Genomic DNA, 115,343 nt, shown 5'->3' with positions numbered 1-115,343 from the left:
ATCCACGCGGGGCGTCGTCCCCGCGCGAGCGGGGATGGTCCGCCGCGGCCGACTTCAAAATCGGCTTCACGGTGGTCGTCCCCGCGCGAGCGGGGATGGTCCACAGGCGCACGCGCTGCTGGTCGCGCTGGAGGCGTCGTCCCCGCGCGAGCGGGGATGGTCCGGCCATCGCAGGCGCTCTGCTTGAGCGGCTGACGTCGTCCCCGCGCGAGCGGGGATGGTCCCTGGGTGCTGTGCACCTACGGCCCCGAGGCCGAGTCGTCCCCGCGCGAGCGGGGATGGTCCGGTTGGTAGTAGAGGTGAAGGCGCGTGGGCCTCGTCGTCCCCGCGCGAGCGGGGATGGTCCGACGCCGCGCGGTTGCGGCGCGGTGATCACGAGGTCGTCCCCGCGCGAGCGGGGATGGTCCGGTGCTGACCGAGGACTGGTCGGTCAGCACCGGGTCGTCCCCGCGCGAGCGGGGATGGTCCCGGGACGGTGGCCTGCCGGGTGGCGGTGATCGCGTCGTCCCCGCGCGAGCGGGGATGGTCCCAGCCGGAGCAGCCGCATCTACCGGCCGGACTGGTCGTCCCCGCGCGAGCGGGGATGGTCCATCGAGGGCGTCGTCGACGGCGGCTCCTTCAACGTCGTCCCCGCGCGAGCGGGGATGGTCCGGTGTCCGGGTAGCTCCTGTCCCTGATCCGGCCGTCGTCCCCGCGCGAGCGGGGATGGTCCCTCCACCCGGCCGCTGACCGCCGGCGAGATCGAGTCGTCCCCGCGCGAGCGGGGATGGTCCCAAGGCCCTGACCAGCAGAATCAGACGTCACCAGTCGTCCCCGCGCGAGCGGGGATGGTCCCTCGCCGCCGACCCCGCCGACACCGAACAGCTGGTCGTCCCCGCGCGAGCGGGGATGGTCCCCGCGGTGACTGGGGCCAGGACGCCACCAGCCCGTCGTCCCCGCGCGAGCGGGGATGGTCCTCCGGTCAGCGAGTCGGCCATGCGCACCGCGCGGTCGTCCCCGCGCGAGCGGGGATGGTCCGCAGCGCCCGGCCCTGGCCAAGAAGCTGCGATCCGTCGTCCCCGCGCGAGCGGGGATGGTCCCTGACCGGCTACCACGGCAGCCTGGCCGGGCATGTCGTCCCCGCGCGAGCGGGGATGGTCCCAGACCCGGACCTCCCGCTGCACGTCCCGGAGAGTCGTCCCCGCGCGAGCGGGGATGGTCCGGTCCCCGGCCGGGCTGCCGGGTTCGGCCAGTGGTCGTCCCCGCGCGAGCGGGGATGGTCCCTTGCGCAGCCCGGCGGTGAGTTCGGGGCCGTCGTCGTCCCCGCGCGAGCGGGGATGGTCCCTCGGACAGCGACCCGGCGGGCGTGCCTTCGCCGTCGTCCCCACGCGAGCGGGGGTGGTCCCTACGGTGCTGTCCTCGGCGCCCGCGACACCAGGCCGTCCCCGCGCGAGCGGGGCTGCTGCGACCACGACATCCAGTTCAGCAGTTCGGAACCTCACCGCGTGTCGGCCCGCACAACAGGTTCGGAACTGCACCCGTGGTCAACCGGCGGCTACGAGCCAGTCAGAGCACGTCCGAACTTTGTGAGGCTTGTGAACCGGCGGTGACACGGCCAGCCACGCACACACGACCTCTACCAGCAGGTGCGGAATCCGCCACAGGCAGTGCCGCGCGCCTGCCCGCTACCAGCATCCGTCCGGTAACCTATTTGGTGTGATTTCCCCATTTCAGGGAAACCTCACCATCCTGGTCGTTCAAACAGGTGTTCGAACGATCTTAGGTGGCGGCTCCGGCACGGGCCAGGCTCACGTCCCTGGTCTCCTTCGATGTCAGGTAGACCACCAGGCTGACCAGGCACAACGCTGCGATGTACCAAGGGTACAGGGCGCCGGAACCGGCCGCGGTCAGCTGTTCGACGACGTAGGGCGCGGTGCCGCCGAACAACGCCACGGTCAGCGAGTACGGCAGGCCGAGGCCGGCCGAGCGGACCTCGGTGGGGAACAGCTCGGCCATCGCCACCGGCGCCACCGCTCCGTAACAGGCGAACAGCAGCAGGCCACCGGACATCACCAGGAAGAGTGACAGCGGCGCACTGGAGATGAGCCCGAACAACGGCACGACCAGCAGCAGGAAGCCCGCGGCGAACACGATCAACAGCGGCTTTCGCCCGATCCGGTCGGAAAGCGAACCCAACAGGGGCAGGATCAGCACCATCAGCACCTGGGCGGCCACCGAGGCCCACTGCGCGCCGGTGGGCGCCATGCCGTGTGCCTTCTGCGCGTAGGTCGGCAGGTAGACGGCGAAGGTGTAGTACGCGGCGGTCGCGCCCGCGGTGAAGCCGACCACGCGCAGCGCGGCGCCGGGGTGGCGGCGCAGCACCTCCAGCGTCGGCCGGGCCACCCTGCGCTCCTTGCCGAGCAGGAACGCCTCGGTCTCCTCCAGCGCGCGGCGCAGGTAGAGGCCGTACAGCCCGAGCAGCGCGCCGATCGCGAACGGGATCCGCCAGGCCCAGGCGGACAGCTCCTCGCGGCCGAGGGTGGCGCTGAGCAGGGTCAGCAGCAGGGTGGCGGCGATGGTGCCCAGGGTGGTGCTGACGTAGATGAAGCTGCCGTAGAAGCCGCGGCGTCCCGGCGGGGCCAGTTCGGCCAGGTAGGTCGAGGAGGAGGCGAACTCGCCGCCGGTGGACAGGCCCTGGGCGATCCGGGCCAGCAGCAGCAGGATCGGCGCGAGCAGGCCGGCCTGTTCGTAGGTCGGCGAGACCGCGATCAGCAGGCTGCCGCCGGCCATCAGGATCACCGAGAGGCTGAGTCCGGCGCGGCGGCCGTGCCGGTCGGTGAAGGCGGCCAGCAGGGCGCCGCCGAGCGGGCGGAAGAAGAAGCCGACGGCGAAGATCAGCAGGGTGCTGAGGGTGCCGGCGGTCGGGTCGTCCTTGGGGAAGAACTGGGGCGCGAAGAACACCGCGAAGATCGCGTAGGCGTTCCAGTCGAACCACTCCAGGCCGTTGCCGATCGCCGCGGCGACCAGGCCCTTGCGGCGGTCGGCCGGGCTCGGCGCCGCCGGGGTGTCTGTTGTGGACACAGGTGCCTCCAGCGGGTCAGGGTGGGTCATCTCGTGCAGATCAAACCGCCTTGAGGTGCTCGAAAGCCACAATTTCCACTATGTGAGCACCACATTCGGCCGAAGCGGGCGAGTAGCCTTGACTCCTAGGATCAAGGACTTCGTCACCGCACACCGGATCACGCCTACCGAGTCGGGGAGGGGCGCCATGACCGGACTAGCACGCCAGCTTTCGGGAGTTTCCGTGCCATCACCGCGCCGCAGTCCCGCCGACGCCGCCGCCAGGGCCGGCACCGCCCTGGACGCGCTGGAACACGCGGACGAGCGGCTGCTGCGAGCTGTCACCGAGCTGGATGACGCGGGCGCACGCGGCGCGAGTGGATTACCGGGCTGGAGCCGGGGTCACCTGCTGACCCACCTGGCCCGCAACGCCGATGCCCTGCTGAACCTGGTGATCTGGGCCCGCACCGGGGTCGAGCACCCGATGTACGCCAGTCGCGCGGACCGGGACGCCGATATCGAGGAGGGCGCCAACCGCAGGCTGCGGCTGCTCCAGGAAGACCTGGTGGCAGCCAGCGAGCGGTTCGCCGCGGCGGCGCGGGCGCTGTCCGAGACGGCCTGGACCGCGGACATCCAGCACACCACCGGCACCCAGTTCGTGGCGCACGAGATCCCGTGGCTGAGGGTGCGCGAGGTGTGGGTGCACCTGGTGGACCTGGACATCGGCTTGGAGTTCACCGATATCGACCCGGCGGTGCTCGGCGAGCTGATCGGCAGTTCGCTGGCGGTGTACGGGGAACGGCCTGGCGCGCCCGCGTTGCAGCTGGAGGTCGAGCTGCCGGAGGGTGGTCAGCGGGTCTGGACGCTGGACGGATCGGACTCGCCCGCGGCGGTGGTGCGCGGGGACGCACCGGCCATGCTGGCCTGGCTGACCGGTCGCGGCGACGGCACCGCGTTGTCCGGCACCGTACCGGAGCTGCCGCGCTGGCTCTGACGGCGACGTCGCACCCTGCTGGTGGTGAGGAGCCGGAACACCGGCTTCTCCACCAGCCGGGTGAGCAGCCAGCCGAGCAGCACCAGTGAACCGAGCACCAGGATCAGGCGGAACCAGGAGTCCACGCCGATTCGCTTGAGCCCCAACGAGATCAGCGAGCCGACCTGGTAGTTGACCAGGTACATGCCGAAGGAGATGCCGGCCAGCCAGGCCAGCGGGCGGCCGAGTGAGCGCAGCACCGGCAGGTCCCACACCGGCCGCCGCGCGGCCAGCGCCATCAGCCCCACCATGACCGCCAGCGCGGCCGCTCCCCCCGGTTCGCCGAGGTGCCATTCCTGGGCCGCGGCGGCCGCGGTGAGCAGCAGTCCGAACTGGACCGGGCTGATCCGGCGGCGGGACCACAGCCAGATGGCCAGGCCGACCGCGAACAGGTGGGTGCGGTTGAGCTGCAGCGTGCCGAACCACCAGTCCAGCGAGTGCGAATGGTCCCGCAGCCAGCTCAGCGGCAGTGGCGCGAGCACCAGCACCCAGCAGAGCACCCGAAGGTCCCGATAGGACCATTTCCAGCAGGCGGCCAGCACCGCGGCCACCACGAAGGCGGTCATCTGCAGCTGGAGGGTCCAGTAGCTGATGTCGATGAAGTCGGCGTCCGGGATGCGCGCCTGCAGCAGGAAGAGGTTGGCCAGGTAGTCGTGCCAGTCCAGGCCGCCGGTCCAGTCCGCGGGCGCGATGTTGGTGCGCAGCAGGTAGGTGATGGTGGCGGCGATCCAGTAGGCGGGGATCAGCCGGGCCAGCTTGTGCCAGACAAAACGGCCGGAACGCCCACGCGCCAAGGTCCGCGCGGTGAAGTAGGCGGAAATCACCAGCAGACTGTTCGCCCCGACCTGGATGCCGAACCGGAACGGCATGCCACCCAGCTCGGGGTGGTCGTGCGGCCCGAGATTGGTGGCGTGCTGTAACAGGACCGCCGTCACGGCGAGGACCCGGATGAGGTCCCAGCTGACATGACGGGCCTTGGCCGCTTTGGGCGGCGCCGTCGGTGTCGCGGACGCTGTTGTCGCGGCTGCGATGGAGGAGTTCGGCACGTCGCTCACAGAGGGGTCTGGGAGGTCTGGTGATCGTTTGCAGCCCAACCCTAAGCCCCGTTGCTGAGCGTGACCTGAAGAGGCAGCCAACCCCCGAATGCCCACAAAAAACGGCACCGCTCGATAGCTTTCCGCAACGGGTACTACGGTTGCTCCCGTGGAGGTCATCGAGAACTACACCGGCCACGTCGAGCCGGGCGGCCCAGCCGCCCGCCGCACCCTGGCCCACCTGACGATCACCAAACTGTCCGTAGGCGGAGAGTGGAACAACAACGCCTACCTCCTGGTGTGCCGCGCCACCGGCGACGCCCTCCTGATCGACGCCGCCAACGACTCGGAACGCCTCATGGACCTGCTGGGCCATGACGCCGACCGCCCCCGCCTCCGCACCATCGTCACCACCCACCAACACCCAGACCACTGGCAGGCCCTTGGCGCCGTCGCAGGCGCCACCGGCGCCCAGACAGTGGTCCACCCCCTGGACGCGGAACCCCTCCCGGTACCGGCGGACTTCCTGGTGGAACACGGCGACACGGTCCAGATCGGCGACAGCGAACTCGAAGTGATCCACCTCCGCGGCCACACCCCGGGGTCGATCGCGTTGCTGTACCGCGACCCGGAGGGGACCGCGCACCTGTTCACCGGGGATTCGCTGTTCCCCGGCGGGGTGGGGAAGACGACCACGCCGGAGAATTTCCAGTCGCTGATCGGTGATGTGTCGGAGCGGTTGTTCGATTATCTGCCGGATGAGACTTGGTTTTATCCGGGGCATGGGGATGACTCGACGTTGGGGGCGGAGCGGGCGAGCGTGCCGGAGTGGCGCGAACGCGGCTGGTGACCGACTGAATTTCCCGGGCGGAGCCGCCTTGCCCTGGCAGCGGCTCCGCCCGGATTCATCAGTGCCGCGTCGACCCGAGCCGGTGTGACCACTGTGTCCATTGGGACCATTGGTGCGAAAGCCGCCCGACGGCCACACGGATGAGCACCGGACAAACCCGATCGGACGTACTTCCACACCGGCGCCCCGGCTAGCTTCGACCCAATGGGGAGAATGAAAAGCCGGACCAAGAAAGCGCTCTGGCGCTTCTGGGGGTACTTGATCCTGGCGGTGGCCGGATACCTGTGGCTCAGCGGCGACCTCAACTTCGTGCTGATTCTCGGCTTGTCCGGACTCGCCCTGCTGTACATGTTGTTCGCCGCACCGATGTGGTGCCTGGCGCCCAACTCGACCAACGGGAAACCGTGCAGCAACAACGCGTACGGGCTGCTCATCGGGTGCTGGATCCGGAAGCACAAGTGGGAGAAGATCAAGATGATCTTCCGGCGGCAGCGATGGGCGGAGCTGGGCCGACGATCATTCTCGACCGTGGGAGCCCAGGCCGCGGCGATCGGTGCGGTGGGCAGCTTCACCTCGGCCATCGCCGCGGTGATCACCCTCATCGTCAAGAGGTGAGTCCGGCTGGGAAGGATCCCCTGGCTCCCCTCCTATCCTCCGCACATGCGCCGTCACCTGACCTGGCCCGCCCTGCTCCTCCTCGGCGCCTGCGCGACCACCCCCACCCCGGTCACCACCCCCTCCTCCGCAGCCCCGACCAGCACCACCCCCGCCCCCAGCACCGACGTCGCCGACTGCTTCGACGGCGACTGCACCATCACCGTCACCAAGGACACCGCCTTCCCCCTCGACGCCAAGGCGATGCCGCTGACCGAGTTCGTCGTGACCAAGCTCGGCCCGGAGGGCGTCGAATGCAGGCTCTCGGCGAGCAGGGGTGGGGCGTTCACGTTGACGTTGCTCAAGCCGGGCCAGAGTGCGGCCGCGGGGTTCGAGGACACGGTGCAGACCTGGGTGACGCTGGTGTCGGCAGGCGAGGGATCCGTGGTGCTCACCCTCGGGCACGCCGCCCCGAAATAGCCGCCGCCCACCTCGCCAGCGAACGAAGTTTCGCTGTGCGAACACGTCGGCAGCGTGGTCATAGCTTCGTCGCATGAACTCCGAACAGGTCATCGAGATCTACACCGACGGCGCGTGCAGTGGGAATCCCGGCCCTGGTGGCTGGGGTGCGGTGCTGCGTTGTGGGCCGAGGGAACGGGATCTGCACGGCGGCGATCCCGGGCCGACCACGAACAACCGGATGGAGCTGATGGCGCCCATCCAGGCCCTGCGGGTGCTGACCCGGCCCGCCACACTGCGCATCTACACCGACAGCACCTACGTGCGTGACGGCGTCCTGTCCTGGCTGCCCAGGTGGAAGGCCAACGGCTGGCTGACCAGGACCAGGCAGCCGGTGAAGAACATCGATCTGTGGCAGCAGCTGGACACCGCGCTCGCGCCGCACCAAGCCGTCTGGCACTGGGTCAAAGGGCACTCGGGGCACCCGGACAACGAGCGGGCCGACCGGCTGGCCAGTCGCGGGGTGCGGGAGGTGCTTGGCTCGCCACCGACCCGGCCACCACGGCGCGAACCCGTTGCGGGGCAACAATGTCAGGCGCTCACCCGGGCCAGGCGGCCGTGTCCGATCGTGCCCGGTGCCACCGGGTTGTGCCACGTGCACGATCCCGCGTTGCAGTGTGGCGCGGTGGGGTCGAACGGCAAGCGGTGTGGGGCCGCGACCGCCGGTCGCCGGTGCAAGTCGCACCAGGGGGAGGTGTCCGTTGCTGTCGACCTGTTCTCGTGCTGAGGGTGGGGCCGGGCCGGGTGGCTCGGCCCCACCGGGATCAGCTCGCGGCCGGCTCGTAGCCCAGGTTGGGGCGCAGCCAGCGCTCGACCTCGGTCAGCGGCATGCCGCGACGCTGGGCGTAGTCCTCGACCTGGTCCTTGCCGAGGCGGCCCACCGTGAAGTACTTCGCGCCCTCGTTGGCGAACAGCAGGCCGCTGACCGCCGCCGCGGGGGTCATCGCGAACGACTCGGTCAGGCCCAGCCCCACCTTCTCCGCCTCCAGCAGCTCGAACAGCTCTTCCTTCTGGCTGTGGTCGGGGCTGGCCGGGTAGCCGAAGGCCGGGCGGATGCCGCGGAAGCGCTCGGCGTGCAGGTCGGCCAGCACCGGCTCGGAACCGGGCTCGTACCAGGCGCGACGGGCTTCCAGGTGGATGTACTCGGCGAAGGCCTCGGCCAGGCGGTCGGCCAGTGCCTTGACCATGATGGAGCGGTAGTCGTCGTGGTTGGCCTCGTAGCCCGCGGCCAGGGTCTCCGCGCCGTGGATGGCCACCGCGAAGCCGCCGAGGTGGTCACCGGCCGGGGCGATGTAGTCGGCCAGGCACCGGTTCGGGCGGTTCTCCGGCTTCTCCGTCTGCTGGCGCAGCATGGGGAAGCGGATGTGGCCGGCCACGATGTCGTCGCCCTCGCTGTGCGCGGGCCAGTAGCCGTACACGCCCTGGGCGGTGAGGCTGCCGTTGGCGATGATCTGGTCGAGCAGGACGTTGGCCTCGTCGAAGAGTTCCCTGGCCACCGGCTGTTCCAGGATCTTCGGGTACTTGCCCTTCAGCTCCCAGGCCAGGAAGAAGAACTGCCAGTCGATCATGGCGCGCAGGGTGGGCAGGTCAGGGGAGACCGTGCGGATGCCGGTGAACTCCGGCACCGGCAGGTTCTCGAAGGAGACCGGCTCGAAGTTGGCGCGGGCCGCCGCCAGCGGCAGCACCGGCTTGGACTCCCTGGCCTCGTGCTGCTCACGCAGGCGGTCCTGGTCGACCCGGTTGCGCTCGGCCAGTTCCTCGGCGCGGTCCTCGTCCATCAGGTCCGAGACCACGCCCACCACCCGGGAGGCGTCGAGCACGTGCACCGTGGTGGCCTGGTAGGCAGGCGCGATGCGCACCGCGGTGTGCTGGCGGGAGGTGGTCGCGCCACCGATCAGCAGCGGCAGCTTCAGGCCCCGGCGCTCCATCTCCGCGGCCACGTTGACCATCTCGTCCAGGGACGGGGTGATCAGGCCGGACAGGCCGACCGCGTCGGCGCCCTCGGCCACCGCCACGTCCAGGATCTTCGCCGCTGGCACCATCACGCCCAGGTCGATGACCTCGTAGTTGTTGCAGCCCAGCACCACGCCGACGATGTTCTTGCCGATGTCGTGCACATCGCCCTTGACCGTGGCCAGCACGACCTTGCCGTTGCCGCGGGCGGCGATGGCCAGGCCTGCCTTGCGGGCCGCCTCCTTCTCCGCCTCCATGAACGGCTCCAGGTAGGCCACCGACCGCTTCATCACCCTGGCGCTCTTGACCACCTGCGGCAGGAACATCTTGCCCGCGCCGAACAGGTCGCCGACGATCTTCATGCCGTCCATCAGCGGACCCTCGATGACCTCCAGCGGCCTGGGCAGCAGCTGGCGGGCCTCCTCGGTGTCCTCCTCGATGAAGTCCACGATGCCGTGCACCAGCGCGTGCGAGAGCCGCTCGGCGACCGGGGCTTCCCGCCAGGACAGGTCCACCACACGCTGGGTGCCGCGGCCGCTGACCGTCTCGGCGTGCGCGACCAGCCGGTCGGTGGCGTCCTCCCTGCGGTCGAAGAGCACGTCCTCGACCAGTTCCAGCAGATCGGGCGGGATGTTGGCGTACACCGCGAGCTGACCGGCGTTGACGATGCCCATGTCCAGGCCGACGCGGGTGGCGTGCAACAGGAACGAGGAGTGCATGGCCTCGCGCACGATGTCGTTGCCGCGGAAGGAGAAGGACAGGTTCGAGATACCGCCGCTGATCCGCACGCCGGGACAGCGTTCCTTGATCCGGGGCAGCGCCTCCAGGAACTCCTTGGCGTAGCCGTTGTGCTCGCTGATGCCGGTGGCCACGGCGAGCACGTTCGGGTCGAAGATGATGTCCTCAGGCGGGAATCCGGCCTGCTGGGTGAGCAGGTCGTAGGCGCGGGCGCAGATCGAGACCTTGCGGTCGGCGCTGTCGGCCTGGCCCAGCTCGTCGAAGGCCATCACCACCACGCCCGCGCCGTAGTCACGGATCCGCCGGGCCTGGGCCAGGAACGGCTCCTCGCCCTCCTTGAGGCTGATCGAGTTGACGATCCCCTTGCCCTGCACGCACTTCAGCCCGGCCTCGAGCACGCTCCACCGGGAGCTGTCGATCATCACCGGGATGCGCGCGATCTCCGGCTCGGTGGCGATCAGGTTGAGGAAGCCGGTCATCGCCCGCTCGCTGTCGAGCAGGTCGGCGTCCATGTTCACGTCGAGGATGTTCGCGCCGCCGCGGACCTGCTCCAGCGCGACGTCGGCCGCGGTCTGGTAGTCGCCTGCCTCGATCAGCCGCCGGAACTTGGCCGAACCGGTGACGTTGGTGCGCTCACCGATCATCACGAAACCGGTGTCCTTGGTGATCTCGAACGGCTCCAGGCCGCTGTACCGGGTGCGGGACCCCGGGTCGGGCACGGCGCGCGGCGTCATCGTGGACACCGCCTCGGCGATCTTGCCGATGTGCGCGGGGGTGGTGCCGCAGCAGCCGCCGACGATGTTGACCATGCCGGACTCGACGAACTCGGCGAGCAGTTCGGCGGTCTGCTCCGGGGTCTCGTCGTAGCCGCCGAAGGCGTTCGGCAGGCCGGCGTTGGGGTGCGCGGAGGTGTAGGTGTTCGCGAAGCGGGACAGCTCGGCCACGTGCGGGCGCATCTCGGCCGCGCCCAGCGAGCAGTTGAGGCCGACCACCATCGGGTCGGAGTGCTCGATGGAACTCCAGAACGCCTCGACGGTCTGCCCGGACAGGGTGCGGCCGGAGAGGTCGACGATGGTCACCGAGATCCACAGCGGCAGCTCGGGCGCGACCTCGCGGGCGGCGGCGATGGCGGCCTTGCAGTTGAGCGTGTCGAAGATCGTCTCGACCAGGAGCAGGTCGACCCCGCCCTCGGCCAGCGCCGCGATCTGCCCCGCGTAGGTGTCCTTGACCTGCTGGAAGTTGACCGCGCGGTAGGCGGGGTCCTCCACCCGGGGGGACAGCGACAGGGTGACGTTGAGCGGTCCGATCGAGCCCGCGACGAACTTGTTGCCCGCCTCGTCCGCGGCCTGCCGGGCGATCTGCGCCGCCTGGACGTTCATCTCGTGGACGTAGGACTCCATCAGGTAGTCGGCCTGGCCGATCCCGGTGGCGGTGAAGGTGTTCGTGGTGGTGATGTCCGCGCCGGCGTCCAGGTACTGCCGGTGGATGTCCAGCACCAGGTCAGGGCGGGTGAGGTTGAGCAGGTCGGGGTTGCCCGCGACATCCCTGGCGTGATTGGCGAAGTGGTCGCCGTAGTAGTCCTCTGGCTTGAGCGCGGCGTTCTGGAACATGGTGCCCCAGGCCCCGTCGAGCACCACCACCCGTTGCGTCAGCAGCTCCTTGAGCGCCTGCGTGCGGTCGCCAACCCTGTCCACCGAATGCACCTCCCGACTGAGTCTGGGAGGCGCCCTTGTTCGTCACACCCGGTCGAGCGTGGCGGGCCGGAACCCGTTGCAGCGCCTCTCGACCTTGGTACGGAGGGTACCGAACATCTCCCGGCGCCGTGGTCTTCGATTCAGCGACTTGAGGTTCCGGCGATGTTGACCATCCAGTTGATGCCGAACCGGTCGGTCACCATGCCGAAGTGGTCGCCCCAGACCTGTTTCTCCAATGGGACGCCGACAGTGCCGTCCACGGCCAGTTTAGCGAAGTAGCTGCTCAGCTCCTCGACGTCCTCCCCACTGAGGCACACCGAGACGTTGTCGCCGACCTGGTGCGGCGGCATCCCGGCCGGGGTGTCCGCCCCCATCAGGACCAACCCGCCCGGACTCTCCAACTGGCTGTGCATGATCTTGTCCGCCTCCGGGCTGGCCTCCATGCCGTACTCACCGAAGGTGGAGAAGGTCAAGGTGCCGCCGAAGACCTCCCGGTAGAACTCCATGGCCGCCCTGGCCTGGTCACCAAAGTTGATGTAGGGGTTGAGCCGAGTGCCCACGACGGCCTCCTTGGCGTCCGATGGAGCTGCATCGTCGCACTTCAGCGGGGTGTCAACAACCGGAGACACGGTCACCGGATCCGGTGCTCATCCCGGCCTGCCCGGGGCGTCGGGCGGTCTCATCGGCGGCGGCCGCGAGGTGCGAGCGCCGCCTCGGCGGTGGCGGTCGGCGGCGCGTGGGCGGGTGCCCGGCGGCGGGGCGGGCGGCGGTTGACGACGGGTGTCGGCCGGGCCGCGAGTTCAGCGCGACCGACGGCCGGGGCAGGTCGGGTGGCGGGGCAGAAAGGGGCGGAATTGGGCTGACGACGATCCGGCTGCCGTTCCACAGAGTGGGATCACCCCGGACCGGCCGGGCGGGGCGGGGACGGGCCGTCGCCGGATGGGGACTGGCTGTCACCGGTAGTGGCAGGCGGGGCGCCGCACGCTCAACGCGAGGTCCGAGGACCAGGGTCGGGCGGGGTTGCCACGGGCTCGGAACGCCGGACCTCCGGGGTACCGAAGTGCGGGCGGCGGGCCGGGGCGGTGCGGGGTGGGGTCAGCTGGCGTGCTCCGGCTCGCTGGCCGCTGGTGACCGCCGGTGTGCGCGGGCGCTGGCTCCGCCACTGGATCCGGTGTGCTTCCTGGGCCGTTCGGGCGACCCGGGACCGGTTTGCGTCATTCGCGCTCCGCGGCCGGGTTACCTCGGCGAGGTCTGGTCGGCTCGGGGAGGAGCGGCATGGGACGGCGCATTGGTGGGGCGGGCGGCGGTTCGGATCCGGCGGCGCGGGGCGGTGGGGCCGCCGTGGCCGCGGTGGCGGTGGTGGCTGTGATTGGCGCCGCCGGAGCTGGTGTGGGCGGCGGGCTCGGGCTGGGCGGTGGGGCCGGGGCGGGCGGTGGGGCTGGTGGGTCGGGTGGGGGTGCGGCGAACTCGGCGGCCTCGCGGAACATCAGCGCGCGGAAGAACGACGGTAGGCAATCAGCCCGTCGGGGCAAGGCCGATGAGGCCTGGCAACGGTTGGGGCTGCGGCGGTTGCGGCGGGAGGTGCGGACGGCGGCGGAGTGTGTGAGCCATTCCTTCGGGGAGATTCGCGGGTTCTTCGCGCACACCCCGTGCAAGTCGCTCGACCGGGCGTTGTTCAGCGTCGGGGACGGCGAGGGGAACGTGGTGGTGATCTCGGTGGTGTGGGTGCGGTTCCACCAGCGGGGGCGGGCCGGGGACTTCAAGCGGCTGCACGAGGTCCACGGCAATGGGGATGTCCGGCCGTTGGGCGCCGAACTGCTGGAGCTGCGGGACATCCGGTTCAGCGCGCACCACTACGACGCGAAGCTGTCCGGCAACGCGGTGGTCATCGCCGAGACGGAGACCGCGGCGGGCAGCCTGAGCAGCGAGGCGCTGGACGCCGTGGCGCAGGTGGCGGCGGAGCTGCCGCATCCCTGAGCACGCCCGCGCCGGGCGCTGGGCCAGCGGACCAGGACCGGGTCGGGTGGCAAGAGCCGGGTCGGGCGACGCGGGCCCGGTCACAGGACCAGGACGGGGCGGGCGTCGATGCGGGCCCGGACCTCCGGGGTGCCGAAATGGCGGTCGATCTGGCGGATCGCCTCGGCCCAGTCGCGGCGGGTGTGGATGCGGGACAGGCAGTCCAGTACGAACGGGTCGGTCCAGCGGGCCCGGGAACGGCGCCACAGCTCGACCGGGTCCTCGGTGAGCAGGCTGCCCACGGTGCCCTCGTAGATGGGCATGCCGCGGACGGCGCCGTCGGGTTCGACCTCCATCGGGCGGAAGTCGGGGTTGTCGGCCAGGTACCGCGGGTTCATCTGGACTTCGAAGTTGTCCGTGGTGTCGACCTGCACCCAGCTGGGCGCGGCGGCGCGGAGGCGTTCGCGGGTGGCCGGGAGGATCAGCTCGGCCGCCTGTTCGTCGCTGACCAGCTCCTGCTCGACGAAGCTGGGGCGGCTGGCCAGGCCGGTGGGGACCACCGCGCCGAAGGACAGGGTTTCCAGGCTGGAGAAGCGGGGGGCCACCTCGCCGCACATGCGGTCGATCTCGTCGTAGTTGCTGCGGACGACGACGTAATCGATGCCGAAGCGCAGCGGGGTCCGGCCGGCGGCGAGGTCCTGTTCGACCCGGTCGTTGAGCATGCCGAGGGTGCGCATGCAGTGGTCGAAGGACCCGGCGCGGCCGCGGATGCGGTCGTGGGTGGCGGCGTCGGGGCCGTCCACGCTGACCACGATCTTGTCCACCACCCCGGCGAGCTGGTCCAGCAGGGCGGGTTTGGTGTTCCAGCCGCTGGTGTAGACGTACACCCGCAGGCCGCCCTCGCGCAGCCGGCGGGCGACGTCGACGATCGGGCGCAGGGTCAGGGGTTCGCCGCCGCACAGGGTGATCAGCTCGGCGCCCAGGGAGATCAGGGCGTCGGCGACCTTCATCAACTCCGGGGCGTCCAGGCTGCGGGCCGGGCGGCGGCCGGACTCGGTGTAGCAGTGATAGCAGCGCAGTGGGCAGGCGAAGGTCATGTCCCAGATCAGGACATTCGGGCGGTCGGTGTCGTCCATGGGCAGCAACGGTACGAACTCGCCGGAATTGTCGCGTCCGCAATCGGATACCCAAACAGCGCGACCGACTACCCAACGGCTGGGTATCCACCAAATGGACTCGGTAATCCCCGGCCGCGGTTGCGTACCCGATTACGGATTCGGTCCCGGGTTGCCGCCGATTAGCGTCAGCGGCGACCGGATCGGCCCCCGAGGCGGATTCGGCCAAATCCGGAGGAGGTGATTCCGATGGCTTACCCCCCCACCGGCCTGGGTCGCTGACCAGGCGAAAGCGGTGGCCGCTCCGTTCGCGAGCGGCCGCCGCTCTCCTTTTTCTCACCCGCGTGAAAGGACGGCCAGTCGCGTGCCTGCCACCACCAGCAGCCCCAACGGGGCGTTGTTGCTCCTCCGCCAGTTGCCGCGGATCGCGGGCACGCTGACCTTTGTCCTGTTCGTCCTGATTCTCGGTCAGGTGCTGGGCGCCGTGCTGTTGCCGCTGGCCGCCGGGCGCCTGGTCGCCGCGCTCACCGGGGTGGAGGCCGCGATCTTCGCCGGGCTCGCCCTGCTGGCCGCCTCGCTGGTGCTGGACGTGGTGCTGGACCCGATCCGGTCCATGGTCACCGCGCGGCTGGGCACGGCGGTGGACGCGGCCACCGCGCAGCGCACCATCGAGGGCGCGTTGCGGCCGCGCGGCATCGCGCACCTGGACGACCCGAAGGTGGCCGATGCCATCGAGCAGGCGCGCGCGATCGGCGTCGGCAGCTTCCCGCCGCGCGAGGCGGTGGCCGCGCTGGCCGGGCTGATCCCGTTGCGGCTCAGCGGGATCGCCGCCGCGGTGCTGCTCGGCTGGGCCGGGGCCTGGTGGATGCCGCTGGTCCTGGGCGCGGCCTGGATGCTCACCGGGCACTGGCAGGAGCTGGAGATCCGGCGTTCGGTCTCGGCGCATTCCGGTGAGGTGGCCCAGCTCCGGCAGGCCGCCTACCTGCGCGATCTGGCGATCACCCCGGCCGCGGCCAAGGAGGTGCGGCTCTTCGGCCTGCACTCCTGGCTGGTGGCGGGGTTCACCAGGAGCTGGTGGGCCGGGATGACCGAACTGCGCCGCACCTCGATCAACAAGGGCAAGCACAGCGCGGCGATCCTGTTACTGCTGATCGGGCACGCCGCGGTGATCGGACCGCTGGCCTTCTGGGCCGCGGCCGGCGAGCTGTCCCCTGAGCGGCTGGCGGTGGCGCTGCAGGCGATGCTCGGCCTGTTCGCGCTGGGTTTCGCCGGTGATCTCCAGTGGACACTGCACACCGCGAGCGCGGCGATCCCGGCCGCGCGCACCGTCGGCGCGCTGACCGATGACATCCCGGCACCCGCCCTCCCGCGACTGGTGGAGGGCCTGCCGCGCCAGGAGATCCGGTTCGAGCGGGTGAGTTTCCGCTATCCCGGCGATACCCGGCCGGTGCTGGACGAGCTGGACCTGGTGCTGCCCGCGGGTTCCTCGCTGGCCATCGTCGGCGACAACGGCGCCGGCAAGTCCACCATCGCCAAACTGCTCGCCGGGCTGTACCGGCCGGATGGCGGCCGCATCCTGATCGACGGCCACGACCTGGCCGAATACGACCTCACCGACTGGCGGCGCAGGCTCGCGGTGGTGTTCCAGGACTTCGTCCGCTACCCGCTGCCGGTGCGCGACAACATCGGCTTCGGCGCGGTGGAGACGCCGGTCCGGGAGGCGGAGCTGATCACCGCGGCCCGGCTGGGCGGGTTCCTCGGCATCGAGGCCGAGCTGCCGAAGGGCTGGGACACCCCGCTGAGCGGGGAGTTCGCCGAGGGCGCCGACCTCTCCGGCGGGCAGTGGCAGCGGCTGGCGCTGAGCCGCGCGCTGTACGCGGTGCGGCACGGCGCAGGCGTGCTGGTGCTGGACGAACCGACCGCGCAACTCGACGTGCGCGCAGAGCACGACCTGTACGCCCGGTTCCTGGAGATCACCCAGGACATCACCACGATCCTGGTGTCGCACCGCTTCGCCACCGTCCGGCTGGCCGACCGCATCGCGGTGCTGCGGGACGGGCGGGTCAGCGAGTACGGCACCCATGCGGAGCTACTGGCCGCCGACGGGCGGTACGCGCGGATGTTCCGCGTGCAGTCCGCGCCGTTCGCCGCCGCCGAAGGGAATGGGCATGCGTAGCAGCTTCGCCGCGATCCGCCTGCTGGTCGGGACCGCGTTGCGGGTGGACCGGCCGAGGGCATTGCTGGTGCTGATCCTGTCCCCACTGCTCAACATGGTCGCCGCGGCGCAGGCGATCGGCCTGCAGTGGCTGATCGACGGGGCGGCCGGCCGGTCCTGGGGACTGGCCGTCTGGGGTGGGGTGCTGCTGGCCGGGGTCACCGTCGCGGTGCACCAGTGGGCCGCGATCAGCACCGACCTGCGGCAGACCCTGCAGCAGCGGATCGGCCTGGAGCTGGACCGGCGGCTGATGACGGTGTGCGCCGGACCTGGGCGGATCGGGCACTTCCAGGACCCGGACTTCCTGGACACCGCCGAGCTGCTCCGGCAGCGCCGCGGTGAGTTCAGCATCGCCTTCGCCGCGCTGGTGGAGAACGCGAACCTGCTGGCCAGGTTCCTGGCCGCGGCGGTGGTGCTGACCTTCGCGCATCCGCTGCTGGCGTTGCTGCCGCTGTTCGTGCTGCCGCTGGCGCAGGCCAACCGCTGGCAGGCCAAGCTGGTCAACGAGGCCGAGCAAGCCGGGGCTGCCGCGGACCGGCGGCGGTTGAGCCTGTTCGCGCTGGCCACCGACGCGGCGGCGGCCAGGGAGCTGCGGCTGTACCGGCTGGGCGGGGAGTTCGCGGCGCGGCACGCGGCGGCCTTCGCCGAGGCCAGCGGACCGAGGGAGACGGCCCGGCTCAAGGGCGCGCTGGCGGTGGCGGGCGGCTGGTTGATCTTCGCCGGGGCGTTGCTGACCGGGTTGTACCTGCTGGCGCGGTCGGTGTTCGAGGGCACGGCCTCGGCCGGGGCCGCGGTGCTGGTGGTGTTGCTGGCGACCAGGCTGGTCGGCGCGACCACCGGGCTGAGCTGGCTGCTCGGCTGGCTGCGGCGCTCGCTGCACACGATCGGGCTGTTCGTGAAGCTCGCCGATCATCCCAAGGACACCAGTACCGGTGGGGCCGCCGCGGTGCCGGAGCGTGGTGACCTGGTGCTGAGCGGGGTCGGGTTCCAGTACCCCGGCCAGTCCTCCCCCGCGCTGACCTCGGTGGACCTGCGGTTGCCCGCCGGGTCGACGGTGGCCGTGGTTGGCGACAACGGCGCGGGCAAGTCGACCCTGGTCGCGTTGCTGGCCGGGTTGCACGCCCCCTCGCACGGGGTGATCAGCTTCGCCGGGCAGGACCTGGCCGAGGTGGATCCGGCGGTGTGGCAGGGCAGGGTGACCGCGTGTTTCCAGGACTTCTGCCGGTTCGAGCTGTTCGTCAGGCAGAGCGTCGGCGTCGGCGAGCTGACCAGCCTGGACGACGAGACCGCGGTACGCGCCGCGCTGGTCGCCGGGGGTGCGGACGGGGTGGTGGCCACGCTGCCCGCCGGGCTGGACACCCAGCTCGGCAAGACCCACCCCGAGGGCACCGAGTTGTCCGGCGGGCAGTGGCAGAAGCTCGCGCTGGCCAGGGCGCGGATGCGCACGGCGCCCGCGCTGGTGCTGCTGGACGAGCCGGCCGCCGGGCTGGACCCGGACAGCGAGGCCGAACTGCTGCGCCGCTACCTGGCCGATCGCGGCCCGGACAGTCCGATCACGGTGGTCGTCTCGCACCGGTTCAGCACGGTGCGCCAGGCCGATCTGATCGTGGTGCTGCGGGACGGGCGGGTCACCGAGACCGGGACCCACGCCGGCCTGCTGGCCGAGGGCGGGCACTACGCGGACATGTACGCGCTGCACGCCGCGGCCTATGTGGACGGTCCGCCGTCAGCGGCGGAACGGCAGGTCACGGCGTGAGTGCACGCCGAGTTTGCGGTAGATCCGGGCCAGGTGGCTCTGCACCGTGCGCACGGAAAGGCCGAGCGCCCTGGCCACCTCGCGGTCGGAGCGGCCGTCCGCGGCCAGCGCGGCGATCTCCATCTCCCTCGGGGTGAGTGCGACCGAGCCGGTGACGGCCACCGCCGCGTGCCCGCGCAGTCTGCTGACCAGCAGCACCGCTTCTCCCCTGCGGTCGCCGCCGGTGCTGGAGGCGGCCTCGGCCAGGCGGGCGGCCCGGTCGGTCAGGCCGAGTTTCTCCAGGTGGGCGGCGTGCTCGAGCAGTTCGCCCGGATCGCCCCGGCTCACCGCCAATGCGGCGGCCGCCTCCGCGGCCAGTCTCGGAGCGTCGACGCTGGTCAGCAGGGCGGCCAGCCGGTCGGGCGAGGCGCCGGGGGCGAGCCAGCGCAGTTCGGTCAGCGCGGTCAGTTCCAGGGTGTGCGCGCCCGCCGACCGGGCGGTCGCGGCGGCCGAGCTGTAGGCGGCGAGGGCGCCGGGCAGGTCGCCGCGGGCGGCGGCGAGGGCGCCGGTGGCCTGGTCGGACAGGCCGGGCAGCAGGGCGATGGCATCGGGTGGGTGCGCGGCGAGCACGGCCGCGGCGTCGGCCGGTCTGCGCTGGGCGAGCAGGGCCATGGCCAGCCAGGAGGCCGCCTCGGTGCGGAAGAGCCGGTGGCCGCCGTTCTGCTGGACCACGGCCTCCCGCAGCCGGGCCACCGCCAGGTCCGGTTCCCCGGCCAGGGTGTGCGCGTAGCCGCTGAGCAGGGACCATTCGGTGTCGGGCAGCCCGGCCTCGGCGATGTGCCGGGCGGCCGCGCTGCCGGGTGCGTGCGGCAGCCTGCCGAAGGCCAGATCGCCCAGCGGCAGCCGGACGTCCTCGCCGCGCCACAACCGGGCCAGCGCGTACCCGGCCAGCTCGTCCCCGGTCCGCGGGGCGACGGCGGCGGCCGCGGCGGTCCGCCCGGCCAGTACCCGGGCGAGCAGGTGTGCCAGCCGGGCCGAGGCGAGTCCGGGACCGTGCGCGCGCAGGGCTTCGGCCGCGGTCTGCTCGGCCTCGGCGGTGCGGCCGGCGAAGAGCAGGACCAGCGCGTCGAGTCCGGCGGCGGCCGCTCCGGGCAGGGCGCTCAGGTCGGCGTGCGCGCCCGATGGATCGCGTTCGGCCCAGCAGCGGTGCGCGGCCAGCGCGAGCCGGGCCCGCGGTCCGGCGTTGCGCAGCACCTGGCGGGCCTGGTCGGGGTCGCCGAGTTCGACCAGGGCGGCGGCCAGCACGGGCGCGGCCAGGTCGGTGCGTTCCAGGGCCCGGCGGGCCAGCCTGGCGGCCAGTTCCGGGTCGTGCCGACAGGTCAGCGCGGCCGCGCGGAGCAGGGTGCCGGGTTCGGGCGGGTGGTCGGCGTCGAGTTGCCAGCGGGCCCGCTGCACCGGGTCCACCGCGTCCGCGCCGGCGGTGAGCAGTTCGGCGCACAGCCTGCGCCGGCGCAGTCCGGGCAGCCGGTGCCGCAGGGCGGCGCCGAGCATGCGTTGCGCGGGGCGCACCACGATCCGGCCGTCGCCGTCCGCGCTGCGCAGCAGTCCGCGCTCCTCCAGGCTTTCCACCACGCCGGGCGCGACCGCGTCCAGCAGGGCCAGTGGCAGTGGCTCGCCGAGCGCGACGGCGGCCAGCGCGTCCCGCTGGGCGTGGTCCAGGCCGCGCAGCCAGCCGTCGAAGAGTTCGGCCAGCCGCGGCGGCACGCTCAGCGCGCCGCGCCACCACCACAGTCCGCCCTCGGTGACCAGGCGGCCGGTGGCCAGCGCGTGCCGGACGAGTTCGGTGAGGAACAGCGGATTGCCGCCGGTCCAGCCGTGCAGCAGGCGCACGGTGGGTCCGGCGGCCACCCCGTCCAGCAGCGCGCGCACCAGCCGGGTGGTGCCGTCGAGGCCGAACGGTTCCAGATCGAGTCTGCGCAGGTAGCGGTCTTTCCAGAGGGCCACGACGGCGTCCGGCATGGGCGCGTCCGGGCGGGCGGTGATCAGCAGCCGCACCTCCCGCTCGTGCGCGAGGCCGAGGGCGAGCGCGGCCGAGGCCGGGTCGAGGTAGTGCGCGTCGTCGATGACCAGCACCGGCGTGCGCCCCTCGGCCCGCCGCAGCAACGCGCCGACCAGCCCGCCCTGGGACACCTGCTCGGTCACGCCGAGCAGTCCGGTGAACGCCCCGAACGGCAGCTCACGGCTGGCCTCGGTGGCCGAGGTCCACACCACCGCGTACCGGCTGGCGTTGAGCCGCGCGGCCACCGCCGCGAGGAACGCGGTCCGGCCGACCCCGACCGGGCCGACGATCACCATCCCCCGGCCCGCCAGCAAAGCGCCGAGGGCCTGTTCCAGCTCCTTTTCCCGCACCACGAACTTCGCCGCGTTCAGCCCCGGAGTCATTCATTGCTCCAGTCGGCGGAATTCAGTTTCATCGACCTCATTCGGCACCCCCTGGTCCGCTGGGCGACAGGGCTACCAGCCTCGGCCATGAACGGGGCGCCGCCAAGTGTCAAGCTTGTCAACTGCCCATTAGGGCGGGCCGCTCATCGGAATTACCGCCAAATGGAACCGTCCCACCGGAAAAACTTCGACCTCGGCCTAAACAACCACTCCGCCGACCCCGGACCGCCCGGCGGGCACCCCCGCCACCCGCACCCCCACCCCGGCCCTGGCCGCCTCGCCGAGCACCGCCACCACCCCGTCGGTGATCGCGGAGATCAACCGCGCGGGCAGGTCCCCGATATCCGGCAGCCGCAACGCGTGCTCCCGCATGTGCAGCACGACCTCGACCGGATTCCCGCGCACCACCGCGCCACCCACCGCCCATCGCCGCCGCGGCACCCCGAGCAACTCCACCACGACCAGTTCCCGCGCCCGCTCCCCGTAAACCCGGACCACCGCCTCGGTCAGCTCGGTGATCAGCCCCGACTCGACCCGCCGGTCCAGGCTCTCCTCCAGCACGCGCACGGCGAAGTGAGGCATGACGTCCCTCCCGATAGCATTCCCACTGACACACCTTTGCTTTGCAAGCAAAGTATCTTTGACTACAAACACTATCGGGAGCGCGCCGCATGTCAACCGGGGACGAGCGACCCACCGAACTGACCGTCGAGGACGGCATCCGCGAACTGCTGGTGCTGATGCCCCGCCTGGTCGGCCGCGCCAAACGCATCCCGGTCCCCCCGGAAATCCAGTCCCTGGCGCTCGCCCCCCGCCACCTGTCCCTGCTCTCGCACCTGCTGTTCGACGGCGCGCTGACGGTGAACGAGCTGGCCGCGCGACTGGAGGTGGCGCCGACGACGGTGAGCCTGATGGTCGGCGAGCTGAGCCGGAAGGGGGTGCTGGAGCGGCGGGAGGACGAGGGGGATCGGCGGCGGCGGATCATCACGATCAGCGCGGGGAGCCGGGCGGGGATCAGCGCTTGGCTGGCTCGGGGGGCGGAGGCGTGGCGGGGGGCGCTGGGGCCGTTGAGCGCGGCGGAGCGGGGGGTGTTCGTGCGGACGTTGCTGGCTTATGAGGCGGGGATGACGGAGGAGTCGGGGTGATGCGGGTCAGGGTCCGATGAGGTGGGCTTCCGGTTCCGGGGAAATGCCCACCGGGGTGTGGACGAATGCCAGTACCGAGTGGCCGCGACGCTGGTCGCGGCAGCGGAGGTCGAGGTGGCGGCGGTGGTCGGCTGGGGTCCGGGCGCACCGGCGCCACAGGCGGCGAGGAATGGCAGCAGCAGGATGGGCAGCATGAGCCGTCGCGTCATTCTGAACCCTTCGGAACCGGAGTTCGCACGTCGGTGGCTCTCGTCGCCGTCCGAGGTCGGTCCGCTACCGCAGCCACCCGATCCAGTGATCCCGGCGGCGGGTCAATTTCGCTACGGAGATCAAGCCCCGGTGGTTATCGTCGAGCCGTGAGCAGTTTTCCCGAGCGGTCGCGTCAGGCCGAGGACGCGGCGTTGCCGGTGCGGCAGCGGCTGCTCGCATTGCGGGACTGCGTGAAGGCGTTCCCGGTGTACGGCCATCACGCGACCTGGCGGCATGTGATCACCTGGGCGCGGATTCCGCGGCGGTTGGAGGATGATCTCGAATCGCTGGGGCGGGCGGTGCGGGAACTGCGGGCGGCGCGGGCGGTGTGGTTGCCGGTGGTGGCGGAGTTCGCGGAGCGGCGGCTGGCCGAGAAGGCGCTGGGGCGGCGGGTGCTGGCCACCGGGGATGTGTGGTTGACCAGGCGGTTCGAGGTTTACTGCCCTGATCCTGATCTGCGGCCGGTGGAGTCGATGGCGCGGGTGGTGGCGCGGGTGATCGACGGGCATCGGGACGGGTCGGTGTGGGGGCGGGAGTGCGTGGTGTGTGGGGCGGGGCGGGCGGTGGAGGTGGTTTGTCCGGGGTGTGGGGTGTTCATTCCGGGGAGTGCGCGGTGGAAGTGGCGGTGACGCGCGCGGGTATCGTCCGCGTGTGGACGTCGAGAACGTGGTGGAGATTTACACCGATGGGGCCTGCATTCCCAATCCCGGGCCCGGCGGGTGGGGGGCGGTGTTGCGTTATGGGCGCCACGAGAAGGAGATCTGCGGGGGCGAGCCGGGGGTTACCACGAACAACCGGATGGAGTTGATGGCGCCGATCAGTGCGCTGGAAGGGCTTACCCGGCCGTCCGTGGTGCATATCCACACCGACAGCACCTATGTGCGCAATGGCATCACCTCGTGGATGGCCAAGTGGGAGAAGAACGGCTGGATCGGGTCGAACAAGCAGCCGGTGAAGAACGTGGATCTGTGGCAACGACTGGGGGCGGCCGCGGCCCGGCATCAACGGGTGGAGTGGTTCTGGGTGAAGGGGCACGCGGGGCATCCGGAGAACGAGCGGGCGGATCGGTTGGCGCTCAAGGGGTTGCAGGAGGCGGTGGCGGGGGCATCCGGGTGAATCCCGGGTTCGCGGGAGTTCGCGGGCATTCCTGGTCCTAGGTTGGGGGCAGGCTAACCAGGGGGTTGTGGGTGGGGACGAGTGCGCATGCGGAGCGTGAGGTGGCGCGCCGGGCGGGGGTTGTGCTGGCGGAGCGGGCTCCTGGGCTGGACGCGGTCACCCGGCGGGTGCTGACCGCGTTGCTGGCCAGGACCGCGAGTGGGGCCCGGTTGCTGGTACGGCCGGAACCTGTCGCGGGGCAGCCGGTGGCGTTCCTGGTGGCGGCTCGTGGGGTGTTCGCGGTGCTGGTCAGGGAGCGGGTGCCGGAGGACGCGGAGCTGGGGCAGGTCGTCATCCACGCCGAGCAGGCGTGCGCCGGGATCGCGGGGCCGCGCGGGCAGGTGCTGGCGCGCAGTGCGGTGCACCTGGCGGTGGTGCTGGGCGGCGACGCGGGGCCGCCGCGGGAACGGCGGCTGGGCTGGGTGCTGACCGAGGCCCAGGTGCCGGAGTTGTTCCGGCGGGACGCCGCGCATCTGGACCGGGCGCTGGTCGATTCCGTTGCGGGGCAACTGGTCGAGCGGTTGCCGGCGTACCTGGACCTGCGGGTTTCCGTGCCGGAGAAGGCTTCCGCCGGTGAGGGGTTGCTGGGACTGGCGGAGGTCACCGAGGATCAGGTGGGGGCGGCGCAGTTGCGGCCGTTCGAGAGCTGGCTGACCTTCCTGCACCCGCAGCAGCAGGCGGTGGCGGTCCGGAACTACAGCGGACCGGCCCGGATCAGCGGGCCGGCCGGCACCGGCAAGACCGTGGTGGCCTTGCACCGGTTGCGGTTCCTGGCCCGGCGCAGCACCGGACCACTGCTGTTCACCACCTTCGTGCGCACACTTCCGTTGGTGCACAAGGCTTCCTTCGCCCGGCTCGCGCCGGAGCTGGTGGAGCGGGTGGAGTTCACCAACCTGCACGCCTGGGCGCGGGAGTTCCTGCGGGCACGCGGGCATGAGGTGCTGGTGCGGTCGAGTTCGGCGGAGACCGCGTTCAGCCGGGCCTGGGTGGCGCACCGGTTGACGTTGCAGGACATCGAGGACGTCGGCTACTGGCGGACCGAAATCGATCGGGTGATCCAGGGCCGGGGCGTGAGCAGCCTGGCCGAGTACCAGCGGACGCCGCGGCGCGGGCGGGTGCGGCGGCTGGACGGCGCGCAGCGGGAACTGGTGTGGGCGTTGTTCCAGAGCTACCAGCGCAATCTGGCCGAGCGCGGGCTGCACGACCACAACGACCTGATCGCGCTCGCCCTGGCCGAACTGCGCCGGGAACCACCGCAGCGGCCCTACGCCGCGGTGGTGGTGGACGAGGTGCAGGACATCACGCTGATGGGGCTGCGGCTGTTGCGGGAGCTGGCCGGGGACGGGCCGAACCGGTTGCTGCTGGTCGGCGACGGGCAGCAGCAGGTGTACCCGGGTGGCTGGCGGCTCTCCGACGCGGGCATCCCGGTGCAGGGGCGCGGCGAGATCCTGCGGGTGAACTACCGCAACCGGGCCAAGGTGCTGGGGTTCGCGCAGCGGTTCGACGCGACCAACCAGGTGGACGATCTGGACGGGGCGGCCGGGGTCGGGCTGCGCGAGGTGGAGTCGGCCAACGCCGGTGGCAAGATCGAGTCCTGGCGGGGTCCGGAGGCGGAACTGGGTGCGGCGCTGCGGACGGCGCTGGCCGGTTCGTCCGTCCCGCATGGCCGGACGGCGGTGATCGTGTTCCAGCGCAAGGATCTGGACCGCTGCACCGCGTTGCTGCGCTCGGCCGGGATTCCGTTGCTGCGCCTGGACGATTACCTGGGTGCGGAGGACGACCGGGTCAAGGTGGGCACGGTGCACCGGGCCAAGGGACTGGATTTCCAGGCGGTGCTGGTGGTCGAGTTCAGCGCCCGGCCCGAGGAGGACGAGGAGCAGCGGGAACTGCGCGGGCGGCAGCAACTCGTCGCGGCGACCAGGGCGCGGGACTTCCTGTGGTGGGGCACCGCCGAGGCCGGGTGATCCCGACCCCGGCGGTGGGGTTCACACCCGGCGGATCCGGGCCAGCCAGGCCGGCAGGTCGCCGAGCTGATTGCCGCCGTCGGCGTTGCGCCCGACCACGCCGCGGTACTGGCTGTCGATCAGCTCCTCGATCACCCAGCCCTCGGCGAAGGCGGTCCGGATCACCGAGTCGCTGATCTCCGGGCCGTAGCCGGGTCCCTTGTCCGACAACGCGAGCAGGTGCACCACCGCACCCGGCCGGCAGACCCGGTGCAGGCTGCGGACGTAGGCAGGCCGGTCCCGGTTGCCGAAGACGTGGAACAGCGCGCTGTCCAGCACCGTGTCGTACTGCGGCTGCTCACCCAGGTCCAGCGCGTCGGCCAGCTCGAACCGGGCTGGCACCTGGGCCCTGATCGCGTTGGTCCTGGCCTGCGCGATCGCCCTCGGCGCGTAGTCCACGCCGAGCACGTCGTGCCCGAGGCGGGTCAGCTCGATGGTGTGCCAGCCGTCCCCGCAACCCGCGTCCAGCACCGCACCCCGGAACTCCCCGCGAGCGGCCAGGTCCAGCATCACCGGCTGCGGTTCGCCGATCACCCAGGGCGTGGCGCCCTCGGCGTAGGACTGCTCGAAGGCGTTCGGGTCGAGGCGTTCCTGGATCTCGGCCAGCTCCTCCTCGGTCGGCGCGTCGTCCTGGGTGAGTTTCAACCGCCAGTAGCCGCTGAACTCGATGGCGCGCTTGGACATTCCCCGCTCGGTCACCAGGTGGCGGCGCAGCGCGCGAACCGCGCCTGCCTCCCCCGCCAGCCAGGCGAACCCGTTGCCAGAGGGGAACTTCGCGGCGCGCACCGCGTTCAGCAGCACCTCCGGACCGGTGCGATGCACCCAGTGCACCTCGATCTCGGCCGCCGAGTCGAGCTGTTGTTCCTCGGCGGCGTCCGGCACTTCCAGGTACACCAACGCCTTCTTCCCCGCCGGCAGGGATGCCAGCAGGGTGGCGATGGCGGGCAGGGCGGTCTGGTCACCGGCGAGGAGCAGCCAGTCGGACTCGCCGAGCGGGCGGGCGTACTGCGCGTCCGGACCGTACCTGCCCAGCACATCGCCGACCCGCGCCCCGGCCGCCCAGGCCGTGGCCGGGCCACTCTCGTTGCCGTGCAACACAAAATCGACATCGATGGTGGCGGACTCCGGGTGGTAGGCCCGCACGGTGTAACTGCGCATGACCGCGCGCTCGGCCGCCGGGATGGCCAGATACGCCTGGTACCAGCGCATCGCGTCCCCGTCGGCCTGCGGTTCGGGCAGCACCGGCTCGGTCTGGCCGGGCCGCGGGAAGCACAGTTTCAGCTGCTGGTCCGGCCAGATCTCCAGATTCTCCAGGCCGGGGCCGGTGAAACTCACCCGCGTCAGGTGCGGGCTGAGCCGCCGGACCTCGGTGACCCGGATGTGCGCGACGAGCGGTTCGGTCATGCTCAGACCCCCACGTACTCGCGCAGGTGCCGGGCGGTCAGCGTGTCGGCGTTCTTGACCAGCTCGGCCGGGGTGCCGGTGAAGACCACCTGCCCGCCGTCGTGCCCGGCGCCGGGACCCAGGTCGATGATCCAGTCCGCGTGCGCCATCACGGCCTGGTGGTGCTCGATCACCACCACGGTGTTCCCGTTGTCCACCAACCGGTCCAGCAGGCCGAGCAGCTTGTCCACATCGGCCAGGTGCAGGCCGGTGGTGGGCTCGTCGAGCACGTAGGTGGCCGCGCCCTCGCCCATGTGGATGGCCAGCTTGAGCCGCTGCCGCTCCCCGCCGGAGAGCGTGGTCAGCGGCTGGCCGAGGCCGAGGTAACCCAGGCCGACCTCGTGCATGCGGTGCAGGATGGTGTGCGCCGCGCCGGTGGCGAAGAAGTCCCGCGCCTCGGTCACCGGCATGGCCAGCACCTCGCTGATGTTCTTGCCGCGCAAGGTGTAGGTCAGCACCTCCGGGGTGAACCGGCGGCCCTCGCACTGCTCGCAGACCGAGGCCACCCCGGCCATCATGGCCAGATCGGTGTAGACCAGGCCAAGGCCCTTGCAGTGCGGGCAGGCGCCCTCGGAGTTGGCGCTGAACAGGGCAGCCTTGACCCCGTTGGCCTTGGCGAAGGCGGTCCGGATGGAGTCCAGCAGGCCGGTGTAGGTGGCCGGGTTGCTGCGCCGGGACCCGCGGATCGGGGCCTGGTCGACGATCCGGACACCCTCCCTTGTGGACAGTGAACCGTGGATCAGCGAACTCTTGCCGGACCCCGCCACTCCGGTGACCACCGTGAGCACCCCCAGCGGCACGTCCACGGTGACATCGCGCAGGTTGTGCAGGTTCGCGCCGCTGATGGTGAGCTGCCCGCTCGGTTCCCGGACCGGGTCCCGCAACTGGGCGCGGTGGTCCAGGTGCCTGCCGGTGAGGGTGTCGGAGGCGCGCAGTCCGGCCAGGTCGCCGGTGTAGCAGATCTGACCGCCGCCGGAACCGGCCCGAGGGCCGAGGTCGACGATGTGGTCGGCGATCTGGATGACCTCGGGCTTGTGCTCCACCACCAGCACGGTGTTGCCCTTGTCCCGCAACAGCAACAGCAGCTCGTTCATCCGGGCGATGTCGTGCGGGTGCAGGCCGACGGTGGGCTCGTCGAAGACGTAGGTGATGTCGGTGAGGCTGGAACCCAGGTGCCGCACCATCTTCACCCGCTGCGCCTCACCACCGGAGAGGGTGCCGGACTCCCGGTCCAGGCTCAGGTAGCCCAGCCCGATGCCGATCATCGAGTCGAGCGTCTCCAGCAGCCCGGCCAGCATCGGCGCCACCGAGGGTTCCTCGATGGACCGCAGGAACGCGGCCAGGTCGGTGATCTGCATGGCCGAGCACTCGGCGATGTTCTTACCGTTGACCAGCGAGTCCAGCGCGGCCTGGTTCAGCCGCGCGCCCTTACAACTAGGACAAGTCGTGAAGGCGACCGCCCGGTCCACGAAGGCCCGGATGTGCGGCTGCATCGCCTCCCGGTCCTTGGCCAGGTACACCCGCTGCACCTTGACCACGAGACCCTCGTAGTTGGTGTTCATCCCGGCGATCTTCATCTTGGTCGCCGGCTTGTGCAGGAAGTCCTGCCACTGCTGTTCGGTGTAGTCCTTGAGCTTGACGTCCGGGTCGACGAGTCCGGACAGTGCCAGCAGCTTCCAGTACCAGGAGTCCACCGCGAACTGGGGCACGGTGATCGCACCCTCGTTGAGCGACTTCTCCTTGTCCACCAAGGCGTCGACGTCGATCGCGGTGGCCCGGCCGAGGCCCTCGCACTCCGGGCACATGCCCTCGGGCAGGTTGAAGCTGAACGCGCCGGAGGTGCCCGCGTGCGGCTGGCCGAGGCGGCTGAACATGATGCGCAGCATGGTGTGCGCGTCGGTGGCGGTGCCGACGGTGGAGCGGGCGTTGGCGCCCATGCGTTCCTGGTCGACCACGATCGCCGCGCTCAGGTTGCGCAGCGAGTCGACGTCCGGGCGGCCCAGGGTGGGCATGAAGGACTGCAGGAACGCGCTGTAGGTCTCGTTGATCATCCGCTGGGACTCGGCCGCGATGGTGCCGAAGACCAGCGAGGACTTGCCAGAGCCGGACACCCCGGTGAACACGGTGAGCCGGCGCTTCGGAATATCGACCGAGATATCGGCCAGGTTGTTCTCCCGCGCACCTCTGACCTCGATCACATCGTGACTGTCGGCAGCGAGACGACGACCATCCGAAGGCAGTGCCACTTGACCCCCATCGATCTTTAGGCTGTAAAGTGTTGGCCGGGAGACGGTACTTTATGGCGTAAGGAGTTGCAAGTTGGTGGTCTACGCGGCCCAGGGCGACGCAGCCCGGTCGATGGCGCTGCTGTGGCAGGGAACATCGGCTGACCTGCCCAAACCCGGTCCGAAGCAGGGGCTGGACCTGGCCGGCGTGGTCACCGCGGCGATCGAGGTGGCCGATGCCGAGGGCATGGCCGCGCTGTCCATGCGCGCGGTCGGCCAGCGGCTCGGACGCACCGCGATGGCGCTCTACACCTATGTGCCGAACAAGAACGAACTACTCGACCTCATGTATGACCGGGTGCTCACCGAACTGCCGACCGAATACGACCTGACCGCGGGCTGGCGGGCGGCGATCACCGCGTGGGCCGAGGACACCTGGGAGTTCTACCTGCGGCATCCGTGGGTGTTGCAGGTGTCCCAGGCGCGGCCGGTGCTCGGGCCGGGCGAGTTCACCGTGATGGAGACGATGCTGCGGCTGCTCTTCGCCACCGGCCTGGACACCGAGACGGTGCGGCGACTGGCCGGTGCGCTGGCCCAGTACGTGCGCGGGGCGGCGCAGCCGGGTGCGGAATCGCGGCAGTCCCTGGCGGTGACCGGGGTGTCCGACGACGACTGGTGGTACGCGCGCTCGGCCCAGCTGGGCACGGTGGCGCCGGATTTCCGGGAACGGTTCCCACTGCTGGGCAAGCTGGACCAGACACCACCCGCGGAGGACCACGGGGAGCAGCCGTACCTGGAGTGGGAGGCACGCAAGAGCTTCGAGGTCGGGCTGGCGGTGCTGCTGGACGGGGTGGCGGCGCGGCGGATCCAGGCGGGTTTGTAGTTACCGCACCGCGAACGGGGTCAGGCGGCGGTCCCGGCCGTCGGACTCGCTCAGGTACTTGCGGGTGATCCGCTCGCGCTCGATCTTCTCCCAGGTGTCGGCGACCCCGGCCAGCCAGCGGGCCACCGCGTGCGCGATCCCGGTCGGCGGCACCGCGTTGCCGGTGGGCGGGTCGGCCGGGTCCAGCGGGGCGGGCAGTTCGGGCCAGATCGGCGCGACGAAGGTGTGCGGGGCGGGCAGGGCGTCGTAGACCGCCTGCAGCAGGTCGCGTTCGGCCGCGATCCCGGCGATGGTGGCGGCCGGGTCGATCCGCCGGCCGGGGCTGATGTCCAGGTCCGCCAACGCTTTCGCCGCCGCCGCGGTGATCAGGCAGCGACGGCGTTCCAGCAGGGCGGCGATCTTGTCCGGCTCGGCCCGGTCGACCACCCAGGCACCGGTCAGCCGGGGCATCCCGTCGTCCAGACCGGTCTGCACATGCCAGATGATCACCTGCTCGCCCTGGGCGTCGGCAACGGCGTCGGTGCGGTCGAAGTCGGGCACCCGGCCAGCTTAGTCCCGGCTCACGGGGGCCTGGCGGACCTCGGCGTGGCGGTCTATCAGCTATATCAGCTATAGTTGCATTGAAGAAAGTTTCTTTGATGCAAGTTTCTGACGCCGTACTGGAGGTGGGTGCCGTGAACGGGTTCATCGGGCGACGTCGCGAACTCGACCTCCTGACCGAGCTGTTGGTGCCGGTCAGGACCGGTGGGCGCAGTGGGCGACCGGGGCGCGCGGTGTTGATCAGGGGGCGCCGGCGGGTGGGCAAGTCCCGGCTGGTGGAGGAGTTCGTGGAGCGCACCGGGCTCGCGCATGTCTTCTTCACCGCGGTCGGGGGTACCAGGGAAGAGGATCTGGCCGGCTTCACCACGGAGGTGGCTCGTTCCAGCCTCCCGGAGGCGGACCGTTTCGCCGACTTCCCGGCCCCGCGAAGCTGGGACGCCGCACTGAGCCTGCTCGCCTCCGCGCTGCCCACCGATGCGCCCAGCATCGTCGTCCTGGACGAGATGCCCTACCTCGTGCGCGAGGACCCGACCTTCGAGGGCGCGCTGCAGAAGGCCTTCGACCGGACGCTGTCCAAGCTGCCGGTCCTCCTGGTGCTGATCGGCTCCGACCTGGCCATGATGGAGCAGCTCAACACCTACGGGCGGCCCTTCTACCAGCGTGGCACCGAACTGGTGGTGCCGCCGCTGACCCCGGCGGACGTCGCGCTCATGCTGGAACTGCCTGCCGCTGAGGCCTTCGACGCCTACCTGGTCAGTGGCGGGCTCCCGCTGATCCTGGAGGAATGGCCGCGGGGCGCCGGCCTCTGGGACTACCTGGACCTCGCACTACGCAGGCCGACCTCGGCGCTGCTGGTGAGCGGGGAGCGCACGCTGGCCGCGGAGTTCCCGACCGAGACGCAGGCCCGAACCGTGCTTGCCGCCATCGGCCACGGTGAGCGCACCTTCACCTCGATCGGCCGGGCCGCGGGCGGGCTCAACCCCGGTTCGGCGACTCGGTCCCTGGAGCTGCTCACCGGCCGCCGCATGGTCGCCGCCGACCTTCCGCTGTCGACCCGGCCCAGCCGCGAGACCCGGTACCGGATCGACGACCCCTACCTGCGTTTCTGGCTCTCCTTCATCGGCCCCGGCATCCCGGCCGTGGAACGCGGCCGCGGCGACCGGGTCCTGGACACCATCCGGGCGGGCTGGACCTCCTGGCGTGGCAGGGCCGTCGAACCAGTGCTCCGCGAAAGCCTGTGGCGCCTGACCGATGAGCGGCTGCCCGAGGGCACCAACGCCGTCGGCGGCTACTGGACCCGTACCAACGACCCGGAGATCGACCTCGTCGGCGCCGACCGGGCTCCCATCGCCAAGAAGATCACTCTCGCCGGGTCGATCAAGTGGCTGGAGCACAAGCCCTTCGATCACCGTGACCTCGCCCGCCTCATCGTCCACCGCGCCCAGCTCCCCGGCGCGGACGAGGACACCCCGCTGTTCGCGCTCACCCGCAGCGGCTGCACCGCCGAAGGCGTCACCCACCTCACACCCGAGGACCTCCTCACCGCGTGGTGAGGTCAGGGCTCAGTCCCGGCTGGCCGCGAGCAGTTCCAGGTAACCCTTGCCCGCCCGGAACAGCGTGTCCGCATACGGTTCCAGCTTCCCAGGCGCCCAGCGGCGGGCCTCATAGGTCTCGCTGGCCGCGGTCAGTGCGGTGTGGCTGATCGCCAGCTCCTCGGCCACCCGGGCCTGGAAGTCCACTGTGGACGGAGCCTCGCTGCGGACCGTCTCTGGGTCGCCCTCGGCGAGTGTGGTCAGGGTGTCCTGGGCGATGCCGGTCTCGGCGGACCAGATCAGGGCCGGGCGGATGAGGTGGTGGTTCCAGACCGGGGCGTGCGCGGAGCGCCACAGTGGCAGGAAGGGGTTGCGGGACAGGCGGGTCAGGTTGGCCCAGTGCTGGGCGCCGGTGGGTTCGCCGCGCCAGGGCACCTCGGCGGGTGGCAGGTCCACGACCAGGGCGACGGTGATCAGTTCGGGTTCGGCCGACGGGTCCAGGATCTCGCCTGCCGTCCACAGCGCGCGTACGCGCAGCGGGCTGATCGGGTTGGGGTTCTCGATCAGCCCGGCACAGGTCTGCGCCAGGGTTTCCAGGTGGTGCGCCGCGCGGTTCCGTTTCACGGCGCCATCCTGCCTGATCCGGCGGTGACGAACCGGGTGAGGGCGTCGATGGTCCCTGTGGTGCCGGTGTGGTGGTGGCCCGCGATGCCCTGGTCCCTGGCCGCGGCGACGTGGCCGGGGGTGTCGTCGACGAACAGGGTCTGGTGCGCCGGCAGGGCGAGGGTGCGCAGGACGACCTGGTAGCTGCGCGGGTGCGGTTTGGCCACGCCTGCCTCGGCGGAGAGGACCACGCCGTCGAAGGTGGCGCGGTGGCCGGAGCGGTTGAGGCGGCGGCGGGCGCTGGGCCAGGCGTTGCTGAGGATGACGATCCGGGTGCGCGGGCCGCGCAGCTCGGCGAGTGCGGTGAGCAGGCGGTGGTTCCAGGTGACCTCGTCGGCGGCGGCACGCAGGGCGGCCAGGGGTTTGGGGCGCAGGCCGAGGCGGTCGCCGACCAGGTTCCACCACTTGTCCTCGGACATCCGGCCGATGAGCACGGTGTCGTCGTTGCCGCCGAAGACCGCGGCCAGCAGCTCGGCGGTGGTCAGTTCGGGGGTGAAGCGGGCGGCCAGGTCGTCCCAGTTCTCGGTGGCCAGCACGCCGCCGACGTCGAGCAGCAGGCCGCGGCGGTGGAAGTCCATGATCGCGGCGGCCAGCTCCGGCGGCCACTCCCCCGCGCGCACCAGCGCGGCGACCTCCGCGTGCTGGCCGGGGTGTTCGGCCCAGTGCGGCACCCCGGCGCGGAGCACGGCGTGCAGCAGGTCGCCGGGGTAGAAGGTGGACTCGGTGAGCGGGTTGGCGCGCAACTCGGCCAGGGCCAGCGGCATCAGGTGTGGCAGGCCGATGCGCTGGCCGATCAGCAGCCGCAGGTCGGCGGGGGCGAGCTGGTCCAGGGGGATCTGGCGCAGTTCGTGGCAGCGGGTGATCAGCCGGGTGGTGTCCGGGGGCGGCGGGCCCCAGTCGTCCTGTTCCAGCTCGGTCAGGTTCACTGCCCACCGACCGGTCGGTAGGCGCGCAGGAAGACCTGGACGCCCGCGGTCACGCTGGCCAGGAGTTCCTCTTCGCTGATCGGCAGCGCGCCGTAGACGGTGCTGGCCTGGACCTCGCCCGCGGCGAGCTGGGTGAAGTGCACCGCGGCCCGCTGCGGGTCCTCGATGGTCAGCAGACCGCGCTCGGCCAGGCCGGCCAGGCGGCGGGCGAGTTCGGCCGCGACCGGGCGCGGGCCGGTGTCCCGCCAGGCTTCCAGCAGGTCGGGCGGGAAGTGGCCGATCTCCGCCTGGATGTGCCGGACCAGGGCGAAGTGGCCGTTGAAGGCACGCATCGGCGCGGTGAAGTCCAGCGCGAAGGCGAGCAGGTCGGCCTCCAGGTCCAGGATCTTGTCCAGGTGCCGGGCCATGTTGGCGATCAGGACCTCGCGGACCTGGGCCGCGCTCTCCAGGATGATCGTCCGGAACAGGTCCTTCTTGTCCGCGAAGTGGTTGTAGATGGTGCGGCTGGAGACCTCGGCCTCCCTGGCGATGGTGTCGATGCTCGCCCGGGTGTAGCCGTCCCGCGCGAACACCGTCCGAGCGCCGTCGATGATCGCCTGCCGCTTCTCGGCCAGCCCCTTGCGACCGCTGTTTCCGCTGCTCACACCACTCCTCAGGAAGTTTTTTACAATGAGCGTTGTACTTGTTGCCACGATCGTTGTAACTTTGGCGACGATACCTGACCGGACATCCTTGGGGGAGTCATCATGTCGAACACTCCGTTGCGCGTGGCCGTGATCGTCGCCAGCACCCGGCAGGGCCGGTTCGGCTCGACCGTGGCGCGCTGGTTCGACCGGCAGACCGGGCAGCACCCCGGCCTGGAGATCGAGGTCCTCGACCTGGCCGAGACGCCGCTGCCGGTGGTCCTCGGCGGCGATCTGTCCACTGAGGACAGTGCCATACTCGCGCCGGTCACCGGGTTACTGGAGCGGGCCGAGGCGTACGTGGTGCTGACGCCGGAGTACAACCACAGCTACCCGGCCGCGCTGAAGAACCTGATCGACTGGCACTACACCCAGTGGCGGGCCAAGCCGGTCGGCTTCGTCTCCTACGGCGGACTCGGCGGCGGGCTGCGCGCGGTCGAGCACCTGCGCCCGGTCTTCGCCGAGCTGCACGCGGTGACCATCCGGGACGGGGTCAGCTTCCACAGCCCGTGGACCGACTTCGACGCCGAGGCCAACCACCGCGACCAGGAGGGCTGCGCCAGCGCGGCCAAGCTCATGCTGGACCAGCTCGCCTGGTGGGGTCGCGCCCTGCGCACCGCCCGCGCCGAACTCCCGTACAGCGCGTGAAAGCCGTGACGACACAGGCGATTCCGCGGTCGCGGGCGCAGGTCATCGCGCTCGTGCTGGTGCTCGGTGGGGTGCTCACCGGGCTGGACATGACCATTGTGAACGTGGCGCTCAAGCACCTCGCCACCGAGTTCGGCGCCCCGCTGGCCACGGTCGGCTGGGTGGTCACCGGGTACACCCTGGCGCTGGCCGCGGTCATCCCGGTCACCGCGTGGGCGGTCGGCCGCTTCGGCGCGCGCCGGGTCTACCTGACCGCGGTCGGGGTGTTCCTGCTCGGTTCGGTGCTGGCCGGGGCGGCCTGGGACATCGGCTCGCTGATCGGTTTCCGGGTGCTGCAGGGCCTGGGCGGCGGGATGATCATGCCGGTCAGCATGACCATCCTGGCCCGCGCGGCCGCGCCGGGTGAGCTGGGCAGGGCGATGAGCACCATGGGGCTGGGTGTCCTCATTGGACCGTTGTCCGGTCCGGTGCTGGGCGGCTGGCTGGTGGACGAGGTGTCCTGGCGGTGGATGTTCTTCCTCAACCTGCCGATCGGCGCGGCCGTGGTCCTGTTGGCACTGCGGCTGTTCCCGCCGGATGACGCGCTCACCCAGCGCCGGCTGGACCTGCCCGGTCTGCTGATGCTCTCCCCCGGCCTGGCGCTGGTGCTGTACGGGGTCACCGTCGGCGGCGAGCACGGCGACTTCACCGCGTGGACGCTGCTCGCGATCGTGACCGGACTGGCCCTGGTAGCCGGATTCCTGGTGCGGGCCAAGGTGATCCGCGACCCGCTGATCGACCTCGGGCTGTTCCGGGACCGGGTGTTCGCGGCCGGGGTGGGCACGCTCGCGCTCTACGCCAGCGGTTACTTCGGCTCGATGTTCCTGATGCCGCTGTACTTCCAGCTCGCCCGCGGCGAGAGCGCCACCGGGGCCGGTCTGCTGATCATCCCCGCCGCGCTCGGCTCCGGACTGATCATGCAGGTGGCCGGGCGGCTGGTGGACCGGTTCCCGCCGGGGCTGATCGTGCTGACCGGGATCTCCGTCGGGGTGACCGGGATGCTGGCCTTCGCCGCGCAACTGGCCGTGGACGGGCCGTACTGGGGACTGCTGATCGCGGTCACGCTGATCGGGGTCGGCGGGGGCGGCACCATGATGCCGACGATGACCGCGGCCACCCGCACCCTGCCGCCGGAGCGCACCGCGGCCGGTAGCGCGGTGCTCGGCCTGGTCAGCGCGCTGGCCTCGGCCACGGGCACCGCGGTGCTCTCGGTGGTGCTGACCGCCAACCTGGCCGCGAGCGCGCCCGGCGCGGCCATCCAACAGACCTACCTGCTGGTCGCGGGCCTGGTGGCGTGCGCGCTGCTGCCCGCGCTGATGTTGCCGAGGAGGCAGCCATGACCGAGATCGCCCTGCTGCGCAAGGAAATCCGCGCGCTGACCGACCGGGCCGAACTCACCGACCTGGTCAGCCGGTTCTTCCGGTCCCTGGACGAGCGCGGCTTCGACGCCCGCTGGGCCGCGCGGACCTTCGCCCCGGACATCGAGGTGCACTACCCGGTCGGCTCCTTCCGCGGCCTGGCCGACATGGCCGAGGTGCAGACGGTGACGATGAACCTGTTCGGCCCCACCCAGCACCTGGCTGGCAATCACCTGGTCGAGGTGGACGGCGACACCGCCACGGTGCGCTGGGACGCGGTGCACACCCACCTGCACCTGGACGCCACCCAGCAGGCCAGAGCGGATCCGCCCGGCGAGCGGTTCGTCTCCGGCGGCTGGTACGGGGCCGAGGCGGTGCGCACCGCGGAGGGCTGGCGGTTCCGGCGGGTCGAGCTGCACGTGACCTGGAAGCAAGGCAAGCCGCCACTGGTGACCGAGGAGGCGGCCGCGGCCCTGGGCCGGCTGCGGATCTAAGCACCCACCCACCACCGTGTTGGCCGTTCTCGTACGGCGTGTTGGCCGAACTGGACGCCGTGTTGGCCGAACTGGGCGGTGTGTTGGCCGAACTGGACGGTGTGTTGGCCGTTGTGGGCGGTGTGTTGGCCGTTGTGGGCGGTGTGTTGGCCGAAGGGGTGTACCAGTTCGGCCAACACTGTGTACGACAACGGCCAACACGCCGGTGGGTGCTTAGAGTGTCGCGATCACGGACTCGATCACGCTGGTGATCCGGTCGGCCGCCCGATGGGGGTCGGGCGCGCCGACGTCCAGCCAGGTGCTGATCGCGTCCAGGCTGGCGGTGGTGGCCAGCCGGGCGGCCCACTGGGTCCACGGGGTTTCCGGGATGTCCTCGGTGATGCGGGCGTGCACCTCGGCGACCATCGCCGCGCGCAGCTTCTCCGGGTGCGCCGCGAATTCCGGGTCGTGCGCGGCCTGTTGGAAGAGGACGCGGAACGCGGCGGGGTTGGCCGCGGCCCAGGCCACCAGGGCCCGCACGCTGGCCGCGCCCACCTCCACCTCGGAGCCGGTCAGCAGGTGGTCGGCGGCCCGGTCCAGCACCGCGCGGCACAGGTCGTGCTTGGACTCGAAGTGCCGGTACAGGATCATCCGGCTGATCCCGGCCTCGGCCGCGATGTCGTCCAGGCTGGTGGCACTGAAACCGTTGCGGGACAGGGCTTCGGTGGCCGCGGCCAGGATCTGCTCACGGCGCTGCGCGCGGGGCAGTCGCCGGGTCGGGGCACGGTCGTCGGCAGACATCCCTTGCAGAGTAGACCCTCGGATGTATACCTTGAGATATACATCGGAGGGTCTACTTGAGGTGGGGATGGGCATGGCACGGGTGCGGCGGATCCGGACGCCGGTCGGGGACGAGGCCTGGCTGGTCAGCGGGCACGCGGAGGTGCGGCGGCTGTACGCGGACCGGCGGCTGGGGCGGACCCATCCGGATCCGGCCGCGGCGGCGCGGCTCGGTGATCACCAGTTGCTGTCGGCCTCGGAGTTGTACTCCCATGAGCACGAGCACGAGGAGCACATGGCGATCCGGGCCGCGCTGATGCCGTTCTTCGGCGGGCGGCGGATGGCGGTGCTGCGTGAGTCGGTGCGCGGGTTGCTGGCGGAGCTGCTGGACGAGCTGGCCGCGGCCGGGCCGGGGGCTGATCTGCACTCGATGCTGTCGGCGCCGTTGTCGGTGCGGACGTTGTGCGCCTTGCTCGGCGTGCCGGACCGGGAGGTGTTCCGGGATCTGGTGGACCAGATGGACGATGTGCAGGACCGGGCGCGGGCCGAGGCTGGGCAGGCCGAGTTGTCGGCTTACCTGACCGAGGTGGTCGAGTTGCGCCGGACCAGTCCGGATGACGGGGTGCTGGCCGGACTCGCCGCGGCTGGACTGTCCACTGAGGACATCGCGGGGATCGCCACGATGCTGTTGTTCGCGGGGTACGACAGCACCGCGGTGATGATCGACGCGGGGGTGCTGTTGCTGACCCGGCACCGCGATCAGTGGGAACTGCTGCGGGTACGGCCGGACGCGGTGCCGGGGGCGGTGGAGGAGGTGCTGCGGCTGGGCGACGCGGACGCGGCCGACGGCAGCGGGATCGCGCGCTACGCCAGGGAATCCATCGAGATCGACGGGGTGACGATCGAAGCGGGCGAGGCGGTGGTGCTGGACACCGCGCGGGCCAACCTGGACGAGCGGGCTTTCGCCGAGCCGCTGCGGTTCGACCCTGGCCGCTCCCCCAACCCGCAGCTCGCCTTCGGGCACGGGCCCTGGCACTGCCTGGGCGCGCCGCTGGCCCGGTTGCAGCTGATCGAGGTGTTCACCGCGCTCCCCGCCCGGTTTCCCGGGCTGCGCCTGGGAATTCCGGACGGGGAGCTGGCGATGACGGGCAACCTGTTCACCGGGCGGGTGCGCCGGTTGCCGGTGCGGTGGTGATCAGGCGCCCACGGTGCGGCGCAGCCAGGCCCTGGTGGCCTCGCGGTACTCGTGCGCGTTCTTGTGCAGGCCAAGGGAATGGCCGGCGTTCGGCAGCACGTAGGTCTCCAGCTTGGCGGCCGGGGTGTAGTACGGGGCCTCGGCCGGGCGCAGGGTCTTGCCGCTGGTGCAGTCGCGCAGCGCGAGCAGGCCGCAGAACAGGATGTCCTTCTGCCCCACCGGCTGGAAGACGGGCACGTTGATGCCCAGGGTGGTGGGCAGCACGATGCCGAAGACCGCGACCGTGCCCATGCCGGGCACCGAGACCTGGTCCTTGGTGGCCTCGTCCGCCTCGATCACCTTGGGGTCGGCGTTGGCCGCGTTGTAGAACAGCGGGCCGCGCGCGCCGGGGCGGGTGGCGAACCAGAGCGGATCGCTGCCGCGCTTGCCCAGCAACGGATCCAGCAGGGCCGGGCCGAGGCCGAGCACCGCGCCCAGGCCCAGCACCGGCAGGGCGGGCAGGTGGGTGATGCCGCTGAGGATGACCGCGTCGACGTCCTTGTAGACCGCCGCCTCGGTGGCCACGATGCCGGAGCCGACCGAGTGGCCGACGATGACCACCTTCTGGAACGGCACCCCGCCGACCCGGCCGGCGCGCAGGTGCTGGACCACCTGGTGCATGGAGTCGGCCTCGACCGAGAGCAGCATCGGCAAGCTCAGTGGTTTGGTGGACTTGCCGGTGCCCAGGCGGTCCACCGCGAAGGTGGCGAAGCCGGCCTTGGCCATGTCGCGCTGGTAGGAGTAGCGCTCGGGCTGGTAGGGCAGGTCCCAGTACGCGCGGTTGTAGGTGCCGCCGTGCACCAGCAGCTGCACGACCGGCGGGGTTTTACCGCTGGGCAGGCAGAGCTGGCCCTGCACGGTGGCCAGACCACCGGGCAGCAGCGGCAGTAAACCGGGGCCGGTGACGGGCAGGTCGAGCACCTTGCAGTCGACCGGCTGGGCCGCGGCCTGGGGCGCGGTCAGACCGGTGAACAGCAGGGCGCAGGCCGACGCGACCGCGAACAGCTTCGGTAGCAGTCTCACGGGGAGAGCCTTCCAAGATCGGAAAGGGTCGGGAGGTGCCTGACGATACACCCGGTAGCCGGGCGGATACTTTCAGGTGACTACCGGGAGTGGACGGTCATCGGCAGCTGGTTGGGCTGCATGGTCGCCTTGACCTTGGGGTAGACCCGCTTGCCCGGCACCGGGACCAGGCGCCAGCGCGCGCCGATGGTGGCGGCCACCATCGCGATCTCGGTCTGCGCCAGGTAGTGGCCAGGGCAGAACCGGGCGCCCGCGCCGAAGGGGATGTAGGCGCCCTTGGGTAGTGCGGCCATCCGTTCGGGGGACCAGCGGTCGGGGTCGAACCGGCCGGGATCGGTGAACCAGCGCGGGTCCTGGTGCAGGGTGTGCTGGCTGACCGCGACCTCGGAGCCTGCCGGGATGCGCACGCCGCCGAGTTCGACGTCCTCCCTGGCCCGGCGCATCAGGATGATCGGCGGGGTGCGGCGCAGGATCTCGTTGACGATGCGCTGGGTGTACTCGAGTTTGGGCAGGTCCTCGAAGGTGACCGGGTGGCCTTCCAGTACCTCGTCGAGTTCGGCGTGGAAGCGGCGCTCGATCTCCGGGTTGACCGCGATCTCGTGGAAGAACCAGGCCAGCGCGACCGAGGTGGTCTCCGCGCCGGTGGTCAGGATGGTGACCACCTCGTCCTGGATCTGCTCGTCGGTCATGGCCTCGCCGGTGTCCTCATCCCGCGCGGCCAGGAACACCGAGAGCAGGTCACCGTGATCACCGCCCTGGGTGCGCGCGGTGATGATCGCCTCCGGGATGACCGCGCGCAGCCGGGCCGCGGCCTCGTCGAAGCGGCGATTGCCCGGGATGGGCAGCTTCTCCACCAGCTTCGGCGAGAACGCCCGGACCAGCACGTTCTCCAGCATGATCGGGATGGACCGCTGGATCTCGGCGAGCACATCCGGACCGAGGTCGGCCGCGAACAGGGTGCGCCCGGCGATGGTGAGCACCAGGTCCTGCATCCGGGCGTCCAGGGCGACCTGCTGGCCCTCGGTCCAGGAGTCGGCGAGGTCCTGGGCCAGGCAGGAGATGGTGGACTCGGCGTAGGCGGCGACCCGGCCGCGGGCGAAGGCAGGCAGCACCATCCGGCGCTGGCGCTGGTTGAACGCGCCGTTGGAGGTGGCCAGGCCGTCGCCGAAGAGCGGGCGCATCTTGTCGAAGACGATGCCCTTGTCGTACTTGTCCGCGTCCACCGCGAGCAGGCGCAGGGCCAGTTCAGGGCTGGTCACCATGTAGACGGGCAGCGGTCCGAGGAAGATCTGCACGACCTCGCCATGCGCGGGCAATGAGGTGAGGAAGGGCAGCGGCTTGCGCAACAGGGACAGGGTGTGACCAAGCAGCGGCAACCGGCCGGGGACCACCGCGACCATGCGAACCCACCTCATCTACCGAACGTGTGATGGCGGTAACAATAGGTAGTCGCAAGTCACGTTCGCGACGCTTCTCCAGGCACATACACACGATCGGATGGACTCTGTTATCAACCCTTCCAACGACTCCGGTGTGTCGGTCTTAAGCTGCACTCCGTAATCGTCGAGGAGGGGAGTCCGCGTGGCCGCGGAACGCAACTGGGTGCCGGCAGGCATCGACACCAGCGTGCCAAGCCCGGCAAGGGTCTACGACTACTGGCTGGGCGGCGGCCACAACTTCGAGGCCGACCGGGTACTGGCCGAACAAATCCTCAAGCTCATGCCCGACCTGCGCAGCGCCACCCAGCTGAACCGGTCCTTCCTGCGTCGCGCGGTCCTGCACATGGTCGACAACGGCGTGCGGCAGTTCCTGGACATCGGGTCGGGGATTCCGACGGTGGGCAACCTGCACGAGATCGTGCAGCGGGCTGATCCGAGTTGCCGGGTGGTGTACGTGGACCGGGACCCGGTGGCGGTGGCGCACAGCCAGATGTTGTTGGCGGGCAACCCGAACGCGGCGGTGATCCAGACTGATCTGCGCGATGTCGAGGGTGTGCTGGAGGCGCCGGAGACGCGGCAGCTGATTGACTTCGATCAGCCGGTGGGGCTGATCATGTTGCTGTTGCTGCATTTCGTGCCGGATGAGTGGGATCCGGTGGGGTTGATCGCGCAGTACCGGGAACGGTTGGTGCCGGGGAGTTTCTTCGCGGTGTCGCACGTTTCGGGGGATGCGAACGCCAGCGGGCTGGATGAGGCCGTGGAGGCGTACAAGCGCACGCAGAACGCGCCGATCGTGCGGAGCCATGAGGAGGTGCTCCGGTTCTTCGAGGGGTTCGAGCTGGAGGAGCCGGGGTTGGTGGGATGCGCGTTCTGGCGGCCGGACGGGGTGGGGGATGTGACGGACAAACAGGAGATCAACAACCTGCCGTTCGCGGGGGTTGCCCGGAAGGTGTGATGTCTTCGCGATCACCCTGCTGCCGCAAGGGCTTCCGGGCCGGGACGACGCGCGTGACGATCCAGTGCTGGAGCCATTCCAGCGGCCCACGGCTGCCCCACCGGCGCCAGAGGACCGAGAGTGCGAGCGCGAGGACGAGGAAGACGAGGAACGCCGCCGTCGTGCGGTTGTCCGGGTATCCCTGCGCGGTGCTGAACAGGCCGGAGCCGAGCAGCTGGAAGTGGGCGAAGTACCAGGTCAGCGCCATACTACCGAAGGCGGCGAACGGCCAGAGCAGCCGTCGGCACATGGTGCGCTCCATCGCGATGAGCAGACCGCCGAGCAGGGCGGTGATGAGGCCCATCATGAGGACGAACTCGACGATGCTGAACAGGGTGCGTGCCGGGCCGGGCCAGGCCATCGTGATGAGTTCCTGCCATGGCGCGCCAACACCCTCGGCGGGCTTGGCGTCCGTGACCGCGGCCGCCGCGCCGAACGGATACATGGCCAGGAGTCCGATGAGGACAGTGCCGACGGCAGTCGCGGAACCAGTCACCACCATGCGGGCGCGAATCAGGTGACTGCGTAGGTCAAGCCGGCCCAGCGCGAGGCCCAGCACAAGAAACGGCAGGACGGCGATGGTGTCCTGGGAGGTGCTTCCAGCGCCGAAGACGACGTTCTGCATCGTCGGCAGCCAGTCCTCGGGGTGCGCGAGCAGACTGAACCCGCCGTGCTCGGACATCCGCGTCATCTGCTCCAGGTCCGGTTCGAACAACCGCAGATTGTGCTGGAGGAGCTTGAAGATCGGTGCGGCGACCGCCAGCACACCGGCGATGACGAACAACGTCCGCGCCCGCAGCAACGCGAACGGCAGCAGGAGCACCAGCCACACCGCGTAGAAGTGCAGGATCTGGGCATCCCAGGCGCCGAGTTCGCCGAGCACGAGCGCGAGCAGGAACAGGACCAGCGCCCGCACCACCACCCGCAGCGCGCTTCGGGCCATCACCGGTCCCCGGTGCCGCCGCACTCCGCCGGTGGTCAGCGCGACGGTGACTCCGGCCAGCAGGAAGAAGATCTCCCGGGAACGGACGTCTAGCAGGCGGTTCAGCCAGCTGATCGATTCCGGCGGGTGGCCGGGTGGTCCAGCGGTGAGCCAGCCGGTGACGCCGAAGTGCATCCAGATCATCCCGAGGATGGCGATCGTGCGGAGGACGTCGATGCCGAGCAGTCGGCCTTCCGGGAGGTGGCGGCGCCAGGAGGGTGCCGATTCCGGGTGCTGGACGGTTTGCCGGATGGTGGCATCTGCCGTGTCCTGCTGGGGGTTGTCGGCCATGTCCTCAGGTTTCCGGCGGGATGGCCGGGTCGTGTCCTGGGCTTGTCGCAGTTGTGTCGCGTTGGCCGGGGTTCGCGATCCGTGGCGGGGCGGGTTTGGGGTTGGGGTTGGGGTTGGGGGTAGACCCCCACGACGAGGGTTCTCGTGTGTTCTCCGTACGGCCTGGAGCTTGCTGACCGCGCCTCGCCGAGTGGCCCCTGCAACCTGCCGCCGCCTGCCCACGAATCCGCAACGGGGGCCGCTCGGTGAGGTGTGGTTGGCTTGCGGAAGGCCGTACGGAGAACACACGAGCCCTCGGAGCCACGCTGGGTCCGGCCCCGGCAGCACAAACCCATGCCCCGCAACCTGCTCATCCCGGTTCTTGACTTGCCCTCCCCCCTCCGGTGGTCTGCCCGGCCGGCGAGGCCATCTTTTCCGCTCTTGATCTTTGCGCTTGTGGCCTCTGTTGCTGAGGTACCCGAACGAAAATCAAGATCAAGATCGTCCTCGCCGGACGGGCAGGAATCAAAGGATGGGGGGGAAAGTCAAAGACAAGAGCAAAGAGCAGTGCTCGTACGGTTCCCCCATCCCCGTCAGCCTTCCGATACCAAACCACATCCCGGCAAGCGACCGCCGTTGCTGTTGGGTGGCTAGGGCGGCGGCAGGTTGAGCGGCCGCTTGCCGGGATGTGGTGTGTCCTCTCCAGGCTGACGGGGATGGGGGAACCGCTCGGATTGGGTTTTTGAAAAGCCAGCCCGGCTGCCTGTGCGCGGGCTTTGCCCTGCGGTTGCTCTAGTTCAGGTGGGTGATCTCTGGCCAGAGTTCGTCCCAGGACTTTGTTGTGTCCTCGCAGAGCCAGATTGTGCCGCCGTGTTCTCTGTTCTTGATGTTCAGGTTGTTGCGGATTTCGGCTACCTGGCGGAGGGTGGTGCATGCCTTCTTGACCCAGGCTGGGGCGTCCGGGTACTTGGCGGGCTGGACCAGGATCGCGTTACGTGCCGTGGCGGGTGGGCGTTCCCAGGCTGCGTAACCTCGGTATCCACTGTGGACACTCGGGAGTCCCTGGGTTCGGCCGTAGCGTTGCAGGGCGGCTGCTTGGCCGAAGTTTTCGGCGATGAGGACTGTGTTCTTGCGTTGGGTTGACGGTAGTCCGTTGTAGACCTTGGTGACTGTGTTGGTTAGTTCTGGCCAGCCGAACTGTTCTGCGGTCAGGCCGTTCATCTGCACCACTGGGATGCGGTCTAGGTAGCTCTCCGGGACCAGGGGGAGGGCCAGGGGGGCGATGAAGATCGCTGACAGGGTGGCGGTGGTGGCCACCAACGCTGTGCGGAGTTTGGTGGTTCCGTTGGAGAGCCAGGCATCCACGGGCAGGGCGCCTGCGGCGAGCAGGGCGGGGTAGCCGCCGAAGAGGTAGAGGGGGGAGCCGCCTGCGGCGAGCAATGCCGCGGTGAGGATCAGGTAGGAGGCGCCCAGGAAACGGAGTTGGGGGGTGCGGAGTAGGTGGATCAGGCCTGCCAGCCAGAGGGGGATCAGGAGGGGGCCGATTACCAGGGCTTGCATGGCGAGGAAGGACAGGGGGCCGCCTCGGTCGGCGTTGCCTTCGCTGAGGACCTTGGCCATTTCCAACTGGGGCCAGCCGTTCTCGAACTGCCACAGGAGGTTGGGCAGCCAGATCAGGACGGCGATGGCTCCGCCCGCGTACAGCCAGGGGCTGCGGAACAGGGTTCGGGGGCCGGTCAGGGCGATGGCGAGCAGCAGGGAGGCCACTACCCCGCCGATGAGGTACTTGTTGTGCAGGGCCACGCCGAGTACCGCTCCCGCGACCAGCAGGAGTCTGGGGTCGGCGCCTCGGATCACCTTGACCAGGAGCCACACCACGGCTGCGGTGAAGGTGATGTCGAAGGTGGTGGTGTGCAGCATGTGGCCGGGGATCAGGACCATGCCGGAGAGCGCGGTGCCGATCGCGGCCAGGGTTTGGGCTCGGCGGGTGCCGCCCAGTTCCCGGGTGGTCAGGGCTACCAGGAGAACGGTCAGGCCTGCCGCGATGGCCGCCGGGATTCGTTGGGCCATCAGGGAATCGGGGGCCAGCAGGTTCATCAGGGCGGCGATCATGGGGGTGAAGGACGGCTGGTCAGGGTAGCCCCAGGCCGGGTGCTGGCCCGCGATGATGAAGTACAGCTCGTCGCGGTGGTAGCCGTAGCCGCCGCTGAGGGCGATCAGTACCAGGGTGACCGCCGCTGAACTTGCCAGCGCTCCCCTGGACAGCGCTTGGCGGACCGAAGTCTCCTGCTTCATGGGGAAAGCCTGGCGGGAAACGGACTTTCGCTCCATGGGTGTGTGTCCCGGGGGCGATGGTGGTGCCAGGTCTACCGGGGTGGAGGGGTCAGCTTGCCGCCGGAGCGGAGGAAGTGGTTGACCCAGAGGGTGGCGGCGCCCAGGGCGATGGCGTCGGGGCCCAACTGGCAGAGGGCGATCTGGGTGCCGTCGAAGGGGTGGTGCAGGGCGTAGCGGCGGGCGGTCTCGCGGATGAGGGGGAGGTTGTCCTCGGCGAGCAGGAGGCCGGCCCAGCCGCCGAGGAGGATGCGTTCGGGGTTGAAGAGGTTGATCAGGTTGGCTATGCCCGCGCCCAGGTAGCGGGCGCTTTCCTGGATGAGGGCTTGGGCCTGGGGGGACGGGTCGGACAGGGCCTTGCGGAAGGCGGATTCCTCGTCGAGGAGGGGTTCTGGGTTGGGGTGCAGGTTTCGGTGGCGGGCGACTATGGCGGCGGCGCCGGTGTAGGACTCCAGGCAGCCCTGGGAGCCGCAGCGGCAGGGTGGGCCGTCCAGGGACAGCGTGGTGTGGCCCCACTCCCCCGCACTGCGCCGCGCGCCGCGGAAGGGGTTGCCGTCGGCGATGACGCCCGCGCCCACGCCGGAGCCGATCAGGGCGATCACCGCGTGCTGGGCGCCTCGGCCCGCGCCGAACCACATCTCGGCCTGGCCCATGGTGTTCGCGCCGTTGTCGATGTGCAGGGGCAGGTCGGTTCCCTTGCGCAGCAAGGTTTCCAGCGGGACCGTGTGCCAGGCCGGGGTGTGGCCGTGCACCAGCAGCTCGGCGCCCTGTTCGACCAGGCCGGGCACGCCGACGCCGACCCCCAGGATGCGGTCCGGGTCGACGTTGTCGGCGGCCTGGACCTTGGCCAGGCCGGTCAGGATGTGGTTGATCACCAGGTCCCGGTCCTGGTTGTCCGGTTCGATCGGCAGGGTCTGCTCGGCCAGCACCGCCAGGGTGAGGTCGAAGGCCTTGACCCGCACCCAGGTCTCGGCCACCTCCACCCCGATCACCGTGGACTGCCCTGGGTTCACCCGGAGCAGGCCGCGTGGGCGCCCACCGTCGGAACCCACCGTGCCCGCCTCCACGACCAACTGCTCCTCGACCAGTTGGCCCACCACGTTGCTCACCGATGCCTGGCTCAGCCCGGTGCCCGCGGCGAGTTCCTGCCTGCTGACCGGGCCGTCGAAGTACAGCCTGCGCAGCACCGTTGCCCGATTGCCCCGCCGCAGGTCGTGCACTGTCTGACTGTTCTCGCGCACCCGGGTCCCTTCGCCGTCTTGACCGATTATCAACCTGCCAGTTAAATCACAGCTTGAAATAAGGTTTGTTGTCAGCTTGTCAGCTCCGCCGCCCTCGCTCTGTGTGAGGTTTCGCATGCGCAGTGTCCAGTTCTGGTCGGCAGCGGCGTTGGGGCTGCTGCTGACCGCGACCGCCCTGGTGGCCCCGGCCCCGCAGGCGCGGGCTGCCGGGGAGACAGTCAACATCGCGCTCACCACCACCACCGCGGCCAACAAGGGCCGCACCGTCACCCGCGGCCTGCAACCCCAGGCCCCGGTCCGGTTCACCCCCGGCACCGGCAGCGGTGGCACCACCATCACCGTCAACGAGGGCCGGACCTACCAGGAGTTCGAGGGCGCGGGCGCGTCCTTCACCGACACCGCGGCCTGGCTGATGAACTCCAGCGGCGCGCTCACCCCGGCCACCCGGGACGCGACCATGCGGAAACTGTTCCACCCCACCGAGGGCATCGGACTGTCCTTCATCCGCAACCCGCTGGGCGCCTCCGACCTGGCCCGCTTCGACTACAACTTCGACAACACCTGCTGCGACGTCAGCGACTTCAACATCAACCACGACCTCGCGGACGTGCTTCCCCTTACCCGCCAGGCGAAACAGCTCAACCCGGCGCTGAAGGTGATGGCCTCGCCGTGGAGCGCGCCTGGCTGGATGAAGGACAACAACCACATGCACCAGGGGTGGTTGCAGTCCCAGTACTACACCGCCTTCGGCCAGTACTTCGCCAAGTACGTGCAGGCGTACCAGTCCCGCGGTGTGCCCATCGACTACGTCTCGGTGCAGAACGAGCCGACCTGCTGCGCCGGGTATCCCTCGATGCACTGGAACGCCAACGGCCTCATCCACTTCACCAAGAACGCGCTCTGGCCCGCCTTCCGCGCGGCCGGGATCACCACCAAAACCCTGGTGCTGGACTGGAACTGGGACAAGTGGGCCGAGTTCGGCGCGCCCCAGGTCAACGATCCGGCCATCCGCAACGACCCGCTCTTCGGTGGCGTGGCCTGGCACGGCTACGGCGGCGATGTGGCCACCCAGACCCAGGTGCACAACCAGTACCCGGGCATCAAGCAGTACGGCACCGAGCACTCCGGCGGTGAGTGGATCAACGACCAGCACCGCGAGGACATGGTCGCCGACATCATCAACCCCACCCGCAACCACGCCCGCAGCGTGGTGAAGTGGAGCCTGGGGCTGGATCAGGCCCAGGGCCCGCACAACGGTGGTTGCGGCACCTGCACCGGGCTGATCACGGTGCAGAACGGCGGTCCCCGGCACGGCCAGGTGGACTACACCATCGAGTACTACAACATGGGCCACCTGACCAAGTTCGTCCGTCCCGGCGCGGTCCGGGTGGACACCAACAACACCGCCGCGGTCAGCAACGTGGCCTGGCGCAACCCGGACGGCTCCAAGGCGCTGATCGCCTACAACACCAGTGGCGCCGGCCAGAACGTGCGGGTCAACTGGGGCGGCCAGTCCTTCACCTACAACCTGCCGGCGCGCACCACGGCCACCTTCACCTGGGCCGGGCAGCCCAGTGGCGGACCCACCGGCGGCCAGATCACCGGGCTGGGCGGCAAATGCCTGGACGTCACCGACAACAGCACCGTCAACGGGACCCTGGCCCAGATCTGGGACTGCGTCGGCGCGGACAACCAGCGGTGGACGATCAACGCCGACGGCACCGTGCGCGCGCTGGGCAAGTGCCTTGACGTGAGCGGGAACGGCACGGCCAACGGAACGCCGGTGCACCTGTGGGACTGCTTCGCCGCACCCAACCAGCTCTGGCAGGTGCAGGCCGATCGGACCATCCGCAACCCGCAGTCGAACAGGTGCCTTGACGTGATCGGCAACAACGCGGCCAATGGCACCAAGCTGCAGATCTGGGACTGCACCGCCGCGCCGAACCAGCAGTGGAGCACCGCGTGAACGCTCACCGGTGAAAGTCGTGGGTCCGGGTCCGCGCGGGGACCCGGGCCCACGCGTCATCGGCCGAGCGCGACCAGCTTCGGCACCAGCGTGGCGGGTGCGGGCATGGCGGCCATCTCCTTGCGCACCGCCAGCGCCGCCTCGGTCAGCCCCGGTTCGGTGAGCAGCCTGCGCAGTTCGGCGGTGCTGATGTCCTTGGCGGCCACCGCGGTGCCCGCGCCGCGCTTGGCGACCAGCCGGGCGTTGTGGTCGCGGTCGCCCGCGCCGGGCACCACCAGCTGCGGGATACCCGCGGCCAGCGCCGCCGCCACCGAACCAGCGCCGCCGTGGTGCACCAGCGCGGCGCAGTGCGCGAGCACGCAGGTCAGCGGGGCCCAGTCCAGGGTGCGCACGTTGGCGGGCAGGGATTCCCGGCGCAGGATGCGGCGGTCCGGGCGGAGCAGCACGATCTCGGCGTCCAGGCCCTCGGCGGCGTCGACCACCGCGCTCATCAGCCGGTTGCCGCCGGGGCCGCCGACGGTGCTGCGGCTGACCGCGATCCGCGGGCGGTCGGCCTCGGTGCTCAGCCAGGCCGGGATCTCGCCCTCGCCGCTGTAGGGCTCGTAGCGCATGGGCCAGCCGGACTGCTCGCCGACCAGGCTGGGCGGGGCGGTGACGATCCGCGCGGCTGGTTCGGGCAGTTCGTCGATGTTGTTGCGGCGCAAGGGTTTGGCCAGTCGTTCCCGGGTGGCGGCGAGCAGGTCCAGGCCGTCGAAGAGGGAGTTCTCCACCAGCACCGCGGGCACGCCTGCCACCGCGGCGGCCAGGGCCCCGGCGATGGCCAGTGGCTCGTGCAGGACCAGGTCGGGTTTCCAGGAGCGGGCCAGTGCGACCGCGCCGTCCGCGATCTCCTCGTTGACGTGGCCGAAGAGCAGGGCCGCGCCGCGGGTGCCGGACTTGCCCGCGATCTCGGCCTTGGCGATCAGCGGGTGCCACAGCAGGGTCCGGCGCACGATCGGCTCGAACCGGAAGCCGGGGGCGAGGTCGCGGACGGGCAGGTCGGCCTGGTCGGCCACGGCCATGGCCTCGCCCGCGGTGGCGAGCAGGACCTCGTGGCCGGCCTCGCGCAGCGCGCGGGCCAGCGGGACCAGCGGTAACAGGTGGCCCAGCAGCGGAGCCGCGGTGATCATGACGCGCACCCGGCCACGGTAGCGTGGATCTCCAGACAGGTTCGTCGTTCAGCCGACCGAACAACATCAGGACCACCCTGGATTTCGCGCTCGCGCTCTACCTGACCTTCGTGCCGCTGCTGGGTTTCCCGCCGGGATACGCGACCGAGGTCAGCGCGGCCCGGCGTCGTGGTCTTGATCGGCCCAGCTCAGGCTAACTGTTACATCCTGTGACAATTGCCACTGGGGCTTCCGGACGCCCCCCGGATGTCCGAACATCTACGCGCCGACCACACGGGGATGGGTGGCACTTCCAGTGGTTCTGAGCGCATTTCCCATGACTTGGGGGCACCACACCGTGACTCGCCATCGTGCGGGCAAGGCCGTCAGCCTGCTCGCCTTCATCGCGGCCGCAGGTCTGCTGACCAGCCTGCCCGCCAACGCCATCGCCGGGGGCTCCCCCGCCGCCGACGGCACTTACGGCTTCGTCGCCAAGATCGACGTCGGCGCGGGCGTCCGGAGCTGCAGCGGCGTGCTGGTCGACCCGAACTGGGTGCTGACCGTCAAGAGCTGCTTCCCGGAGAACGCCCAGGGCGGCAAGCCCGCGCAGCCGACCAAGGTCACCGTCGGCCGGACCTCGTTGTCCGGCACCGCCGGGAAGGTGGTGGACGCGGTCAACCTGATCCCGCGGGCCGACCGCAACCTGGCGCTGGTCCGGCTGGCCACCCCGGTCGAGGGCGTCACCCCGGCCACCGTGGCCAGGACCGCGCCCGCCGCCGGTGAGTCGGTGCGCCTGGCCGGCTACGGCCGCACCGCCACCGAGTGGACCCCGGACCGGTTGCAGACCGGCGCGGCCAAGGTCGAGTCAGCCGCGGCGAGCACCCTGTCGGTGCTCGGCGAGGGCTCGGTCTCGGTCTGCCGCGGCGACTCCGGCGGCCCGGCCTTCCGCGAGGTCGGCGGGCGCTTCGAGGTCCTCGGCCTGCACGCGGCCTCCTGGCAGGGCGGCTGCGTCGGGGAGACCGAGACCCGGCGCACGGTCACCGAGTCCCGGCTGGACAACCTGGACGGCTGGCTGGAATCGCAGCTGATCGGCCTGACCGCGACCCCGCTCGCCCAGCACGGCAACAAGCTGAGCTGGCTGAACCCGCCGTCGCTGCAGGCCACCGGCTACCGCGTGTACGGCGCGCGGACCGCGGACGTGCCGCTGGTCCCGGCGAACCTGCTGGGCACGGTCGGCAATGGCCAGTTCGCGCACACCGCGTTGCCCGCCAAGCAGGTGTGGCACTACCGGGTGGTCCCGGTGACCGCCACCGGTGACGGCCCGGCCTCCGCGATCGCCTCGGCCACCGTGAAGACGCACACCATCAGCGACTTCAACGGCGACGGCCGGGACGACATCTCCGCGGTCTACAACTACGACCCGCAGGACCTGGGCACCTTCACCTTCGACGGCTCCGCGCAGGGCCCGACCGCGCCGGTCTCCAAGGCCCAGACCGGTCCGAACAACTGGGAGATGAGCAGCGCCAAGTACCTCAACGGCGACTTCAACGGCGACGGCTTCGCCGACTGGGGCGCCTTCTACAACTACGGCGGCGCCAACATCAAGTTCTTCGTCCGCTGGGGCTCGCCGACCGGGCTCAAGGACGCGGGCGAGCTGTGGGACTCCGCCGGGCACTGGGACTGGAACCGGGCGCAGTTCGTGGCAGGCGACTTCAACGGCGACGGCCGCACCGACATCACCGCCGCCTACGGCTACCCGAACGGTCAGACCAAGTTCTGGCTCTTCCGCGGCAACCCGACCGGGATCGACGCGCCGGTGGTCACCTGGGATTCCGGGGAGAACAACTGGGAGCGCACCAGCAGCACCTTCATCGCCGGTGACTTCAACGGCGACGGCCGCGACGACATGGCCGGGCTGTACGACTACGGCAACTACGACGTGGCGCTGTTCGTCGCCGACGGCACCGTCGAGGGGCACACCAAGCCCGCGCAGCAGTGGCGTACCGGCCAGGGCCAGTGGGACCCGGCCCGGTCCCGGCTGGTGGCTGGTGACTTCGACGGCGACGGCCGGACCGATGTGGCGGGTCTGTACGGGTACGCCGACAACCGGATCGCGCTGTTCGTGGCCAAGGGCACGGCCGGCGGCGTGCAGCACTTCGCGAAGCGGTGGGAGAGCAATCCCGGCGACTGGTACCTGGGGTCGAGCACGTTCGTGGCAGGCGATTTCAACGGCGACGGGCGCTCGGACATCGGTGGTTTCTACAACTACGGCAACGGGCACCTGAAGCTGTTCAACTTCCGCGGGCAGCCGGATGGCAGCACCGACAAGGGCACCGAGGCGTGGGATTCGGCCGGCGGTTGGGCCTGGGAGCGGGCGCTGTTCATCCAGTGAGGTAGCGCGTCATCCCGTGTGGTAGTGCGCTGAGAACGCCCGGATCGGCACAGCCGGTCCGGGCGTTGTGCTGGGCGGGGTCAGGCGAACAGGCTGGCGCCGAAGGCGGTGAAGACCAGCGCGGCGATCACCGCGAGCCAGGTGAGGGCGAGGATGCCGTGGTAGCCGGTCACGGCCCGGCCGCCGCCGCGTCCGCCGAAGTGGCCGCGTTCGAGGTTGGCCAGGGTGACGTAGACGAAGATCGGGATGGTCACCGCCCAGACGACCATGCAGTAGGGGCAGAGCGTGCGGATCTCGTAGAGGCTCTGGATGATCAGCCAGTGGGTGAAGACGACCCCGAGGGTGGCGCCCAGTTGCAGGCCGAGCCAGAACCAGCGGCGGTAGGTCGCGCCGGCGAGCAGTCCGAGGCCGATGGCGGTGACGGCGCTGAATCCGGCGATGCCCAGGAGTGAGTTGGGGAAGCCGAAGACGGCGGCCTGTTCGGACTTCATCACCGTGCCGCAGCTGAGCGCGGCGTTGAAGGTGCAGGTGGGGATGTAGTTCGGGTTGATCAGCAGCTCGAGCTTCTCGATCGTGAGCACGAAGGAGGCGGCCAGGCCGACCAGGCCACCGACACCGAGCAGCCAGGCGACGATCCGGTCCAGGCGTCGGCCGCCGGGGTCGTCGGTCTTGGCGGTCTTGGCGGTCTTGCTGGGGGCGACCTGGTTGCTTGTCATTGCGCATCCGATCCGTGCGGTTCCGGCTCACACCACGGTAGGCGGTGTTCGGGGGCCGTGCACCGCCTTGGTCGATCAGAGCACCGGTGGGGTGACGTTGGGGTGAAAGGCGGGTGTTCATTTATCAGTTCGGGGGGCGGGTGGAGATCAAGAGCGAAGATCAAGGGCGTCCTCGCCGGACGGGCAGGAATCAAAGGATGGGGGGGAAAGTCAAAGACAAGAACACAGAGCAGTGCTCGTACGGTTCCCCCATCCCCGTCAGCCCTCCGATACCAAACCACATCCCGGGCAAGCGGCCGGTCGCGTTGGGGTTCGCCGGGCGGCGGTTTGTGTTGCGGGCCGCTTGCCCGGGATGTGGTGTGTCCTCTCCAGGCTGACGGGGATGGGGGAACCGCTCGGGGAGTGTTGAAAAGCCACCCCGGCCGCCTGTTCTCCGGGCTCCGCCCGCCCAGAACGGCCAACACTCCGTACGACAACGGCCAACACGCGCGGAGGGTTGAAACCCTCGCCGGCGTGTTGGCCGTTGTCGTACCGCGTGTTGGCCGTTCTGGGACGGTGTGTTGGCCGTTGTTGTACGGCTTGTTGGCCGTTGTTGTACGGGGGCTTGGGGATGTGGGCGTGCGTTGGGACCTCGCACGCCTACATCCGCCGAGACTGTGTACGAGTTTGGCCAACTTGGCGTACGGGTTTGGCCAACACTCGGTACGAGAACGGCCAACACTCGGGGTGGGGGGTTAGCAGTCTGGGTCGCAGCAGGAGTTTCGGCGCATGGTGTGGGCTACTTCGAGCCAGTCCGCTTCGGTGGGGGTGGTGGCGGTGGTGGGGGCTGCTTCGGTTTGGGTGGTGAAGGAGTTGACCAGGTCCTTGGTGGTGTAGGGGATGCCGCCGCGGAGGACTGTGGTGGTGTTGATCAGGGAGTTGAAGTTGGTGAAGGGGTCGCCGTTGACGATGGTGATGTCGGCGACCTTGCCTGGTTCCAGGGTGCCGAGGTCGGCTTCCTGGCCGAAGACCTTGGCGGGTAGGGAGGTCACTGTGCGGAGGGCCTGGGTGGGGGTGAAGCCGTTGCGGTGCAACGCCCTCAGGCCCAGGTGGAGGTGCAGGCCGATGGCGACCAGGGGGGCGTCCGTGCCCAGGGCGACCAGGCCGCCGCCGTCCAGGACTCGTTTGTAGACGTCCACCTCGGTGGCGAGGGTGGTCAGTTGGGCTGGGGTTGGGGGGATCTTGGCGGCGGCTCGGGCCGCCGCGGCGTCCCAGGGGGGCATGAGGGTGGTGACCCGGGGGTCTTCGGTGAGCGCCGGGTCGGTGCCGATCAGGGGGGCCGCGGTGAAGGGGGTGGCGATGAGGTGGAAGTTGGTGCGGGTGTAGATCTCGGTGACGTCCTGGTAGGCGCGGCCGGAGGCTGTTGTGGCGTGGCCGAACTCCAGGCGCTGGGTGGCTTGGAGGTGGGTGGTGAGGTCCTGGTTCAGCTGCACTCCGGGGGAGCACAGGTGGCCGCCGCTGCGGACGCCCAGGCGCTGGTGGGCGAAGTCGGCGGCTTCCTTCATGATCCAGCCGGGGGCTCGGACGTAGGTCTTGACGAAGTCCCAGTCCAGGGCCGCCGCCCGGTCCAGCGAACGGCGCAGGCCCGCGCGGGTGCTGTGCGCCCGGCCCATGCTGTAGGCGACGCGGGCGCCGTCGAGCAGCTCGCCGGTGGCGATCAGCCGGGGGCCGGCCAGGGCACCTGAGCTGACGGCCTCGCGGATGCGGGCCTGTTCGTAGGCGAAGCCGCCGAAGGACACCGCGGTGGTGATGCCGTAGGCCAGTTGCAGGGCGGTCTGCCTGCCGCCGTAGGTGGACTGCCAGGGGTGGGTGTGCGCGTCCCAGAGGCCGGGGAGCACGGTCTGCTGGGAGGCGTCGATGCGTTTGGCGGCGGGGCGGTTGGGGCGGTGGGGTTCCACGGCGGCGATGCGGCCGCGGCGCAGGACCAGGTCGACGTCCTGGCGGACCTGTTCGCCGGTGCCGTCCCAGAAGCGGCCGGCGTGCAGCACGGTGTCCTCGGGGCGGGGGCGGCGGTAGTCCAGTGGGGCGCGCACGGTGCGCGGTGCGCCACCGTCCACGCTGATCAGGCGCAGGCGGGTGCCGGAGAGGTAGAGCACGGTGCGGCCGTCGCCGGCGAAGGACGGGTGGTCGGCGGCCTCGTCGGCCAGCCTGCGCGGGGCGCCGGTGGGGGTGCCGTCGGGGCGGATGGGGACCAGGTGCAGGGCCGATTCGATGATCACGGCGAGGTGCTTGCCGTCGGGCGACCAGACCGGGCCGGAGTCGTAGCGGTCGGCGATGGAGGTGTTCGGGGCCACCGGGTGCAGGCGGTCCTTGCCGGTGGCCACGTCCACGATCCGGATGAGGTTGTAGCCCTCGCGGAAGCGGCCGTTGAGGCGGTTGCGGTCGCAGAAGGCGATGAACCTGCCATCGGGCGACCAGCTCGGGCGGCCGGGGATGCCGCCGCCGCCGAGCGGGGCGGCCAGCACCTTCTCGGTGCCCGCGGCCAGGTCGCGCAGGACCAGGTTGCCGGACATGTCCAGGGCGGCGAGTTTGCCGCCGTCGGGGGACAGCGCGGGGTGCACCCGGCCGCCGGTGGCCAGCACCGTCTCGGCGCCGGTGGCCAGGTCGCGGCGGCGGGCGGTGTACAGGCCGTCGCGGTCGTCGGTGTAGACGATCGCCTTGCCGTCGGCGGTCCAGCTCGGCGCGAGCAGGAACCGGGTCGGGCCGGCGGTGACCACCTTGCGCGGGCTGCCACCGGTGCTGGGCACGGTCCACAGCGAGTTGAGCGCGGCGAAGACGACCTGCTTGCCGTCCGGGGACAGCGCGGGCAGGTGCGGGGAGCGCACCTCGCGCACGCCCTCGCCGGTGAGGTCGTAGTCCTTGCCCCGGTAGCGCGGCCGGTCCAGCGGCAGGCTCGCGGTGAACGCGATGGGTTCCTGGGTGGCGGGCGAGCTGGGGCGGAGCAGGGTGAACTTGCCGCTGACGGTGAGCAGCAGGCGGTCCTTGTCCACCCAGCGCGGCGGCACCGGCTCGACGTCGCCGTCCACCGGCACCGGCTGCCCGGCCACCACCAGCGTGCAGCCCGCGCTCGGTGACGGGGTGGTGCGCAGGTAGGCCAGCCGACCGTCCGGGGACAGCGCGGGGGCCAGCACCTGGGCGCCGCTGGTGTCGGTGTGCTCGGCGGCGACCGCGCCGGAACCATCCGACCGGATGGCGGCCACGGTGCGCGAGTCCAGCGCGGTGCCGTTGAAGGAGCCGCGGACGAACAGGATCCGGCTGCCGTCGGCGGCGAAGGTCGGGTCGAAGTCCTCCCACGCCTTGTCCTGCAGCGGACCGTCCTGGCCGGGCTTGCCGGTGATCCGGGTCAGCTCGCCGGTGCGCACGTCGGCCACCCAGATCCGGTACGGGCTGCCGGTGACCGTGTCGCCACCGCGCTCGGAGGCGAAGGCGATCTTGGTGCCGTCCGGGGACCAGGCAGGGCCGCGGTCGTCCCACGGGCCGTCGGTGAGCTGGCGCAGGCCGGTGCCGTCGGCGCGCAGCAGCCAGAGGTGGAAACCACCGCCGCGATAGGCGCAGACGACCAGTTGTTTGCCGTCCGGGCTGAATACCGGGCGGTTGGGTTCCAGGTCGGCCGGGGTGAGGGCTTTCGCCTTGCCGCCACCGCGCGGAATCGACCACAGCACGTTCTGCACCTCGGCGACCAGGCTGCCGTCGGCGGGATTCAGGGTCGCGGCGCCATTTGTGGCCGCGGTGAAAGAAAGGGCTCGTTTTCCTGCCTCTTCGGCCACTTCGGCCGCGGGGTCGGCGAGCGCGTCCGGCGCGGAGCCCAGGGCTCCGGCGGTGCCAGCGGCGGCCGCGGTGAGTGCGGCCGCCTGGAGGAACCGGCGTCGGGACAGGGTCGATTCACTACTGTCCGAAATCTCCACCCGTCGAGGTTACCCATTCGGGTGACCCCCACAAGAGGTATTGATTTCTTGGAAAGGCACATTCCAGACGGACGGAATTTATTCCCAGTCCCACTGGAAGCTGTGCCAGCCAGGGCGGGGTTCCTGGATGAGCAGTTCGACCAGGCCGGTGCGGTCGACCTCGACCGTGTGCACCGGCACCGGCTCGGCCGCGCTGTCGGGTTGCCAGCTGTGCACCACCCGCACCGGCAGCGCGTCCGGATGGAAGGTGAGCCGGGCGCCCAGCGAGTCCACCCCGTGCCGCAGGTGGCCGCGGTAGCGGTGCGCGGTGCGGGTGCAGTCGGCGAAGAGCCAGCGCCACTCCAGCACCTGCGCCTCGCCCCGGCGCAGCGGCTGGTCCAGCACCAGTTCGGCGTAGGTGGCGCGGTGGTCGCGGTGCTGACGGCCCAGTTCGCCGCCCAGCAGCGCCTCGAACTCGGGCTGGTGGCGCTCGCCTGCCGGGCCGCGGTGCCCGGTGACGTAGCTGCCAACGCCGTCGGCCTTGGCCAGCACGAACCGGTGGTGCGCGACCTCCCGCCACTCCCGGTGCACGCCGACGGTGACGTCGACGTCCACGCTCACCATGCCAAGGCGGTCCGGATCCTCGGCGGCGAACGGGAACGGCGTGGTGTCCACTGTGGACGGTGGGGGGAAGGACATCACTGCGGCGGCTCCGATCGCGAGCGGCCCACGTAGGCGGCGGGACCGTCGCAGTTTAGGTCGCCGCAGGGCCACAAAAGGTTGCTTCGAACGGATTCACCCGTCCCACGACCAGGCCAGCCCGTAGATGCCGGGCTGGGCATCGAGCACCGCGTGGTGCGCCGCCCCGCTCGGACCTGGCGTGATCTCCCCGAAGACCTCCCGATCCCCGGCCCCCAGGCGGCTGCGATACCGGTGGCAGCGCACCGGCAGTTCCGCGCGGTCGAAGCGCACCCGCAGCAGCAGGTCGCGGACCTCGGCCCGGCAGCCGTACTGGATGAACCCGTCCGCCTGGCCGGGCGCGGGCAGCTGCACGGTCTCGATCGCGTAGGTCTCCCTGGCCCGCAGCACGTGGTCGAAGACGATCTCCACCGCGAACAGCCCGGACTCCGGGTCGTGCGTCCGGCGGCCGATCCGGCAGTCGCTGACCGCCCGGTAGGTCGGCGGCACAGCGCCGGGCGGCACGGCCTGGAAGGCCACGAACCGGTCCACCCCGTCCTCCAGTGCCTGGAACACCTGCCGGACCCGGTGCTCGACCTCGTGCCGCCGGGCGTCCACCAGGCACAGCCAGTCGTGCTTGAGCTGGCGGAGCTGGGCGTTCGCCCGACCGGTGTCTATCTCCGGTAGACGCGCTGGCGCGCTGAGTTCCAGGCTGTGCTCGACCTTGGGCCGTCCGTGCACCCGGTCCAGCCACCTACCGCGCGGTCGGCGCGGGCCCAGCAGCGCGACCAGCGAGTCCGCGGGCAGCCCGGCCAGCTCCTCCACCGCGCGCACCGCGTTGAGCGACTCCTCGCGTTCGGGCCGCCGGTTGCCGCGCTGCCAGTAACTGAGGCTGGAGGTGCTCACCGGCAGTCCCCTGGCGTGCAGGCGGCGGCTGACGCCCTCGATGCCAAGGCCGCTGCGCCGGATGGCCAGCCGGAAGGCCAGGTGGAACGGTCCGGTGGACAGCGCCTGGTGCAGGGCCGAGTCCTGCCGGGGGTCGGCGCTCACGCCCAGTCCCAGACCACGCCGTGCCAGCCCGCGGAGGCGTCGGCGAGCAGGTAGTGGGTGCTGCCGCGGGGCCCGACGCGCAGTTCGGCCACCCGTTCCTCCGGCACCGCCAGCGCGGGCCGCCAGGTGCGGTGGCAGCGCGGCGGGATGGCGTCGGGGTGGAAGAACAGCCGGTAGCCCAGGGTGCGGGCGCCGCCGCTGAGCACGGTGCGGCTGACCGAGCTGGTGCCAAGGCCGAGCGGGAACTCCCAGGTCCACTCCAGGTGCAGGGTCTCCCCGGCGGGCAGCGGGTGGTCGAAGCACAGCTCGGCGCTGTTGACCTGGCGGGAGAGGTCGCGGAGCTGCTCGCCGGTGGTCGCGCCGTGCACCGCGCCGAGCACCGGCAGCTCCTCGCCGGGTTCGGCGGCGTAGCGGGTGACGTACCGGTTGATGCCGTCGGCCAGCGACATCAGCAGCCGCCGGTTGACCATCCGGACCTGCTGCCGGTCCGGGCCGAGGTGCACGTCGATCTCCACGCTGATCACGGCGAGGGCGTTGTTGGTCTCCGCGCGCAGCTCGGCGGTGGCCAGCTTCCACTCCAGCTTCTCCTCGAAGGAGCTGGACCGCATCGCCCATTCCTGACCGGGCGGCTGCGGGGCCTTGCCGAGCAGCCTGCGCAACGACCCGCTGGGCAGCGCGAGGATCTCCTCCAGGGCGGTCACCGCGGCCAGCGAGGTGCGGCGTTCCGGCCGGGTGCGGCCGCGCCGCCAGTAGCTGAGGCTGGCCAGGCTGACCGCGATCTTCCGGTCCATCAGCCTGCGCTGGATGCTCTCCAGGCTGAGCCCGCTGTGCGTGATGGCCAGGTGCAGCGTCTCGTGGAAGGTCGCGGTCATGGTGCGACGAGAATCCAGGACCGCTCTCGCTAAAGCAAGGCTGACCAGGGGCTAAGTGAAAATCAGCTGACCAGCCAGCGCTCGGCGTCCATGGCGGCCGCACAGCCGGATCCGGCGGCGGTGATGGCCTGCCGGTAGCTGTGGTCGACCAGGTCCCCTGCGGCGAAGACCCCGTCCAGATTGGTCGCGGTGCCCGGTGCGTCCACCCGCACGTACCCGTCCACGTCGACCTCCACCTGCCCGCGCACCAGCGCGGAACGCGGTTCGTGCCCGATGGCCACGAAGAACCCGGTCACCGGCAGCACCGACTCCGCGCCGGTCCCGGTGTGCCGCACCCGCACGCCCTGCACGGTCTGGGCGCCGAGCACCTCCTGCACCCTGGTGTCCAGCAGCCAGCGGATCTTGTCGTTGGCCCTGGCCCGCTCCAGCATGATCCGGGAGGCGCGGAAGTCCTGGCGGCGGTGGATCACGGTGACCGTGCGGGCGAACCGGGTCAGGAAGATCGCCTCCTCCATGGCCGAGTCGCCGCCGCCGACCACCGCGATGTCCTGGTCCCGGAAGAAGAACCCGTCGCAGGTGGCGCAGGCGGACACGCCGTGCCCGAGCAGCCGCCGCTCCCCCGGCACGTCCAGGTACCGGGCGGCCGCGCCCATGGCCAGCACCACCGCCCTGGCCTGGTGCGTGACGCCGTTGGCGGTGACCGACTTGATCTCCCCGGTCAGGTCGACGGCCTCGACGTCCTCGGTCCGCAGCTCGGCGCCGAAGCGCTCGGCCTGGGCGCGCATCTGCTCCATCAGGTCCGGGCCGAGGATGCCGTCCTTGAAGCCGGGGTAGTTCTCCACCTCGGTGGTGGTCATCAGCGCCCCGCCGTAGCCGGTGCCCTCGAAGACGACCGGCCGCAGTTGCGCCCGCGCGGCGTACACCGCGGCGGTGTACCCGGCGGGTCCGGACCCGATGACGATCAGATCAGCCATACCCGGAGATCCTCCGGCGCGCGGCGGTCCGCCGCCCCGGCCGTCCGGCTGGTGGCTTCCACAGGCGTTCAGAGCCGTTCAGTTAGGGTCGGCGGGCTGCTTAGCCATACGAGGAGGACACCCCATGGGCAAGACCAAGCCCACCGTCACCGTGCCCGACGGCCCGTCGCCGGACTACCTGGACATCACCGACCTGGAGGTCGGCGACGGTCCGGAGGCCGTGGTGGGTCAGGAGGTGACCGTGCACTACGTGGGCGTGTCGCACAGCACCGGCCGGCAGTTCGACGCCAGCTGGGACCGCGGCGACACCTTCTCCTTCCCGCTGGGCGGGGGCCGGGTCATCAAGGGCTGGGACATGGGCGTGAAGGGCATGAAGGTCGGCGGCCGCCGCCAGCTGGTCATCCCGGCGCACCTGGGTTACGGCAACCGGGGCGCGGGCTCGGACATCAAGCCGGGCGAGACGCTGATCTTCGTGGTGGACCTGATCGCGGTCGGCTGATCCCGGCGACCGGCCGGCGCGGTGGGCGCGCCGGCCGGTACTCGCCTCAGGACTTCGCGCAGAAGACGGCCTTGATCGCCTTGAACGCGGTCGGCTCGGTCGTGGGCGGCACCACGTCGCCGGAGTCCAGGTCGCCGCCGGCGGTGTTGATCGAGATCTGGATGCGTTTGCTGCCGTCGGCGTTGCCGTACAGGTGCGAGTTGTAGCCGTGGATGCCGCCGCTGTGACCGAAGAAGACCTCACAGCCCGGCGCGGGGTTCGAGGCGGCCACGCCCAGTCCATAACCGCCGTTGCCCTTGCGCACGAGCTTGCGCATCTCGGCCAGCAGGTGCGGCGCGAGCAGCGCCCCGCCGTGCAGCGCGGCCAGGAAGGTGTCCAGGTCCGCGGTGGTGCTGATGATCTCCCCGGCGGCGTGTGCCCAGGACGGGTTGAGCACGGTGGCGTTCTCGGTGGCCACCCCCGCGCCGTCCCGGTAGGAGTAGTAGCCCTGCGCGTGCGGCCCGGGGATGAGCGCCCTGGTGCCCGGCAGGCTGGTGGCGCGCAGGTTCAGCGGCTCGATGATCCGGCGGTTGACCTGGGTGGCGTAGGGCGTGCCGGTCACCTTCTCGATGAGCAGCCCGACCAGGATGTAGTTGGTGTTGGAGTAGGACCAGTCCGCCCCCGGCTCGAACCGCGGCGGCCGGGTCAGCGCGGCCCGCACCAGCTCGTCCGGCGAGTAGCCGCGGAACCGGTTGGCGGCGAAGTTCCGGCCCTCCAACGGGATCGGGTGGTCCATGGTGCCGTCCGGGCGGAACTCGCCGGTGTGGCTGAACAGGCCGCTGGTGTGCTGGAGCACCATGCGCACGGTGATCCGCCGGTCCAGCCCGAACCGCGGCAGGTGCCGGGTGACCGGGTCGTCCAGCCCGATCCGCCCCTCGTCGACGAGCTGGAGCAGCACGGTGGCCACGAAGGTCTTGGTGATGCTGCCCGCCCGGAACCGCGCGTCCGTCCGCACCGGCGTCCGCCCCCCGAGCCGGGTCGTGCCCGCACTCCCCGTCCAGTCCCCACGCCCGTCGTGCACCCGCACCTGGACCCCGACCGCACCCTGGGAGAGCAGTTCCTGCATGACCTGGCGGATCTCCGGCCGGTCCTGGGCCGCCGCGGGCGCGGCGCCGGCCGTGAGCAGACCGGCGACCAGGGCCACGCTGGTGGCCAGTAGGGCCGGGTGGGTGCGCATCAGTGACCTCCTCGTGGGCGCGCGGATCCGCGCCTGGTGATCACCGAGGGTAGGGACGGGGCGGGAGGCGGCCATCCGGTGATCTCCCTGATCTGGCCTCGGGGCAGCCCAACCTGGGGCGTACTACTCAGGTCCAGTGTCCCTCGGCCGCCAGCCACGTCTTCCCGCCGACCCGGTCGGCCAGACAGGGATCGGCGAAGCCCGCCAGCACCTCAGTCGTCCTCGTCCCGGATCGTCGCCGCGGTCGCCGAGTCGACGTCGAAGACCAGTCCGTCGTCTTGGTCCGACAGGCCAGGTTCTGCAGGTCGAGGTAGCTGGAGCCGGATTTCGTGGATCGGGTGGGTCGAGCCGGTGTCACAGCAGAACCTCAAGCGCGTGTCGCAGGGCAGTCTCGGTACGGGGGAACTCTCGGGCCATGCGCAGCAGCGACGAGGGCTGGGTACCTGGTCGCCGGAGCCATCGCCGGAGCGCCTCGTTGCCTAACTCGGGCCCTTCCCACCTGCGGAGCCGGAAGGCGTCGAGGATGCAGCGTTCCGCGTTGTAGATGCCGATGCCGTTGGTCTCGTCCAGGGCCAGCCGCTCCCGGCCGATCTGGAAGGTGCCGGGGGCGAACAGGTGCCAGGAGACCGGAGCGCGGACCTGGGGCCGGCGGCGGCCCCGGGGCAGCGCGATGTCGATCGTGGCCGGGATCTGGTCGGTCAGTCCGTGCCGGGCCAGGGCGGCGGTCAGGCACAGGGTCGCTTCCGGCGCCCGTGAGTTGATCTCCAGCAGGTCGGGGTCGGTGAGTTCGTCGTCCGCCCAGCGGAACAGACCTCGTCCGATCGACTCGATCGCGCCGGAATCACGCAACGCGTAGAGGCGGCGGTCCGACATGCCCTGGTTCCGGGCGTCGGTGTAGGTGAACGGCGAGGGCATCGCCGTTCGCTCCTCCATGGCCCGGGTACCCACGGAGGAAATTGTACACATGAAGGGCTCTTATGTGTACGATTTCCTCCGATCGTGGCTACTCCGGCACGACCACCGAGGTCAGCACCAACCCATCCCGCACCAGATACCGCCCCTCGAACCCATCCACCAGCCGCCCCCGCACCACCGGCGGCTCGATCAGCACCCTCGCCCGGAACCCACCCACCCGGTCAAAGCTCAACTCCGCGTCCTGGAACCCCAGCCAAGCCCCCGTGATCGGGAACCACGCCTTGTACACCGACTCCTTGGCGCTGAACAGCACCCGGTCCCAGTGCAGCTCCTCCCCCGCGCTCGCCAGCCACTCCTGCTCGGCGGGCACCGCCACCAGCCGCTGCACCCCGGCCGGCAGCACGTCGTGCACCTCCGCGTCGATCCCTACCGAACGGATGGTTGTCCGGTCGGCCACCGCGGCCGCGCAGTAGCCCTCACAGTGCGTGATGCTGCCGACGACTCCGTTGGGCCACAACGGTTCGCGCTTCGCTCCACGCAGGATCGGTTGTTCCGGCAGGCCCAGGGCGGACAGGGCGCGGCGGGCGCAGGTGCGGGCCTGGGTGTACTGCTTGCGGCGGCGTTCTACCGCTCGTTCGACGGCGGCGGTTTCCTCGGGGAGCAGGTAGGCGGTGGGGTCGTCGCCGTGGATCTCGGCGGCGCGGACGCCTTCGGGGAGGAGTTCCTCGATCACGACGGGAGGGGGTGCTGGGGTTCGGAGTCGATCAGGACGGGGCGGAGCAGGGGGCGGCGGGTTTTGCGGGGTTGCCATTCGCGGGGGTAGCCGAGGGAGACCTCCTCGAACCGGACGCCGTCGAACTTGTCGGTGAGCGGGATGTGCAGGTGGCCGGAGACGACAACGGCGGCGCGGTAGCGCAGGTGCCAGTCCTCGGTCAGGGTGGTGCCGCACCAGAGGGCGAAGTCCTGGTAGTGCAGGCGTTTGGTCGGGCCGGGGTGCAGTGGGAAGTGGTTGACCAGGACGGTGCGCCGGTCGGCTGGGATGGCGTCCAGGCGTTTCTGGGAGTACTCGACGCGGGCGTGGCACCAGGCGTCGCGGCTGGGGTAGGGGTCGTGGTGCAGCAGCACCTCGTCGGTGCCGACCACGCCCGCCTCCCTGGCCCTGGCCAGTGCCTGGTCCTTGGTCTCGCCGGGGCGGCGGCCGATGGAGTAGTCGTAGAGCAGGAACAGCGGCGCGATGACCAGGTCCTCCTGCTCGCCGTGCCAGACCGGGAACTCGTCCTCCGGGGTGACCACGTCCAGGCTGCGGCACAGCTCGACCAGGTGCCGGTACCTGGCCTCGCCGCGCAGCTGCACCTCGTCCTTGGGCACCGTCCACAGCTCGTGGTTGCCGGGCACCCAGATCAGCTTGGCGAAGCGCTCCCGCAGGGTGCGCAGCGCCCAGTCGACGTCCGCGACCGTGTCACTCACATCCCCGGCGACGATCAACCAGTCCTGGTCGGACTCGGGCCGGATGGCGGCCACCACCTCGCGGTTGGCGGCACGGTCACAGTGGAGGTCGCTGGTGGCCAGCAGTTGCGGACTCGACACGACCGCCGACGATACCCCGCGCCACTCAGCGCGTCCCCGGACCGGACGGCGAGGAGGCCCAGGACACCAGCTTCCGGCTGGTGCCGCTGCCGTCGGCCGCCGCGGTCCACACCTCCTCCCCCGGCAGGCCGTAGACCAGCGTTTTCTCGTCCAGCCAGGCCACCTGGTCGTCGATGCCGGCTGGTTCGGCGATGGCGGTCTCGGTCATGGTGGCCAGGTCCAGCACGTGGATCCGCCACGGCCGGGCGCCGTCGGAGGCGATGCGTTTCTTGAATGCGATCCGTTTGCCGTCCGGGGACAGCGAGGGGCATTCCACGTTCTCCCGCAGGGTCTCGGCCTGCCAGTCCTGGTAGGCGGCGCGGACCAGGTGGGTGCGGCCGCCGGTGGACACGGTGGCGTAGAAGGTCTCGTTGTCCGGAGTGAAGCTGACTCCCCAGAAGTTGACGTCCTCGGCCATGTGCAGCTGACCGCCCAGGTGCAGCGGGATCTCCTCGATGTTGGTCTGCAGCCGGTCCTCGCGGTGGTTGTAGATGCCGGTGCGGGTGGAGAAGCTGGCCGAGTTGTAGGCGTCGCCGGTGACGAAGGTGGTCCAGGCGGCGATCTCGCCGTCCGCGGACAGCCGGGCCCGGCTGATGGTGCCGATGATCTGGATCCGCTTCAGCTCACGGAGCTGATCGTCGAGCAGCAGCACCACCGCCCGCGGGGTCGGCGCGGGCTCCACGGCCACGCACAGCCCGCGGCCCGCCGCGGTGGAGAACCGCTCGCAGCGCAGCTGGCTGACCCGCCGCGGTCCGCCGGGATCGGCCAGCGACACCGAGGCGATCACGCCGAAGTGCGGGCCGGGCGCGGTGTTGCGGAACACCAGCCGTCCGGGTTCACCCAGTCGCAACGGCGCCGGGTCCACGGCCAGGTTCACACCGGGCTGCCGGTCGGGCGCGGTGGCCCTGGCATGCATGGTGTAGAGGATGGCGGCCGAGCCCAGCACCACCGCGGCCAGTGCCGCCAGCAACATCCGCAACCGCGTGCTCATCGTGCCTCCCGCAACCGGAACATCGCGCCTGCCACCACGATCGCGAGCGCGCCGCAGGCGACGAGCACCGCGGGGTAGAGGCCCCACCAGGTCCACGCGGCGCCGAAGGCCACCGCGGACAACAACTTCGCCACCGCCTGCGCGGTCTGCAGCACGGCCATGCCACTGGTCCGCTGGTCCTCGGGCAGCAGTGGCGCGACCGCGGCCATCAGCACCCCGTCGGTGGCGGCGTAGAACATGCCGTGTGCCAGCAACGCGCCGAAGAGCAGCACGATCCCGTCGGCCAGGCCGGCCACCAGCGCGTAGGCCAGCAGCAGCAACACGTGCCCGCCGATGAAGACCTGCCAGCGGCCGATCCTGTCCGCCAGCTTGCCGAAAGGCATGGCCAGCAACAGGTATACCCCGGCGGTGCCCAGCGGCAGCATCGCGATGTAGGCGGGTTCCAGCTCCAACCGCTTCTGCAGCAACAGGTACAGGAACGAGTCGCCGACGGTGACCAGGCCGAGCAGGGTGGCCCAGCCGACAATCTTGCGGAACCGCTTGCCGCGCAACAGGTTGAACGAGGCGCGCAGCGGGATCCGTTCGGTGGTGGCCGGTCCGCGCTGGTCCCGCACGAACAGGCCGAAGACCAGCACGCCCAGGGTGGCGAAGCAGAAGCTGACGAAGAACACCGTGTCGTAGCCGCCTGCGACGAAGCCCAGCAACAGGAACGCGGTCAGCGGACCGAGGAACGCGCCGACGGTGTCCATCGCCCGATGGATGCCGAAGGCCCTGCCCTGTTGATCCTCCGGTGTGGACAGTGAGATCAACGCATCCCTTGGCGCGGTGCGCAATCCTTTGCCCGTGCGATCGACGGCGAGGACGAGGCCCATCGCGGCGGCCGAACCTCCCGCCGCGATGAGCCCCAGCTTGGCCACGGCCGACATGCCGTAACCAAGCCCCGCCACCAGTTTCCGGCGTTGCCACCGGTCCGCGAGGTGCCCCCCGAGGACCCGTACGATCGCGGTGACCGCGGAATACAGCCCGTCCAGCAACCCGAACTGCAACGGGCTGAATCCCAGTCCCAGCACCAGGTACAGCGGCAGGACAGCCGTCACCATCTCGGCGGAGATGTCCGTGATCAGGCTGACCATACCCAGTGCGAGCACATTTCCGGCTACCGCCCGCCGAGCACCGCCACGTTCGCGGCGAGGGGTGTCAGCGGACCGGGTGGTGGCGAGGTACATCGGGTGCTACCCCCTCAGCGACAGGTGAACGGACCGGCCTTGTCCAGCAACTGGTTGTCGATGCTGACGAACTCCCAGGAGAAGCTCGGGCCGTTCAGGATCAGCTTCATCACCCCGTGCTTCTTGATGTAGGACTCCATCCCGGCCCTCGGCACGTGCGGCTGGTTGTAGATGGAGTCGCCACCGGTGCCCACGATCGCCGAGCGGACCCCGTTGGCCTCATCGACCTTGCCCGCCTCGTTCAACGGCTTCAGTCGCTCGTAGTGGTGGTCGTGGCCGGAGAGCACCAGATCCGCCTTGGCCTTCACCAGTTCCTTCCACAGTGGGGCCATGGCCGTGTTGTCGCCGTAGTGGCCCGAGTTGAACCGGGCGTGGTGCCAGTAGGCGATGACGCAGCGCTTCTGGTTCTTGGCCAGGTCGGCGCGCAACCAGTCGAGCTGGGCCTTGTCGTTGGCCTTCTGCGCCATGGAGTCCAGCGCGACGAAGTGGAAGTCGCCGAAATCGTGGCTGTAGTACATCTTTCCACCGCCCAGCGGCGACGCGGTGGCCCCGAAGTACTCCCGATAGCCCTTGCCCTTGCCAGCTGGGTCGTCGTACTCGTGGTTGCCAGGGCTCGGTTTGGTGATGCCCTTGAACTTGCCCCAGGTGGGTTCGTAGTACTGGCGGAACTCCTGGATCGTGCCGCTGTTGTACTGGTTGTCGCCGGCGGTCACGATCAGCGCGGGCTTGATCTGCTCGACCAGTTTCGCGGTTTTGGTGCTGGCGCAACTGGATCCGGCGCAGACCGGCACGATGTCACCGACCGCGACCACCACCTGGCCACCCGGCGTGCCGGGCTTGGTGCTGGCGTTGAGCGGTGCGCTCTCACCGGAGATGTTGCCGGCCGCGTCCCTGGCCCGGACCACGTAGGTGAAGGCGGACCCGGAGGCCAGTCCGGTGTCGGTGAAGGAGGTGCCCGGCGCGGAGCCGATCAGGTTGCCGCCACGCAGCACCTCGTAGCCGGTCACCCCGACGTTGTCCGAGGAGGGATTCCAGGTGAGGTTGACGGTGTCCGTTGTGGACGAAGGCGAGATCAGCCCGGTCGGGGTGCTGGGCGGCTCGATGTCGCCGGAACCGGTGCGGGTCCCGTAGACCGACAGCTCGAAGATCGAGTAGCCGTAGCTGGTGGCCCGGCGGGTGCCGTTCACCCTGATGTGCCTGGTGCTGGTGTTCAACGAGGTCAGCTCGTCCACCCCACCGTCGGAGCCGGTGACGGCGCGGATGGTGGTCCAGGTGCGACCGTCGGCTGAGGCCTGCACCTGGTAGTCCTGGGCGAAAGCGGTTTCCCAGGTGATGCTGACCCGGTTCACGGTGGCCGGTCCACCGAGGTCGACCGCGAGCCACTGGGGGTCGACGCCCTCGACGCTGGCCCAGCGGGTGCTGGTGTCCCCGTCGACGGCCTTGCCGCCGTCGAACTCGGCGGCCTCGGTGGAGGAGGTGGTGGTGGGTTTGTTGAGCGAGAGCAGGGTGTCAGCGGCGGCGCTGGCGGTCAGTAGCGGGGTGGTCGCGGCGGCGACCGCGACCGCGACGAGTAACGCGGGAAGGACACGTATTTTCATGGCGGTGTTGATCTCCTCGACGAGCGGTGTCGACGACAACCGGCGCGTGGCGGCGGCAGGGTGCCGGCATCGACGAGGGTGAACGAAAGGTTAACAGTAAAGAAACCTCCCTATTTATTTGCGAATGGTCAGCACCGTAAGGGCCAACTCCAGTTCGGCGCAACCCGCCAAATGGGGCCACTCGCAAGCCCGCTACCAGCGATGTTGCCGTGCGCAACAAACCCAGTGCACGACAGGGCGAGCGCAGGCGCGATCATGGACGGGTGCTGGAACTCCTGCGCGGCCGTCACCGGCTGATGACCATCCGCGGCTCGGTCGCGATCGTGTTCGCCCTGCTCGCCTTCTTCGCCTGGCCCGAGGATGCCGACTGGGTGGTGCAGTTCGCGGTGCTGATCGCCTACCTGCTGGCCGAGGGCGTGTTCGCGCTGCTGTTCGCCTTCGGCGGCAAGGAGGCGCCCGCGCTGGACCGGGTCTTGTTCGCGCTGCCCGGTTTCCTGCTGCTGGCCGGTATCACCCTCACCGCGGCGAGTTTCGCCATCACCCCGCTCATCTCGCTGTTCGGCGTGGTGATCGTCAGCGCCGGGTGGCCGATCATCAACGGCATCGGGCAGGCGCTGGTCGCGGTGCGGGTCAAGGACCTCTACTGCCGGATCGGCTTCGCGATCAGCGGCACACTGTCCATTGTGGTCGGTGTACTGGTGATGAACGTGTCCACCGAACAGGCCTCACTGTGGACCCTGCTCGCCTGGTACGCCTTGGTCTCCGGCCTGATCTTCGTGGCGCTGGGCGTGCGGTTCAGTCGCCGCGGCAGGTGAGATCGCGGCCGGGGAGCAGGCCGTCGCGCAGGTAGGTGTTCACCGCGTTCTCAACGCAGGTATTGGGGTAGAAGCCGAAGACGCTGTGCGTCCGGACGTCCTGGAGGGTGACCAGCCGGGAGCCGGACATGGCGCGGTGCAGGTCGACGCCGCTGTCGTAGACGGTGCGGGTGTCCCCGGTGGCCTGCACGATCAACGCGGGCACCGGGTTGCGCACGATCACCGGCGGCTCGACCGGTGGCGCCCAGAACGCGCAGGCGTTGAGGTTGTTGGCCATCGGGCCGAAGACCGGCTGCCGCGTCCGGCTGCGCTGGATGTCCCGCCAGTACCGCTCCGGGTTCCGCCGCGAGGACGCGTCCCCGCACATGAGCGCGGCCATCCCGGACTGCTGGGCCTGCGGGTACTTGAGGTAGTGCATGCCCAGCACCCTTTCCAGGGCCTGGTTCGGCCGCACGGTCTTGCCAGCGGCCGCGTCGGCGAGCTGCCGGATGCTGCCGGCGAACTCGGCGTTCTCGCGGACGTCGGCCAGGCCGTCGAACAGGACCATCGGCAGCACGTGCTCGTCCACCCGGAAGTCGCCGATCCGGATCGGCTGCCGAGCGGCCTGCCGGATGAGGTCCTCGACCAGTGCCCGCACCTGCTTTCCGGTGCGGCCCAGGCGGTACTCGGCGTGCTGCCCGGCGGCCCAGTTCGCCCAGTCGTCCAGGGCCTGTTCGTTCGCCGGGCCCATGTCCTGGATCATCTCGCCGGGGTAGCGCTTGGAGTCGACCGCGCTGTCCAGCACGATCCGGTCGCTGCGGTGCGGGAACAGCTGGGTGTACACCGAACCCAGGTAGGTGCCGTAGGAGTAACCGAGGTAGCTGATCTTCGGCTCGCCCAGGGCGGCGCGGATGAGGTCCATGTCCCTGGCGGTGTTGCGGGTGGTGATGTGCCGGATGGTCTCGCCCTGGGTGTCCGCGCACCGGCGGGCCAGCTCGGCCTCCAGACGAGCGTTGCGCTCGAAGGCGGCGCGGTCCAGACCGGCCGAGCGCAGCATGTTGCCGACCGGCCAGTCGCAGTTCACCGGGGTGGAGCGGCCGATGCCGCGTGGGTCCATGCCGATCAGGTCGTAGCGGGCCTGCACGTCCGGGCTCATCCTCGCCCGCACTTCCAGCATCAGGCCGAGTCCTGGACCGCCGGGGCCGCCCGGGTTGGAGAGCATGATCCCGCGCCGCTGCCCGGGGTCGGTGGCCTTGAGCCGGGAGATCGCCACGGTGATGGCGCGGCCGCGCGGCTGGCGGTAGTCCAGTGGCACGGCGACCTCGGCGCACTGGGCGCCCGCCGCGTCCAGATCCTTGTCACCGCAGGCTTTCCAGTCCACGCGCTGTGCGGCGGTGGCCGTTCCGGTGAGCAGCCCGGCTCCCGCCACGGCGGCGATCAGCAGTGCGGTCACGCGTTTCATCAACTACCTCGTGTCTGAAGTGGACGGACCGGCGCCGCTCGGTCGCCGGTGCTCACGAGGTTAGGAACTAGGTGACCGCCGGCCCACCCGGACAGCTCCCCAATGTCAGGTAGGGCAGGCCCTAGTGCGGGACGTAGACGCCGTCGACCTGCTTGGCCGTGCCGGGGGTGACGGTGAGCACGGTGCGGGTGGTGCGGGCACGGGTGCGGGCGTCCGCGGCGGGGATGACGTAGTGGTCGGCGAACTCGTCCAGTTCGGCGAAATCCGGTTCCCGGGTGCAGATCAACAGCATTTCCACCGCGGGGTTGGCGGTCTCGGCGGCGGACTGGATGTTCGCGGCGACCTCCGCGTCCAGTTCGGTGTGCGCCAGGTGCAGGGCGATGCCGTCGGGCGCGAGTTCGGTCATCAGGCCGGTGAGGCGGTCGGCCTGCTCGACCAGGTCGGCGCGGTCGGTGATCGGGCCGAGGTCCAGGAAGGTCCGGATGCCGCGGTCGCGCAGGGTTTGCCGGGTGGCGCGGTCGGCCGGGCCGATCACCGCCCAGTCCGCAGGGGTCAGGTCGCCGCCACGTCCGATGCACAGGATCCGCGCCATACCGCGATGATCGCATGGAACGGGGACGCCGGGTGTGTTCCGGCGTCCCCGTGCCGCGGGGTCAGCGCGCGCCGTTGTCCATCCGCTCCCGCAGGCTCTTCGGGCGCATGTCGGTCCAGACCTCGTCCACGTACTTCATGCACTCGTCCTTGCTGCCCTGCTTGCCGACCGCCCGCCACCCGGCCGGCAGCTCGGTGCCCACCGGCCACAGCGAGTACTGCTCCTCGTCGTTGACCAGCACCTGGTACTTGCCGTCCTCAGACATTGACCTGCCCTTTCTCCGTGGTGGTGGCCTCATCAGGCCGGGGGAAGTTTCGTAGGGTCGGGCTCAAGGTCACCAGCAAGGCGACCAAGGCGATTCCCGTGGTGCAGACCAGTACGGCGGTCTGGGCGTCGAGGGTTTCCATCAGCACGCCGCCGAGGGCCGGGCCCGCGGTGCCCGCGACACCGGTGGCCACCCCCATCACGCCGCCCAGCCTGCCGCGCAGCTCATCCGGGGTCAACAGCAGCTGGTAGGTGTGGATCGTGGTGTTGGCCGCGGGCAGGGTGAAGGCCATGCCTGCGAACAGCACGCCCATCAGGTAACCGCTGTGGATGAGCAGGGTGAGCGGGGTCAGCGCGGCCAGCACCCAGAACACCGCGATGATGGACACCGCGGGGCTGATCAGCCGGTGCAGCAGCGGGGCGGCCAGCGCGCCGAGCAGTCCGCCGACGCCCAGCATCGCGGCCATCACGCCGATCTCACCGGCAGGCACGTTCCGGCTCTGCGCCAGGATGATCACGATCAGGTAGAAGGCGGTGAAGAACAGGTTGAGCAGCACCGCGCACAGCGCCATGGTCCGAAGTGGACGTTGCTGCCAGACCCAGCGCACGCCGGTGACGATCTCGCCGCCGAGTTTGCCGATCGGCGCGTTCTTCCGTTCCTGCTTGGGCAACCGCAGGAACAGCAGGCCGAGGAAGGCGATCGTGTGTGTGATGAGGTCGACCAGGAACGGCACCACCCGGCCGAGTGCGAACAGGAAACCACCGGCCGCGGTGCCCAGCAGCTGGGCCAGGTAACCGCGGGCGGCGTTGATGGAGACCGCGGTGCCGAGCTGTTCCACCGGGACCAGGTTGGGCAGGGTGGCTTCCTCGGCCGGTTCGAACAGCGCGGCGGCGATGCCGATCACCGCGGCGACCGCGACCATGTGCGGCACGGTGGCCACGTCCCACCACAGCGCGAGCACCAGGCTGCCCGCGGCGATGGCCTGCGCGGCCTCGCACAGCACCAGCACCGCCTTGCGGTTCCAGCGATCGGCCAGCGCGCCGGCGGGCAGGCCGATCAGCAGCCGCATCGCGGACATGGTGCCCAGCACCAGGCCGGAGGCCGCGGGTGAGCCGGTGACCGCGAGCACGACCAGCGGGAAGGCGAAGGTGCTGATGTTGACGCCGAGTTCGGCGCTGGCCTGGCTGACCCACAGCAGCTGGTAGTTCCGGTTGCGGGACAACGGGACCAGGCGGGTGTCGGGGCTGCTCACTGCTTTCCTCCGCAGTCCAGGGCGATCTGCTCCAGCGCGGTGCGGAAGTCCGCCGCCACGCGCTCCACTGTGGACTGATCGTGGGTGTCCGGCCGGTAGTGCCAGGCGAATCTCAGCTGTCCGCCACCTGCCGCGCCGACCACTTCGAGGAGGTGCTCGCCCTGGTTGGCGTGGTCCTCCTCCTGGCCGATGGAGCCGTGTGCGGCGTGGTAGAGACCGGCTTCGGCCTCGCCGCGGACCGCGCTGTCCCACTGGCCGAGGTAGTTGAACACGATCTGCGCGCGCCGGCCCGCGGCGAGCTGTTCGCGTACCTCGGGGGTGCCGAGGTGGCGGAGCGCGCCGAAGCCGAACCCGTTGTTGGGCAGGGCCCGCAGTTGCCGCCGCACCGATTTGATCAGGGTGCGCCAGTTGGTCTCGCCGGTGGCCGGGACCTCGAGGCCGACCGGGAACATGGTGGTGAACCAGCCGACCGTGCGGGAGAGGTCGATCCCGTCCAGGATCTCCTCCCTGCCGTGGCCCTCCAGGTCCACCGACACCCGTTCCTGCCCGGTCCATCGGCTGATCGCCCAGGCCAGCGCGGTGAGCAGGACGTCGTTGATCCGGGTGCGGTACACCGTGGGCGCGGCGAAGAGCAGCGCCTCGGTGGCCTGCCTGCTCAGTTCCACGGTCACCGTGGCGGGTTCCTCGACCGGCCGGTCCCGGTGGTCCACCGGCAGTTCCGCGCCGTCGAGCGCGCGGGTCCAGTGGGTCAGCTCGTGGTCGAGACCACCGCCGGCCACGTGTTCGGACAGCCGGATCGCCCAGTCCCGGAAGGAGGTCGAGCGCGGGCCGAGGTCGACCTTGGCGCCGCGGGCGGCCTGCTGGTAGGCGGTGTCCAGGTCGTCCAGCAGCACCCGCCAGGACACCCCGTCCACCACCGCGTGGTGCACGGCCAGGAACAGGTGCGGGCGGGCCGGGCCGCAGTCGAAGAGCACCGCCTTGAGCTGCGGGCCCTCCCCCAGGTTGAAGCTCGCGTGCACCTGGTCGGCGACCCGTTCCATCGCGGCCCGCTGCTCTGCAGGGTCCACAGTGGACAGATCGTGGCCGCGGATGATCCCGGCGGGGGTGAACGGCGGGTTGTACTGGTGCCACTGGCCGTCGACCTGCTCGAAGAGCATGCGCAACGCGTCGTGGTGTTCCAGCAGTGCCTGCACCGCGGCCTCCAGCGCGGCCGGGTCGGCGTTGTGGTCGAGTTCGAGCAGCGCGGACTGGTTGAAGTGGTGCGGGTTGGCCTGGTAGGCGCCGAAGAACCAGTCCTGGATCGGGGTGAGCGGCACCGCGCCGACCGCGGCCTCCTGCCCGGCCTGCCCGGCCTCGATCTCGGTGACCACCTTGGCCAGGCCGCCGATGGTCTGGTTGGCGAAGAGGTCCTTGGTGGTGAAGGCGTAGCCGGCCTTGTGCGCCCTGGAGACCACCTGGATGGTCAGGATGGAGTCGCCGCCCAGCTCGAAGAAGTTGTCCGCGGTGCCGACCCTGGCCAGGCCGAGCACCTCGGCCCAGATCTCGGCGAGGGCCTTCTCCGCCGGGGTTTCCGGTGCCCGGTAGGCGGCGGTGAGTTCGGGTCCGGCCTCGGGTTCGGGCAGGGCCTTGCGGTCGACCTTGCCGTTGGGGGTCAACGGCAACCGTTCGAGCAGGTTGATCGAGGAGGGCACCATGTAGTCGGGCAGGGTGGCCGCGACGAACTCGCGCAGTTCCAGCGCGGTGACCTCCTGCCCGGCCGGGACCACGTAGGCGACCAGGCGTTTGCGCTGGCCTTCCACCCGGACCTCGGCGATGGCCTCGGCGATGTAGGGGTGGCGCAGCAGCACCGATTCCACCTCGCCCAGCTCGATCCGGAAGCCGCGGATCTTGACCTGGTCGTCGGCCCGGCCCACGAACTCCAGCTGCCCCATGCCGGTCCAGCGCACCACGTCACCGGTGCGGTACATCCGGCCGCCGTCCAGGCTGAACGGGTTGGGCAGGAAGCGATCCGCGGTCAGGCCGGGGCGGTTGAGGTAACCGCGGGCCAGGCCGTCGCCTGCCACGTACAGCTCCCCCGGCACGCCGGTGGGCACCGGCCGCAGCCGCTGGTCGAGCACGTAGACCTGGGTGTTCCAGATCGGCCCGCCGATCGGCGGTGTCCCGCCGGGCACCAGGGGTTCGCTCCAGGTGGCGACCACGGTGGACTCGGTCGGCCCGTAGGCGTTGATCATCCGGCGGCCGGGCGCCCAGCGGGCGACCAGGTCGGCCGAGCAGGCGTCGCCGCCGACGATCAGGGTGCGGAACTCGGGCAGCTCGGTCTCGGGCACGGTGGCCAGCGCGGCGGGCGGGATCAGCGCGTGCGTGACCCGTTGGGCAGCCAGGACTTCGGCGAGCTGGTCACCGAGCAGCGGTCCTGGCGGCGGCACCACCAGGGCGGCCCCGGCGGGCAGCGCCATGCACAGTTCGAGGATGGAGGCGTCGAAGCTGGGTGAGGCGAACTCCAGCACCCGGTCGCCGGGCTGGACCTCGAACCGGTCGATCTCGGCTGCGGAGAAGCCGGCCAGTCCGGCGTGCGAGACCACCACGCCCTTGGGCTTGCCGGTGGAGCCGGAGGTGTAGATGACGTAGGCGGCGTTGCCAAGTGCCACCACGTTGGGCAGGTCGTGGGCCGGGCACTCGTCCACTGTGGACTGGGTCTGGGTGAGGAAGTCCTGGTCCAGCACGAGCACCGGCTTGGCGTCGGCGAGCATGAACTCGATCCGCTCGGCCGGGTAGGCCGGGTCGACCGGCAGGAACGCGGCACCCGCCTTGAGCACGGCCAGCTGGGCCACGATGATCTCCACCGACCGGGGCAGCGCGAGGGCGACGATCCGCTCCGGTCCGGCTCCTCGGCCGACCAGGAACCTGGCCAGCCGGTTGGCCCTGGCGTTCAGCTCGGCGAAGCTGATCGTCCCCTGTGGACTGATCACCGCCGGGGCGTCCGGGGTGCGCTGCACCTGGGCCTCGACCAGTTCGGCCAGGGTGGCCGGGGCCACGGTCTGGTCGGTGTTGTTCCACTCCAGCAGCAGCCGGTCCCGCTCGGTGGCGCCGAGCAACGGCAGGTCGTCGACCGGCTGGGCCGGGTCGGCGGCGATCCCGGCCAGCAGCACGCCGAGGTGTTCGCCGAACCGGGTGATGGTGGCCGGGTCGAACAGGTCGGCGTTGTAGGTGATCGCGGTGTGCAGGCCGCCCTCGTGCTCGACGAACTCCACGGTGAGGTCGAAGCTGGCGTTGACCAGCGGCAGCGGCACGTTGTCCACCGCGAGGCCGGGCAGGTCGACGCCGGAGTGCGGGGTGTTCTGCAGCACCACCATGGCCTGGAACAGCGGGGTGCGGCTGGTGTCGCGTTCGGGCTGGAGGTGGTCCACCACCCGCTCGAACGGCACCTCCTGGTGCTTGAAGGCGCCCTGCACGGTCTCCCGGACCTGGCCGAGGAACTCGGTGAACGTGCGTTGTCCGTCCACTGTGGAGCGCAGTACCAGGGTGTTGACGAAGAAGCCGATGAGGCGTTCCAGTTCGGGGCGTTCCCGGCCGGAGACCACGGTGCCCACCGAGATGTCGTCCTGGCCGGACCAGCGGCGCAGCACGAGCTGGGTGGCGGCCAGCAGGGTCATGAACAGGGTGCCGCCGTGTGCCCGGCCGAGGGCCTTGAGCGCGTCGGCGACCTCGGCCGGTACGGCGAACTCGTGTTCGGCGCCGGTGCTGGTGCGCACGGCCGGGCGCGGGCGGTCCAGCGGCAGTTCGAGCGGCACCGCGCCGTCCAATGTGGACTGCCAGTAGTCGAGCTGCTCGGTGAGCGCGGAACCGGCCAGGGTGGCGCGTTCCCACACCGCGAAGTCGGCGTACTGGATGGGCAGCGCGGGCAGTTCCGGGGCCTGGTCCAGGGTGGCGGCCCGGTACAGCTCGCTGAGTTCGGCCAGCAGCACGCCGGTGGACCAGCCGTCGGTGACGATGTGGTGCAGCATCAGGCTGAGCACGTGCCAGTCATCGGCCAGCCGGAACAGCCGGACCCGCAGCAGCGGCCCGTGCCGCAGGTCGAACGGCCTGGCGGCCTCCTGCTGCAACCGCGCGGTCAGCGCTTCGGCGTCCCCGGCCAGGTCGACCAGGTCCAGGTCGACCTCGGTGGGCGGGTGCACGACCTGGACGCCGCGGCCGTCCACCGAGGAGAAGGTGGTGCGCAGCGATTCGTGCCGGGCGATCAGGCCGGTGAGCGCGGTGCGCAGTGCCGAGACGTCGAGTCGGCCGTCCAGGCTGAGCGCGGTGGGTGAGATGTAGGCGGCGCTGTCCGGCTCGAACTCGTCCAGGAACCACAGTCGCTGCTGGGCGAAGGACAGCGGCAACGCGCCGGAGCGCGGCACGGCCGGGATCGCCGCCGTGGTCTCGCTGCCGATCGCGGCGGCGAGCTGGGCGAGGGTGGGGTGGCTGAACACCAGTCGCGGCGAGACGTCCACGCCGAGTGCGGCGCGGAGTTTGGACACCACCTTGATGCTGAGGATGGAATCGCCGCCCAGCTCGAAGAAGTTGTCCAGCGCGCCCACCCGGTCGAGGCCGAGCACCTCGGCCCACACCTGGGCCACGGCCTGTTCGGCCGCGGTGCGCGGCGCCCGGTAACCGGCGGCGGTGCTGGTGTACTCGGGGGCGGGCAGGGCGCGGCGGTCGAGTTTTCCGTTGCGGGTCAACGGCAGTGCGTCCAGGGTGACGAACGCGGCCGGGACCATGTACTCGGGCAGCACCCGGCCCAGTTCGGCGCGGAGGTCGGTGTTCTCGTTGTCCCGCACCAGGTAGGCGACCAGGCGGTGCACGCCGGGCTGGTCCTCCCTGGCGATGACCGCGGCCGCAGTCATGCCGGGCAGCGCGGTGAGCGCGGCCTCGATCTCGCCGGGCTCGATCCGGAATCCGCGGATCTTGACCTGCTCGTCGGTGCGGCCCAGGAACTCGATGCTGCCGTCACTGCGCCAGCGCACCAGGTCGCCGGTGGCGTACATCCGGGAGCCGGGCGCGCCGAAGGGGTTGGCCAGGAACTTGTCGGCGGTGAGGCCGGGGCGGTGCAGGTAACCGCGGGCGACCTGCTCCCCCGCCAGGTACAGCTCCCCGGCCACGCCGACCGGGACCGGCCGGAGGGCCGGGTCGAGCACGTACGCCTGGAGGTTGCGCAGTGGTCGGCCGATCACCGGGCGATCGCCGTCGACCTTGCAGGACAAGGCGTCCACCGTGCACTCGGTGGGGCCGTAGAAGTTGTAGCTGACCGTCTCCGAGTTGCTCAGCTCGGTCCACAGGGATTCGCCGAGGGCCTCGCCGCCGAGCATGAGCACCTTGGGCCGGTGCGCGCCGTCGAGGAGTCCGGCCGGGATGAGCTGTTGCACGTAGGAGGGAGTGAGGTCCAGGAAGTCGATCCGCTGGGCCTGCACGTACTCCACCAGCGCCCGCGGGTCCAGGCGGACCTCGTCGGCGATGAGGTGCAGTTCGTGGCCGTCGGCCAGCAGCACCAGGCCTTCCAGGGAGGTGTCGAAGGAGAACACCGCGGTGGTGGCCACCCGCAACTTCCCACCCGCGGTGGCGACGAAGTCGTTGCGGTGGTTGAGCAGCAGGTTGACCAGGCTGTGGTGTTCGACGCTGACGCCCTTGGGCCTGCCGGTGGAGCCGGAGGTGTAGATGACGTAGGCCGAGTTGTCCATCCGAAGTGGACGGTCCAGGTCGTGGCCGTCCTGGATGGCGGTGGCGGCGGTGAACTCGGCCGAGTGGTACAGCTCCGCGGTGAGGGTGACCGCGGGCCGGGCGTCGGCGAGCAGGGTCTCGATCCGCTCGGCCGGGAGTTGCGGGTCGACCGGCAGGTAGACGGCCCCGGCCTTCCACACGGCCAGGACCGCCACCACCAGATCAGCGGTGCGGGGCAGAGCGACCGCGACGATGCGCTCCGGCCCCGCACCTTGGACGACGAGCTGACGGGCCAACCGGTTGGCCCGCGTGTTCAACTCGTCGAAGGTGCACCGGGTGTCCCCGAAAACCAGCGCGAGGTCCTGTGGCGTGCGCCGGACCTGCGCCTCGAACATGGCAGGGTAGGTGGCCGCGGGCAGTTCGCCCGCGGTGTCGTTCCAGTCGATCAGCACCCGCTGGCGGTCCACAGTGGACAGCCAGGGCAGCTCGGCGAGGGTGCGCTCGGGTCGCGCGGCCAGCTCGGTGAGCAGCAGCGCGGTCTGGTCGAGCAGGCGCCGCACGGTGTCGGCGTCGAAGAGCCTGGGGTCGTAGGAGAGTTCCAGCCGCAGCCGCTCGTCCAGGAAGGCGGCCAGGGCCAGCGGCAGGGTGGTGGTGTCCACCATGTCGACCTGGCCGACCTTGGGCGCGCCGTCGAGGGAATCATCGCCCAGCGGGTAGTTCTCGAAGACCACGATGCTGTCGAACAGGTTGCCCTGGATCTCGCTCCAGCCCTGCACCTGGTTGAGCGAGACGAAGTCGAACCGGCGGGCCTCGGACTGCTCGGCCTGCAACTCACGCAGCCAGGGCAGCAGCGGCCGATCGGGCTGCACGCGGACCCGGGTGGGCACGGTGTTGATGAACATGCCGACCATCGACTCCACGCCGGGCAGCTCGGCCGGGCGGCCGGAGACGATGCTGCCGAAGACGATGTCGGACTGGCCGCTGTGCCGGGACAGCAGCAGTGCCCACACGCCCTGCACCAGGGTGTTGACGGTGAGCCCGTTGCGCTTGGCCACCTCGTGCAGCCGGGCGGACTGCTCCACGGTGAGGTGGTGGCCGAGTTCGCCGGTGGACTCGGCCCGGTGCGCCTCGCGTGGCTGCCGGTCGAAGGGCAGTGCGGTGGCACTGTCCACTCCGGACAGTGCCTGCCGCCAGAAGCCCTCGGCGGCGGTCAGGTCCTGGCGGTCCAGCCAGTGCAGGTACTCGCGGAAGGGCCGCCGCAGCGGCAGGTCGGGGGTGCGGTGGGCGGTGATGGCGGCGTACTGCTCGGAGACCTCGGCGAAGACCTGGCTGGTGCTCCAGCCGTCCAGCAGCACGTGGTGCGAGGTCCAGACGAGCAGCACCTCGTCCTCCCCGAGCTGGGCGATCTTCAGCCGCAGCAGCGGGGCGGTGGTGACGTCGATGCCCTCGGCCAGGTCCGCGGCGAGCACCCGGTCCAGTTCGGTGCGGGTGTCCTCCTCGGACAGTGCCCGCCAGTCGAAATATTCCACCGGAAGATCAATCCGGCGGTGTACGACCTGCACCGGCTGGTCCAGGCCCTGCCATTCCAGGTGACCGCGCAGCACCGGGGTCCGGTCGACCACGCGCTGCCAGGCCAGGCCGAGCGCACGCGGATCGCGCACGCCGGTGAGCCGGAGCCGGGCCTGGTCCACGTAGGCGCCGCCCTCGGTGTCGACCAGGCTGTGGAAGAGCATGCCGGCCTGCAGCGGGGTGAGCGGGTAGATGTCCTCGACCGCGCGGCCGTCCCCGGCCAGCCGGTCCACTGTGGACTGGTCGAGCCGGGCGAGTGGGAAGTCCGATGGCGTGCGGCCACCGGCCTGCGAGGTGGCGCAGTGCAGCACGATCTCGCGCAGGGCGGTGGTCATCCGCTCGGCGAGGGCGCGGATGGTCTGCTCCCGGTGCCGGTTCGCCGAGTACTGCCAGGACAGGTGCAGTTCGCCGCCGGTGACCGCGCCGACCACGTCGATCAGGTAGGGGCGGGCCGAGCCGGGGGCGTTGTCGCTGCCGAGGCTCTCGCCCTGGCCGCGGATCAGGCCCTCGCCGGCGCTGCCGACCTCGAACTGGCCGTGGTAGTTGAAGCTGATCAGCGGGTCCGGGTCGGTGGCGAGCGGGCTGTCCGCGGTCAGGCGGCGCAGGGCCTCGTAGCTGAGACCACGGTGCGGCACGGCACGCAGGCGTTCCTTGACCGTCTTGAGCACGCTGCCCCAGTCGCCGTCCGCGCCGAGGGCGACCGGGAACTGGGTGGTGAACCAGCCGATGGTGCGGGAGAGGTCGACGCCGTCGAGGATCTCCTCCCGGCCGTGGCCTTCCAGGGCGACGAGCACCCGGTCCCGGCCGGTCCAGTCGGTGAGTGCGGCGCCGAGGGCGCTGAGCAGCACGTCGTTGACCTGGGTGCGGTAGACCTCGGGCACCTGGTGCAGCAGCGCGTCGGTGCTGGTGCGGTCGAGCTGGACGGAGACGGTGCGGGTGGACTCGGCGGTGTTGGCGCCGTCCAGGTCCACCGGCAGCTCCGCGTGTTCCACTGTGGACAGTCCGGTCCAGTGGTCCAGGTCGGCGTCGAAGCCGCCCGCGGTGGTGTGTTCGGCGAGCAGGTGGGTCCACTCGCGGAAGCCGGTGCCGACCGGGTCGAGCTGAATGGGCTGGCCCGCGATGGCCTGGCGGTAGGCGGTGTCCAGGTCGCCGAGCAGCACCCGCCAGGACACGCCGTCCATGACCAGGTGGTGCACGACCAGGAACAGCCGCTCGGTGCCGAACAGCAGGGCCCGGAACAGCGGACCGTGTTCGAGGTCCAGGCCGGCCTGGGCTTCGGTGGCGGCCTCAGTCAGGGTGGCCGGGTCGTGCTGGGAGAAGAACTCGCCGGGCTCGTGCGCGTCCTGGCGCCATTCGCCGTCCTGCTCGCTGAACCGGATGCGCAGGGCTTCGTGCTGGGCGAGCACGGCGGTGAGGGCGGTGCGCAGGGCGGCGGGATCGGCGCCTGCGGCCAGTTCCAGGTGCATGGACATGGTGAAGTGGTGCCGGTGCGCGGGTTCGGTGCTAAAGAACCAGCGCTGGATCGGGCCGAGCGCGCTGGGTCCGATCAGCTCGACCCTGGTGCGCGCGATCTCCTCGGTGCCGACCACCGGGGCCAGGTCGGCGATGGTCTGGTGCAGGAAGATGTCCTTGGAGGTCAGGCGAAGCCCGGCCTGCCGGGCCCTGGAGACCACCTGGATGCTCAGGATGGAGTCGCCGCCGAGGCCGAAGAAGTTGTCGGTGATGCCGACCTCGGGCACGCCGAGCACCTCGGCCCAGACCGCGGCGAGCTGGGTTTCGACCGGGGTGCGCGGGGCGATCCGGCCGGTGGTCTCGGCTTCCGGGGCGGGCAGGGCGCGGCGGTCGAGTTTGCCGTTGGCGGTGACCGGGAAGCGGTCCAGGGTGACGAACGCGGCCGGGATCATGTAGTCGGGCAGCTGTTCGGCCAGGAACGGGCGCAGGGCATCCGGGGTCGCGGTGCCGACCAGGTAGGCGGCCAGGCGTTTGCGGCCGTGGTCGGTGCGGACCTGGACCAGGGCCTCGCTGATCTCCGGGTGCCGGAGCAGGGCGGCCTCGATCTCGCCGAGTTCGATCCGGAAGCCGCGCAGTTTGACCTGGTTGTCGATGCGGCCGAGGAACTGCAGCGAGCCGTCCGGCAGCCAGCGGACCTGGTCGCCGGTGGCGTACATCCGGTCGCCGGGCGGGCCGAACGGGTTGGCCAGGAACGCGTTCGCGGTCTGGCCGGGCCGATTCTGGTAGCCGCGGGCCAGGCCCGCACCTGCCAGGTGCAGCTCGCCGGGAACGCCGACCGGGACGGGCTGGAGCTGGGCGTCGAGCACGTAGGCCCGCATGCCGTCCAGTGGGCGGCCGATCGGGATCACCGGCGGCACCGAGTCCACAGTGGACATCCGGTGGGTGCTGGCGAAGGTGGTGGTCTCGGTGGGGCCGTAGCCGTCGACCACGGTCAGGTCCGGGCAGGCGGCCAGCACCCGGCGGACGGATTCGGCTGGCACGACGTCGCCGCCGGTCCAGACCTCGCGGACACCGGTGAAGCAGCCCGGGTCCTCCTGGGCGGCCAGCCGGAACAGGCCTGCGGTGAGCCAGAGTCCGGTGATGTCGTAGCCGCGGATGGCGGCCGCGTCCACGTCACCGGGTGCGGCGACCACCACGGTGCCGCCGTTGAGCAGCGGCACCCACAGCTCGTAGGTGGAGGCGTCGAAGGCGGTCGGCGAGTGCAGCAGCACCCGCTGGTGGCCGTGCCGGAACCGGCGGTCGGCGGCCAGCGCGACCACATCCCGGTGCCGGATGGCCACGCCCTTGGGCTCACCGGTGGAGCCGGAGGTGTGCATGAGGTAGGCCAGGTTCTCCGGCGTCACCACCGGTGCGGCCCGCAGCGGGGTGTCCCCCGGCTGGTCGGCGCGCAGGATCTGTCCACTGTGGACGGCGTGGCCGCTCTTCTCCCAGCCACCGTCGGTGATCAGCACCTGGGCGCCGGTGGCGGCCAGGATGGCGCGCAGCCGGTCCTGCGGGGCGCGGACGTCGAGGGGCACGTAGGCCGCACCGGCCTTGAGGATGGCGAGCACCGCGACCACCAGGTCGGCGGAGCGGTCCATCAGCAGGGCCACCGGGGCTTCGGTGCCGACCCCGGCGGCGCGCAGTCGCTGGGCGAGGCGGTTGGCCCGGGTGTCCAGGGCGGCGTAGCTGAGCCGGTCCGCGCCCGCGATGACCGCGGTGGCCTGCGGGGTGGCCCAGACCTGGGCGGCGAACCGGTCCGGCACGGTGTCGGTCTCGCCGTCCGGGCCGGTGTTGTTCCACTCGGTGAGGATGCGGTGCCGTTCGGCCGGGCCGAGCAGCGGCAGGTCGGCCAGGCGTTGTTCCGGGTCGCGGCCGAGGGCGTCGAGCAGGCTGCCGAGGTGTTCGGCGAGGCGCTCGGCGGTGCCGCGGTCGAACAGGTCGGTGTTGTAGTTGACCGCAAGGTGCAGGCCGTGCGGGGTGTCCACGAACTGGAACAGCAGGTCGAAGGTTGCCGCGACCACCGGCATCGGCAGTTCCTCGACCGCGAGGTCGCCGAGGCCGGGCTGCTGGTCCGGGGTGTTCTGCAGCACGATCATGGCCTGGAACAACGGGGTCCGGCTGGTGTCGCGTTCGGGTTGCAGTTCCTCCACCACCCGCTCGAACGGCAGGTCCTGGTGGGCGAAGGCGTTCAGCACGGTGTCCCGGACCTGGCCGAGGAATCCGGTCACCGAGTCCCGTCCGTCCACAGTGGAGCGCAGGACCACGGTGTTGACGAAGAAGCCGACCAGGCGGTCGAGTTCGGCCTGCTCGCGGCCGGAGGTGACCGTGCCCAGGGCGATGTCCGGCTGGCCGGACCAGCGATGCAGCAGCAGCTGGGTGGCGGCGACCAGGGTGGTGAACAGGGTGCCGCCGTGCTGCCGTCCGAGCGCGGTGAGGGTGTGCGCGATCCCGGTGGGCAGCACGCGTTCGACGAACGCGCCGTTGCGGGTCTGCACCGGCGGGCGCGGGCGGTCGGTGGGCAGGTTCAGTGGTTCCAGTGCGTCCAGGCGGGTGCGCCAGTAGTCGACCTGGGTTTGCAGCAGGTCACCGGTGAGCTGTTCGCGTTGCCAGGCGGCGAAATCGGCGTACTGCACCGGCAGCGGCGGCAGTTGCGCGCCGGTGTAGACGGCGTTCAGCTCGGCGGTGAGCACGCCGGCGGACCAGCCGTCGGTGGCGATGTGGTGCACCAGGATCAGCAGCACGTGCTCGGCCGGGGCGAGCCGGTAGAGCCTGGCTCGCAGCACCGGTCCGGTGGCCAGGTCGAACGGCGTGCCGGCCTCGGCGAGCAGGGCGGCGTCCAGGTCGGCCGGGGCCAGGTCGGTGATCGGCAGGTCGACCGGGTGCGGGGGCTGGATCAGCTGGCGGCCCTGGCCGTCGACGGTGGTGTAGGTGGTGCGCAGGGGTTCGTGCCGGGCCACCAGGTGGGTCAGCGCCTCGCGGAGGCGGTTGGTGTCCAGGTCGCCGGTGAGGCGGAGCACGGTCGGGGACAGGTATTCCAGGCCGCCGGGCTCGAACTGGTCCAGGAACCAGAGCCGCTGCTGGGCGAAGGACAGCGGCAGTGCGCCGTCCCTGGGCTGCACCGGGATGGTGAGGTCCACTGTGGACTGAGCGGCGGGCAGGATGCGGGCCAGGTCGGCGACGGTGGGGCTGGTGAACACCGCGCGGGGTGCGACCTCGGGACCGAACAGGGCGCGCAGCCGGGAGATCACCCGGATGCTGAGGATGGAGTCGCCGCCCAGCTCGAAGAAGTTGTCCGTGACGCCGACCGTGGGCAGGCCGAGCACCTCGGCCCAGACCTCGGCGACCTGGCGTTCTGCCTCGGTGCGCGGGGCCACCTGCTCGGCGGTGGTGTACTCCGGCGCGGGCAGGGCGCGGCGGTCGAGCTTTCCGTTGCGGGTCAACGGCAGTGCGTCCAGGGTGACGAACGCGGCCGGGACCATGTAGTCGGGCAGCCGGGAGCCGACGAAGGCGCGCAGCTCGGCGATGGCCGGGACCAGTGCGTGTTCGGCCGGGACGAGGTAGGCGACCAGGCGGTTCTCCCTGGCGATCACCGCGACCTCGGCCGCCCAGTCCGCACTGGCCAGCACGGCTTCGATCTCGCCGGGCTCGATCCGGAAACCGCGGATCTTGATCTGGTCGTCCACCCGGCCCAGGAAGTCGAGCAAACCGTTGGCGGTCCAGCGGACGCGGTCGCCGGTGGCGTACATCCGGGAGCCGGGGGCGCCGAAGGGGTTGGCCAGGAAGCGGTCCGCGGTCAGGCCGGGGCGGTTGAGGTAGCCGCGGGCGACCTGCTCCCCCGCCAGGTACAGCTCACCGGGCACCCCGGCGGGAACCGGCTGGAGGTCGGCGTCGAGCACGTATGCCTGGAGGTTGTGCAGTGGGCGGCCGATCACCGGGCGGGGTGATTCGTCGATGCGGCAGTAGACCGCGTCGACCACGCATTCGGTGGGGCCGTAGTAGTTGTAGCTGGTGGTGTCCGGGGCGGTGGCCAGCTCACGCCACAGGGCGGGGCTGGTGCCCTCGCCGCCGAGCATCAGGATCCGGGGCCGGTGCCGGGGATCGGTGAGTAGCCCGGCCGGGATCAGCTGCTGCGCGTAGGACGGGGTGAGGTCGAGGAAGTCGATCCGGTTCCCGGCCACGTAGTCGACCAGGGCCTTCGGGTCCAGGCGGGTCTCGTCGGCGATGAGGTGCAGCTCGTGGCCACAGGCCATGCCGAGCAGGCCCTCCCACGAGGTGTCGAAGGAGAACACCGCGGTCAGCGCGAGCCTGGCGGGGCCGGTTTCCGGGTGGAACAGCTCGTTGGCGTGGTTGTGCAACAGGTTGGCGAGCTGGCGGTGCTCGATCAGCACGCCCTTGGGGCGGCCGGTGGAGCCGGAGGTGTAGATCACGTAGGCCGGGCTGGCCGGGTCGATCCGCACCGTCGGGTCGGTGTCGGGCTGCCCGCTGAGGTCGGTGGCGGCGAGCAGGTCGTCGGTGAGCACGAGCACCGGGTTGGCGTCGCCGAGCAGGAAGTCGATGCGGTCCGCGGGCTGGTCCGGGTCGACCGGCAGGTAGGCGGCGCCGGTCTTGAGCACCGCGAGCAGGGCGATCACGAACTCGGCCGAGCGGCGCATCCGCAGTGCCACCAGGCGTTCCGGTGCGGCACCGAGGCCGATCAGGTGGTGCGCCAACCGGTTCGCGCGGGCGTTGAGTTCGGCGAAGGTGAAGCTGGTGTCGCCGAAGACGAGTGCGGTGCGATCGGGGAACTGGGCGGCGCGGGTCTGGAAGGTCTCCGGGTAGAGCAGGCCGTTGGTGGCCAGTGCGGTGTTGTTCCACCGGGTCAGCGTGGTGGCGCGGTCTTGTTCGGTGAGCCACGGGATGCGGCCGAGTGGGCGAGCGGGGTCGGCGGCGAACTCGGTGAGCAGCAGGGCCAGCCGGTCCGCGATGTCGCGGGCGGTGCCGGGTTCGAAGAGCTGCGGGTCGTAGGACAGCTCGAACTTGAGGCGGTCCAGCAGGTAGGCGCTCAGGGTGAGCGGGAAGCTGGTGGTGTCGACGGCCTTGACCTCGCGGATGCGCAGCCCGGTCTCGTCTACGGCCTTGTCGTCGAAGGGGTAGTTCTCGAAGACGACGATGCTGTCGAACAGGGTGCTGCCGCCGGGCAGGTCGCTGTAGGAACGCAACTGGGCCAGGGAGACGAAGTCGAACCGGCGGGATTCGGTCTGGCCGGTCTGGAGGTCGCGCAGCCAGCTGAGCAGCGACTGTCCACTCTGGACTTCGACCCGGGTGGGCACGGTGTTGATGAACAGGCCGACCATGGTCTCCACGCCGGGGAGTTCGGCGGGGCGGCCGGAGACGGTGGTGCCGAAGACGATGTCGCGCTGTCCGCTGTACCGGGACAGCAGCAGTGCCCAGGCGCCCTGGACCAGGGTGTTGACGGTGAGGCCGTTGGCCTTGGCCAGCTTGCTGAGCTGGGTCGACTGCTCCGCGCTCAGTTCCAGGGCGACCATGTCGGCGGACTCGGCGGCGTGGTTCGGGCCGGGCTGGTGGTCGGCCGGGAGCGGGGTGGGGCTGGTGAATCCGGCGAGCACGGTGCGCCAGTGGGCTTCGGCGGCGGCCGGGTCCTGGCGGTCCAGCCACTGGAGGTAGTCGCGGAAGGGCCTGCGGGTGGCCAGGTTCGGCGGGGTGCCGGTGAGCTGGGCGGCGTACTGGGCGCAGACCTCGGCGAAGACCTGGCCGAGGCTCCAGCCGTCCAGGAGGATGTGGTGGAAGCTCCAGACCAGCACGACCTCGTCCGCGCCGGTGCGCACCAGGGTGAGGCGCAGCAGCGGCGGGGCGGTCAGGTCGATGACGGCGGCCCGGTCGGCGGCCACGATCCGGTCCAGCTCAGTCGCACGGTCCACTTCGGACAGTGCACGAAGGTCGTACTGGGCGACGGGCAGGTGTACATGTCGGCGGACCACCTGGAGCGGCTGGGGCACGCCTTCCCAGACCAGGGCGCTGCGCAGGATCGGGGTGCGGTCGACCACGAGCTGCCAGGCGTTCGCCAGCGCGTTGACGTCGGTGACCCCGGACAGGTCCATCCTGGCCTGGTCGAAGTAGGCGCCGCGGTCGGCGTCGACCAGGCTGTGGAAGAGCATGCCCGCCTGGAGCGGGGTGAGCGGGTAGAGGTCCTCGACCTCGCGGCCGTCGCCGACCAGTCGGTCCACTGTGGACTGGTCGATACCTGCGAGCGGGAAGTCCGAGGGGGTGCGGCCGCCGGTGCCGGGGGTGGCGCAGTGTTCGGTGATCTCGCGCAGGGTGTCCATCAGCATTTCGGCGAGGTCGCTGATGGTGCGTTCGTTGTGCACGTTGGCCGAGTAGAGCCAGGTGAGTTCGAGTTCGCCGCCGTCGACGAGTCCGGCGATGTCGATCAGGTGGGTGCGGGTCTCCTCGGCGGCCTGGTCCTGGCCGAGCGGGATGCCGCGGCCGCGCACCAGGGTGTCCGGGTTGGCCGAGCCGGAGTCCCACTGGCCGTGGTAGTTGAAGCTGATCCGCGGGGCCGGGCCGTGCTGGAGCGGGCTGTCCGGGGTGAGGTAGCGCAGTGCGCCGTAGGACAGGCCGCGGTGCGGGACGGCGCGGAGTTGTTCCTTGACGGACTTGAGGATCGAGCCCCAGCCCATGTCCGAGGGCATGGTGAGGGCGAGCGGGAACTGGGAGGTGAACCAGCCGACGGTGCGGGACAGGTCGATGCCGTCCAGGATCTCCTCGCGGCCGTGGCCCTCCATGGCCACCAGCGCGCCGGACTGTCCGCTCCACTCGGCGAGCACGTGGCCGAGTGCGCTGAGCAGCACGTCGTTGACCTGGGTGCGGTAGACCTCCGGCACGTCCTGGAGCAGGGCGCGGGTGGTGGCCTCGTCCAGCCGGGCGGTGACCGATCTGGTGCTGGCCACGGTGTTCGCGCCGGGGTGGTCGATCGGCAGGTCGGCCGGGACCGCGCCGGTCCGCGTGGTCCAGTAGGCGAGGTCGGCGTCCAGGCCACCGGCCTCGACGTGCTCGATCAGCTTGTGCGACCAGTGCGTGAACGGGGTGCTGACCGGTTCCAGGGTGATGTCCTGGCCCGCCTTGGCCTGGCGGTAGCCGGATTCCAGGTCGCCGAGCAGGATGCGCCAGGACACGCCGTCGACCACCAGGTGGTGCACGGCCAGGAACAGCTGTGGGGCGCGGTCGGGGCCGAGCTGGAACAGGATGGCGCCGATCAGCGGGCCGCTGCCGGGGTGCAGGTCGGTCTGCACCGCCAGCGCCTCGGCGTTCATGACTGCCTGCTGATCCTCCACTGTGGACAGATCAACGACACGCAGCACGGGCTGCGGTTCGGACTCGGCGGAGTCCTGCGACCACTGGCCGTCGACCTGGGTGAAGCGCAACCGCAGCGAATCGTGGTGCGTCACCAGGGTTTCGACGGCCTGGCCGAGGGCGGTGGCGTCGGTGTCCGCGGCGAGTTCCAGGGTCATGGACATGCTGAAGTGCGGCTGGGCGCCGTGTTCGGTGAAGAACCAGCGCTGGATCGGGGTGAGCGGGGCCGGGCCTTCGATGATCTCCACCGGGGCCTGTTCGGCCGTGGCCAGGTCCGGCACCGCGGAGACCAGCTCGGCGATGCTCTGGTGCAGGAAGACGTCCTTGGAGGTCAGCCGCAGCCCGGCCTTGCGGGCCCTGGAGACCACCTGGATGCTCAGGATCGAGTCGCCGCCGAGGGAGAAGAAGTTGTCCCGCAGGCCGACCCGCTCCACGCCGAGCACCTCGGCCCAGACCGCGGCCAGGGCCTGTTCGGTCTCGGTGGCCGGGGCCACGTACTCGCCGGTCTCCGCCTCGGCCTCCGGGGCGGGCAGCGCGCGGCGGTCGATCTTGCCGTTGGCGGTCAGCGGCAGTTCGGCCAGTGCGAGGAAGGCCGAGGGCACCATGTACTCGGGCAGTCCGGCGCGCAGGTGTTCCCGCAGGTCCGGGATGTCCGTGCCGACGACGTAGGCGACCAGGCGTTTCTGACCGTTGTCGGTGCGGGCGAGCACCACGGCCTCGGTGACCGACTCGTGCGCGGTGAGCGCGGCCTCGATCTCACCGAGTTCGATCCGGAAACCGCGGATCTTGACCTGGTCGTCGGCGCGGCCCAGGAACTCCAGGTTCCCGGCGCCGTTCCAGCGCACGGTGTCGCCGGTGCGGTACATCCGGGTGCCTGCCAGGCCGAACGGGTCGGGCAGGAAGCTCGACGCGGTCAGGCCGGGACGGTCCAGGTAGCCGCGGGCCAGGCCGGCGCCCGCGAGGTACAGCTCGCCGGGGATGCCGACCGGCTGCGGCTTGAGGTTGCGGTCCAGCACGTAGGCCCGCATGTTGTCCAGCGGGCGGCCGATCGGCACGGTGTCCGGCACCGAGTCCACTGTGGACATCGAGTGCTGGGTGGCGTAGGTGGTGGTCTCGGTGGGGCCGTAGACGTCGCTGAGCAGCAGTCCGGCGCAGGCGCCGAGTACCCGCCGAACGGCCGCCGCGGGCACGATGTCGCCGCCGGTCCAGACCTCGCGGGCACCGGCGAAGCAGCCCGGATCCTCCTGCGCGGCCAGCCGGAACAGGCCGGAGGTGAGGAACAGGCCGGTGACGCCGTGTTCGGTGATCATGCGGCGGATCAGGTCGGCGTCCACGTCGCCGGGCGGGGCGATCACGGTCTGGCCGCCGGCGAGCAGCGGCACCCACAGCTCGTAGGTGGAGGCGTCGAAGGCGCTCGGCGAGTGCAGCAGCACGCGCTGGTGGCCGGGTCCGAAGCGGTGTTCGTGCGCCAGGGCCACGATGTCCCGGTGGCAGACGGCGACGCCCTTGGGGCGGCCGGTGGAGCCGGAGGTGAACATGACGTAGGCCAGGTTCGCCGGGTCGATCGCCACCGCGGGCGGCTGAGTGCTCAGGGCGGAGTGGTCGGCGTCGACGAGTTCGATCAGTCCACTGTGGACCTCGGCGGCGGTGGCCTGCCAGGTCTGGTCGGTGAGCAGGATCCGCGCGCCCGCCTCGGCCAGCACCATGCGCAGCCGGTCCGCGGGGGCCCGCTGGTCCAGGGGCACGTAGGCGGCGCCGGCGGTGAGCACGGCGAGTTCGGCCACGGCCAGGTCGGCCGAGCGCTCGATCAGCACGCCGACCCGCTGTTCCGGCCGGACGCCGAGCGCGATCAGGTGGTGGGCCAGCCGGTTGGCCCGGTCGGCGAGTTCGCCGCGGGTGACCGGGCCGTGTTCGGTGATCAGCGCGGTCGCGGCCGGGTTCTGGCGGACCTGCTCGGCGAAGCGCGCGGGCACGGTGCCGGTGGGCAGGTCGGTGTCGGTGGTGTTCCACTCGACGAGGACCTGGTGGCGTTCTTGTTCGGAGAGCAGGGAGAGTTCGGTGAGCGGGCGGTCGGGGTGGGTGACCACCTCGGCGACCAGGCGGACCAGGTGGCCGGTCATCCGCTCGATGGTGGCCGCGTCGAACAGGTCGGTGTTGTACTCGAACACCCCGGCCAGGCCGTCCGGGCTTTCCTCGAACTCGGCGGTGATGTCGAAGTTCGCGGTGTCGCGGGTGAGTGAGATCGGCTCGGCTCGCAGGCCGGGGAAGACCGGGGCCTCGCCCTGGGCGTTCTGCAGCAGCACCATCACGTCGAACAGCGGGTTGCGGCTCAGATCCCGTTCGCCGCCAACAGCGTCCACGAGTCGGTCGAACGGGGCTTCGTCGTGGGCGAAGGCGTCCAGCACGGTGTCTTTCACCGCTGCGAGTAACTCGCGGAAGCTGCGGTTGTCGTCCACAGTGGACCGGAGCACCACCGTGTTGACGAAGAAGCCGACCAGCTTGGCCAGTTCGGGCCGGTTGCGCCCGGCGGTGACGGTGCCGATGGCGATGTCCCGCTGCCCGGAGTAGCGGGCGAACAGCAGCTGGGTGGCGGCCACGATCGCGGTGTACAGCGTGGTCTCGTCGGCGCGGGCCAGCTCGGCGAGCTTGGTGCTCACCTCGGCCGGGAAGGCGAATTCGTGCCGGGCCCCGGCCGAGCCGCGCACTGCCGGACGCGGGCGATCAGTGGGCAGGGCAAGGGGTTCGATGCCCTTGAGCTGTTCGGTCCAGTGCGCGAGTTGCTGGTCCAGTGCGTCGCCGGTGAGCCGGTCACGCTGCCAGACGGCGAAGTCGGCGTACTGGATGGGCAGTTCGGGCAGCTCGGTCTGACCCGCGTACCTGGCGGCCAGTTCGCCACCGAGCACGCCCATGGACCAGCCGTCGATGATGATGTGGTGCGCGGCCAGCAACAGCACGTGGTCCTGCGCGCCCAGCTCGAACAGCGCGGCCCGGAACAGCGGTCCGCGGCGCAGGTCGAACGGCCGGGCGTACTCGGCGGCCAGCAGCTCCGGCAGCTCCGCCTCGCTGGTGACCGCGGTGGCCAGGGCGATGTCCTGGTGCGGGTGGGTGATCTGCACGCCCCGGCCGTCCACCTCGTCGAAGGTGGTGCGCAGGGATTCGTGCCTGGCCACCAGCGCGGCCACCGCGTCGGCGAGCGCGGTGACGTCGAGTGCACCGCGCAGGCGCAGGGCGAGCGCGCTGTTGTACTCGGCGCCGCCGGGCTGGAACTCGTGCAGGAACCACAGTCGCTGCTGGGCGAAGGACAGCGGCAGCGGGTCACCGGTGCGCTCGGCAGGCGGGATGGTGTCGGTGCGCTGGGCCTTGCCTGCCAGGCGTTTGCGCATCAGCTCCTGCAGGTGCGCGGGCAGGGCTGCGGTGCGGCTCTGTTTCGACGACGGCATTGCTGGTTGTCCCCCTTCAGAGTTCGTTGCCGGTGCCGTCACCGAAGGCGAGGCGCTCGAGTTCGGCGAGGACCTTCTCCTCCACCAGCTCGGCCAGGGCGGCGACCGTGCGAGCGGTCAGCACATCCTTGGGCGTGAGGGCGAGGTCGAAGGCTTCCTTGGTCTTCGCGGTGATCTGCAGGCTGCGCACGGAATCGCCGCCGAGGTCGAAGAAGCTGTCCTCGATGCCGACCCGGTCCAGGCCGAGCACCTCGGCCCAGATCTCGGCGAGGACTTCCTCGGTCTCGGTTTCCGGCGCCACGTAACCGGTCTGCGCGACAAGCCCCGCCGTGGGCGCGGGCAGGGCGCGGCGGTCGAGCTTCCCGTTGGGTGTCAACGGCAGCGCGTCCAGGGTGACGAAGGCGGCCGGGACCATGTAGTCGGGCAGCCGCCCGGCCAGGGTGGCGCGCAGTTCCGGCACGCTGGGGCTCTCCCCGACCAGGTAGGCGACCAGGCGCTTGGCCCCGTCGTCCTCGCGGGCGATCACCACCGCGTCGGTGACGCCGTCCTGTTGGCGCAGCAGGGTTTCGATCTCGCCCGGTTCGATCCGGAAGCCGCGGATCTTGACCTGCTGGTCGGCGCGGCCCAGGAACTCCAGTTGACCGTCGGCCCGCCACCGCACCAGGTCGCCGGTGCGGTACATGCGTTCGCCGGGGGCGTCGAAGGGGTTGGGCAGGAAGCGATCCGCGGTCAGGCCGGGGCGGTTGAGGTAGCCGCGGGCCAGTCCGGCCCCGGCCACGTACAGCTCGCCGGGCACGCCGACCGGGACCGGGTTGAGGTCGCCGTCCAGCACGTGCACCCGGGTGTTGCGGATCGGGCGGCCGATCGGCGGAATCCCGCCGGGGGTCAGCGGATCGCTCCAGGTGGTGACCACGGTGGACTCGGTCGGCCCGTAGGAGTTGATCATCCGGCGGCCCGGGGCCCAGCGGTCGACGAGTTCGGCGGTGCACGCGTCGCCGCCGACGATCACCGTGCGGAAGTCCGGCAGCTCGGCGTCTTCGGGCACGGTGGCCAGTGCGACCGGCGGGATCAGCGAGTGGGTGATCCGCTGGTCGCGCAGCACCTCGGCGAGCTGCTCGCCGAGCAGCGAGCCCTCCGGCGGCACCGCGAGCGCGGCGCCCGCGGGCAGCGACATGCAGAGTTCGAGCACCGAGGCGTCGAAGCTGGGCGAGGAGAACTGGAGCACCCGGTCGCCCGGATTGACCTGGTAGTGCTCGATTTCCGCGGCCGAGAAGCTGGCCAGCCCGGCATGGGTGACGACCACGCCCTTGGGGGTGCCGGTGGAGCCGGAGGTGTAGATGACGTAGGCCGGGTGCTCGGGGCGCAGCGGGGTGGTGCGGTCCGCGTTGGTCGGGGCGTCCGTGCGGGTGCCTTCCTCGGCGAGGAAGTCCTGGTCGATGACCAGCACCGGCTTGGCGTCGGTGAGCATGAACTCGATCCGGTCGGCCGGGTAGTTCGGGTCGATCGGCAGGTAGGCGCCGCCGGCCTTGAGCACGGCGAGCTGGGCGATCACGATCTCCGCCGAGCGCGGCAGGCGCAGGGCCACTATCGTCTCCGGGCCGACGCCAAGGCCGATCAGCCGGTGGGCCAACCGGTTCCCGCGCTGTTCCAGTCCGGCGAAGGTGATCTCGCCCTCGCCGAGGACCAGCGCGGCGCCGTGCGGGGTGCGTTCGACCTGGGCCTGGAACAGTTCCGGGAACACCGTGGGCACGGTGTCATCGGCGGTGTGGTTCCAGGTCTGGAGCTGCTCGCGTTCGGCCGGGGTGCGGATGTCCAGGCGGGACAACGGTTCCCGGGTGTCGGCGGACAGTGCGCGCAGGACCTCGGTGAGGTGCCCGGCCATCCGCTCGATGGTGCCCGCGGTGAACAGGTCCGGGTCGTAGCCGAACTCCAGGTGGAACTTCTCCCCCGGCGAGACGACCAGGCTGATCGGGTAGTTGGTGGTCTCGATGGCTTCCAGTTCGCGGACGCCGAGGCCGTTGGCGGCGGCCACCTCGTCGTTGATCGGGTAGTTCTCGAACACCACGATGCTGTCGAAGAGTTCGGTGCCGCCCTCGACCTGACTCCAGGACTGGAGCTGGGACAGGGCCACGAAGTCGAACCTGCGTGATTCGGCCTGGGCGGACTGGAGGTCCTGCAACCAGGTGACCGGGTCGGCGGCCGGGTCCACGGTGAGCCGGACCGGCAGGGTGTTGATGAAGATGCCGGTGATGTCCTCACCGCCGGGCAGGTCGGCGGGGCGGCCGGAGACCGTTGCGCCGAAACAGACATCGGCCTGGCCGCTGTACCGGGACAGCAGCAGCGCCCAGGCGCCCTGGACCACCGCGTTGAGGGTGAGCCGGTGCCGCTTGGCGAACTCGTACAGCCTGCTCGCCTCGGTCTCCGGCAGCGCGAACCCGGTCCAGGTTCCGGAGCGGGTGTTGTGCGCTGGGGTCTTCGGCTGGTCCAGCGGCAGCGGGGTCGGGGTGTCGAAGCCGGTGAGCACCTCACGCCAGTACACCTCGGCCTGGCCGTGGTCCTGGGCGTCCAGCCAGCGCAGGTAGTCCGCGAACGGACGGCGGCTGGGCAACGCGTGGCCCGCGTGCGCGGCGAAGACGTCGGAGAGCACCTGGAAGACGCTCCAGCCGTCCAGCAGCACGTGGTGGAAGGTCCAGACGACCTGCACCGAGTTCTCCGACAGCCTGGCCAGGGTGACTCTCAGCAGCGGGGCCGCGGTCAGGTCGAGCCCGGTGACCCGGTCCTGCTCCAGCAGGTTGGCCAGTGCGGTGCGTCGGTCCTCTTCGGACAGTGCGGTCCAGTCCAGGTGGGTGACCGGGACGGTGACCTTGGTCTGCACGACCTGGAGCGGCTTGGGCACGCCGGACCAGACGATCCGGCTGCGCAGCACCGGGGTGCGGTCGACGACCTGCTGCCAGGCGGCGGCCAGGCGGTGCGGGTCGGTGACGCCGTCGAGCACGAACTTGGCCTGCTCGAAGTAGACGCCCTGCTCCTGCTGGGACAGGCCGTGGAAGACCATGCCGGTCTGCATCGGGGTCAGCGGGTAGATGTCCTCGACGTCCCCATCGGCCACCAGCCTGTCCACTGTGGACTGGTCGAGTCCGGCGAGCGGGAAGTCCGATGGGGTGCGGCCACCCACGCCGGGCTGGGCGCAGTGCTCGATGATCTCGCGCAGCGCGGTGCGGAATCCCTCGGCCAGTGCGGTGACGGTGGCCTCGGTGTGCTGGTTGGCAGAGTAGAACCAGGTGAGCTGGAACTGCTTCTGCTCGACCGCGCCGACGATGTCGAAGATCCGGTCCCGGTCGCCGTCCAGGCTGACGTCGGACCGGATGCCGCTGCTGCCGCGGACCAGTCCGGTGCCGGTGCCGGACTCGAACTGGCCGAGGTAGTTGAAGCTGATCGGGGCCGGGGCGACGCCGGGCAGCCGGTCGGTGAGCCAGCGCAGCGCGCCGTAGCCGAGCCCGCGGCCGGGGATGGCGCGCAGCTGTTCCTTGACGGACTTGAGCGTCGCCGCCCAGTCGGCGTCCGGTGTGGACAGTGCGACCGGGAACAGGGTGGTGAACCAACCGACCGTTCGGGAGAGGTCGACGCCGGGGAACAGGTCCTCGCGGCCGTGGCCCTCCAGGTCGATCAGCAACCGGTCCTGGCCGGTCCACCCGGTGAGCACCCGGCCGAGCGCGCTGAGCAGCACGTCGTTGATCTGGGTGCGGTAGACCGGCGGCACGGACTGGAGCAGCGCCTGGGTCTCGGCCTCGTCCAGATGCACGGTGACCGAGGCGGTGGAGGCCAGGGTGTTGGGGCCGTTGAGGTCTACCGGAATATTCGCGGCGATGTTCGTGCTGGTCCAGTGGTCCAGCTCGTGGTCGAAGCCACCGGTGCCAGCGTGTTCGGTGAGGCGCTGCGACCAGTCCCGGAAGGAGGTCGTTTTGCGTCCGATGTGGACGGTCTCCCCCGCGATCGCCTGCCGGTACGCGGTGTCCAGGTCCTCCAGGAGGATGCGCCAGGACACGCCGTCGACGACCAGGTGGTGCACACACAGGTGGAGCCGGTCGCCGTCCCGGTGGACGCGCAGCAGCGGGCCGGTCAGGTCGAACTCGCCGAGCGGCCGCCCGACCACCAGGTCGGTTCCGGTGACCGGGTCGTTGTGCTGGCGCCAGGTGTCGCCGTCGCGGGTGTAGCGCAGGCGGAGCGCGTCGTGCTGGCTGACCAGGGCGGAAAGCGCGGTGTGCAGGGCGGACTCGTCCACATCCGGGGCCAGATCCAGGGTCATGGCCTGGTTGAAGTGGCCGGGGTTCGTGGTGGATCCGGCCAGGAACCAGTGCTGGATCGGGGTGAGCGGGACCGCGCCGGTGACCTCGCCCTGTTCGGCGGTGTCCGGTTGCGCGTCGGCGACCAGCACGGCGAGTTCGGCGATGGTCTGGGCGCGGAACAGGTCGCGGGGCATCAGGCCGAGGCCGGCCTGGCGGGCACGGGAGACCACCTGGATGCTCAGGATGGAGTCGCCGCCGAGGGCGAAGAAGTTGTCCGCGGTGCCGACCCTTGGCAGGCCGAGCACCTCGGCCCACACCTGGGCGAGGACCTGTTCGGCCTCGGTGCGCGGGGCCACGTAACCGGTTTGGGCGAGGGCGCCGAAGTCCGGGGCAGGCAGGGCGCGGCGGTCGAGTTTGCCGTTGCGGCTCAGCGGCAGCCGGTCCAGCAGCAGGAACGCGGCCGGGACCATGTAGTCGGGCAGCACCTCGGCGGCGGTGGCCTTGATCTTGGACACGTCCGGATCGGCGCCGACCAGGTAGGCGACCAGGCGTTTGATCCCCTGGTCGGCGCGGGCCAGCACCACGGCCTCGGTGACCCCGGGCTGCTCGGCGAGCACGGCCTCGATCTCGCCGAGTTCGATCCGGAAACCGCGGATCTTGACCTGCTCGTCGGCGCGGCCGACGAACTCCAGGACACCGTCGGCGGTCCAGCGGACCACATCGCCGGTGCGGTACATGCGGGTTCCGGCCGGGCCGAAGGGGTCGGGCAGGAAGCGGTCCGCGGTGAGGCCGGGCTGGTTCAGGTAGCCGCGGGCCAGACCGGCTCCGGCGAGGTGCAGTTCACCGGCGATGCCCGGCGGGACCGGGTGCAGGTCGGTGTCCAGGACGTAGACCCGCATGTTGTCCTGCGGGCGGCCGATCGGCACCAGGTCCGGCACCGGGCTGCCGGCGGGGATCCGGTGGTGGGTGGCGAAGGTGGTGGTCTCGGTGGGTCCGTATCCGTCCACAACGGACAGTCCGGGGCAGGCGGCCAGGACCCGGCGCACGGCCGGGGCTGGCACGACGTCGCCGCCGGTCCAGACCTCGCGGACGCCGTGCAGGCAGTCCGGGGCGTCCTGGGCGAGCAGGCGGAACAGCCCGGCGGTGAGCCAGAGTCCGGTGATGCCGTACTCGGTGACCAGGCGGCGCAGGGTGTCCACGTCCAGGTCGCCCGCGGGGGCGACGATCACCCGGTCGCCGTTGAGCAGCGGCACCCACAGTTCGTAGGTGGCGGCGTCGAAGGCGGTCGGCGAGTGCAGCAGCACCCGCTCGTGCGCGCCACCCCGGAAGCAGCGGTCGTGTGCGAGCGCGCTGACGTCCCGGTGCCGGACCGCCACGCCCTTGGGGGTGCCGGTGGAGCCGGAGGTGTACATGACGTAGGCCAGGTTGTCGCCGTGCACGGAGACCGTGGGCGGCTCGGCCGGGCCGTCCAGGGTTTCGTCGATCCGGACCGTATGTCCACTGTGGACTTCGGTGGCGGTGGCGGCCCAGTGCTGGTCGGTGAGCAGCACGGTGGCGCCGGATTCGGCGAGCACCAGGCGCAGGCGGTCGGCGGGGGCACGCAGGTCCAGCGGCACGTAGGCGCCACCGGCCTTGACGATGGCCAGTTCGGCGACCACCAGTTCCGGGGCGCGTTCGGCGAGCAGGGCGACCGGCTGGTCCGGGCGGACGCCGAGCGCGATCAGCCGGTGCGCCAGGCGGTTCGCCCGGGTTTCCAGGTCGGCGTAGCTGTACTGGCCGCCGTCGAAGGCCAGTGCGACGGCCTGTGGGGTGCGGGTGGCCTGGGCGGTGAACAGCTCGCCGAGGCTGCCGGTGGGCAGCGGGTTGGCGGTGGCGTTCCAGGTTTCCAGGACCCGGTGCCGTTCGGCCTCGGTGAGCAGGGAGAGCTGGGCCGGGGTGCGTTCGGGGTCGCGGGCGATGCCGGTGAGCAGCAGGGCCAGGCGGTCGGCCATGGCCTGCACGGTGTCCGCGTCGAACAGGTCCGGGTCGTAGTCCAGGGCGAAGGACAGTTCGGCGCCGGGCGAAACGACCACGCTGACCGGGTAGTTGGTGGGTTCCTCGTCCCGGGATTCGGCCATGGTCAGGCCGGTGGCGGCGATGGCGGCCGGGTCGAACGGGTAGTTCTCGAAGACCACGATGCTGTCGAACAACCCGGTGCCGCCGGGCAGGTTCAGCCAGCCCTGCAACTGGGCCAGGGAGACGAAGTCGAACCGCCGGGACTCGGCCTGGCTGGTCTGCAGCTCGCGCAGCCAGGGCAGCAGTGACTGTCCACTGTGGATGTCGACCCTGGTGGGGATGGTGTTGATGAACAGGCCCACCATGGCCTCCACGCCGGCCAGGTCGGCGGGGCGGCCGGAGACGGTGGTGCCGAAGACCACCTCGGACTCGCCGCTGTAGCGGGAGAGCAGCAGGCCCCACGCCCCCTGGAACACGGTGTTGAGGGTGAGTCCGTTGTGCTGGGCCACCTCGCGCAGCCGGGTGGTGTCGGCGGTGCTGAGCTGGGCCCGGACGGTCCCGGAAGACGCGGCGCGGTGCGCCTCCCGGGACTGCCGGTCGAACGGCAACGGCGTGGGAGTGCTGAAGCCGTCCAGTGCGTTCCGCCAGTAGGTGGCGGCCTGTTCGGAGTCCTGGCTCGCGAGCCAGTCCAGGTAGTCGCGGAAGGGCCTGCGGGACACCGGGTGCAGCGGGGTGCCGCCGGTGAGCGCGGCGTAGCGGGCGCAGACCTCGCCGAAGACCTGGGCCGCGCTCCAGCCGTCGAGCAGCACGTGGTGGAAGGTCCAGACGAGCAGGACCTCGTTGCCGGACAGCGTGATCACCGCGATCCGCAGCAGTGAGTCCCGCGCCAGGTCGAAGCCCTGGGCCCGGTCGGCGTCGAGGAGTTCGCGCAGGTCCGCTTCGGTGTCGGTGCGGCCGGTCCAGTCCAGGTGCCGGGTGGGGACGACGGCGGTGCGCGGCACGAGCTGGAGGGGTTCGCTGACGCCTTCCCAGACGATCCGGCTGCGCAGCACCGGGTTGTGGTCGGCGGTCTGCTGCCAGGCGGTGGCGAAGGCGGCCGGGTCGGTGACGCCGGTCAGTCGCAGCTGCACCTGGTTGAAGTAGGCGGTGCTGGCGTCCTCCATCAGGCTGTGGAAGACCATGCCCGCCTGCATCGGGGTCAGCGGGTAGAGGTCGGCGACCTCCCTGCCGTCCCCGACCAGACTGTCCACTTCGGACTGGGTGATCCGGGCCAGCGGGAAGTCCGCCGGGGTGCGGCCACCGGCGCCGGGCTGGGCGCAGTGCTCGACGATCTCACTCAGCGCGGTGCGGAAGGCCTCGGCCAGGGCGCGGATGGTGGTCTCGGAGTGGCTGCCCTGGGCGTAGGAGAAGGTGAAGGTCAGCTGCCGGGACTCGACGCTGCCGATGACGTCCAGCAGGTGCGGGCGCTGGTTGCCTGCCCCGGACTCGCCGCCGAGGCCCTCGGGCAGTCCGGCGATCAGGCCGTCCGTCTCCTGTGGACGGTCGAACTGACCGAGGTAGTTGAAGCCCACGAGCGGGGTTGGCTGCGCGGGCAGGCGGTCGGTGAGGTGCCGCAGCACGCCGTAGCCGAGGCCGCGGCGAGGGATCGCGCGGAGTTGTTCCTTGACCGTCTTGAGTGCCTCGCCCCAGCCGAGGCCGGGGGTGCCGGGCAGGGCGAGCGGGAACATGGTGGTGAACCAGCCGACCGTGCGGGACAGGTCGATGTCACCGCCGAGATCCTCGCGACCGTGGCCCTCCAGGTCGAGGAGCACCCGGTCCCGGCCGGTCCACTCGCCGAGCACCCTGCCCAGTGCGGTGAGCAGCACGTCGTTGATCTGGGTGCGGTAGACGCCGGGCACGTCCTGGAGCAGGGCGCGGGTGGTCTGCTCGTCGAGTGCGACGGTCAGGTTCCGTTCCCCGGCAACGATGTTGGCGCCGCTGCCGTCGACCGGGATGGCCGGGTCGGCGGAAACGCCGGTCCAGTACGGGAGTTCGGCGTCGAACTCGCCGTTGTCGGCCAGGGTGCTCAGGGTGCGGGCGAAGTCGCGGAAGGAGGTGGTCTTGGCCTCCAGGCGGACCGGGTTGCCCGCGCGCAGCTGCCGGTAGGCGGTGTCCAGGTCCTCCAGGAGGATCCGCCAGGACACGCCGTCGACCAGCAGGTGGTGCACGGCGAGGAAAAGCTGGTCGGTGTCCAGCAGCACGGCCTTGAGCAGTGGGCCGTGTTCGAGGTCAAGGCCGGTGTGGTCGGCGGGGCCGCCGAGCTGGAGGATCTCGGCCGGGGTGTCCGCGTGCTGCTGCCTGCCGCCGGTGAAGCGCAGCCGCAGTGCGTCGTGGTGGCGGACCAGCGCGCGCAGGGCCTCGTCCAGCAGCACCGGGTCGGGGCGTTCGGTGAGGTCGAGCAGCACGGACTGGTTGAAGTGCGCGGGTTCCGCGGTCTGGGTGGCGAAGAACCAGTGCTGGATCGGGGTGAGCGGGGCCTCGCCGGTGACCGGGCCCTGGTCGGTGCTGGGCCGGGTGGTCTCGGTGGCGGTCGCGGCCAGTCCGGCGACCGTGGGGGTGCGGAAGAGATCCCTTGGCATCAGGCCGATTCCCGCCTGGCGGGCGCGGGAGACGACCTGGATGCTGACGATGGAATCGCCGCCCAGCTCGAAGAAGTTGTCCTCCACACCGACCCTGGGCAGGTTCAGCACGGTGGCGAAGATGTCGGCGAGCAGCCGTTCGGTCTCGGTGCTGGGCGCGACGAATCCGGCCGCGGCGACCAGGCCCCAGTCCGGGGTGGGCAGCGCGCGGCGGTCGACCTTTCCGTTGGCGTTCAACGGGAGTGCGGTCAGCGGCACGAACACCGAGGGCACCAGGTAGTCCGGCACCGACTTGGCCAGGAACTCGCGCAGTTCGGCGGCGGCCGGCACCGGGTGACCCTCGGCCGGGACCAGGTAGGCGACCAGGCGCTTGCGGCGGGAGCCGTCCAGCAGCACCGCGGCCACCACCTGGCCGAGGGCTTCGTGCCGGAGCAGGGCGTTGTCGACCTCGCTCAGCTCGATCCGGAAGCCGCGGATCTTGACCTGGTCGTCGGTGCGGCCGAGGAACTCGATCTCGCCGTCCCGGTTCCAGCGCACGGTGTCGCCGGTGCGGTACATGCGTTCGCCGGGTGCGCCGAACGGGTCGGCCACGAAGCAGGCCGCGCTCAGACCCGGCCGCCCGAAGTAGCCGCGGGCCACCCCGGAGCCGCCGATGTGCAGTTCGCCGGGCACCCCGGCGGGGACCGGGCGCAGGGCGCGGTCGAGCACGTAGAGCCGCATGTTGTCCAGGGCGCGGCCGATCGGCAGCAGCTCGGGCACCTCGGCGGCGACCGGCAGGTCGTGGTGGGTGGCGAAGGTGGTGGTCTCGGTGGGGCCGTAGACGTCCACCGCGAGCAGGCCGGGGCAGGCGTTGAGCACCCGGCGCATCGACTCGGCGAGCACCACCTCGCCGCCGGTCCAGACCTCCCGGGCACCGGCGAAGCAGCCCGGATCCTCCTGCGCGATCAGCCGGAACAGCCCCGCGGTGAGGAAGATCGCGGTCACGCCGTGCTCGCCGATCATGCGGCGGAACACCTCGGCGTCCACGTCGCCGTCCGGCGCGACCACGACCTGGCCGCCGGAGAGCAGCGGCATCCACAGTTCGTAGGTGACCGCGTCGAAGGCCAGCGGGGAGTGCAGCAGCACGCGGGCGTGCCCGCCCTGGTGGAACCGGCGGTGCGCGGCCAGCGCGAGGATGTCGTGGTGCCGGACGGCCACGCCCTTGGGGATGCCGGTGGAGCCGGAGGTGTGCGTGATGTAGGCGAGGTTGTCCGCGTGCACGGCAGGCAGCGGCACGGCCAGGGTGATGATCGGCTGGTCCACCCGCAGGATCTGTCCACTGTGGACTTCCTGGGCGGTGGCGGCCCAGGTCTGGTCGGTGAGCAGCACCCGGACGCCGGTCTCGGTGAGCAGCCGGGTCAGCCGGGCCGCGGGGGCGCGCACGTCCAGCGGCACGTAGGCGGCACCGGCCTTGAGCACGGCGAGTTCGGCGATGACCACGTCGGCGGAGCGGGCCAGCAGCAGACCGACCGGTTGTTCGGTTGTCACGCCGAGGCCGATCAGGTGCTGGGCCAGGGCGGTGCTGCGGTCGTCGAGTTCGGCGTAGGTGATGGTGCCGTCGTCGGTGATCACCGCGGTGGTGTGCGGGGTGCGCCTGACCTGGGCGGCAAAGGCTTCCGGCACGGTGCCGGTGGGCAGTGCGGTCGCGGTGTCGTTCCACTCGATGAGGACCCGGTGCCGTTCGGCCGTGGTGAGCATGGGCAGTTCACCGACCGGCCGGTCGGCGTGCGCGGGGATCGCGGCGAGCAGGGTGAGCAGGTGCTCGGCCAGGCGTTCCACGGTGGCCGGCTCGAACAGCGCCGGGTCGTAGCCGAGGTTGACGGTGAGTTCCTCGTGCGGGTAGGCGACCAGGGTGAGCGGGTAGTTGGTGGTCTCCACCCCGCGCAGTTCGCGCAGGCCGAGGCCGTGCGCGGCGGCGGCGTTGTCGTCGAAGGGGTAGTTCTCGAAGACCACGATGCTGTCGAACAGGCTGGCCCGCTCGGGCAGGTCGGTGCAGGCGCGCAGCTGCGGCAGTGGCAGGAAGTCGTAGCGGCGGGCCGCGGACTGGGTGTCCTGGATGCCGCGCAGCCAGCCGGTCAGCGGCTGTCCACTGTGGACCTGGACCCGGGTGGGCAGGGTGTTGATGAAGATGCCGGTGATGTCCTGCACCCCGGCCAGGTCCGCGGGGCGGCCGGACACGGTGGCGCCGAAGAGCACGTCGTCCTGGCCGCTGTGCCGGGCCAGCAGCAGTGCCCAGGCGCCCTGGACCAGCGTGTTCAGCGTGAGTCCGTGTCGCTGGGCGAGTTCGCGCAGCGCGGTCGTGGTGCCGGTGCCGAGGGAGCGCAGCACGCTGGCGGTGGACTCGTGGTGCTGGGTCTCCGCGGGCTGCCGGTCGTAGGGCAGCGCGGTGGGGTCGGCGATCCCGGCCAGTGCGGTTCGCCAGTGTGCCAGGGCTTCCGCGCGGTCCTGGCGGTCGATCCAGCGCAGGTAGTCGCCGAAGGGACGGCGGTTGGGCAGCGCGCGGCCGGAGTGTGCGGCGAAGACGTCGTCGAGGACCTGGAAGACGCTCCAGCCGTCGAGCAGCACGTGGTGGAAGGTCCACACCACCCGGACCTCGGTGTCGCTGATCCTGGCCAGCGCGATCCGTTGCAGTGGCGCCTGATCGAGGGCGATCCCGGCGGCCCGGTCCGCGGTCAGGAACGCGTCCAGCTCGGCCTGCCGCCGGTCTTCGTCGAGGTCACGCCAGTCCAGGTGCCGGACCGGGACGCGGACCTGGGTGCGGACGAGTTGCACCGGCTCGGGCACGCCCTGCCACACGATGTGGCTGCGCAGCACCGGCATCCGGTCGCTGACCTGCTGCCAGGCCAGCGCCAGCCGGTGCGGGTCGGTGACGCCGTCGAGCCGGAAGGTGAGCTGCTGGAAGTAGACGCCGGTGTCGCCCTGGGCCAGGCGGTGGAAGACCATGCCGGCCTGGGTCGGGGTGAGCGGATAGATGTCCTCGACGTCCCGGCCGTCGCCGACCAGGGTGTCCACAGTGGACTGGTCGAGCCTGGCGAGTGGGAAGTCGGACGGGGTGCGGCCGCCGGATCGGGTGCAGTGCTCGATGATCTCGCGCAGGGCGGTGAGCAGGTCCTCGGCCAGGCGGCGGACGGTGGCCTCGGTGTGCCGGTCGGTGGTGTAGAACCAGCTGAATTCCAGGGACTTCCGGTCCACCCGGCCGACCACGTCCAGCAGGTGCGGGCGGGTGGCGGCCGGGTCGGCGGCCAGCGCCAGTTCTTCGTGCAGCCCGTCGTACAGGGCGGTGGCCGGGGCCTCGAAGGTGCCGAGGTAGTTGAAGCTGATCTGCGGGACCGGCTTGTCCGGCAGGCGGTCGGTGAGGCGGTGCAGGGCACCGTAGGACAGGCCGCGGTGCGGCAGGGCGCGCAGCTGTTCCTTGACCGCCTTGAGCGTGCGACCCCAGTCAGTGTCCGGTGTGGACAGTGCGACCGGGAACATAGTGGTGAACCAGCCGAGGGTGCGGGAGAGATCCAGGTCGGCGAAGAGTTCCTCGCGGCCGTGGCCCTCCAGGTCGACCAGCACCCGGTCCTGGCCGGTCCATCGGGTCAGCACCCGGCTGAGTGCGCTGAGCAGCACGTCGTTGACCTGGGTGCGGTAGGCCGCCGGCACGTCCTGGAGCAGGGCGCGGGTCTGCTGCTCATCCAGGCGGACGGTGACCACTTCGGTGCTGGCCACCGTGTTCGGGCCGGTGCGTTCGACCGGGAGCGGGGTCTGCTCGCCGACGGCGGTCCAGTGATCCAAGTCGGCGTCGAAGCCGCCGGACGCGGTGTGTTCGGCGAGGCGGGTGGCCCAGTCGCGGAAGGAGGTGGTCTTCGCGCCGAGCCGGATCGGCTCCCCGCGCACGGCCTGCTCGTAGCCGCTGGCCAGGTCTTCCAGGAGGATGCGCCAGGACACGCCGTCGACGACGAGGTGGTGCACGGCCAGGTACAGCGCGCGCCGTCCGCCGGGCAGATCGCGGATCTCCGCGCGCAGCAGGGATTCCCCGGCCAGGGTCAGCGGCGCGTTGGCGACCTCGGTGTCGCCGATGGGCGCGTTGTGCTGCTGCCAGCCGGATTCGTTGTGCACGAACCGCATGCGCAGCGCGTCGTGGTGTTCGACGAGTGCGGACAGCGCGGTGTGTAAAGCACGTTCGTCGGCGCCCTCGGCGAGGGTGACGGTGAGGTGCTGGGCGAAGAGTTCGGGGTGCTCGGGCTGGATCTCGAACAGCCAGTGCTGGATCGGGGTGAGCGGGGCCGCGCCGGTGACCGGGCCCTGCGCGATCCGGCGGGTGGCCACCGCGGTGACCTGCGGCGCCAGTGCGGTGATGGTCTGGTGCAGGAACAGATCCCGCGAGGTGAGTTGCAGGCCGGCGGCGCGGGCCTTGGCCACCACCTGGATGCTCAGGATGGAGTCGCCGCCGTGGGAGAAGAAGTTGTCGGTGACGCCGATCCGGTCCAGGCCGAGCACCTCGGCCCAGATGTCGGCCAGCACCCGCTCGGTGGCGTTGCCGGGGGCCACGTACTCGCCACCGGCCACCGCCGCCCAGTCCGGTGCGGGCAGCGCGCGGCGGTCGAGCTTTCCGTTGGGGTTCAACGGAAGCCGGTCGAGTCGCAGGACCGCGGCCGGGACCATGTACTCGGGCAGCCGCCCGCCGGTGTGCGCGCGCAGCTCGGCGGAGTCGACCGGGGTGTCGGCGACCACGTAGGCGACCAGGCGCTGGTGGCCGCCGTCGGTGCGGGCCACCGCGACCGCGTCGGTGACCGCGGGGTGGCTCAGCAGCGCGGCCTCGACCTCGCCGAGTTCGATCCGGAAACCGCGGATCTTGACCTGGTCGTCGGCCCGGCCCAGGTACTCGATATCGCCGTCGGCGTTCCAGCGCACCACATCGCCGGTGCGGTACATGCGTTCGCCGGGCCCGCCATAGGGATTGGCGATGAAGCGGTCCGCGCTCAGGCCGGGCCGGTTGAGGTAGCCGCGGGCCAGGCCGCGCCCGGCCAGGTACAGCTCACCGGGCACACCGATCGGGGCCGGGCGCAGGTTCGGGTCGAGCACGTAGGTCTGGATGTTGCTGACCGGCTTGCCGATCGGCGGCGCGGTGTCCCGCTCGATCCCGTCGGAGTACCAGGCCGTGGCGTACACGGTGGCCTCGGTCGGGCCGTAGATGTTGGCGATCCGCCCGCCGGGCAGCGCGGCCTGGATCTCCCTGGTGGCGTGCGCGGACAGGCCCTCGCCAGCCAGCACCACGTGATCGGCGGACACGGTGACCGCGCCCTGGGAGAGCACCTGGGCCAGGGCCGAGGGGACCGCGCTGACCAGGCTGGCCCGCCACGGTTCAGCCCGCGCCTCCCCCAGTGCCAGCACGTTGTCGACCACCTCGATGGCCCCGCCCAGCACCAGCGGGCAGAAGATCTCGAACACCGAGACGTCGAAGTTGAGCGAGGTGGAGGCGACCACAGTGGACAGTCCGGTCAACCCGAAGTCGCGGGCGGCCCAGGCGGTCAGGTCGGCCAGGCTCTCGTGCGCGATGACCACGCCCTTGGGGCGGCCGGTGGAGCCGGAGGTGTAGATGGTGTAGGCGGCGTGCGCCGGATCGAGGGGGCGCAGCCGGTCCGCATCGGTGATGTCCACATCGGACAGTGCGGCCAGCTCGGGCCGGATCCGCTCGATCTCCTCGGCGGTGAGCACCAGCGCGGGAGCGGCGTCGGCGAGCATGAACTCGATCCGGTCCGCCGGGTAGGCCGGGTCGATCGGCAGGTAGGCGGCCCCGGACTTGAGGATGGCCAGCAGCGCGACGATGGTGTGCTCGGTGCGCGGCATCGCGATGCCCACGAACCGTTCCGGTCCGGCGCCGCGGCTGATCAGCAGGCGGGCCAACCGGTTCGCGCGCCGGTTCAGCTCGGCGTAGGTCAGGCTCCGGCCCGCGTGAGTGACCGCGATCGCGTCGGGAGTGCGGGCGGCCTGCTGGGCGAACAGCTCCGGGTACAGGGTGGGGGCGACGTCCAGTGCGGTGTCGTTCCAGCCGCGCAGCACCTGCTGCCGCTCCGGCCCGGTGAGCAGCGGCAGGTCGCCGAGCTGCGCGTCCGGGGTGGCGAGCACACCGTTGAGCAGGACTTCCAGGTGTTCGGTCAGGCGGGCGATGGTGGCCTGGTCGAACAGGTCGGTGTTGTACTCCACCGCGACGGTCAGGCCCTCGGCCCGCGGCCAGAACTCGCACACCAGGTCGAACCGGGCCCGCGGGCGGGGCAGGTCCTGTTCGCTGATCCGCAGTTCGCCGATCTCCCGCGACCGCACGACCGCGTTCTGCAGCACCACCAGGGCCTGGATCAGCGGGGTGCGGCTGGCGTCCCGGTCCAGGCGCAGCTCCTCGACCAGCCGGTCGAACGGCGCGTCCTCGTGCGCGAAGCCGGACAGCACGGTTTCCCTGACCTGGCCGAGGAACTCGGTGAACGGCAGCTTCGGGTCCACAGTGGACCGGAGCACCACGGTGTTGACCAGGAACCCGGCCAGGCGTTCCAGTTCGGCCCGGTTGCGGCCGGAGGTGGCGGTGCCGACGGTGATGTCCTGCCGGTTGCTGTAACGGGCGAAGAGCACCTGGACCGCTGCGGTGAGCAGCATGAACAGGGTCGCGCCACGATCCCGGCCCGCGGTGGTGAGCTTGTCGACCAGGGTGGCGGGCAGCAGATGCCGGTGCACCGCGCCGGGGTTGGTGCGCACCGGCGGGCGCGGGCGGTCGGTGGGCAGTTGCAGGGCCTCGGCCCCGGCCAGGCGTTCCCGCCAGTAGGCGAGCTGTCCGGCCAGTTCCGGGCTGCTGAGCCGATCCTGCTGCCAGGCCGCGTAATCGGCGTAACGCAGCACCGGCTCGGGCAGGTCGGCGGCGCGGTTGTCGCCGGCCGCCGCGTACAGCTCGGCGAGTTCCTCCACCAGCAGCGCGACCGAGGCGCCGTCGGTGACGATGTGGTGCTGGCACAGCAACAACACCTGGTCATCAGCCGCGAGCCGGACCAGCAGGGCCCGGGTGAGCGGGCCGCGGCGCAGGTCGAACGGGCGGTCCAGTTCGGCCGCCAGCACATCGTCCAGGGTGCCCGGACCGGCCTCGGTGGTACGCAGTGGAATGCCGCCGGTGGCGGCGATGATCTGCTCGGGCAGTCCGCCGGACTCGGTGAAGGTGGTGCGCAGCGAGTCGTGCCGGGCGGCCAGTGCGTCCAGCGCGCGGCGCAGCGCGTCGGCGTCCAGGGGCCCGGTCAGGCGCAGGCCGACCCCGGTGTTGTACTCGGTGCCGCCGGTCAGGTTGTCCAGCACCCACATCCGGTGCTGGGCCGAGGACAGCGGCACCCGGCCGACCGGCGCGGCCGGAATCGCGTTGTCCACAGTGGACGGTTCGGGCAACTGGGCGGCCAGGGCGCGGATGGTGCTGGTCTCGAACAGCAGCCGAGGGGACAGCTCCACGTCGAAGGCGGCCCGGATGCGGGCCAGGGCGCGGAAGGCCAGCACCGAATCGCCGCCCAGGGCGAAGAAGTCGTCGGTGACGCCGATCTCGGGCAGGCCGAGCACCTCGGCCCAGATCCGGGCCAGCACCCGTTCGGCCGCGGTGCGCGGCGGCACCGCGGACTCACCGCCGGGCAGCGGTCCGGTGGGCGCGGGCAGCGCGTTGCGGTCGAGCTTCCCGTTGGGGCTCAACGGGAGGGTGGCCAGCACCACGAGCACGGCAGGCACCATGTGGCCGGGCAGGGTTTCGGCGAGCACGGTGCGCAGGTGCGCGGGGTCGGGTTCCTGGCCCTTGGCCGGGACGATGTAGCCGATCAGCCGCTTGAGGCCCTGGTCCTGCCGGGCCACCACCACGGCCTCGGCCACGGTGGGCTGCTGCCGGAGCAGGGTCTCGATCTCGCCGGGCTCGATCCGGAAGCCGCGGATCTTGACCTGGTCGTCGGCCCGGCCGCGGAACTCCAGGACACCCTCGACGGTCCAGCGGACCAGGTCGCCGGTGCGGTACATGCGGGTGCCGGGCGCGCCGAAGGGGTTGGGCGGGAAGCGATCCGCGGTCAGCCCCGGCTGGTTCAGGTAGCCGCGGGCCAGTCCGGCGCCCGCGATGTACAGCTCCCCGTCCACCCCGCCGGGCACCGGGTTGAGCTGCTCGTCGAGCACGTACACCCGGGTGTTCCAGATGGGTCGGCCGATCGAGGGCACGCCGCCGGGCACCAGGGGTTCGCTCCAGGTGGCGACCACGGTGGACTCGGTCGGACCATAGGAGTTGATCATCCGGCGGCCCGGGGCCCAGCGGTCGACCAGCTCGGCGGAACAGGCGTCGCCGCCCACGATCACCGTGCGGAAGTCCGGCAGCTCAACGCCTTCCGGCACGGTGGCCAGGGCCACCGGCGGGATCAGCGCGTGCGTGATCCGGCGTTCGGCCAGCACCTTGGCGAGGTGGTCGCCGAGCAGCGGGCCGGGTGGCGGCACCACCAGGGTCGCCCCGGCGGGCAGCGACATACAGAGTTCGAGCACCGAGGCGTCGAAGCTGGGCGAGGAGAACTGGAGCACCCGGTCGCCCGGTTTCACCTGGTACTGCTCGATCTCCGCGGCGGAGAAGCTCGCCAGTCCGGCATGGGTGACCACCACGCCCTTGGGGCGGCCGGTGGAGCCGGAGGTGTAGATGACGTAGGCCGGGTGATCGAAGTCCAAGGGGCGCAGGCGGTCCGCGTCGGTCGGCGCGGTGTCCGGCAGGCCGTCCGGGGTCCCGGCCAGGAAGTCCTCGTCGATCACCAGCGCGGGTGCGGCGTCGGCCAGCATCAGCCGGATCCGCTCGCCAGGGTAGGCCGGATCCACCGGCAGGTAGGCGGCACCTGCCTTGAGCACCGCGAGCTGCGCCACCACGATGTCCACCGAGCGGGGCAGCAGCAGCGCCACGATCCGCTCCGGCCCCGCCCCGAGTCCGATCAACCGATGAGCCAACCGGTTTGCCCGGCGCTCCAGTTCGGCGAAGGTGACCGAACCTTCCTCGTCCAGCAGCGCGGGCGCCTGCGGGGTGCGCGCAGCCTGGGCCTCGACCAGCTGCGACAGGGTCGCCTGCCTGATGGCGCGGTCAGTCCTGTTGTGCGCCACCAGCAGGTCCGCCGCGCTCACGATGCCGGTCGACTCCGTTGCGGTGAGTGACGACGGCAGGGCGTGGGCGGGCACGGACACCTCGCGTGCGGACATGAACTCAAAACCTTTCAGGCGTGGCAAGACCACGCCAGCAGACGGGGTATGCAGGAGCTAGCCGGAAGTGCGCTGAAGCGGGACTGTTCCCGCTGCTAACAGCGGCCGCTGCCGACCGCGCGGCGGGCCAGTCGGCCGGAAACCTGAATTCGGTCCAGCACACCGGTTACCGGGTCCCGAAGAAAGCGGCCGGGGTGCACGAGTTGTCCCGATTCCCAGTCCTGCTGGGCGAACATGAGTCCTTCGTGCGGGGTGAGCCGGGCGACGATCTCGCCGTCGATGGCCAGGCGCAGCGTGGCGTCCTCGGCCGGGCTGACCGTGTACTCGGTGTCGCCGTTGAGGTAGCTGCCGAAGATCTCGGGCGGCACCGTGGTGCGTCGGCCCGGCACGTCCAGCCGGTAACTGCCGACCTCGATGCCGACCTCGGCCAGCTCGTCGACGAGTTCCGCCCACAGGCCGATGCCGGTGTTGCCGTTGCTGGTGAAGGCGATGGCCTGGCTGCTGTCGGCGTTGACCCGCAGATGCGCGTCGGTGCCGTCGGCGTTGCCGTCGTGGCCGATCCAGTGCTGGACCCCAGTACGGAATACCCCGAAGCCGAGTCCCCAACCATCGGCAAGGCCGATCGGGTCGGCGCCCGGCTGGATGCGGCGCATCTCCGCGGCCAGCTCGGCCGGCAGCAGGTCGGGCAGTCCGGTCTCCGCCGGATCCATGTGCAGCAGGCCGAAGCGCAGCAGATCCGCGGCGCTGAGCGCGAGCGCTCCGGCCGGGGCCTCACCCATGGCGAGGGACTGCACGACCGGCCGGGTGCGTCCGTGCGAGGTGTTGACCGCATGCCCGCTGGCGACGTTCACCGAGGTCAGCGGGTTGGGCGCGACCACGAAGGCGGGCCGGATCCCCAGTGGGCGCAGCAGGATCGACTCGATCGCCTCCCACCAGGTCATGCCGGTGACCTCCTCGATCAGCCGCCCGACGACGGCGTAACCGAGGTTGGAGTAGGAGAAGCCCGCGCCGGCCGGCAGCACCAGTTCGGGGGTGCGGCAGTGCTCGGCGACGAAGCGGCGCAGGGACATCGTGGCGGCCACGGCCGAGTCCGGCCCGGAGGCCAGCCCGCTGGTGTGGCTGAGCAACTGGCGCAGCGTCAGTGGCGCGCCGAGTTCAGGGAGGTGCTCGGTGACGTCCGAGTCCAGCTCAAGATCGTCGTCGGCGACCAGCAGTATCGCCAGTGCGGCGGTGGCGGCCTTGGTGACCGAGCCAATAGGGAAGGCGGTGTCCCGGGTTACCGGTGTGCCGCCGCCGTAGCGCAGCTCGCCGGCCTCGGCGGTGATGGTCTCGCCGTTGACGTGCACGGCGAGCTGGGCGCCAGGAACCTGGTGCTTGCGGACCAGGGTGGACAGGGTGCGGGACAGCCACTCGGCCTCGACAGTGACTTGTGCCACGCAGGCGTCGCGGTATGACGACATGGAACGACAGACCCCTCATCGGTGACATGACTCATCCGGGCCGCGACTCCCGAAGGCAGATCAAACGCAGAACAGCGGTAACAATGCAACACGACCCCCCTGCGTCAATACCGCCAGACGGACTAGCGGTTGCCCGAGAGCAAGAGACGCCGAACACGTAGGCCAACTATCAGTAAATAAATTGGACCGATAAGCACAATTGCGCGAAACAAGATTGAGCCAAGCGGGTGCGTTTAGGTCCCTAATTCGGGGACAAGATTGCAACCCTGCGTAACCATAACCACCCAGAGTGACGGTCGTCTCCCCTGATCTTGTTCCTCTCCAGACAACGCTGGGTGACTGTGACGCTTGCAGCACGTTTGGGTGTTAACGCAGCGATTTCACTCGACACTGAAGTGGTCATGGACATCTAGAGAAGCGGAGCGGTATGGGGCTGTGACTGGGTAGACACGGAGCGTGCGGGATCATTCGAGGATGGGTTCGGACACGCACAACTCGGCCGAGCGGCTGGAGGGCGTGCAGGCGGGGGCCATCTATGGCGGCGTGCACTTCAACCAGGTTCCGCAACAGGCGGGTGGGCCGCGGCGGTATGGGGTGGTGCCTTCGCGGGTGGACTGCTTCCAGGAGCGGGAGGTCGCGGGGGAACTGGCGGCGGCGGTGGCTGCCGGGGCGGCGGCGGTGCTGACCGGGTCGTCCGGTGGGACGAGTGTGTTGGCCGGGCTGGGTGGGGTTGGGAAGACTCAGCTGGCGGCGAACTATGCGGAGTCGGTGGCTGCGGATGTGGATCTGCTGGTGTGGATCACGGCGACCTCGCGGCAGGCGATTCTGACTGAGTACGCGACGATCATCGCTGACTTGACGGGGTACCAGTCGCCGGATCCGGAGGCGCCGGCGAAGCGGTTCCTGGCTTACCTGGCGACGTTCGCGGGGCGTTGGCTGGTCGTGCTGGATGACGTGCAGTCTCCGGCGGATCTCCGGGATCTTTGGCCGCCAACGACTTCGGTCGGGCAGGTGGTGGTGACGACCCGGCGGCGGGACTCGGCGATGCGCGGGAAGAACCGGCGAGTTGTCGATGTGGACACGTTCAGCCCGGCGGAATCGTTGGCATTCCTGGAACACAAGCTCGCCGATCATCCGCATCTGTTGACAGAGGCCGAGAATCTGGCTGACGACCTGGGGCACTTGCCACTGGCGTTGACTCAGGCGGCGGCCTATGTGCTGGATCGGGACATCAGTTGTGCAGAGTATCGGGAACGCTTGGCGGATCAGGGAAACTCGCTGGAGTCACTGGCTCCGGAGCAGGACAGCTTGCCAGAGGATCATCGTCAGCCGGTGGCACGAACCTGGTCGCTATCGGTGCAGCTTGCGAACGATCTCAACCCAGCTGGACTCGCGAAACCCTTGCTGGAGTTAGCAAGTGTGTTGGATCCCAATGGGATTCCCGGCGATGTCTTTGTAAGCGAGGCGGTTCGGGAGTATCTGGGGAAGGTTGTGGAACACCCAGTGACCACGGCCGGGGCGCGAGATGCTCTGCGCTGTCTGCATCGGCTGAGCCTGATCAACCACGATGCCCGGAAGCCACATCGCGCGGTCCGGGTGCATGCGTTGGTACAGCGGACTACCCGGGACGGCCTGTTCGAGGCTCAACTAAAGTCACTTGCCCAGTGCGCGGCGGGAGCCCTGGTCGAGGTGTGGCCGGAGATTGAGAAAGACACAACGCTGGCCCAGGTGCTTCGTGCGAACACCATGACACTGCACGCCATCGCCGAGCCACACCTCTGGGGACCGAACGGCCATGACGTGCTGTTCCTAGCGGGTAACAGCCTCGGCGGCTGTGGACGAGCGTCCGAGGCCAGTGGCTACTTCGAGCAGTTGCGGACTATCGCCGAAAGACACCTCGGAGCAGACCACCCCGACACCCTGACCACCCGCCACAGCCTCGCCTACTGGCGCAGCGAAGCAGGCGATCTGACCACCGCCATCACCGAACACCAAGCAGTACTCGCCGACCACAACCGCATCCTCGGACCAGACCACCCCGACACCCTCGCCGTCCGCCACAGCCTCGCCCACTGGCGCGGCGCAACAGGCGACCCCACCACCGCCATCACCGAATACCAAGCGATACTCGCCGACCGCACCCGCATCCTCGGACCAGAAGACTCCGACACCCTGACCACCCGCCACAGCCTCGCCCACTGGCGCAGCGAAGCAGGCGACCCCACCACCGCCATCACCGAATACCAAGCGATACTCGCCGACCGCACCCGCATCCTCGGACCAGACCACCCCAAGACACTCTCCACGCGCCACAACCTCGCCAGCTTGCACAGAGCAACAGGCGATCTGACCACCGCCATCACCGAACACCAAGCAGTACTCGCCGACCACAACCGCATCCTCGGACCAGACCACCCCGACACCCTGACCACCCGCCAAAACCTCGCCCACCTGCGCGGCGAAGCAGGCGACCTGACCACCGCCATCACCGGACTCCAAGCGGTACTCGCCGACCGCACCCGCATCCTCGGACCAGACCACCCCGACACCCTCATGAGCCATGACACCCTCGCCTACTGGCAGGAGCAGACGGAGGGTCGGTAGACATCGCTTGAGCGGGCGTCCATATTACGCGGAATCAAAAGTTTGAAGCATCTACTAAGTAATTCAACAATCGTGATATACTCAGGAAAATCTGCACGAGGCAGCACAATCTACCCAGGAAAAGCGAAAATAAAATAGCACGCGTGATCGGAACACAAAGAAATGTCCGCCGCCAAGACGACAGCCCTTGTAGTCCGCACCGGATGACAGCAGTTGTCATTCGTCCCATTCGACCCTCGGGAACGCGATGAACAGC

63 protein-coding genes, 2 pseudogenes, 1 CRISPR repeat array and 1 riboswitch (1 of these 67 only partly in view) are annotated in these 115,343 nt (G+C 70.7%); of the genes and pseudogenes, 25 read left to right on the top strand and 40 right to left on the bottom strand.

All coding sequences use genetic code 11. From position 1 onward, the window contains the following. Positions 1-1,445: direct repeats of the CRISPR family, unit length 28 nt; unit sequence GTCGTCCCCGCGCGAGCGGGGATGGTCC (it extends 352 nt beyond the left edge of the window). Positions 1,446-1,758: 313 nt separating this feature from the next. Further along, positions 1,759-3,060 carry an MFS transporter gene (locus HNR67_RS16585; RefSeq protein WP_312987415.1) on the bottom strand — a complete coding sequence of 434 codons (1,302 nt, stop codon included), beginning with the start codon at positions 3,058-3,060 and terminating at the stop codon, positions 1,759-1,761. 223 nt (positions 3,061-3,283) lie between these two features. Here HNR67_RS16585 and HNR67_RS16580 point away from each other — a divergent pair, with 223 nt between their 5' ends. Next, the gene (locus HNR67_RS16580) at positions 3,284-4,033 is read left to right on the top strand and encodes a maleylpyruvate isomerase family mycothiol-dependent enzyme (protein ID WP_312987413.1); all 750 of its coding nucleotides are present in this window, start codon (positions 3,284-3,286) and stop codon (positions 4,031-4,033) included. A 71-nt stretch (positions 4,034-4,104) separates the two neighbouring features. On the opposite strand, the pseudogene HNR67_RS44470 reads toward HNR67_RS16580, so the two are convergent. Further along, positions 4,105-5,286 (bottom strand): annotated as a pseudogene (locus HNR67_RS44470) (acyltransferase family protein); the annotation flags it as partial. On the opposite strand from HNR67_RS44470, the gene HNR67_RS16575 reads away from it, so the two are divergent. The 4 genes and pseudogenes from HNR67_RS16575 to rnhA (HNR67_RS44465) all read left to right on the top strand — a co-directional run. Next, positions 5,276-5,956 (top strand): MBL fold metallo-hydrolase, encoded by a 681-nt coding sequence (locus tag HNR67_RS16575; protein ID WP_185003111.1) that lies wholly within the window; start codon positions 5,276-5,278, stop codon positions 5,954-5,956. The pseudogene HNR67_RS44470 and the gene HNR67_RS16575 overlap by 11 nt on opposite strands. 204 nt (positions 5,957-6,160) lie before the next feature. After that, positions 6,161-6,571, top strand: a complete 411-nt coding sequence (locus tag HNR67_RS16570) for a hypothetical protein (RefSeq protein WP_185003109.1) — start codon at positions 6,161-6,163, stop codon at positions 6,569-6,571. A gap of 45 nt (positions 6,572-6,616) precedes the next feature. Then, the gene (locus tag HNR67_RS16565) at positions 6,617-7,030 is read left to right on the top strand and encodes a hypothetical protein (RefSeq protein ID WP_185003107.1); all 414 of its coding nucleotides are present in this window, start codon (positions 6,617-6,619) and stop codon (positions 7,028-7,030) included. A 73-nt stretch (positions 7,031-7,103) separates the two neighbouring features. Next, positions 7,104-7,541, top strand: a pseudogene (rnhA, locus tag HNR67_RS44465) (ribonuclease HI); the annotation flags it as partial. Positions 7,542-7,833: 292 nt separating this feature from the next. Here the strand turns inward: rnhA (HNR67_RS44465) and metH are convergent. Further along, positions 7,834-11,454 (bottom strand): methionine synthase, encoded by a 3,621-nt coding sequence (gene metH, locus HNR67_RS16555; RefSeq protein WP_312987410.1) that lies wholly within the window; start codon positions 11,452-11,454, stop codon positions 7,834-7,836. Between the two features lie 20 nt (positions 11,455-11,474). Next, positions 11,475-11,550, bottom strand: a riboswitch (S-adenosyl-L-homocysteine riboswitch). A gap of 44 nt (positions 11,551-11,594) precedes the next feature. Beyond that, positions 11,595-12,014: a VOC family protein gene (locus HNR67_RS16550; RefSeq protein ID WP_185003102.1), complete on the bottom strand. Its 420-nt coding sequence runs from the start codon at positions 12,012-12,014 to the stop codon at positions 11,595-11,597. 715 nt (positions 12,015-12,729) lie between these two features. Here HNR67_RS16550 and HNR67_RS16545 point away from each other — a divergent pair. After that, positions 12,730-13,431, top strand: a complete 702-nt coding sequence (locus HNR67_RS16545) for a hypothetical protein (protein WP_185011806.1) — start codon at positions 12,730-12,732, stop codon at positions 13,429-13,431. An 80-nt stretch (positions 13,432-13,511) separates the two neighbouring features. Here HNR67_RS16545 and HNR67_RS16540 read toward each other — a convergent pair whose 3' ends face one another. Continuing rightward, positions 13,512-14,546: a radical SAM protein gene (locus HNR67_RS16540; RefSeq protein ID WP_185003101.1), complete on the bottom strand. Its 1,035-nt coding sequence runs from the start codon at positions 14,544-14,546 to the stop codon at positions 13,512-13,514. Positions 14,547-14,889: 343 nt separating this feature from the next. On the opposite strand from HNR67_RS16540, the gene HNR67_RS46245 reads away from it, so the two are divergent. After that, a complete protein-coding gene (locus tag HNR67_RS46245) occupies positions 14,890-16,701 on the top strand; it encodes an ABC transporter ATP-binding protein (RefSeq protein WP_185003099.1) in 1,812 nt (603 codons plus the stop codon). Further along, positions 16,694-18,496, top strand: coding sequence for an ATP-binding cassette domain-containing protein (locus HNR67_RS16530; protein WP_185003097.1), 1,803 nt, complete (start codon positions 16,694-16,696; stop codon positions 18,494-18,496). Before HNR67_RS46245 ends, HNR67_RS16530 begins: the two co-directional genes overlap by 8 nt. On the opposite strand, the gene HNR67_RS16525 is transcribed toward HNR67_RS16530, so the two are convergent. Both HNR67_RS16525 and HNR67_RS16520 read right to left on the bottom strand, forming a co-directional pair. Continuing rightward, entirely contained in the window at positions 18,467-20,917 is a 2,451-nt protein-coding gene (locus HNR67_RS16525) for a LuxR C-terminal-related transcriptional regulator (protein ID WP_185003095.1), read from the bottom strand. The genes HNR67_RS16530 and HNR67_RS16525 overlap by 30 nt on opposite strands. A gap of 198 nt (positions 20,918-21,115) precedes the next feature. Next, positions 21,116-21,499, bottom strand: coding sequence for a tautomerase family protein (locus HNR67_RS16520; RefSeq protein WP_185003094.1), 384 nt, complete (start codon positions 21,497-21,499; stop codon positions 21,116-21,118). An 89-nt stretch (positions 21,500-21,588) separates the two neighbouring features. On the opposite strand from HNR67_RS16520, the gene HNR67_RS16515 reads away from it, so the two are divergent. The 4 genes from HNR67_RS16515 to HNR67_RS16500 all read left to right on the top strand — a co-directional run bounded on the left by HNR67_RS16515 (position 21,589) and on the right by HNR67_RS16500 (position 25,430). Then, positions 21,589-22,062 (top strand): MarR family transcriptional regulator, encoded by a 474-nt coding sequence (locus tag HNR67_RS16515; protein ID WP_185003092.1) that lies wholly within the window; start codon positions 21,589-21,591, stop codon positions 22,060-22,062. A gap of 356 nt (positions 22,063-22,418) precedes the next feature. Beyond that, the gene (locus HNR67_RS16510) at positions 22,419-22,940 is read left to right on the top strand and encodes a hypothetical protein (RefSeq protein ID WP_185003090.1); all 522 of its coding nucleotides are present in this window, start codon (positions 22,419-22,421) and stop codon (positions 22,938-22,940) included. Positions 22,941-22,962: 22 nt separating this feature from the next. Next, positions 22,963-23,427 (top strand): ribonuclease HI, encoded by a 465-nt coding sequence (rnhA, locus tag HNR67_RS16505; RefSeq protein ID WP_185003088.1) that lies wholly within the window; start codon positions 22,963-22,965, stop codon positions 23,425-23,427. Between the two features lie 101 nt (positions 23,428-23,528). Continuing rightward, positions 23,529-25,430, top strand: coding sequence for a UvrD-helicase domain-containing protein (locus HNR67_RS16500; RefSeq protein ID WP_312987404.1), 1,902 nt, complete (start codon positions 23,529-23,531; stop codon positions 25,428-25,430). 21 nt (positions 25,431-25,451) lie between these two features. Here HNR67_RS16500 and HNR67_RS16495 read toward each other — a convergent pair whose 3' ends face one another. Both HNR67_RS16495 and HNR67_RS16490 read right to left on the bottom strand, forming a co-directional pair. Next, positions 25,452-26,873, bottom strand: a complete 1,422-nt coding sequence (locus tag HNR67_RS16495) for an SIP domain-containing protein (RefSeq protein ID WP_185003084.1) — start codon at positions 26,871-26,873, stop codon at positions 25,452-25,454. Between the two features lie 2 nt (positions 26,874-26,875). Further along, positions 26,876-29,110 (bottom strand): excinuclease ABC subunit UvrA, encoded by a 2,235-nt coding sequence (locus HNR67_RS16490; protein WP_312987401.1) that lies wholly within the window; start codon positions 29,108-29,110, stop codon positions 26,876-26,878. Between the two features lie 121 nt (positions 29,111-29,231). On the opposite strand from HNR67_RS16490, the gene HNR67_RS16485 reads away from it, so the two are divergent. Continuing rightward, the gene (locus HNR67_RS16485) at positions 29,232-30,020 is read left to right on the top strand and encodes a TetR/AcrR family transcriptional regulator (RefSeq protein ID WP_185003082.1); all 789 of its coding nucleotides are present in this window, start codon (positions 29,232-29,234) and stop codon (positions 30,018-30,020) included. On the opposite strand, the gene HNR67_RS16480 is transcribed toward HNR67_RS16485, so the two are convergent. Beyond that, positions 30,021-30,560: a hypothetical protein gene (locus HNR67_RS16480; RefSeq protein WP_185003081.1), complete on the bottom strand. Its 540-nt coding sequence runs from the start codon at positions 30,558-30,560 to the stop codon at positions 30,021-30,023. Positions 30,561-30,694: 134 nt separating this feature from the next. On the opposite strand from HNR67_RS16480, the gene HNR67_RS16475 reads away from it, so the two are divergent. Continuing rightward, positions 30,695-32,113: an ATP-binding protein gene (locus HNR67_RS16475; RefSeq protein WP_185003079.1), complete on the top strand. Its 1,419-nt coding sequence runs from the start codon at positions 30,695-30,697 to the stop codon at positions 32,111-32,113. 9 nt (positions 32,114-32,122) lie between these two features. On the opposite strand, the gene HNR67_RS16470 is transcribed toward HNR67_RS16475, so the two are convergent. Genes HNR67_RS16470 through HNR67_RS16460 form a run of 3 tightly spaced genes read right to left on the bottom strand, consistent with a single transcriptional unit; the run spans position 32,123 to position 34,325 of the window. Continuing rightward, positions 32,123-32,716, bottom strand: a complete 594-nt coding sequence (locus HNR67_RS16470; RefSeq protein ID WP_185003078.1) for a DUF7711 family protein — start codon at positions 32,714-32,716, stop codon at positions 32,123-32,125. Further along, a complete protein-coding gene (locus HNR67_RS16465) occupies positions 32,713-33,681 on the bottom strand; it encodes a contact-dependent growth inhibition system immunity protein (protein ID WP_185003076.1) in 969 nt (322 codons plus the stop codon). The genes HNR67_RS16470 and HNR67_RS16465 overlap by 4 nt, the downstream gene beginning before the upstream one ends. Next, positions 33,678-34,325, bottom strand: a complete 648-nt coding sequence (locus HNR67_RS16460; protein WP_312987397.1) for a TetR/AcrR family transcriptional regulator — start codon at positions 34,323-34,325, stop codon at positions 33,678-33,680. Before HNR67_RS16460 ends, HNR67_RS16465 begins: the two co-directional genes overlap by 4 nt. 102 nt (positions 34,326-34,427) lie before the next feature. Between HNR67_RS16460 and HNR67_RS16455 the strand changes: the two genes are divergently transcribed. Genes HNR67_RS16455 through HNR67_RS16445 form a run of 3 tightly spaced genes read left to right on the top strand, consistent with a single transcriptional unit; the run spans position 34,428 to position 36,903 of the window. Then, positions 34,428-35,012 (top strand): NADPH-dependent FMN reductase, encoded by a 585-nt coding sequence (locus tag HNR67_RS16455; protein WP_185003074.1) that lies wholly within the window; start codon positions 34,428-34,430, stop codon positions 35,010-35,012. 5 nt (positions 35,013-35,017) lie between these two features. Continuing rightward, positions 35,018-36,391, top strand: coding sequence for a DHA2 family efflux MFS transporter permease subunit (locus HNR67_RS16450; RefSeq protein ID WP_221489926.1), 1,374 nt, complete (start codon positions 35,018-35,020; stop codon positions 36,389-36,391). Further along, positions 36,388-36,903, top strand: a complete 516-nt coding sequence (locus HNR67_RS16445; protein ID WP_185003072.1) for a nuclear transport factor 2 family protein — start codon at positions 36,388-36,390, stop codon at positions 36,901-36,903. Before HNR67_RS16450 ends, HNR67_RS16445 begins: the two co-directional genes overlap by 4 nt. 213 nt (positions 36,904-37,116) lie before the next feature. On the opposite strand, the gene HNR67_RS16440 is transcribed toward HNR67_RS16445, so the two are convergent. Continuing rightward, a complete protein-coding gene (locus tag HNR67_RS16440) occupies positions 37,117-37,683 on the bottom strand; it encodes a TetR/AcrR family transcriptional regulator (protein WP_185003070.1) in 567 nt (188 codons plus the stop codon). A gap of 73 nt (positions 37,684-37,756) precedes the next feature. Here HNR67_RS16440 and HNR67_RS16435 point away from each other — a divergent pair, with 73 nt between their 5' ends. Then, entirely contained in the window at positions 37,757-38,857 is a 1,101-nt protein-coding gene (locus HNR67_RS16435; protein WP_246492531.1) for a cytochrome P450, read from the top strand. Here HNR67_RS16435 and HNR67_RS16430 read toward each other — a convergent pair whose 3' ends face one another. Further along, the gene (locus tag HNR67_RS16430; protein ID WP_185003067.1) at positions 38,858-39,919 is read right to left on the bottom strand and encodes an alpha/beta hydrolase; all 1,062 of its coding nucleotides are present in this window, start codon (positions 39,917-39,919) and stop codon (positions 38,858-38,860) included. A gap of 80 nt (positions 39,920-39,999) precedes the next feature. After that, positions 40,000-41,334 (bottom strand): cytochrome P450, encoded by a 1,335-nt coding sequence (locus HNR67_RS16425; protein WP_246492530.1) that lies wholly within the window; start codon positions 41,332-41,334, stop codon positions 40,000-40,002. Between the two features lie 166 nt (positions 41,335-41,500). Between HNR67_RS16425 and HNR67_RS16420 the strand changes: the two genes are divergently transcribed. Further along, a complete protein-coding gene (locus tag HNR67_RS16420; RefSeq protein WP_185003065.1) occupies positions 41,501-42,313 on the top strand; it encodes an SAM-dependent methyltransferase in 813 nt (270 codons plus the stop codon). Here the strand turns inward: HNR67_RS16420 and HNR67_RS16415 are convergent. The 3 genes from HNR67_RS16415 to HNR67_RS16405 form a co-directional block, all read right to left on the bottom strand. Further along, on the bottom strand, positions 42,273-43,625 hold the full coding sequence (locus tag HNR67_RS16415) for a DUF418 domain-containing protein (protein ID WP_185003064.1): 1,353 nt from the start codon (positions 43,623-43,625) through the stop codon (positions 42,273-42,275). The two genes, HNR67_RS16420 and HNR67_RS16415, sit on opposite strands and share 41 nt — an antisense overlap. Positions 43,626-44,396: 771 nt before the next feature. Beyond that, a complete protein-coding gene (locus HNR67_RS16410) occupies positions 44,397-45,899 on the bottom strand; it encodes a glycosyltransferase family 39 protein (protein WP_185003063.1) in 1,503 nt (500 codons plus the stop codon). Between the two features lie 71 nt (positions 45,900-45,970). Continuing rightward, a complete protein-coding gene (locus HNR67_RS16405) occupies positions 45,971-47,176 on the bottom strand; it encodes an ROK family transcriptional regulator (protein WP_312987392.1) in 1,206 nt (401 codons plus the stop codon). 115 nt (positions 47,177-47,291) lie between these two features. On the opposite strand from HNR67_RS16405, the gene HNR67_RS16400 reads away from it, so the two are divergent. Beyond that, positions 47,292-49,142 (top strand): ricin-type beta-trefoil lectin domain protein, encoded by a 1,851-nt coding sequence (locus tag HNR67_RS16400; protein WP_185003060.1) that lies wholly within the window; start codon positions 47,292-47,294, stop codon positions 49,140-49,142. A gap of 56 nt (positions 49,143-49,198) precedes the next feature. Here the strand turns inward: HNR67_RS16400 and HNR67_RS16395 are convergent, their stop codons facing one another. Next, on the bottom strand, positions 49,199-50,311 hold the full coding sequence (locus HNR67_RS16395; protein ID WP_221490811.1) for a glycosyltransferase: 1,113 nt from the start codon (positions 50,309-50,311) through the stop codon (positions 49,199-49,201). A 23-nt stretch (positions 50,312-50,334) separates the two neighbouring features. On the opposite strand from HNR67_RS16395, the gene HNR67_RS16390 reads away from it, so the two are divergent. Both HNR67_RS16390 and HNR67_RS16385 read left to right on the top strand, forming a co-directional pair. Then, positions 50,335-50,508 (top strand): hypothetical protein, encoded by a 174-nt coding sequence (locus HNR67_RS16390; protein ID WP_185003056.1) that lies wholly within the window; start codon positions 50,335-50,337, stop codon positions 50,506-50,508. Positions 50,509-50,648: 140 nt separating this feature from the next. After that, positions 50,649-52,682: an FG-GAP-like repeat-containing protein gene (locus tag HNR67_RS16385; protein ID WP_185003054.1), complete on the top strand. Its 2,034-nt coding sequence runs from the start codon at positions 50,649-50,651 to the stop codon at positions 52,680-52,682. A gap of 80 nt (positions 52,683-52,762) precedes the next feature. On the opposite strand, the gene HNR67_RS16380 is transcribed toward HNR67_RS16385, so the two are convergent. The 6 genes from HNR67_RS16380 to trxB all read right to left on the bottom strand — a co-directional run bounded on the left by HNR67_RS16380 (position 52,763) and on the right by trxB (position 60,895). Then, a complete protein-coding gene (locus tag HNR67_RS16380) occupies positions 52,763-53,398 on the bottom strand; it encodes a vitamin K epoxide reductase family protein (RefSeq protein ID WP_185003052.1) in 636 nt (211 codons plus the stop codon). A gap of 734 nt (positions 53,399-54,132) precedes the next feature. Next, the gene (locus tag HNR67_RS46240; protein WP_185003051.1) at positions 54,133-57,342 is read right to left on the bottom strand and encodes an amidohydrolase family protein; all 3,210 of its coding nucleotides are present in this window, start codon (positions 57,340-57,342) and stop codon (positions 54,133-54,135) included. A gap of 78 nt (positions 57,343-57,420) precedes the next feature. After that, positions 57,421-58,020 (bottom strand): hypothetical protein, encoded by a 600-nt coding sequence (locus tag HNR67_RS16370; protein WP_185003049.1) that lies wholly within the window; start codon positions 58,018-58,020, stop codon positions 57,421-57,423. A gap of 96 nt (positions 58,021-58,116) precedes the next feature. Then, positions 58,117-59,049, bottom strand: coding sequence for a hypothetical protein (locus HNR67_RS16365; RefSeq protein ID WP_185003048.1), 933 nt, complete (start codon positions 59,047-59,049; stop codon positions 58,117-58,119). Further along, complete coding sequence (locus HNR67_RS16360; RefSeq protein ID WP_185003046.1) at positions 59,046-59,921, bottom strand: hypothetical protein; 876 nt, start codon at positions 59,919-59,921, stop codon at positions 59,046-59,048. Before HNR67_RS16360 ends, HNR67_RS16365 begins: the two co-directional genes overlap by 4 nt. A gap of 62 nt (positions 59,922-59,983) precedes the next feature. After that, complete coding sequence (gene trxB, locus HNR67_RS16355; RefSeq protein ID WP_185003045.1) at positions 59,984-60,895, bottom strand: thioredoxin-disulfide reductase; 912 nt, start codon at positions 60,893-60,895, stop codon at positions 59,984-59,986. 124 nt (positions 60,896-61,019) lie between these two features. Between trxB and HNR67_RS16350 the strand changes: the two genes are divergently transcribed. Then, on the top strand, positions 61,020-61,394 hold the full coding sequence (locus tag HNR67_RS16350; RefSeq protein ID WP_185003043.1) for an FKBP-type peptidyl-prolyl cis-trans isomerase: 375 nt from the start codon (positions 61,020-61,022) through the stop codon (positions 61,392-61,394). Positions 61,395-61,440: 46 nt separating this feature from the next. On the opposite strand, the gene HNR67_RS16345 is transcribed toward HNR67_RS16350, so the two are convergent. The 7 genes from HNR67_RS16345 to HNR67_RS16315 all read right to left on the bottom strand — a co-directional run bounded on the left by HNR67_RS16345 (position 61,441) and on the right by HNR67_RS16315 (position 68,966). Then, positions 61,441-62,610, bottom strand: a complete 1,170-nt coding sequence (locus HNR67_RS16345; protein WP_185003041.1) for a serine hydrolase domain-containing protein — start codon at positions 62,608-62,610, stop codon at positions 61,441-61,443. 354 nt (positions 62,611-62,964) lie between these two features. Further along, positions 62,965-63,558, bottom strand: coding sequence for a type IV toxin-antitoxin system AbiEi family antitoxin domain-containing protein (locus HNR67_RS16340; RefSeq protein WP_221489925.1), 594 nt, complete (start codon positions 63,556-63,558; stop codon positions 62,965-62,967). Positions 63,559-63,613: 55 nt separating this feature from the next. Then, positions 63,614-64,258: a 4'-phosphopantetheinyl transferase family protein gene (locus HNR67_RS16335; protein ID WP_185003040.1), complete on the bottom strand. Its 645-nt coding sequence runs from the start codon at positions 64,256-64,258 to the stop codon at positions 63,614-63,616. Continuing rightward, complete coding sequence (locus HNR67_RS16330) at positions 64,255-65,112, bottom strand: metallophosphoesterase family protein (protein ID WP_185003038.1); 858 nt, start codon at positions 65,110-65,112, stop codon at positions 64,255-64,257. Before HNR67_RS16330 ends, HNR67_RS16335 begins: the two co-directional genes overlap by 4 nt. A gap of 25 nt (positions 65,113-65,137) precedes the next feature. Beyond that, positions 65,138-66,142: a TolB-like translocation protein gene (locus HNR67_RS16325; RefSeq protein ID WP_185003037.1), complete on the bottom strand. Its 1,005-nt coding sequence runs from the start codon at positions 66,140-66,142 to the stop codon at positions 65,138-65,140. Further along, the gene (locus HNR67_RS16320; protein WP_185003035.1) at positions 66,139-67,368 is read right to left on the bottom strand and encodes an MFS transporter; all 1,230 of its coding nucleotides are present in this window, start codon (positions 67,366-67,368) and stop codon (positions 66,139-66,141) included. The genes HNR67_RS16325 and HNR67_RS16320 overlap by 4 nt, the downstream gene beginning before the upstream one ends. Positions 67,369-67,382: 14 nt before the next feature. Next, positions 67,383-68,966, bottom strand: a complete 1,584-nt coding sequence (locus tag HNR67_RS16315; RefSeq protein WP_185003034.1) for a discoidin domain-containing protein — start codon at positions 68,964-68,966, stop codon at positions 67,383-67,385. Between the two features lie 263 nt (positions 68,967-69,229). On the opposite strand from HNR67_RS16315, the gene HNR67_RS16310 reads away from it, so the two are divergent. Continuing rightward, positions 69,230-69,781, top strand: a complete 552-nt coding sequence (locus HNR67_RS16310; protein WP_185003032.1) for a DUF308 domain-containing protein — start codon at positions 69,230-69,232, stop codon at positions 69,779-69,781. Here the strand turns inward: HNR67_RS16310 and HNR67_RS16305 are convergent. The 7 genes from HNR67_RS16305 to HNR67_RS16275 form a co-directional block, all read right to left on the bottom strand. Beyond that, a complete protein-coding gene (locus HNR67_RS16305; protein ID WP_185003031.1) occupies positions 69,762-71,222 on the bottom strand; it encodes an alpha/beta hydrolase in 1,461 nt (486 codons plus the stop codon). The two genes, HNR67_RS16310 and HNR67_RS16305, sit on opposite strands and share 20 nt — an antisense overlap. A gap of 121 nt (positions 71,223-71,343) precedes the next feature. Beyond that, positions 71,344-71,814: a hypothetical protein gene (locus tag HNR67_RS16300; RefSeq protein ID WP_185003029.1), complete on the bottom strand. Its 471-nt coding sequence runs from the start codon at positions 71,812-71,814 to the stop codon at positions 71,344-71,346. 61 nt (positions 71,815-71,875) lie between these two features. Further along, a complete protein-coding gene (locus tag HNR67_RS16295; protein ID WP_185003027.1) occupies positions 71,876-72,079 on the bottom strand; it encodes an MbtH family protein in 204 nt (67 codons plus the stop codon). Continuing rightward, complete coding sequence (locus tag HNR67_RS16290; protein WP_312987384.1) at positions 72,072-73,331, bottom strand: MFS transporter; 1,260 nt, start codon at positions 73,329-73,331, stop codon at positions 72,072-72,074. The genes HNR67_RS16295 and HNR67_RS16290 overlap by 8 nt, the downstream gene beginning before the upstream one ends. Next, complete coding sequence (locus tag HNR67_RS16285) at positions 73,328-92,878, bottom strand: non-ribosomal peptide synthase/polyketide synthase (RefSeq protein ID WP_185003026.1); 19,551 nt, start codon at positions 92,876-92,878, stop codon at positions 73,328-73,330. Before HNR67_RS16285 ends, HNR67_RS16290 begins: the two co-directional genes overlap by 4 nt. Before the next feature lie 16 nt (positions 92,879-92,894). Then, positions 92,895-111,023 carry a non-ribosomal peptide synthetase gene (locus tag HNR67_RS16280; protein ID WP_185003024.1) on the bottom strand — a complete coding sequence of 6,043 codons (18,129 nt, stop codon included), beginning with the start codon at positions 111,021-111,023 and terminating at the stop codon, positions 92,895-92,897. Positions 111,024-111,118: 95 nt separating this feature from the next. Further along, positions 111,119-112,459 (bottom strand): serine hydrolase domain-containing protein, encoded by a 1,341-nt coding sequence (locus tag HNR67_RS16275; protein ID WP_185003023.1) that lies wholly within the window; start codon positions 112,457-112,459, stop codon positions 111,119-111,121. 498 nt (positions 112,460-112,957) lie between these two features. Here HNR67_RS16275 and HNR67_RS16270 point away from each other — a divergent pair, with 498 nt between their 5' ends. Continuing rightward, positions 112,958-115,087, top strand: a complete 2,130-nt coding sequence (locus HNR67_RS16270) for a tetratricopeptide repeat protein (protein WP_185003021.1) — start codon at positions 112,958-112,960, stop codon at positions 115,085-115,087. The last annotated feature ends 256 nt before the right edge of the window (positions 115,088-115,343 follow it).

The sequence above is a fragment of the Crossiella cryophila genome, from assembly GCF_014204915.1.
Taxonomy (GTDB): domain Bacteria; phylum Actinomycetota; class Actinomycetes; order Mycobacteriales; family Pseudonocardiaceae; genus Crossiella; species Crossiella cryophila.
This window is presented reverse-complemented; position numbering and strand designations above follow the sequence as displayed.

Coding starts and splice junctions, on each gene's coding strand:
- HNR67_RS16320 (WP_185003035.1), bottom strand. CDS start 67,368: ATGTACCTCGCCACCACCCGGTCCGCTGACACCCCTCGCCGCGAACGT.
- HNR67_RS16415 (WP_185003064.1), bottom strand. CDS start 43,625: ATGGCCGACAACCCCCAGCAGGACACGGCAGATGCCACCATCCGGCAA.
- HNR67_RS16300 (WP_185003029.1), bottom strand. CDS start 71,814: ATGGCGCGGATCCTGTGCATCGGACGTGGCGGCGACCTGACCCCTGCG.
- HNR67_RS16410 (WP_185003063.1), bottom strand. CDS start 45,899: ATGAAGCAGGAGACTTCGGTCCGCCAAGCGCTGTCCAGGGGAGCGCTG.
- HNR67_RS16530 (WP_185003097.1), top strand. CDS start 16,694: ATGCGTAGCAGCTTCGCCGCGATCCGCCTGCTGGTCGGGACCGCGTTG.
- HNR67_RS16380 (WP_185003052.1), bottom strand. CDS start 53,398: ATGACAAGCAACCAGGTCGCCCCCAGCAAGACCGCCAAGACCGCCAAG.
- HNR67_RS16395 (WP_221490811.1), bottom strand. CDS start 50,311: ATGATCACCGCGGCTCCGCTGCTGGGCCACCTGTTACCGCTGGTCCCG.
- HNR67_RS16270 (WP_185003021.1), top strand. CDS start 112,958: ATGGGTTCGGACACGCACAACTCGGCCGAGCGGCTGGAGGGCGTGCAG.
- HNR67_RS16305 (WP_185003031.1), bottom strand. CDS start 71,222: ATGAAACGCGTGACCGCACTGCTGATCGCCGCCGTGGCGGGAGCCGGG.
- HNR67_RS16435 (WP_246492531.1), top strand. CDS start 37,757: ATGGCACGGGTGCGGCGGATCCGGACGCCGGTCGGGGACGAGGCCTGG.
- HNR67_RS16515 (WP_185003092.1), top strand. CDS start 21,589: ATGTCAACCGGGGACGAGCGACCCACCGAACTGACCGTCGAGGACGGC.
- HNR67_RS16325 (WP_185003037.1), bottom strand. CDS start 66,142: ATGAGCACGCGGTTGCGGATGTTGCTGGCGGCACTGGCCGCGGTGGTG.
- HNR67_RS16570 (WP_185003109.1), top strand. CDS start 6,161: ATGGGGAGAATGAAAAGCCGGACCAAGAAAGCGCTCTGGCGCTTCTGG.
- HNR67_RS16455 (WP_185003074.1), top strand. CDS start 34,428: ATGTCGAACACTCCGTTGCGCGTGGCCGTGATCGTCGCCAGCACCCGG.
- HNR67_RS16520 (WP_185003094.1), bottom strand. CDS start 21,499: ATGCCTCACTTCGCCGTGCGCGTGCTGGAGGAGAGCCTGGACCGGCGG.
- trxB (WP_185003045.1), bottom strand. CDS start 60,895: ATGGCTGATCTGATCGTCATCGGGTCCGGACCCGCCGGGTACACCGCC.
- HNR67_RS16525 (WP_185003095.1), bottom strand. CDS start 20,917: ATGACTCCGGGGCTGAACGCGGCGAAGTTCGTGGTGCGGGAAAAGGAG.
- HNR67_RS16545 (WP_185011806.1), top strand. CDS start 12,730: ATGGGACGGCGCATTGGTGGGGCGGGCGGCGGTTCGGATCCGGCGGCG.
- HNR67_RS16360 (WP_185003046.1), bottom strand. CDS start 59,921: ATGACCGCGACCTTCCACGAGACGCTGCACCTGGCCATCACGCACAGC.
- HNR67_RS16315 (WP_185003034.1), bottom strand. CDS start 68,966: ATGAAAATACGTGTCCTTCCCGCGTTACTCGTCGCGGTCGCGGTCGCC.
- HNR67_RS16440 (WP_185003070.1), bottom strand. CDS start 37,683: ATGTCTGCCGACGACCGTGCCCCGACCCGGCGACTGCCCCGCGCGCAG.
- HNR67_RS16280 (WP_185003024.1), bottom strand. CDS start 111,023: ATGTCCGCACGCGAGGTGTCCGTGCCCGCCCACGCCCTGCCGTCGTCA.
- HNR67_RS16295 (WP_185003027.1), bottom strand. CDS start 72,079: ATGTCTGAGGACGGCAAGTACCAGGTGCTGGTCAACGACGAGGAGCAG.
- HNR67_RS16350 (WP_185003043.1), top strand. CDS start 61,020: ATGGGCAAGACCAAGCCCACCGTCACCGTGCCCGACGGCCCGTCGCCG.
- HNR67_RS16345 (WP_185003041.1), bottom strand. CDS start 62,610: ATGCGCACCCACCCGGCCCTACTGGCCACCAGCGTGGCCCTGGTCGCC.
- HNR67_RS16285 (WP_185003026.1), bottom strand. CDS start 92,878: ATGCCGTCGTCGAAACAGAGCCGCACCGCAGCCCTGCCCGCGCACCTG.
- HNR67_RS16400 (WP_185003060.1), top strand. CDS start 47,292: ATGCGCAGTGTCCAGTTCTGGTCGGCAGCGGCGTTGGGGCTGCTGCTG.
- HNR67_RS16425 (WP_246492530.1), bottom strand. CDS start 41,334: ATGAGGTGGGTTCGCATGGTCGCGGTGGTCCCCGGCCGGTTGCCGCTG.
- HNR67_RS16370 (WP_185003049.1), bottom strand. CDS start 58,020: ATGTCCTTCCCCCCACCGTCCACAGTGGACACCACGCCGTTCCCGTTC.
- HNR67_RS16445 (WP_185003072.1), top strand. CDS start 36,388: ATGACCGAGATCGCCCTGCTGCGCAAGGAAATCCGCGCGCTGACCGAC.
- HNR67_RS16565 (WP_185003107.1), top strand. CDS start 6,617: ATGCGCCGTCACCTGACCTGGCCCGCCCTGCTCCTCCTCGGCGCCTGC.
- HNR67_RS16495 (WP_185003084.1), bottom strand. CDS start 26,873: ATGACCGAACCGCTCGTCGCGCACATCCGGGTCACCGAGGTCCGGCGG.
- HNR67_RS16540 (WP_185003101.1), bottom strand. CDS start 14,546: ATGGACGACACCGACCGCCCGAATGTCCTGATCTGGGACATGACCTTC.